The organism is Thioalkalivibrio sp. AKL17 (assembly GCF_000377885.1).
Taxonomy (GTDB): domain Bacteria; phylum Pseudomonadota; class Gammaproteobacteria; order Ectothiorhodospirales; family Ectothiorhodospiraceae; genus Thioalkalivibrio; species Thioalkalivibrio halophilus.
In genome coordinates, this window is the sequence record NZ_KB898764.1 from 187,105 (window position 1) to 302,447 (window position 115,343).

Here is a 115,343-nt window from a genome sequence, read left to right on the forward strand (position 1 = left end):
GCGAGTGACGTTTCTGGTGGTGCTCGCACTGATCCTGGCGATGCTGGCGGCGCTGGTGCCGCTGGATCTGGCGCAGCTGGAAGGCGGGTGGCTGGAAGTGGCGTTCGTGTTGCGGGGGGTATTCGCGGCGATGCTGCTCGGGGCGGCTCTGAGCGTATGGCGCTGGCCGGAGGGTCTGCTGACCATCGCGCCGCTGACGGGGCTCGGGGTAGCGTTGCTGACGCTGGCCCTGACTTTCGTCCACGGACTGGAGCACTCCAGTCCGGTCCTGGATACCAGCCAGTTCGCCTTTGTCGGGATGGTGTTCGTGCTGCTGTTGCCTAACACCGGGCGCTGGCGCTGGGGCCTGACCGGAGTTCTGCTGCTGGCGACGTGGGCGGTTGCGCTGGGCAAGACCGACGATGTGCAGGGGAGCGAGGCCCATCTGGCGGGACTGTTCGTCTCCTTCGTGCTGCTGGTCCTTCTGGCCATCGCCCATCGCGAGGACGTGCTGCGGCACTGGCAGTTTGCGGCGCTTGACCGGCTGGTGCGCATGTCCACCACGGATCCGCTGACCGGAGTGGCCAACCGGCGCGGATTCTTCGATGCCGCCGAGGCGGCCCGCCATCGCGCGCGTCTGGAGGAGGAGCCGATGACGGTCGTGCTGCTGGATCTGGACCACTTCAAGGGCGTGAACGATCGTCACGGTCATGCAGTGGGCGACGAGGTCCTGCGCAGCGTGGCGCGCGTGCTCAGAGATACCCTGAAGCCCGGGGAGACCCTGGCGCGGCTCGGCGGTGAGGAGTTCGGCGTGCTGTTGCCGGGGATGTCCCTGGAGCAGGCGGAAAAGCGCGCTCAGGGCCTGCGCTCGGAGGTTCAGGCCCTTTGCGTACAGAGCGGGAGCGCGGTGGTGCGCATGACCGCGAGCGTGGGGGTCGCCGCCTGGATGCCGGAGGAGTCGATCGATGCGGCCCTCGGCCGGGCGGATCTGGGCATGTACGAAGCCAAGTCCGCCGGACGCAACTGCGTGCGCGCGGCTGCCGGAGACGCCGCCAGACCCGTGGTCAACTGAGCCGTGTCAGGCGGGCGGGCCGGAACCCTCCAGTTTCTCGATCACCGCCTGCAGGGCCCGCGAATGGTAGCGCGCGGCATGACGCACCCAACCCAGTGAACGCAGGACGGGCGGCCCGGGCCAGTCGAGCACCGCGAGCTCCTCGGTGGCCATGTCGCGCGGGAGAAAGCCGATGCCGAGGCCGGCGACGATCATCATGCGGATGACCTCCAGATAGGGACTCTCCTGGGCGGCGGCCGGGCGCAGCTCCGCCGTGGCCAGGGCCTGTTCAATCCGCCGACGGGTGGTGGAATCCACCGGGGGAAGGATGGCCGGCCAGTCCCGCAGGCGCGCGAGGGTGTCGCCGGGCGTACGGATGGCCTGCGCGCGGGCGATCATGGGCACCAGTTCGTCGGTCCACACGGTCCGGGCCTCGATTCCGTCGGGCAGCGACTCGGGCAGCGTGGCGAGGGCCAGGTCGGCGTCGCCGTGCAGCACGGCCTGGATACCCGCTTCGGAGTCCATGAATGCCAGCTCGAGTTCGAGGTCCGGGTAGCGCCCGCCCAGCGCGGCCAGCGGGTCGGGCAGGCGGTGCAGCGCGATGTGATGGGAAGTGGCCAGGCGGATGCGACCGCGTACCACGGTGTCCAGATCGGCGATCTGCTGTTCGATCGCCCGCAGCCGGGCGAGGATCTCGCGCGCCTCGGGCAGCAGGCGTTCGGCCACCTCGGTCGGGCGCACGCGCCGTCCCTGGCGCTCGAACAGCGGGCGTTCCAGGGTGGCCTCCAGGGCCTGAATGCGCTTGCTGATCGCTGGTTGCGTCAGGTGCAGACGTTCGGCTGCGGCGGAGAACGCACCCGTGTCGACCACCGCGACGAAGGCCTGCAGGGATTCGACACTCAGTTGTTCCGGGCGCATGCCTGTCTCTCCGGGGGTTGCGTGCGATAATGGCCGATTCGATGGCGGAATCCGGCTCGTCTGCCGCCGATGGATAACCGCATGGAATGATACGGATAAGAAATCGGATTTGAAAGAATATCGCGGCAGCCGCAGAGTGACGATGTGATCGGTAGGCCCGCCCGTAGGAGGCCAGCCCTCTGGCCGATTTGCCCCAACGTCGAATCGGCCAGAGGGCTGGCCTCCCACAGGGGGCTTTTACGGCCGTTCAGCGAAGATATGGCTCGGAATATCGCGGCGTGGCCGCGGGAGTGAGGAATGGCAGGCAAGACCCTGTACGACAAGTTGTGGGAGGCGCATGTGGTACGCGAGGAGCCGGATGGCTCCACGCTGCTCTACATTGATCGCCATCTGGTGCACGAGGTGACCAGTCCGCAGGCCTTCGAGGGTCTGCGCCTGGCCGGGCGCAAGCCGTGGCGCGGCGATTCCGTGCTGGCGGTGCCGGACCACAACGTGCCCACCACCAACCGCGATGCCGGGATCGAGGATCCGGTCTCGCGCACCCAGGTGGAGACGCTGGAGAGCAACGTGTCCGGCTTCGGGCTGAAGTTCTTTCCGATGGCCGACGTGCGCCAGGGCATCGTGCACGTGATCGGCCCGGAACAGGGCGCGACCCTGCCGGGGATGACCGTGGTCTGCGGCGACTCGCATACCTCCACGCATGGCGCGCTGGGCGCGCTGGCCTTCGGTATCGGCACCTCCGAGGTGGAGCATGTGCTGGCCACGCAATGCCTGTGGCAGAAAAAGACGAAGGCGATGCAGATCCGCGTGGAGGGCGAGCTGCGCCCGGGCGTGACCGCCAAGGATATCGTGCTGGCGATCATTGGCCGTATCGGCACCGCGGGCGGCACCGGCTATGCGATCGAGTTTGCCGGGTCGGCGATCCGCAGCCTGTCGCTCGAGGGGCGCATGAGTATCTGCAACATGTCCATCGAGGCCGGGGCCCGCGCGGGCATGGTGGCGGTGGACGAGAAGACCATCGAATACGTGCGTGGCAAGCCGCAGGCGCCCACCGGCGAGATGTTCGAACGCGCGGCCGAGTACTGGCGTACGCTGGTTTCCGACCCGGATGCCGAGTTCGACGCGGTGGTGGAGCTGGATGCCGCCGGGATCGCCCCGCAGGTCAGCTGGGGCACCTCGCCGGAGATGGTCGCGCCGATCGACGGCCGCGTGCCGGACCCCGCAGCCGAGTCCGACCCGGTACGTGCCGAGGGCATGCAGCGCGCGCTGGAATACATGGATCTGCAGCCGAATACGCCGATGACCGAGATCCGCCCGGACAAGGTGTTCATCGGCTCCTGCACCAATTCGCGCATCGAGGACCTGCGTGCTGCCGCCGAGGTGGTGAAGGGCCGCAAGAAGGCCGATAACATCAAGCTGGCGATGGTGGTGCCGGGCTCCGGGCTGGTGAAACAGCAGGCGGAGCAGGAGGGGCTGGACCGCATCTTCCTGGATGCCGGCTTCGAGTGGCGCGAGCCGGGCTGCTCCATGTGCCTGGCGATGAACGCCGACCGCCTGGAGCCGGGCGAGCGCTGCGCCTCGACCTCGAACCGCAACTTCGAGGGCCGCCAGGGGCAGGGCGGACGTACGCATCTGGTCAGCCCCGCGCTGGCGGCCGCGGCGGCCGTCGCCGGGCATTTCATCGAACCGTCCGAGCTGGAGGGCTGAGCGATGCAGGCCTTTACCGTGCACAAGGGGATCGTCGCGCCGCTGGACCGCTCCAACGTCGATACCGACGCGATCATCCCCAAGCAGTACCTGAAGTCGGTGAAGCGCACCGGCTTCGGCCCCAACGCGTTCGACGACTGGCGCTACCTGGACCCGGGCGAGCCGGGCATGGACCACTCGCAGCGCCGGCCGAACCCCGACTTCGTGCTCAACCGGCCGCCGTATGACCAGGCGACCATCCTGCTGGCGCGCAAGAACTTCGGCTGCGGTTCCTCGCGCGAGCACGCGGTGTGGGCGCTGACCGACTTCGGCTTTCGCGCGGTGATCGCGCCGTCGTTCGCCGACATCTTTTTCTCCAACAGCTGCAAGAACGGGCTGCTGCCGGTGGTGCTGGCCGAGGACGAGGTGCAGAACCTGTTCGAGCAGGTCGAAGCGAATCCGGGCGCGCAGGTCGAGGTCAACCTGGAAGAGATGACCGTGACCGCGCCGGACGCTACGGTGTTCCGCTTCACGCTGGATGAGGACCGCCGCCACCGCCTGCTGCACGGGCTGGACGACATTGCCCTGACCCTGCAGTTCGCGGACGATATTCGTGCCTATGAAGAACGCCTGCGGCAGGAACGCCCGTGGATGGTGGAATAACGGTCTGGCCGACCGGGCGCCGGGACGGGGTTACCCCCGTAGGAGGCCAGCCCTCTGGCCGATGGAGCCTGTCCTGGCGCCCAATCGGCCAGAGGGCTGGCCTCCTGCGGGTGGAAAAGAAATTCGATAGATCTGATGGTTAGGAGAGGTTTGTGAACCGAATTCTGGTATTGCCCGGTGACGGGATCGGGCCCGAGATCGTGGCGGAGGCGCTGAAGGTGCTGGAACGCGTCGCCGAGATCGGCGGCCTCGAACTGGAGATCGAACAGGGCCTGATCGGCGGGGCGGCGCATGATGCGGCCGGGCACCCCTACCCCGAGGCGACGCGGGAGCAGGCGCGCCGCGCCGATGCGATCCTGCTGGGCGCGGTCGGCGGCCCGCAGTACGAATCCCTGGAACGCGATCTGCGCCCCGAGCGCGGCCTGCTGGGGATCCGTTCCGATCTCGAACTGTTCGCCAATCTGCGCCCGGCGATCCTCTACCCGCAGCTGGCTTCGGCCTCCACCCTCAAGCCCGAGGTGGTGAGCGGGCTGGATCTGCTGATCGTGCGCGAACTGACCGGGGGTATCTACTTCAGCCAGCCGCGCGGCATCGAACAGCGCGACGGGCAGCGCTACGGTTACAACACCGCCGGCTACACCGAATCCGAGATCGAGCGCATCGCGCGGGTCGGATTCGAGGCCGCGATGAAGCGCAACAAGCGCCTGTGCTCGGTGGACAAGGCCAATGTGCTGGAGGTCTCGGAGCTGTGGCGCGAGGTGGTGGAGCGCGTGGGCAAGGAGTTCCCCGAGGTCGAACTGTCCCACATGTATGTGGACAACGCGGCCATGCAGCTGGTGCGCGACCCCAAGCAGTTCGACGTGATGGTGACCAGCAACATGTTCGGGGACATTCTTTCGGATGCCGCGGCGATGCTGACCGGGTCCATCGGCATGCTGCCCTCGGCCTCGCTGAACAGCGAGGGCGTCGGCCTGTACGAACCGATCCATGGCTCCGCGCCGGACATTGCCGGGCAGGGCAAGGCCAATCCGATGGCGACCGTGCTGTCGATTGCCATGATGCTGCGGCACAGCCTCAACCGCAACGACCTTGCCGAACGTCTGGAAGCCGCGGTGGGGCGGGTGCTCGATCAGGGCCTGCGGACCCCGGACATCCATGGCGACGGCATGCAGCTGGTGTCGACCCAGGGTATGGGCGATGCCCTGGTCGCTGCGCTGGACGACGCCTGACACCCTTTTTAACGTTACAGGACCCCGACATGAGTGATCGCAAGTTCAACGTGGCCGTCGTCGGCGCCACCGGTGCCGTCGGCGAGACCCTGCTCTCCATCCTGGCCGAGCGCGACCTGCCGCTGGACCGGGTGCATGCCCTTGCCAGCGAACGCTCGGCCGGCAGCACCGTCTCCTACGGGAACCGCGAGCTGATTGTGGAGGACCTCGCGCAGTTCGATTTTTCGCAGGTGGATATCGGGCTGTTCTCGCCGGGAGCGTCGGTGTCGAAGGAATACGCGCCGAAGGCGGCCGCGGCCGGATGCGTGGTGATCGACAACACCTCGCAGTTCCGTTATGACCCCGAGATCCCGCTGGTGATCCCGGAGGTCAATCCGGATGCGGTGGGCGACTACGAGCGCCACGGGATCATCGCCAATCCCAACTGCTCCACCATCCAGATGCTGGTCGCGCTCAAGCCGCTGCACGACGCCGTCGGCGTGGAACGCGTGAACGTGGCCACCTATCAGGCGGTTTCCGGTACCGGCAAGGACGCGATCGAGGAGCTGGCGCACCAGACTGCGGCCCTGCTGAACGGTCGCCCGGTGGAATGCAGCGTCTACCCCAAGCAGATCGCGTTCAACGCGCTGCCGCATATCGATGTCTTCCAGGATAACGGCTACACCAAGGAAGAAATGAAGATGGTCTGGGAGACCCGCAAGATCATGGGCGACGAGTCCATCCAGATGAACCCCACGGCGGTGCGCATCCCGGTGTTCTACGGGCATTCCGAAGCGCTGCACATCGAAACCCGCGAGAAGATCTCGGCCGAACGCGCGCGCGAATTGCTGGCGGCCGCACCGGGCATCGAGGTGCTGGATCGCCACGAGGACGGAGGGTACCCGACCGCCGTGACCGAAAGCAGCGGCACCGATGCGGTGTACGTCGGCCGTATCCGCGAGGACATTTCGCATCCCCGCGGACTGGATATGTGGGTGGTTTCCGATAATGTGCGCAAGGGCGCAGCCTTGAACACGATCCAGATCGCCGAGGTTTTGATCCGCGATTACCTGTGATTAAATCCCACAATATGCCGGGGATCTGGTAGCCTCATTGTTCAAGGGGCCGGGCAACAGCCCGTGTCGGCAGAGACACGGGCGGCCCCGGACAGCAACCACGCACACACAGGGGGACGTTCGTGCGCAAGTTACTATTCGGGCTCATTATTCTTTTGCTGGTCGCGCCGGCCTCTTCCAGCTCCGTGGGGCTGGGCGATCCCCAGATCCGGTCCACGTTGAACCAGGCGCTGGATGTCCGGGTGGCGCTGCGCGGAGAGGCGGCGACCGATGAATCGCTGCAGGTGCGTCAGGCCTCCGAAGAACGGTACCGCCGGGCGGGACTGGACCGGGGCCGCGTGCCGGGGGACCTGCGGGTTGAACTGCGTGGCGAAGGGCAGGATCGCGAGGTCGTCCTGCGCACCCGCGAGCCCGTGCGCGAGCCCTACATCGGGATCCTTCTGGAAGCCCGCTGGGACGGGGGGCGCAGTTATCGTGAACTCAACCTGCTGCTGGATCCTCCGGGAACGCTTCCGGATGATCGTGCGGCGGCACGCACCACCGCGACCGATGACGACCGCCGGGCCCCGCAGGACACCTATCGCGTACGCTCGGGCGACACGCTGTATGCGATCGTGCAGCGGGCAGGGCTGAGCGGGGTCAGCAACGAGCAGGCCATGCTCGCGTTCCTGCGGGAAAATCCCGATGCCTTTATCGATGGCAACGTCAATGCGCTGCGTGCCGACGTGGAACTGAGCACGCCCGATCGTGCGGCGCTGGAAGCGGTGGACGCCGCCGGGGCGCGCGAAGAGATCCAGCGTCAGACCGAAGACTGGCAGGCGCGTACGCGTCCCGAACCGGAGCCGGAGCCCGAGCCCGAGGTCGCCGAAGAGGTGACCGAGGAGGCGGATCCGGACGCGGCCGAAGAAGCCGTCGAGGAAGAGGTGAGAGACGAGCCCGAGGAAGACGCCGAAGCTCGTGAAGAGGAATCCGAACGCGAAGACGGCGAAGCCGTGGCGGCCGAAGACGATGCGGACGCAGTGGATGACCGTCTCGAAATCGTTACCGACGTGCTGCCGGAAGGTGAGGAAGCGGCGCTGATCGCCGAATCGCCCGAAGTCGTCCAGGAGGCCCTGATCTCGCAGCGTGCCGAAATGGACGAAATGCGGGAAGAAATCGCTCGCATGCGCGAATCCCTGCAGGATCGCGAACAGGTGGCCGAGATCGCCAGCGAGGAACTGGCCACGCTGGAAGGCCAGCTCGCGGAGCTGCAGGACGAGCGGGCGGAACTGCGGGCGCGCATGGAAGAGGCCGAGGCCGAACGTGACGCTCCGCTGCACCAGCGGATCATGAACGACCCGCTGCTGATGATGATGGCCATCGCCCTGGTCGTGTTGCTGGTGCTGGTTCTGCTGGCATTCGCCCGCGGCGGTCGTGGTGGCGGCCCGGGTGGCCCGGGCGGCGACCGCAACGCCCGGGTGGACAACTCCGGCGTGAAGGCGACCCCGGATCCGCGCAGCGGCTACGAGGCCCGCGAGGAGGCGTCCGAGGCGTCCGAGGCGTCCGTTTCGGGCGCCGCGGTGGCGGGTGCCACGGGGGTGGCTGCCGGAGGCGCCGTTGCCGCCTCGACTGGCGACTCCGCTGCGGAACCGCAGGACGAGGTTCCGGCCACTCCGGCGCGCCCGGGCGGTGGGGACGACACGGGCATGAGCCAGGCGGAAGAAGCGGTGGGCGAGCCGACCCCGGTTGGTGAAAGCGGGGCGTCGGAAACCGCGGGCATGAGCGCCGACGATGTGCTGGCCGAGGTGGATGTCTGCCTCGCCTACGGCATGAACGATCAGGCCGTCGATACCCTGTCCTCGGCCATCGACGATGAGCCCGGCAATCTCCAGTATCGCCTGAAGCTGGTGGAGGCGTTCTCGGCTCAGGGACGCGACTCCGAGATGCGCCAGGCCGCGGCCAGCCTGCGCGAACGCCTGGGTCCGGAACACGGCGAGATCCGCGAGAAACTCGCGGACCTGGAAGCCGGCTCGGGCGACGCTTCTGCGGCCGCGGGCGCGCCGGCCGCGGACTCCGCGGCCAGTGAACCGGCCGATGAAGCCGGCGAGTTCGACCTGTCCGGCTTTGCCGAGGTACAGGAGGCGTCGGGTTCGGGCGAGCCGACGGCGCCGGAAAAGGCGGCCGGTGAGCTCGATGGCGGCATGGATTTCGAGGCCGATACCGGGCTCGACGAAGAACTGGCCGCTGCCAGCCAGGGTTCGGAAGCCGGGAATGCGGCGGGGGATCTCGACGACCTCGACAATCTGTCCTTTGATATCGAGGAGTCGGATCTGCCGTCCTCCGATGACAGTCAGCCTGCCGGTGGCGATGCCGGCGGCGATGTGCCGTCCATGGATCTGGACGAGTTGCTGGGCGACGAAGCAGGCGCTGGCGAGCCACCGGTTGCGTCCGCGGAAGCAGACGAACCGGCGGCGGAGGAACCCGCGGCTCCGGCGGCCGAAGGCGAAGATGATAACGAGACCCGGCTGAATCTGGCCCAGGCCTATGCGGACATGGGTGACCAGGAAGGTGCGCAGGACCTGATCGACGAGATCATGGCCTCCGGGTCGGATGAAGAGAAAGAGCGGGCCCGGGCGATCCAGGACCAGCTGAAAGACGCCTGACGGGGTGGTCGGTCGGCGGGTTCGCCCGCGGTCCGGACCGTACCGGCGAGAGGGGCCTGCGGGCCCCTTTTCGCGTTGGGGAGGTGGTCATGCAACTGGCGATCGGGGCCCTGGGGGCCGTTCTGCTCTTGTCGGGGGCCGTGCTGACGGCATCCCCGGTGGCCGTCTCCGTGACGGTGCCGGCCCTGCTGCTGGCCCCGGGGCTGCGAGCGTTCCCGTGGGAACGTGCGGTGCGCATGTGGTGGCGCATGAAATGGTTCTACCTGTCACTGGCCCTTTTCTTCGGGCTGTGGCCCGTGGGTGGAGGCACCGCGGCGGGGCTGCTGGAGGCAGCTACGCGGATCGTGGCGCTGATGCTGGTGGTGCTGGCCGTGGTCTGGCTGACGGATCGGTACGCGCGCACGGAACTGGTGCCGGCCCTGGGCAGCGTGCTGGGCGGTCGGCGGGGTTCAGCGCTGGGGGCCGGACACTCTTTCGCGCGCCGGCTGTTCCTGGCGCTGGAGGCGTTCGAACGCGACCGGGCCGGAATCGAAGCTCGGCGGGGCCGGCTGTCGGGGGACCGCAGGGCGAGGGTGGATGCGGTGCGTGAATGGCTGGTGCAGCGGCTGGACGCGGCCCTGGATCCGGCCGAATCGGAACAGCCCGCTCCGGGCTCCCCGATGCCGGTGCGCGAGGATCGCTGGCGGGGAGTGGAGACCGGCTGGATGGCGCTGGTGGGAATGGTCGCACTGGGGTTGCAGTGGGGCGGTTGGGTGACGGGATGAACCGGCACCGAGGAAAGACGGGGAGTACGGGCAGCGGATGGGCGAGACAAGGGAACCGGAGGCGGGCTTGCAGCGCTGGGCGGCCGGGGTCGAATACGACGGTACGCCGTGGCTGGGCTGGCAGCGGCAGAAGGACGGGCCCAGTGTGCAGGAGAAACTGGAGAAGGCGCTTGGCTTTGTCGCGGATCACCCGCTGGAGCTGACCTGCGCCGGAAGAACCGATGCGGGGGTGCATGCCACGGCTCAGGTGGTGCATTTCGACACCGCGAGCCGGCGTGAGGCGCATGCCTGGATCCTGGGGGGCAACACCAACCTGCCGGATTCGATTGCGATTCGCTGGGCGCAGCCGGTCGCACCGGCGTTCCATGCCCGTTTCGCGGCGCGTTCCCGCCGGTATCGCTACGTGATCGCGAACCGACCCGTGCGGCCGGGTCTGGAGGCGGGCCGCGTGGCCTGGTGGCGGCGGCCGCTGGATGTCGCGCGGATGCAGGAGGCGGCGCGGCATTTTGTCGGCGAGCAGGATTTCACCAGTCTGCGCGCGGCGGCCTGTCAGGCGAAGTCGCCGGTGCGCCGCGTGCACGAACTGACGGTCCGACGGCGCGGTGAGTACGTGCTGGTGGACGTGCATGCCAATGCGTTTCTGCATCATATGGTGCGTAACATCGCGGGCGTACTGCTGGCGGTGGGCGACGGCCGGGCACAACCGGACTGGCCCCGCGAGGTGCTGGCGGCGCGGGATCGGCGCCAGTCGGGGATCACGGCGCCGGCCGGGGGGCTGTACTTCGTGCAGGTGGAATACCCGCCGGAATTTGCGATGCCGGACCAGGAGGCGCCGGTTCTGGGACCGGTGCCGGCCAGTGTGTAAGGGTGATCCCGGGCAGGGTATCCGCGGGAATCAGGCGCGTTCTGGTAGGCTTGGCCCATGCGTTATCGGATCAAGATCTGCGGGGTCACGACCCCGGAACAGGCGCGCGCGGCGGCTGAGGCCGGGGCCGATGCCGTGGGCCTGGTGTTCCATCCGGCCAGTCGGCGTTGCGTGGGCGCGGAGCAGGCGGCCGGGATTGCCGCGGCGCTGCCGCCGCTGGTGAGCGCCGTGGGTCTGTTCGTGGATCCGGATCCCCGGCGGGTGGAGGAGGTCCTGGACGTCGTGCCGCTGGACTGCCTGCAGTTTCACGGGAACGAGGAGGCGGCGGACTGTACGCGGTTCGGCCGGCCGTATCTGAAGGCGGTCGCGATGGCCGGCGATGCGGATCCGCGCCGGGCGATGGACGCGCACCCGCAGGCACGCGGGTTCCTGCTCGACAGCCACGGTGGCGGGCGTACCGGCGGAACCGGCCACCGCTTCGACTGGTCGCGGATCCCGCCCGACCTGCCACGGCCGTGGCTGCTGGCCGGCGGGCTGGATCCCGAGTTGGTACAGGCGGCATTGAACGTAACGTGCCCCTGGGGGGTCGACGTGAGTTCCGGGGTGGAGTCCGCACCCGGGATCAAGGAACCGGAACGCATGCGCGCCTTCGTGCGCGCGGTGCGACGCAACGAGGTGACACTGAATGAGTGAAGCGATCGACTGGGGGGCGTTCCCGGATGCCCGCGGGCATTTCGGCGTGTACGGCGGGCGGTTCGTGTCGGAGACCCTGATGGGGGCGCTGGACGAACTGCAGGACGTGTACGAACGCTACATGAAGGACCCGGCATTTCTGGCCGAGCTGGATCGCGATCTGCGGCAGTTCGTGGGGCGGCCGAATCCGCTCTATCACGCGGAGCGGCTGTCGCGCGAGCTGGGCGGCGCGCAGATCTATCTCAAGCGCGAGGATCTCAACCACACCGGCGCGCACAAGGTGAACAACACCATTGGCCAGGCACTGCTGGCGCGGCATCTCGGCAAGAAGCGCATCATCGCCGAGACCGGGGCCGGGCAGCACGGCGTGGCCACCGCCACCGTCGCGGCTCGGCTGGGGCTGGAGTGCGTGATCTACATGGGCGAGGAAGATACCCGCCGTCAGGCCCCCAACGTCTACCGCATGCGCCTGCTGGGCGCCGAGGTGGTGCCGGTGACCTCCGGGACCCGCACCCTGAAGGATGCCCTGAACGAGGCGATGCGCGACTGGGTCACCAACGTCGACGACACGTTCTACATCATTGGCACGGTCGCCGGTCCGCACCCGTATCCGGCCATGGTCCGCGACTTTCAGGCGGTGATCGGACGCGAGGCCCGCGAGCAGCACGTGGAAGCGACCGGTCGCCTCCCCGATACCCTGGTGGCCTGCGTGGGTGGCGGTTCCAACGCCATCGGTCTGTTCCATCCGTTTCTGGCGGATGAGTCCGTGGAGATGGTCGGCGTGGAAGCCGGCGGCGAGGGCGTGGACACTGGCCGCCATTCCGCGCCGCTGGGCGCCGGGCGCCCCGGCGTGCTGCACGGCAACCGCACCTACCTGATGGAAGACGACAACGGCCAGATCATCGGCACGCACTCCATCTCGGCCGGGCTGGACTACCCCGGCGTGGGGCCGGAGCATGCGTGGCTGAAGGACATCGGCCGGGCGAGCTACGTGTCGGTGACCGACGATCAGGCCCTGGCCGGCTTCCACCGCCTGACCCGCACCGAGGGCATCATCCCGGCGCTGGAAACCAGCCATGCGATCGCGCACGTGCTCGAGCTGGCGCCCACCATGCGTCCGGACCAGAGCATCATCGTCAACCTGTCCGGCCGTGGCGACAAGGATCTCGCCACCGTGGCCGACCGCGAGGGGATTACGCTGTGAGCCGCATCCAGCAACGCTTCGAACAATGCCGTGGGGCCGGGCGTGCGGCCCTGGTGCCCTACATCACCGCGGGCGACCCGGAACCGGGCGCCACGGTCGACCTGATGCATGCGCTGGTCGACGCCGGCGCGGACCTGGTCGAACTCGGGGTCCCGTTTTCCGACCCGATGGCCGACGGGCCGGTGATCCAGCGCGCGCACGAGCGGGCCCTGCAGCATGGCACCGGGCTGCGCGACGTGCTGGAGATGGTGCGTCAGTTCCGGGAACGCGACGCGGATACGCCGGTGGTGCTGATGGGGTATCTCAACCCGGTGGAACGCATGGGCTTCGAGGCATTCGCCGAGGCTGCGGCTGCCGCTGGCCTGGACGGCCTGCTGACGGTGGACCTGCCGCCGGAGGAATGCGACGAGGTGACCGGCCTGCTCGATCGGGCGGGAATTGACCCGATCTTCCTGGTGGCACCGACGACCTCCAGCGAGCGTATCGGTCACCTGGCCCGCGCTGCGCGCGGGTTTGTGTATTACGTCTCGCTCAAGGGTGTAACCGGTTCGCAGAGTCTGGATCCCTCGGCGCTGAATGAGCGTCTGGACGCGATCCGCCAATACACCGATCTGCCCCTGGGCGTAGGCTTCGGGATCCGCGATGCGGAATCTGCGGCGGCCGTGGCGCGGGTGGCCGACGCGGTGGTGGTTGGCAGTGCGCTGGTCAGTCTGGCGGAGGCCCATCCGGGGGATTCGGCGGGCTTCATCCGTGCGGCGGCGGACAAACTCGGTGAGATGCGTCGCGCGATGGATGCGGCACGCTCCACGAGTGCCGCCGGCTCGGTGTAGAATGCGCGTTTTGCGTCCGTGACGGAGTCGGCATGAGCTGGTTCGAAAAGTTGATGCCCTCGCGCATCCGCACCGACAACGCGAACAAGCGCGGGGTCCCGGAAGGTCTGTGGGTGCGTTGCGAAGGTTGTGATGCCACGCTCTACCGTCCCGAGGTGGAGCGCAATCTGGATGTCTGCCCCAAGTGCGGGCATCACCGGCGCATGCACGCGCGGCGGCGTCTGGAGACCTTCCTCGACGAACAGGGACGCGAGGAGATTGCGGAAAACATCGAATCCTCGGATGTCCTCAAGTTCCGCGATTCCAAGAAATACAAGGACCGCCTCGCGGCCGCGCAGAAATCCACCGGTGAGCGCGACGCCCTGGTGGTGATGGAAGGGCAGCTGCTGGGCCGGCCACTGGTGGCCTCGGCCTTCGATTTCCGCTTCATGGGCGGCTCCATGGGCTCGGCGGTCGGCGAGCGCTTCGTGCGCGGTGCGGATCGGGCGCTGGAGAAACAGATCCCGCTGGTCTGCTTCAGCGCCTCGGGCGGAGCGCGCATGCAGGAGGCGCTGTTCTCGCTGCTGCAGATGGCCAAGACCAGCGCGGTACTGGCGCGCCTGCGCGAGGAGCGCATCCCGTTCGTCTCGGTGATGACCGACCCCACCATGGGCGGGGTTTCGGCCAGTCTGGCCATGCTGGGCGATGTCAACGCGGCGGAACCCCAGGCGCTGATCGGTTTTGCCGGTCCGCGGGTGATCGAGCAGACGGTGCGCGAGACCCTGCCGGAGGGCTTTCAGCGCTCGGAATTCCTGCTGGATCATGGCGCCATCGACATGATTGTCGACCGTCGTGAGATGCGCACCCGCATGGCGTCCATCCTGGGCATGATGATGCACGCGCCGGCCCCGGGCGAGGATCCCGAGCCCGGAAGCCGCGAAGCCCATTCCGGTTCCGTGGACGCGGCCGTGCCGGCCACCGCGGGAGCGGACGAAAGCCGCGGCCGGCCGGCCGACTGAGGCCGTGCGCTTCGAACGTCTCGACGACTGGCTGAGCTGGCAGGAGACCCTGCACCCGGTCGCCATGGATCTGACCCTGGAGCGGGTGACCCTGGTCGCCGATCGCCTGGGGCTGTGCCGGCATGCGCCGCGTACGGTGCTGGTGGCCGGGACCAACGGCAAGGGCAGTGTGGCCACGCGAACCGCGGGCCTGCTGCAGGCGATGGGTCTGCGCACCGGTCTGTTCACCTCCCCCCATCTGGTTCGCTACAACGAACGCATTCGCATCAACGGCGTCGAAGCCGAGGACGATGCGCTGTGCCGGGCCTTTGACGCGGTGGATCGGGCGCGGGGCGAGGACTCGCTGACCTATTTCGAATTCGCCGCGCTCGCCGCCGGCTGGCTTTTTCGCGAGGCCGCGGTGGACGTGCAGGTGCTGGAGGTGGGCCTGGGCGGGCGGCTGGACGCGACCAATATCTGGGACGCCGACATTGCCGTCATTACCGCGGTGGATCTGGATCATCAGAAATGGTTGGGTGACACCCGCGAGGCGATCGGGGCCGAAAAGGCGGGGATCCTGCGCGAGGCTCGCCCGCTGATGCTGGGCGACCCGGATCCGCCCGACAGCGTGCAGGCCAGGGCTCGCTTGCTCGACGTGCCGGTACGTCGGGTGGGCGAGGACTACGACCTGCAGCCTGCCGTGGGACGTGCGGATGCGCTGCAGTGGTGCTTCGAAGCCGAGGAGACCCTGCTGGAACTCGCGCCGGAGGCGGTCGCGAGCGTGGATGGTGCGGCACGCGTGAACCTGGCCACGGCCATGGCCGTGGTGGCGGGTCTCGGGCTGGAATATCGCCTTGACGGCGCCGTGGTGGAAGCCGCGTTGCGCAGCCAGGCGCCGGGTCGGCTGCAGCGGGTTCGCCCGGGTGGGGCCGAGCCCGAATGGTTGCTCGACGTAGCCCATAACGGGCATGCGGTCGCAGAACTGGCCCGCTGGCTGCGGGCGCGACCGGTATCGGGTCCGGTGGTCGCCGCCGTGGCGGTGATGGCCGACAAGGAGCGCGCCGCGATGTGGGCGGCCCTCGACGAGGTGGTCGACCACTGGGTGCCGCTGTCCCTGGATCTTCCGCGCGCGCTGCCGGCGGCCGATATGGCCGCGGAACTGGCCGCAGCCGGTGTCGACCGGGTCGAAGCCCCGGCGGCGAGCGTGGCGCAGGGGCTGGACCGGGCGCGGGAGCTGGCCGGGGCGTCGGGACGCGTGGTGGTGTTCGGGTCGTTCCACACCGTGGCTGCCGCCGCGACCGAAGGGCCCGCGTTCCTGGCCGAGGCGGCAGCCACGGCGACGCGCCCGGTGGAGCCGGTATGCGCGGGCGAGGTGTCACCGTGAGCGACGAGCCGGTTGTGCGTTATCGCCTGGTCGGCGCGGTGATCCTGATCGCGCTCGCGGTGATTTTCCTGCCATGGGTGTTCGACGGGGCGGGTTACCAGTACATGACGGACGCGGAAGACCCGGTCCCCGAGGCACCGCAGTTCGCCGAGCCGGACGTGCCGTTGCCGTCGGAACGTGACATGCGCATGCGCGATGAAGCACCGGAGGACGAGATGGAAACGCCCGGTATGGATACGTCGCGCGTTGCGGAGGCGCGGAGATTGCCATCGGACCGTGACGCGGAAGATGACGAAGATGACATGGCCGGGGACGACTCTGTGGCCAGTCCCGAAACCGAGGCGGCGCAGGGGCCGGAGCCGCTGCGGCGCGAGGGGGAGCCGACGCAGGAGGTCACCAGTGGATGGGCGGTCCAGGTCGGCAGTTACCGGGACGGGGACAATGCGCGCGAACAGGAACAGGCCCTGCGGGATGCCGGTCTGGCGGCGTTTGTCGAGGACGTGACGGTGGACGGCGAGACCGTCTACCGGGTCAAGGTCGGGCCTCGGGCCGATCGCGAAGCGGCGATCCGCCTGCGCGAGGACCTGGAAGAAGAACGGGATTTGTCCGGGATCGTGGTGACCTTCCCCTGAAGGCCGCCACGCATCGATGTACGTGTTCCAGCAAGCCTGCGATAGACTGACACCGTGAACTGGATCGACCTTGTCATTATTGCCCTGATCGCCGTATCAGGGGTGATCAGCCTGTTCCGCGGATTCGTGCGCGAGACCTTCTCGCTGGCGACGTGGATCGTGGGCGTATGGGTGGGCATCCGCTTTGCCGCTGACGTCGCCGTGATCCTGCCGGACGCCGTCCCGGACGAGACCGTGCGGCTCGCAATCGGCTTCGCGGTGCTGTTCATTGCCGTGCTGATCGTAGGCGGCCTGCTGGGCGTGCTGGCGGGCAAGCTGGTGAAGGGGACCGGGCTCACCGGCACCGACCGTGCCCTGGGCGTCATCTTTGGTGCTCTGCGCGGTGTGGTGCTGGTGGCCATGCTGGTGTTCCTCGCCTCGCTGACCCTGATGCCGGAGGAGGGCTGGTGGGAGCGCAGCATGCTCATCCCGCATTTCGAGCGCGTGGTCGACTGGATGCTGGGACTGCTCCCCGAAGACTGGCGGGAACATCTGGAGGGTCTGCTGTCCGGAGGCGAGACGGACGCGGGCGCCCACGGGGAGGCCCCGTTCCCGTTCGAGTCCGGGGTCGAACCGGATGCCGAACCGCCGGACACGCCGCAATAGGACGTCAGCCGTAAATTACATCACCCGTCGAAACGAATCACCGATCCGGCCCGATCACGCAAGGGCCATCCCGAACCCCCTGGAGTCAGTATGTGCGGAGTTGTCGGAATCGTTGGCCGTTCCCCGGTCAATCAGCCCATTTATGATGCCCTGCTGGTGCTGCAGCACCGTGGCCAGGATGCCGCGGGCATCGTGACCTGCGACGATGACGGGCGGCTGCATTTGCGCAAGGACAACGGGCTGGTGCGCGATGTGTTCAACAATCACCACATGCAGACGCTGACCGGCAACATGGGGATCGGCCATGTGCGTTATCCCACCGCCGGTTCCTCGTCTTCGGCCGAGGCCCAGCCCTTCTACGTGAATTCGCCGTTCGGCATCACGCTGGGGCACAACGGTAATCTGACCAATGCCGGGGAGCTCAAGCACGAGCTGTTCGCCACCGACCGCCGCCACATCAATACCGACTCCGACTCCGAGATCCTGCTCAATGTCTTCGCCCAGGAGCTGCTCCGTTTCATCGACAACGGCCTGACGCCGGACTCTGTCTTTGATGCGGTGGAACGGGTGCACCAGCGGGCGCGCGGGGCGTACGGCGTGGTGGCCATGATCGCCGGCCGCGGGATGCTGGCGTTCCGCGACCCGCAGGGGATCCGGCCGCTGGTCTACGGCTCGCGCGAAGCCGAAGACGGGCAAGGCCTTGAATGGATGGCGGCCTCGGAAAGCGCGGCGCTGGAATCCCTGGGTTTCGAACTGGAGCGCGATCTGGCACCGGGCGAGGCTCTGTTCATCACCCCCGACGGCGAGGTGTACACGCGGGAATGTGCGGAAAACACGCGGCTGACGCCCTGCATCTTCGAGCACGTCTATTTCGCCCGGCCCGATTCGGTGATCGACAACGTATTCGTTCATCGCGCACGCATGCGCATGGGCACGGCGCTGGGCGAGAAGATCCGCCGCGAGTGGCCGGATCACGATATCGACGTGATTGTGCCCATCCCCGACACGGGGCGCACCGTCGCGCTGGAGATGGCCCACGAGCTGGACATCAAGTACCGCGAGGGCTTCATCAAGAACCGCTACATCGGCCGGACCTTCATCATGCCGGGGCAGACCAAGCGGCAGAAGTCGGTACGGCAGAAGCTCAATGCCATCTCGCTGGAGTTCCGCGGCAAGAACGTGATGCTGGTGGACGATTCCATCGTGCGCGGGACCACTTCGCGCGAGATCGTGCTGATGGCACGCGAGGCCGGGGCGAGGAAGGTGTATTTTGCCTCCGCCGCGCCGCCGGTGCGCTATCCCAATGTCTACGGGATCGACATGCCGGCCGCGCAAGAACTCATCGCCCACGGACGCGACGAGGACGAGGTCTGCGAGGCCATTGCCGCCGATCGGCTGATCTACCAGGACCTGGATGACCTGAAGGCTGCGGTGTGGCGCGGAAACCGCTCGATCGACGAATTCGACTGCTCGGTATTTACCGGCGAATACGTGACCGAGCTGCCGGATGGCTATCTGGACCAGCTGGCCGCGGCACGGGCCGACGGCGTGAAAAACACCCCGGTCGCGGGCGAAGTCCTCGATCTGGCCAACAAGAAGTAGGCGACGTGACATTGCCCTCGCTCGAATGGATCGAACCGGTGGTGGCCGACGCCCGCGAGCGGGCGCGGGCGTCGGCCGATCTGCCAGTGGTCGTGGTCCGCGTCGACCAGCAGCGCCTCTACGTGTGGGAGGACGGCCGGGTGACCGACATCTTCGAGGTGTCCACCGCCGAGAACGGCGTGGGTAACGAGGACGGGAGCCTCAAGACCCCGCCGGGTCTGCATCGCATCGCCGAGCGCTTCGGCGAGGGGGCCCCGAAGGGCACCATCTTCCGCGCCCGGGGCAATACCGGGCAGACGGCCGAGATCCTCACCGGCCCTGATGAGCGCAGTCCGCGTGACAACATCACCTCGCGGATCCTGTGGCTGGAAGGTCTGGAAGATGGCGTGAACCGGGGCGAGGGCATCGACTCGCTGCAGCGTTACATCTACATCCACGGTACCGATGAGGAGGGCCGCATCGGACAGCCGGCCTCGCACGGGTGTGTGCGCATGCGCAATGACGAGGTGATCGAGCTGTTCCCGCGGCTTCCCGTGGGGACCCCGGTCCAGATCCTCCCCTGACTCGATTTCGTCCCGCCGCACGGCGCTCTCCGTTAGGGAAACACTGATCAGTGTTTCCCTGGTCGGGCGCGGTTGCGCTGCAGTTGGTCCCCGACTCCTCGTTCGATTCCACTCCCTCCCCGGCAAGGGTTCGATTGCCGAGGCCGCGGCGTCGAAAAACTTTACGCATTTTGTGCCTTTCTGTATTGCGTCCAGCATAGTCTCGGCCTGAAAGAGGAAAAAAGTCCCTTCTACCTCTGGAACTTTGGCGATTTTTGAATATCCTAATGAGTAGAACCGTTAGAAAAGCGTGAAATCTGTCAAAACGCTTGTTAGGATAGCGGAATTATTCCTGACCATGGTTGTCGGGAACTAGGAACGGAATCTGTTGCCATAAGGACTGGGAAAAGGAACAAGGCGACATACCGACCACGATTTCGGAGGCGAAAGACATGAAACTCTCGACCAAGGGCCGCTATGCGGTGACAGCAATGATGGACCTGGCGATTCACGACCGGATCGGTCCGGTGACCCTCGCCGACATTTCCCAGTGCCAGGGGATCTCCCTGTCCTATCTGGAGCAGCTGTTCGCGAAGCTGCGCAAGGCGGGTCTGGTCGAAGGGGTCCGCGGTCCCGGCGGTGGTTACCGCCTGGCCAAGCGTGCTGACCAGATCAGCGTCGCCAACATCATCACGGCGGTGGATGAGTCGGTGGACGTGACCCGCTGCAAGGGTCACAAGGACTGCCAGGAAGGCGATCGCTGCCTGACCCACGAGCTGTGGGACGAGCTGAGCCAGCAGCTGTACGATTTTCTCGACGGCATCACCCTGGCGCAGTTCGCCAACCGTCCGGAAGTGCAGAAGGTGGCGCGGCAGCAGGACGAGCGTCGCGGCGCCCGGCACCACTTCATCTTCCGTAACGACGCCGCCTGATCACGATCCCCGGTGCGGCCCGCTCTCGCGGGTCGTGCCGGGCTCGTGGTCCGGTACCCTTTCCGCCCCGTCGGTCTTCTCCCCCCGGAAGTCCGTCGGGGCGGTCCTCATTCAGGGGCGTTCCCGCTCGGGATGGCAGGCGGGATCCAGCAGGCCGTCCACGACATCCGCCAGATCGCCCGCCAGTCCCGCGCCGGGGTGACCGCACAGGTTCTCGTCGCCGGGCTGGTACTTGCCCGTCTGCACCAGGCAGGCGGCCATGCCCGCGTCCAGAGCCCCTTCGACGTCCGACGTGACGTCGTCTCCCACAACCAGGACCTCTTCCGGGCTCAAGTCGAGATCGGCGACGGCCGCATGGAACAGCCGGGGGTCGGGTTTGCCGAAGTTCTCGGCGGTCACGTCCGCTGCGAATTCCAGCGCCCGCACGAAGGGACCCAGATCCAGGGACAGGCCGTCCGCCTCGCGAAAATACCGGTTAACGCCCATCACCCACAGGGGGGCGCCCTGCATCAGCGTGCGGAATGCACGGTTGAGATGGGCATAGTCGAAGGCCTCTCCCATGTCGCCGAGGACGACGACATCGGGATCATCCGTGGCCATATCCTCGAACTCCGGCGCCAGATCCGGGTTGAGCAGCAGGAGCGGTCGCCGCCCTTCGGCCTGCAGGCGCGTATGGATGGCCGCGGGGGCGGTCGCCAGATGTTCGGGCGGGATGGTAAAGCCGATGGACGAGAGTTCGCGCACGATGCGGGCGCGCGAATGGCGCGTGGTATTGGTCACGTAGCGCAGGGGATATCCGGCGGTCTGCAGTCGCCGGAGGGCTTCGGCGACCCCGGGGATCGCGCGGTCGCCCACATACAGCACGCCGGAGAGATCCAGGAGCACCGCGCGGATGCCGTTGAGGCCACTGGGTGGCTGCAGGAACATGGTCACCTCCCGGCCGTCGGGCGGCCCGTATCAGCGCCGGATCAGGCGGCGCAGGATTTCATGCTTGCCGTTGAAGTGCTCCGTGGCCCCGGCGTCGTCGCGCCAGATCCAGTGCTCCTCGGGAAACAGTGCCTGCATGTCGGGCAGGGCGCAATGATAGGGTGGCCCGCCTTCGCGCCCGGTCTGCATGAAGCAGGCGAACAGCTCCCCACCCGGGCGCAGCCAGCGCCACAGGCGCTCGGCGTAGGCTTCCCACTGCGCGGGCGGCAGGGCACACAGCGAGGTCTGTTCGTAGATGGCGTCCGCGGGCGCCGCTGGCATCCAGTCGAGCATGTCCGCCTGTACGGCCGCCGCGTGTGCCTGCAGGCCCCGGTGTTTCAGCTCTGCCTGCAGGTGTTCGACCGGGGTGGGCGCCACGTCCAGGCCGGTGACCCGGAAGCCGCGTTCGGCCAGCGCCGGCACCTCGTGGCCATAGCCGCAGCCCGGTACCAGCACGTGGGCCCCGGGCCGCAGGTCGGTGAGCGCCAGCCAGCGCTCCAGAGAAGGGCTGGGTTCGCCCCGGTCCCAGCGGGTCGAGCCCGCGTCATAACGGGCCTGCCAGTGCTGTTCGGGGTTTTCGGCTTCGGGCGCGGAACTTTGCATGACGTTTCGGGATTCCACAGGATGTAGGTTTCTCCCTTATGGTAGCCGGCCCGCGTTTCGGGCCGGAATCGCGACAGCATTACCACGGACATCATCACGGAGACAGCCAATGCCCCAGTCCAGTGCGCTTCCCTATCGGATCCATCGCCAGGAACTCGGTCCCATGGAGAACTTCGTCTACCTGATCGAAGATGTGGGCAGCCGGCGCGCCGCCGTGGTGGATCCGGCCTGGGACCCCGACGCGATCCTGCGCCAGGCGCGGGAACAGGACGTGGAGATCAGCGACATCCTGCTGACCCACAGCCACCACGACCACATCAATGGCATCGAGGCGATCCTCGAGTACAACCCCTCGGCGCGTCTGCACCTGCTCAAGCCCGAGGCGGAGTTCTGGGGCCGCGACCTGGAACAGCCGCAGCTGCACCACGGTGGCGATCGCTTCATGCTCGGCGACACCGAGATCCGCCTGCTGCACACCCCCGGTCATACCCCGGGCTCGACCTGCTTCCACATGCCGGCCGGCGACGACCTCATCACCGGGGATACCCTGTTCGTGTTCGGCTGCGGCCGTTGCGATCTGCACGGCGGCGACCCCGAGCAGATGTTCCATACCCTGAAGGGCCTGCGCGAGGGCCTGCCGGAGCACACCTGCATCCATCCCGGGCACAACTATGCGGAAAAGCCCGAATCGACGCTGGCCGAGGAAGAAGAGGGCAACCCCTTCATGCACTTCGAGGCGGTGGACGACTTCGTCCACTACCGCATGCACGAACATGACCGCGTTCGCAGCCAGCCGTATCACCCCGTGCCGCGCAAGCGCTGAAAGGATTCGTTCGGGGGGCTTGCATCACTCCGTCCGGATCCCCATAATTCGCGTTTCAGTCGACGCGCCCGTAGCTCAGCTGGATAGAGTACCTGGCTACGAACCAGGCGGTCGGAGGTTCGAATCCTCCCGGGCGCGCCATTATTTCGAGAAAGGGATCAGTGACTTACAGTCGCTGGTCCCTTTTTCATTTGGGGCCTCGAAAGCCTCTGTGACCATTGTGTGACTACCCGGTGACGGGCCGGGATTGGTGCTGTCTTCCAGCCCGGGGAAAGGGCCGCCTGTCTTTGTGACCGAACACGGCGGCGCGGGAGACGCAGCTCTTCTCGGAATCACACATCAAGGCAAGGGCTCGGCCGGTGACGGAATATCTGGTGGGCGGAACCCGCCGCCCGTTTCTGCATGCACAGCTGCGGATCCAGCCGGGCCGTTCACCAGAGCAACGCCGAATGCTCAGCGAGCGTGTGCTGGACGTCCTCTGCTCGAGGGCCCAACAGGCCGTGGTGACCGTGGAGGTGGTCGAAATGGAAGCGGCGAGCTACGCTTGGCATTATCCCGAGACATCGACCGGCCGTTTGCAGGCCCGGGGATTCGCGGGCAGAGCCATGTGTGGCAACGCCGGCTTCAGCCCGGCCCGGCAGGCAGCCTGCTTGAGTCAAACGCATCGGCACCGTCGAACATGCCGCTCATGTCGGTCACGCTGGAGACATCCCACTTGCCGATGTCCTGATTGAACGAAGAGGCCTGTTCGAACAGGTGGCTCATGTCCTCGATGCCGGAGACGTCCCAATGACCGATGTCGCCATCGAAGGAATGGCCCAGCGCAAACATACGGCTCAGGGAGCTCACGTCGGACAGATCGGGCGCATCGGTGGCATCGAGCGTCAGATTGACCGCGCCGGCGAAGGCGCCTTCCATGCTGGTCCACTCGATCGTCCCCCATTGCTCGACGGCCACCAGTCGTTGCGCGTTGTCCCCGGGGTGGATGTCGCCCCGCGCGGGCCTCTGGAAGTCCATTTGCGAGAGATCGAAATGAATGCGCGGAAACCTCCCGGTAATGGCGACCTGGTAGATACCGGGCTCGGCGTAAGCATGCGTCGGATCCGGGTCGGTGCCGGAGATCTCCTCGACGGTCCCGTCGCCCCAGTCGATGGTGAAGTGGTACTCGGTGGCCGGTGCCGTCGGGATGAAGATCTCATCGCCGGGTTCGCCGATTTCCCAGGTGGTGATGAAGGCGTCGGGGTCCTGCGCCGCGGCTGGCCGGGCAAGCGCCCCGCTCAGAAGGACGAGGGCCATGGCGATCCATGCAACATGGATCATGAAGCCGGAGCGTTGTTCGGACGGGGCGGAACGCGGGAAAGAGGCCATAAGCGGTTCGAGCTCCTGGGTCGATTTGGCGGTCCGGAATTCCGGGGTGGAGAAAACGCAAAGCGATGACGCGTGCCGGCATCGGCAGGCTGTTTCGAGCGATACTTGCACGCATGCAACGCCGTTGTGACTACATGAATGGAGGGGGTGTCAGCATGATCCGGAAGGCACTCCCCGGGACGTGCATCCCCCGTGGCCCGGAAACGACTGCCTGGCCGAGGCCGGCAGCGGCGGGCGATTCCGCCTCCCGCGCGTGTTCATGAAGGGCCCTCGTGGCCCGGCAAAGAACCGTGGGGGAACTTCAGGCCTCCGGACGGGGACGATCTGGTAGCCATCTCTGCATCGTGCGAGGCATCCCATGATTGATCGCCGGCGCTCGCGCCGTTCCTTTCTGAAGCTCGCCGCTGCCTCTGCAGCCGGTTGGTGGGCCAGCCTTTCGCCGGCGGGTTTTGCCGCCGAGCGCGCGCCCCATCGCAAGCCGATTCCGTCTTCTGGCGAGCGCATCCCGGTGATCGGGATGGGGACGTGGATTACCTTTAATGTCCCGGACGCGCCGGGTCCGATGGCGGTACGTCGCGAGATCCTGGGACGTTTTTTTGCCCGGGGCGGGGGCATGATCGACTCGTCGCCCATGTATGGCCGAGCGGAGGCAGTGGTGGGGGACTGCCTGCGTGCGCTGGATCGTCCCGAGGCCCTGTTCTCGGCGACCAAGATCTGGACCCGCAGTACCTCCACCGGTCGTGAGCAGCATGCGGATTCCCTGGATCTGTGGGGCGCGGGCCGCCTGGACCTGCAGCAGGTGCACAACCTGCAGAACTGGCAGGCGCATCTGGAGACCCTGCGTGAGCGACGCGAGGCCGGGGAGGTTCGCTACATCGGGATCACCACGTCGCACGGGCGGCGGCATGACGAGATGGAGCGCATCATGCGCTCGGAAGACCTCGATTTCGTCCAGCTTACCTACAATATCCTCGACCGCGAGGCGGAGCAGCGCCTGCTGCCACTGGCAACCGAGCGCGGTATTGCCGTGATCGCTAACCGCCCGTTCCGGCAAAAGGCCCTGATCGAGCGGTTCGAAGACCACCCGCTGCCGGACTGGGCGGCCGAGATCGAATGCGAGAACTGGCCCCAGTTCCTTCTCAAGTTCATCGTGTCCCATCCGGACGTGACCTGCGCGATCCCGGCGACCTCGGTCGTGGCCCACATGGGGGAGAACATGGGCGCGCTGTACGGACCCATGCCCGATGCAGCAATGCGCGAACGCATGGTTGCCTGGGTCGGCGACCTGTAGGAGGCTGACCCTCCGGCCGATTCGGCGTGCGACCAACCCCGTCGGCCAGAGGGGCGGCTTCCTGGAGAAACGGTTCTGAACCCACGGACATGGGAGTTGGTCAATGCTGCCGTTTGACGGATCCACCTGGCTGGCGATCCTCGAGCAATACAACCAGGCGATCTGGCCCCTGCACGGGGTGGCTGCGCTGTGCGTCCTGGCTGCGATCGCCCTGGCGTTCTCCGGGGCGCGTTTCGCCGGGCATGCGATTGGCGTGCTGCTGGGCGTGTTGTGGATCTGGATCGGGCTGATCTTCTTCGGTGGTTCGGTGGCGCCGTTTCACTTTGCCGCCGAGGAGCTGGCGGGCGTGTTCGTGGCGCAGGGTCTGATGATGGTGCTGGCCCTGACCGTGATGGGGCGGGGGGGCATCTTCGGCTGGCCCGGTGGCCGGACGGGTGTACTGGCGGTCGTGCTGGTGGTCTACGCTGTGGCCGCGCACCCACTACTCGGGCATCTGCTGACGGATACGCCCTGGTCGCAGCTGTCGTATGTCGGGGTGGCACCGGCTCCCACCATGCTGCTGACCCTGGCACTGTTGCTGCTGGCGCTTCCGCGGCCGCCGCTCATCGTGGCCATCATCCCGTTTCTGTGGGCGCTGGTCACGGGCTACATGGCCGCGGGCCTGGGGCTGGCCCTGGAGTACATCCCCGCGACGCTGGGTGTGGCGGCCTTTGCGGTCATGGTGGTGCGTCGTTTTCGGCGCAGCGAACCGTGGCTGGACGGTTGATCGTCGGATGCGGGGGCGTTGCCACGATGGCGGGTTGCGACATGCGGTGGGCAGGTCTCCGACCCAACCCGTCTCCCCGGTATTCGGGGGCTCCTCTTCGGTAATTGGCATGTGATGGTGGCACTCTCGAGCCGGGTGCTCGTACCCCTCTCATAACACCGCCACGAAAATCGGACCGTCTCACGGCACCCTCGGGGAAAATCGGGACTACACTCAGAGAGACACCCCGGGAACGCCGAGAGGAAAACGAAATGCCCTGGCTCATTGGAACCAGGCGTGGCCTCGCCGCCATCTCCGCCGTGTGTTCTGCAAGGAACGGGATCGCCCTGTCCGCGGTGTGGCTCGTCCTCGCCGGCCTGTTGCTTCAGCCGCTCCAGGCCGAAACCCTGCCCGAAACGGTCGAGCGTGTTGAGGGCTCCGTGCTGGGCATCGCCACCTTCCAGCCGACCCGCAGTCCGCGGATCGAATATCTGGCCACGGGTTTCGTCGTGGACGACGGCCGGCTGGTCGTGACCAATCGGCATGCGGTCCCGGAATCCCTGAATGATGACCAGCGCGAGCGGCTGGTCGTGGTCAGTGGTCAGGGCCGCGATACCGTGATCCGCAATGCCCGGGTGGTGGCACAGTCGCGCGAGCACGACCTGGCCTTGCTGCACATCGCTTCGCCGTCATTGCCGGCGCTGGAGCTGGGTTCTTCCGATTCCGTACGGGTCGGCGAGGAGGTTGCCTTCACCGGTTACCCTATCGGCATGATTCTGGGGCTGTATCCGGCCACTCACCGGGCCACGATCGCCGCGTGGACCCCGATGGTCATCCCGGCTCGCAGCTCCGGTGAACTGGATGCGAGGCGCATCCGCGCCTTGCGCGATGATCCCCCCATGGTGTTTCAACTGGATGGAACCGCCTACCCCGGGAACAGCGGCAGCCCGCTGTATCGCAAGCACGATGGCAAGGTGATCGGCGTAATCAATCAGACCTTCGTGCAGGGCGGCCGGGAGGCGGCGGTCGAGCGGCCGAGCGGGATCACCTACGCGATTCCGGCGGAACAGATTCGTCCCCTGATCCGCGAGTATCACTCCAGCGGGCAGTGATCCCGGTCACCCGTGCCGCTCCGGTTCGGGGCGGACATCCCCGTCGTCTTCCTTTTCGGCCAGGAACGCCTTGTAGAAGAGATGACGGGCCAGCAGGCCCGGCGGCATCTTGAGCCAGTGTCCCCGCAGGAACAGCAGTCCGCGCGCGGTGGCATCCCGCCAGGGGGTTACCGAGGCCGCGCGGGTGCGGATCCCGTGCCGAAATGCCCAGCGCGCCCAGGGGGATATGGGGCGGCCGGTGCGGGCCTGTTCAAGCCCCTGTATGACCGCGTTCGGTACCGGGGTCAGCAGCACCCGCCGGCTGAGCCACAGGGCCCGTTGCGCCAGCCACGCCAGTTCCAGCGCCTGTGCCTCCGCGACGAATGCCTGCCAGAAGGCCTCGCCCTCGCGTTCGGCGAAATGGCCGGCCAGCATGTGGATGTCGTAGAGATCGCGCAGTCCGCGGTCCCAGTCGGTCTCGGAGAACAGGTGCACGATGGCATGCAGCACCATGTGGGCGGGGGCCAGCATGCGAAAGCGCCAGGGCCCGGGCAGGGCGACGCTGTGCTCGCGCAGTCGCTCGGGGTCGGTGCGCACGCGGAAGGTCTCCGGCAGGATGTTGTGATGCAGATCCAGGGTGGTGCCCCGCTGGCGGTGGGTCAGGGGAGGCAGCTCGTGCATCCACTCGCGGTAGTACCGCTGGTCGTACGCGTTGTGATGGGCCCCCGTCCATCCTTCGAAGAACAGCAACGCCTCCGCGCGCTCGACTTGCGCGCGGGGGAAGAGCAGGTCGATGTCGTTGGCCATGCGACCCGGCGCGTTCGGGAGTCCGGCCAGCGCATACGCCGCGCCCTTGAGCAGGATCGGGGGCTGCATGCGGGTGAGCAGCCCGCGATCCAGGCCTTCCAGCTCCCAGTGCAGGGCCTCCGCGCGGCGCTGTGCGACCATGGCTGCGCCCTCCAGATGGGCGGCGACCGGTTCGCACAGCCGATCCAGGACACCGGCCGCGCGGGCGCTGTGCCAGAGCGTGCCCTGCAGCGACGTCTCGCGCGCGGCGCCCAGCATGGCTGCCCACTCTGCATCGTTGCGTTCCGCCATGCTTTCCGGGCGGGCGAGGGCGAGACCAAGGGCGCTATTGCCGTCCATCCGCCAGCGCCTCGAAGGTGGCCATCGCCTCGTCGAGGCGGCTGTAGGTGAAGTCGAACGCCCGCGTCCGGTCGACCAGATCCCCGATGGCATGAAAGGCCCGTCCGCCCAGTGCCGCATAATTGAATGCATTCGCCACCAGACCCATGAACGCCTCGCCCGGGGCGCGATCAATCAGCCGGGTATCGGCACCGGGGCGGAAACGGGGGAACACGACCCAGGCGGGCGGGGCGCGCTGCCTGGCCCGTTCGACCGCATCCCGGGGCGGGCGCATGTGCGCGACCGTTCCCTTGAGGGTGTCGTGCACCGGGGTATTCACGTTCGCTTCGGGACAGAAGTCGCGGATCACGTTGATCGAGGCATTCTTGAGGCTGATCGGACGCGCCGGCCCGGAAATCTCCGCCGTATCCAGTGCCACCAGCACGGATTCGTCGGTCATCAGGCGCCAGCCATGGCTGGCCAGGGCCGCGCACAGTGTGCTCTTGCCGGAGCCGGGCGGCGCCGGAAGGATCAGCGCCCGGCCATTGCGTTCCAGTGCCGCGGCGTGCAGCACCAGGCGGTTCTGGACGTGGCTGGCGATGCACCAGTTCATGCCCCATTCGAGCATGGGGTAGGCCTGGTGCCGGGGCAGCGGCTTGAACACCACGCGCTGATCCGAGAGGAACACCACCTGCGGGCGATAGAACCGGCGCAAGGACCGGGGCGGGCGCAATTCGCAGTCAAAGTCGTAAAAGCTGTCGGCGTTGTGTACCTCGCAATCGGGATACAGCGAATTTATCCCCTCCGCAACGCTCGGGATGCGGCTGCGAATCCGGGTCACGAAGGGGCCCGTGGCGAGCAGGAGCCCGTCTGCGGAAAGCCGTCGGCGCAGGCCGGCATGGCCAAGCTCGCTGACTCGCACTAGGCGTCGTCCCGCACCAGGCCGCTGTCGCGAAGCCCGGCCAGCCAGCCGGTCATTGCGCCGGCAGGCGTGTCGCTTTCCGGGCCCAGACGGGCTGCGAGTGCCGGCAGGTCGAGGCCCGGCTCGCGTTGCAGGCATGCGAGAACACGTCCGGCCCCGGCGTCCACGAGATGCGTCGTGCCGTGTCCGGAATGGAAGGCGACCCACTGGTCGCCGCAGCGCCGCAGGTGCAGTTCCGGGACCAGTCGCCAGCGCGGAGAGTCCAATCCAGCAGGGGGGCGCTGATCGGTGTGCACGTCCGCGCTTGCGTCGCCCTTTTTCAAGGGCCCCAGGTTGGCACGTTCATGGTGTTTTCGAGGAACGCCTTGACCTGTTCCGGTTCCAGGCGATCCCCGCTGTCGGCGACGTAATAGCCGTCATTCAGTGTGTCGGTCACGATATCCCGCACCTGTTGCTCCGACAGCGGATATCCGGAGATGTAGCGTGCATTCAGCAGGGCTGCCATGCCGAAGCGGATGATCTGGCGCTCGTGCGGGAGGCCGACGAGCCCGAGTACTTCCACTGAAGCGGCAACGGCCCCCAGAGCCGTGAGAGGTATCTCGCCGTGGGACGAGCCATCCGGCACATCCGGGTTGGCCGAGTGGCCCGGTTCGCTGTCGCCGTCGGTGTCTTCAACGGCATATTCCCGGTAGTTGTTGCCAATCCCCGGAAAGCCGTATTCGGAAACGAACGCTTCTCCCTCTTCCACCGCCTGGTGCCAGCCCGGATGGTTCTGGAAAGATGCACTGCTCGGGTTCAGGTCGCCGGCGTTGGCCGAACCGCTCCAGTACCCGGGCGTCCGTCCGCCGCACTCCTCGGGCGCATCGTGTTTTGATGTGTTGCCGGAAACCCAGCCCGAAGCCATGCAGTTCGCCCCCGCCGCCTTGAGTGGCGCGGAGTGGAGGGTCATCAGAACCGGCGCGGTTCCCAGCGCGGCCTTGCCCAGCCGCCGTCGTGTACGCCCGCGCGTTCCCAGCTGCTCGGTTTCATGTTCGGGGCCCGGGGGGCGGTTTGGTCTTGTGTTCATCATTTTCCTCCGGGACTGGCGCCCGGCGTCGCGGTTTTGAGGGCGCCTTGTACCACGTGTCTCGCGGCCGATTTTCCAGCAAGGTCTTTCCTTTTGTCCTGGCGCGCGGCTGGCCAGCCTGCTAATAACAAATATCGGTTATTACTCTTGAGCAAGTCAATGCGCGGAAGGAAAAAGGTTCTGAAAGAAAACAAAGCAAAATCGGGACCATCGAAGCGGAATTGCTTAAGTGCAGGTTCTCAGGGGGTTATTTCGGCGCGCCAGGATGTTGTGTCAGCCCCGGTTCGCAAAAGTGTAAAAGAAAATGACAACACGACGGGGCCGCAAGCATGCGCAAGGACCGTTTCGTCCATCGTGTTGCAACAGGAGCATCCTTTTCAGCAGGGGGATGTCGTCTTCGGTAAATCCGTCCGGCATCCGTCAGGAGAAAGACCGGGAAACCGGCCTTACACACGGCGCGCGCGAAGGATGAACGAGTGGCTCAGGCCGGCGGCCAGCGGGGGCAGGGCCTGAAGGAGGCCGCGCATGGGCCGGCTTTCCAGCACTTTCTGCATGCCCGCCAGGCGCCCGGGTGCCAGCGGCAGCCAGTACAGCGCCAGTACTTCCAGCCCCGCTTCGCGCGCGGCCTGCTCCAGGCCTGCGTGGCTGTCATAGCGCAGATGCGGGGCCCGACCCGCGCGCCTGCGGCGGTGCTCGCTTACCCGGGTCGGCAGGCAATCTGCATTCAGCGCATCCACCCACAGTTCGCCGCCCGGTCGCAGTACGCGTGCCATGTCGTTCAACGCGGGTCCCGGAGCCGCGAGCGCCTGCATCACGCCAAAGCACAGGATGCCGTCGGCGCTTCCTTCCGGCAGGGGCAAGTGGTGCACGTCCGCCGCCAGCCACGGGATCTCCGCAGGACTTCGAGCCCGTGCCTTCTGCACCGATGGTGCCGAGTAATCGAGCCCGATCGGGCGTCGGCCCTCGGCACGCAGCATGCGCGTGTAAGTACCGGCACCGCAGCCGATGTCCAGCCAGATCTCGCCCACCGGCTGCGCCCGGTGCCACAGTTGCTCGAACTGGCGCACGCGGCTTGCCAGGCCCGTGGAGGTCCAGCCTGCAATGGCCGCATCGTCGTCGTACTGGCTGCCTCGTTCGGTAAAGCGCCGGCGCCAGCGTTTTTCGAAATCCCGATCCTGCATGTGGCCTCCGTAAAGGCGCTGTCATCGAGTCGCGCGTTGGCGCCACGATGGTATCAATGTTGTCCCTGATGCCCGGATTCGCTTGCCTGTTCTCCGGGTCCCCCACTAGTCTTCAGATAAAACGTCAGTTCATGGATGCGTGCGCACTTTCGCTTCCCCGCTTTCCACAGCCGTCCGGGGCACCTTGACCAATATCCTGCACCGCTTTCTTGGCCGCCGCCGCGAGCTGGGCCTGACCAATGCGCTGCTGCTGGCGCTGAACGGTGGCCTGCGCCGGCTGAACCAGCGCCTGGGAGTCGCCCGCTATTACCTCATCGCCCAGCCCGTCGGCCAGCCGGGGCGCTTCGGCAACCAGCGGGCCCGGTTCGACGTGCGCGAGATCACCCGGGACGCCGAGGCCCTGCAGGCACTCCCGCGTTCTGCGGAACAGATCCGTTACCGCCAGACGGCCGGCGGTATCTGCCTTGGGGTATTCCCGCGGGAGGGCGGGGCCATGCGGGGATTTATCTGGCTGCTGTTCGGGCCCTATCAGGAAGACGAGCATCGCTGTGTGTTGCAGCCGCCACCCGCTCCTCCCTGCGCCCTGGACGTGGATGTGTATGTCTTTCCCGAGGCCCGGGGCGGCCTGGTGTTCGCCGAACTCTGGCGGGCGGCCGACCGCGCCCTGCAGGAACGCGGGATCGAATGGAGCCTGAGCCGTATCTCCGCTTTCAACGGCAGCTCCCTGCGGGCCCATCAGCGGCTGGGCGCCCGGCGCATCGGCAGCCTCTACTTTCTGCAACTGGGTCATGCCGAACTCCTGTTCACCGGCCGGCGCCCTTTCCTCGCCCTGAGTCGACCCCGCGGGCCCGCACCGGCGATCACCCTGCATCCCCCTGACCGTTCTTCCTGACCGGTTTTTCGCCGTGTCGACCGGGCGCCGCGTGACCCGCATCCGTGCCGGCCCTGGCCCACGCGTGCAAGGCGCGCTCCAGACGGAATCGCAGGCGTGGCCGTTGTAACCGGATCTGAAGCATCTCGGTCACGCCATTGGCGAGGCTGCGCTTGTACTGGCTGTCACCCATCAGGAAATCATAGCGTCCGCAGCCATCCGTGGCCGCGCGGCCGATCGCGAGGGCATGGCCGACCAGTCCCGGCTTCAGCTTCGGGTCTTCGCTGTAGCGAAAGCCGCTCTGATAATTGCAGACGTAATCGCCCGCGTGCAGGTTGTAGAGATACCCGAGTGGCTCTTCCGGCCCCGAAATCCGCAGTACCCGGGCGGCGCCCGAGACGGTCTCGTGGACCACCAGGTGCTCGTGGAAGCGCTGCACGAAATCGCCGGCGAACGCACCGGTTCGGCCGCGCGCATTCCAGTTCGCCTGGTGCCAGCTCACCAGCGCCCGAAACCAGGTGGCCGCCTGTTCGGGGTCCTTCGCCTGTTCCAGCCGGACGCTGCCCCCATTCCCGTATCCCCGGATCGCTCGCCGGATCTGATAGCGCGTATTGCGGCTCAGGCCGGCCAGGTAATCGTCCAGCCCCCGTATGCCGTCCAGAGCAACGTAGTAGCAGGGTTTGCGGTCGATCACGTTGACGTGCAGGGGCAGGTCGGCGAGGGCGGGGGCCAGCGCCTGCCAGCGCTCCGCGGAAAGCCACCCGAGTGACAGTTCATCCCAGCCTGCATCGTTCTCCAGCAATTCCGTCAGCAGGGCATGCAGGGCCATTGGTTCGGTCTCCTCGGAGCCGGCCAGTCCGTTGTGCTCAAGCGTCAGGCGATCCAGCTCGGGGTCACCCGTCTGATTCAGGAACAGGGTCCGGCTGGGGATGACCCGTGCGCGGCGCACGCGCCGCCGGCCGATGCAACCAAACGCCCGCATGCCCGCGCCGGCTTCGATCCGGTAACAGGCAAGCCCCGCCCGTTCACCCGCCACCGACACCAGTGCGTCGAACCAGGCATGCGAGAGGAATGGCGTGCGGGGCGCGTACGCCTCGAGCTCGCGCCAGGCGTCCTGCGCGGCGGCAATGGAGAGAGGCGACAGGTTCCAGTCTTGCATCAGTCTTCCGCCTGAGGGGCAAGGGAAAGCCCCGAATGGGTCTTGTAATCGAATCATTCCCAGTCTCGCACAAGACACGCGGAGGGCGGGCTTTAGGGCTTCCTTAAGGAAACACTGATCCATGTACACGCTCGCGTTGGTGCCCCGGGTTTTCCGAGACAAGGCGCGTCGTGCAGCGGGTAGTGGTTCTACCCGCAAGCGGCGCAACGCCGGATCGGGGAACCCGGGGCCCAACCCCGTAGGGGCTCGGCCGCTTTTGTGCGCGCACGGCGTTGCGGCTCCCTTGTGCAGAATGACTGCACGGCGGTCGCCGCGCCTTGTTCGCACGCAAAAGCGACTCGAGCGCGAGCGTGTACATTGATCAGTGTTTCCTTAACGAAAAAAGGGAGCCCGGAGGCTCCCGTTGAGAAGTGGATCGACTGAGTGCGGAACTTCAGTCTTCGCGCCGGCGACGGCCGGCGACCGCCCCCAGGGCCAGCAGGCCGGTGCCGAACAATGCCAGCATGGCCGGGTTGGGTACTTCTACCGCCTCGATGCCGAAGCCGAACTGCAGGGTGGTGAACTCGCCTTCCGGCGTGGTCAGACCATAACAGCCCGCGGGCTCGCCCGCGGCGGCACAGGTATCATCATCCAGGAACCCCAGGCCTTCCTCGACCACGGTGGTCTTGTACGTGACACCCTCCAGCGTGAACGTGTCATCGAGGGCTTCGAACTGGACGGTGAAGATGTCGTCGCACACAGTCGCCGACTCGAAGCCACAAGGCTCGGTATTGGGTGTTTCCTCGAAGGTCGTTTTGAACGCCAGCGTGAGCGGAGCCAGGGGCTCTCCTCCGGTCACCGGCGGTACGCTCGGTGTCAGGATCAGGTTGGTCATCAGTGTTGCGGTGTCCAGCGTCGCGAACTCACTGGCGATCGCACTGTTGAAATGCGTGACACCAACCGTGTCCACTTCATCCCCGGTATCGACCGATCCCGACGAGGGCGAATCGATGATTTGCAGCCCGCTCCGCTGGTCATTGATTTCCGGGTCAATGTCTCCTTCGCTGCTGCCCCAGCTCAGCCGTTCGGAAGTGACTTCCTGGGTTCCGGTTCCGGGGTCGAAGGTCGGGGCTTCCGCTCCCTCGGTGAGCCACTCCAGATCAACATCAAAATCCCAGGTTTCCACAAACTCTGCGCTGGCGTGCGAGGACGCAAGGCCCACCGCTGCCAACACCGCCAGACTCAGTGCCGTCGTTTTCGTCTTCATGTCCTGTTCCTCGTGTAGGTAGAACGTGTGCGAGTCCGGGACCTCCCGGGCTCTGCCCTGATGCCTAGCAAAGCGCAGGCCATATATGTATCTAGCGGTTTTTGAAGAATAAATGGTTTGCGTTCTGGTTCGGGTTCGGGGGGCACGTAAAGGCTTCGGACATTGGGGCATCCGGACTCCGGTTTCCCTATGTGTCGTAACGCACATACGCCGCCAATACGGTGGTTCAGTCTGATCCCTGACGGCCGTGGTGCTTCTTCACGCGGCCAGCGTTGCACCGCTTGCCGGTAGAGCCACCACGGCGTTCGTGTCGAGCCATCTGCAATCTCCGGGGATCCGGTATGGACCAACAGACTGATCCAGTCCTCATCGTAGGCAGCGGCCGGTCCGGAACGACCTTTCTGGCGAAGCTCCTGGACAGCCATTCGCGGGTTCTCTATCGCCATGAACCGGACTGGGCACGGGTCGATACCTCCCTGCCGTTCCTTCCACCTCCCGGAGCGCGGGAAGGATTTTCTCGCCAGGCCGGAGAGTATCTCCACGAGCTTGCTCAGGTGCGGGCGCCAAAGGTGACTGGCAAGGAACCCCGATTCCGCAAGTCGTATCGCTCCGGGCCGCGAGAGGTGGCTTACCGCCTGAATGTGGCCGCAGCACGTACGCTCGCGAAACTGGGGTTTGCGCGAAAACGGGATGTCGTATGGGACATGATCGGCAATGCCTCGCGAGGCGATGTGGTCACCGTAATCAAGAGTGTCAATTCCGTCGCGCGGGCGCCATTGTTCGTGGATGCATTACCCGGTATTCGGCTCGTGCACTTGATCCGGCATCCGGCCGGGGTGGTGGCATCCAGAATGCGCGGGGTCGAATTGGGGCTGATGGGTACGGAAGTCTATATCGACGCCCTTTTTGATTCGGGTTACGCGGATAACTGGAAATTAAAGCGCGAGGAAGTCAAGGCCTGGCCGATTGAAAAGCAGATGGCCTTTGAATGGATGGCCGTCAACGAAGCCGTTTATCGATCGCTCGAGGGGCACGACGCTTATTTGTGTGTGACGCACGATGCGCTGTCCCGGTCGACCGAGGAGGAGACCAGGAAGGTTTTTGCCCACGTCGGACTGGACTGGAGCGAGCAGACGGACCGGTTCATTCGGTCGTTGCGCACCGGCGCCAGCCAATCGGGTTACTTCGGCGTACAGCGTGCGCCCCGGACAGAGATTGGCAAGTGGCGTAAAGAACTGACCACCGGGCAGATCGACCGGATTCATGAGGTGGTGGAACGGTCGATGATAGGGGAGAAGCTGTGGCAGGCGTGAAGCGGTTTTCCGGTCGGGCCGCGTTAGTGCAGCGTGGCTCCCCGTCCGGCTTGAAACAAAGCAAGGGTTTCGGGGTGAGCGGTGTCCTTACGGCCATCCGGCTTGTGTGGGCCGGGGTCCAGCCCGGCCAGCGGCTGTCCATCCTGCTCTATCACCAGGTGCTGGACACACCGGATGCCCTCAAGCCGGACAACCCCGATTGTGTCGAATTCGACCGCCAGGTGGGCCTGCTGGCCCGGTACACCAACGTGCTGCCTCTGGCCGAGGCGCTGCAGCGCATGGATGCCGGGATGCTGCCCCCGCGGGCGACCGCGATCACCTTCGACGACGGGTATGCGGATAACCGCCGTAATGCACTGCCCATACTGCAAAGGCACGGGGTAACCGCCACGTTCTTCATTGCCGCGGGTTACCTCAACGGCGGGCGCATGTTCAACGACACCCTGCTCGAGACGATCCGGCGGGTGCCCGCGGGCCGCCTGGATTTGCGCGACCTTGGACTGGGGCAGCACTCGATATCGGATGCGAACAGTCGCCGTGAGGCGTTCCGTTCGATCATCCGCGAGATCAAATGGCAGCCGTGTCAGGAACACCAGGCCGTGGCGCAGGCCATGGCCAAACGTATCGGCGCCGACTTGCCGGACGATCTGATGATGACCGATGCCCAGGTTCGCGAACTGCACCGGGCGGGGATGGGTATCGGCGGCCACACCCTTACACATCCGATCCTGGCTCAGGAAGACGAAGCCACGGCCGCGCACGAAATTCGGGAAGGCCGGGAGCGTTTGCAGCTGATCACCGGCGGTCCGGTGGACCTGTTCGCCTATCCCAACGGCAAGCCGGGGCAGGACTACGGCCCCCGCGATGTGGAGCTGGTCCGCAAGGCCGGGTTCTCCGCCGCCGTATCGACCTCCATGGGGGCCGGCGGACGCGGACAGGACCGCTTCCAGTTACCACGTTTCATGCCCTGGTCACGGCATCCGGCCAAGTTCCTGGCTCAGTTGCTTCGCAACACCCGCCATCCCGTGATGACCACCTGATCGATCCCGTCAGCAGGCGACCCGGTAATCCCTATGCGCGATATCGTCTTTTTCATCCTTATCTTTGGCCTGATCCCGTTCATTTTGTGGCGCCCGTGGATCGGGATCCCGGCCTGGTACTGGGTGGGGCTGATGAACCCTCATCGGCTGGCCTGGGGATTCCTGCCAGGCATGCCCGTCGCCATGGCGGTCGGACTGACGACGCTCGTTGCCCTGTTGTTCGCCCGGGAACGGCGTCCGCCACCCCTGACGCGTGAAACCGTGGTGCTGATCATCCTGTTCGCCCACATCACGATCGTTTCGCTGTTTTTCGCCTGGCAGTCCGAAGTCGCGCTCGAGCGCTGGGACACCGTGATGAAGATCATGCTCATGACGGTGGTCGCGACCATGCTCGTATCCGGCCAGGCACGCGTCATGGTGCTGCTCGCCGTCATCACCCTGTCGGTCGCGTTTTTCGGGTTCAAGGGCGGCCCCTATACCCTCGCGACTGGCTTTGGCGGGATGGTGCTGGGCCCGCCGGGTACCTTCATCGGCGGGAACACCGATATCGGGCTGGCGCTGGTCATGACCCTTCCTCTGGTGCTGGTGCTGGCACGACAGGTCCACCAGGGTCATTTCCGGCTCCCGTTTCACTCTCCGTTCTTCGAGCGCTGGCATCGACTCATCGGGCTCGCGTTGTATGCCGGCTTCTGGCTGCACCTGATCTCAATAGTGGGGACGCACTCGCGAGGTGCCTGGGTCGCGACCGCGGTCATCTTCCCCCTGATCTTTCTGAGTATGCGCCACAAGGCGGCCATGGTCGGGGCCGGGCTGCTGGTCGTCGCCGTTGTGGGATTCACCGTTCCGGAGAAGGTCGAGCACCAGATCGACACTCTGATCCACTACCAGGAAGACGCCTCTGCCGGCGGACGCCTGGATGCCTGGAACGTCTCCTGGAATCTTGCCCTCGATCACCCCTTTACCGGCTCGGGCATGAGCATTCAGCGGCTCCCCGCACCGATCTGGCTGAGCTATCTGGACCGGGACGATGCCGTGGTAACCGGCCCGATCGCGGCGCACAGCATCTACTTCCAGATGCTGGGCGAGCACGGCTTCCTCGGGCTGGGGCTGTTTCTTGCGCTGCTGGGCTTTTCGCTGCTGACCCTGCTGCGGCTTTACCGCCAGGGACGCCAGCACGCGGAAACCGTCTGGATCAGCCAGTGGGCCTGGGCGCTCGCGCTGGGTCTGGTCGGATACATGGTCGGTGGCGCCTTCCTGAGTCTGGCCTATTTCGATCTGTATCTGGCCTTTGTCGCGCTGGCCATCATCCTGCGACGCGAGCTGAAGGAGACGGTTGTCGCTGCCGCCCCGGCGGTCGCGTCGACAGCGCAGCCCCGGACGTCCCCCGCAAGTCCGCCCGAGGGCAGCAGGCCGCCCGAGGTACCCGGAACCATCATGGATGCCGGCCGCCTCCGGTAAAGGATGAATTCGCCCGTGGCTCACACCCCGCTCACATCGGACCGGCCGCCGCTGACGGATCACCCGTGTGTATCCGTCATCGTCCCGGCGTGCAACTGCGCCGTCTATCTGGAAGAGGCGCTGCAGAGCGTGATGGATCAGGGGCACGAAGCCATCGAAATCCTGGTGATCGATGACGGTTCGAGCGACCACACCCGGCAGGTTGCCGCGCGTTTCGACGGGCCCGTCCGGCTGCTGGAAACCGCCCGGGCATCCAGTGGAGCCGGTGCCAGCCGCAATGTAGGCCTGCGCGAGGCGAAAGGCGAACTGATTGCGTATCTCGATGGCGATGACGTCTGGCTACCGGGCAAGTTGCAGGCACAGATCCGTTGCCTGAGAAACCACCCGGAATCCGCCATGGTCGCGAGCAATTTCATCCGCTGGTATCCGGATGATTCGGGGCAGTGGTCCAGCCCGAACCGACATGCGGCCGCAACGCAGGCGCAAGACTCCGACGCCCTCGATCCCGAACGCTCGGGCTGGATCTATCACCGCCTGTTGCTGGACACCATGGTCTGGACCGGAACGGTGCTGATGCGCCGCGAACTGGCCGATATGGTGGGCGAATTCCGCGAGGATCTGCGCCTGGCACAGGATTACGATTACTGGATTCGCGCTTCCCGTCTGACGCCCATCCTGACCCTGGCGCGGCCCTATGCCCTGTACCGGCGGCATGCCGAAAGCGCGACCCGGCGCTGGGCGCCCGTCAATTACGCGCTGATGGTGCTGGAGTCCGCCATCGCCCGCTGGGGTCGGGTCGGGCCGGATGGCAGCGCCATCACCCCCGAAGAACTGCGGCACCGTCGATTCCGGCTCCATTTCGCCATGGGCTACAACCTGTTCTGGAACGGGCAGAAGGCTGCGGCCGCACCTTCCTTCATCGGCGCCTGGCGGGCCCGTCCCGGACACGTGAGGACGGCCCTTTACGCAATCCTCGCCAGTGGGGTCCGGAGCGGGCGATTCCTGCGTCCCGGTGCAGGCCGGAGCGATTCGACAACCGGAGCATCGAGATGAGCGGGGCCACCGAGATCTTCTGGACCGGGGGCTGGGACTCGACCTTCCGGGTGATGGAGTTGCTGACCACCACAGTGGGGCCCATACAGCCCCGTTACGTGATCGATCCCCGTCGCGCCTCGTCCGCGATGGAGCTCGCCACCATCCGGCAGCTCACGCAGCACCTGGAGGCTGGCGGCTACGCGGAGCCCGGCCGGATCCGGGAACCGGTCCTGTATCAGCGTGAAGAGATCCCTCCCGATCCGGACATCGATGAAGCCTTTCTGACCATCACCCGACAGAACCGCCTCGGCAATCAGTATCGCTGGCTCGCGATGCTGGTGAAGGCTGAAGGTCTGGACGGGATTGAACTGAGCGTGGAGAAGGGAAGAAGCCTGTACCCCATCGTCGGGCCGTTCCTGGTGCCCGTCGGGCAAGACACGGTTCCGGCTTTTCGGGTGGCGCCCGACGCGGGGGCTGTCGCCGTCCTGCTGGGCGGGTTCGTCTTGCCGCTTATCCAGCGTAGCGACGCCCGGTTGCGGCAGGAGGCGGCGGAACGGGGCTGGGACGAGGTGCTGGCGAAAACCTGTTTCTGTCACAGCCCCGTTCGGGGACGTCATCCCTGCGGCACATGCCGCCCATGCGTCCAGATGCTTGAGCGCAAGGAGGAGGGCGCGAGACTGGGATGGATCGGAAAAACGCGCTACTGGGCGATCGAGCGGGCGGTACGCACCCTGCCCGTCGGGCTCCAGTGGCGCTGCCGTCAATGGCAGGAGACCCGCGCCACACGCAAGGTCAGGGGGCAGTAGGGCATGGATAGCCCCGCACTGCCATCAACGTCCGAGAAGCGGAAGTGCTCGCAGCCAGAAGCGGTTGCGTGGCCGCATCGGCAGGTCCAGGAGGTCCAGCATTGCGGCACCCGGGCGTCCGCGGCGGCTTTTGTAGTAGGCCATCAGCGCATGGTAGCGAGCTTCCCGCCAGCTTCTCCCGAGCCACGCGCGCCGCAACTGCCGGGAGGACCGCAGTACCGCACAGCGGCCGGCAAAATCCCGCAGGGCGGTCTCGCGCGGCGCTCCCTCGATGGGTTCCGGCCGATGATCGTCCGCAATCCACACCGGCTCCATGTCCCAGCCGGTCACGCCATGGGTGGCGGGATCCAGATCCACCGACAGGATCCACCCGTAACGGGCCTCGGGAAAACCTTCCTGATAGGCGTTGCCACGGACGTTGAACACAAAGTTGCCCAGCGAGTACGCGATGAGGCCGTTCCGGTAACGCTCCACGCCCTGGACCACATGTGGATGGTGCTGGATCACCAGCGTGGCCCCGTGGTCGATCAGCGCGCGGCTGAGCTTCACCCGGTACGGCGCCGGCGCGTAGCTGAACTCGAGGTCCGCATGCAGCTGCACCACGACGATGTCGGCCTGTTCTGCAGCCTCCCGGGTGCGCTGGAGAAGGTCCCCGAAGGGTTCCATCGGGGCCACGCCGGGAGTCTCCGGCCCGGCGTAATCGTGAGAGTTGTCGCCCGCTCCAATGAAGGCCAATGTCCGCCCGCCACGTTCCAGCCATGCCGGCGCGATCGCCTGCCCGTGCCCGCGGCCCGCCCCCGACCACAGAAGGCCGATCCGGTTCAGGGTGTCCGTGGTTGTCTCCAGTCCCTGAGGCCCGCCGTCCATCATATGGTTGTTGGCGAGATTCAGGATGCTGAATCCGGCCTCCACCAGGGTCGTCGCCATCGCGGGGTCGGCACGCAGGACTTTCGGGTGTTTCCACAGTCCCTTCTGGTTCTCGAGGTCCTCGGTGAAGAAGCATTCAAGGTTCCCGGAGAGGACATCCGCGCCCTGCAAAAGGTGCTGCACGCGTGCGAAGGGCGATTGCGGTTTGCCTGCCTGTTCCGTGCCGGGAGTTCGAATCAGTCGGGTATCACCGGTGAATATCAGTTTCAATTTGGACTCCCCCGAGTTTCGGTCGCCAGTACATGGCTGGGGTTCCATTATAACGATAACAGACCCGGTGGGATCCCCGTGTGTGTTCCGAAGGTGAAAAATATATTCAACTGCGTGGCTCACTTCAGGAGATTGTTGCATTGACTAACGCAACTCCCAAAGCTCGATCGGCCGGGTTCCCGCAGCCGGACGGTTCATCCTCCGGTTCACCGCCCCCGCGCAGGATATTCTGGACCGGTGGCTGGGACTCGACTTTCCGGGTGCTGGATCTGGTTCTTCATTACGGGGAAACGGTTGAGCCCTGGTATGTACGTGACGAGAACCGACAGTCGATCGGCCAGGAACTCGCCGTCATGGATCGCTTGCGTCTTGCAATCAACGAACGTGCCACGGGCGGGCGTCTTCTGGCATTACAGGTCCTTCACGCCGCCGCCGCACGGCCGGATCCGGTGTTGCAAAAGAAATTCGAGAAGCTGCAGGAAACCCGGGGGATCGGCCCGCAATATATATGGCTGGCGGAGCTGGTGCGGCAGAACGCACTGGAGGGCATCGAAGTCTGCGTCCAGCATAATGAGGATTTCTATTTTCTTGATCCCCGACTGAATAGCGGAATACGTGAATACAAACGGGAACCTGTACGCCCGTACCTGGACGAGGAGGCGCCGGAAAGTCTGTTCAATCTGTTCAGTTTTCCGACACTGCATATCGGCAAGGCCGAGATGCGCGAACACGCCCGAGACCACGGATTCCTGGATCTGCTGGAGCAGACCTGGTTCTGCCACATGCCGACGCGCGCGGGACAGCCATGCGGGTTTTGCGTGCCGTGCCGCATGACAATCTCAAAGGGGGTGGGGTATCGCCTGCCGTGGCGATCCCGGCTGAACAACAGGATTGCACGCATGCTCGAGTTTCTGCCGCGAGGGTATCGCGCAAAACGCTGGGCCCGACTGAAACTGCGCGGTTATTGATCATGTTTCCCGTGACAAGAACCGGACGGGACAGGTCATGAAGGACCTCGGCGACAAGGTGGCGGGTGGTGCCGCCTGGATGATGGGCCTGCGCACCTTCCAGCGCTTCATGGGCCTGATCAGTACGGTGATCCTCGCGCGGCTGCTGGTGCCGGAGGACTTCGGCCTGGTGGCGATGGCCTTCGCCCTGTACGCCCTGATCGAGATGGTCGGTGCCTTCGGGCTGGATCTGGCCCTGATCCGCGACCAGAAGGCGGAACGGCGGCATTACGACACGGCCTGGACCATCAAGCTGGTGTACCAGTCAATGGGTGCGCTGGCGCTGGTGCTGGCGGCGCCGCATGCGGCGGTGTTCTTTGATGATGCCCGGGTGGAGATGATTGTCTACGCCTTTGCCGCCATCTCGTTCATGCACGGGTTCGAGAACATCGGCATCGTCGCCTTCCGCAAGGAGCTCACGTTCCGCAAGGAATTCCTGTTCGGCTTCGGCAAGAAGGCGTCGGCGGTGGCCGTGACCATTGCCATGGGGTTCTACCTTCAGAGCTACTGGGCACTGGTCCTCGGCTCCCTGACGTCGGCGTTCGTGGGGTTGAGCCTGAGCTACGCGATGCACCCGTTCCGGCCGCGTTCGGACTTGTCCGGCTGGCGGGACCTGATCGGATTTTCCGCCTGGGTCACGTTCAACAACGTGGCCATGTACGCGCAGGGCAGGGGGCCGGACTGGATTGTCGGCCGTCTCGTGGGGGCGGATGGTCTCGGTGCCTACCGGGTCGCATCGGATATCGCAAAACTCCCGTCCTCGGAGCTTTATGCGCCGATCATGCGGGCCGTGTTCCCCGGCTTTGCAAAGGTGGCGCACGACTTGCCGCGCCTGCGCCGGGGCTATCTGCTGGCCCAGGGCCTGGTGACCCTGGTTACCGTCCCCGCAGCGCTCGGCATGGTGGGCGTGGCCGAACCCATGGTATGGCTTCTTCTGGGCGAGAACTGGCTGGTGACCATCCCACTGATCCAGGTGCTGGCCATTCTGGGTGCCACGCGGATCCTGCATGGCAATCGTTTTTCACTGTTCATGGCCCTCAACAAGCCGTACTGGGTCGGCATTTTCATCCTGGCCGATGTCCTGTTGACGCTGCCTCTGATGGCGTACCTGTTGTGGGCCGGTCACGGGCTGGAAATCGCCGTGTGGTCGAAGGTCTTCGCCTCCAGCGCCCTGATGCCTTTCGGCGTGATGCTGGTTTCGCATTTCCTCCGGATGCCGAGCAGAGATTTCTTCGCTGTGATCTGGCGCCCGGTGCTGGCTTCGCTGGTGATGCTGGCGACCTTGCTGGGCACCGTCGCCGCACTCCCGGGCGTCACCAGTTCCGCCATCGCCGCCCTGCATCTGCTGTTGCTGATCCCTCTCGGGGGGCTCACGTATGCCCTTGTGCTGGCAGGGCTCTGGTTTGCATCCGGGCGGCCGGAAGGACCCGAAATGCGTGCCCTTCAGATGGCCGTGGACCGGAATGTCCTGAACCGACGCTGGGCGTGTCGACTGTCCGGCAATCAATCCCACTTCGGAGAGGTGTCGTAATGGGGGCATCATCATGTTGAAACTGCGCGGCACTTTTGGACCCGGAGCCGCTGAAACGGCTCCGGCGGTACCCGCCGGCTGGTGTTGGGAAACGGGGCCGGGTTTTCACCTGCAGTACGAGCCGGGTCACCCTTCCTGCACCGTTCGCAGGGACCCGACGGGCGTGGTGATCGGGGAACGCCACCTGATCCAGGACCAGCCATCCGATCCCGCGCGGCGCGACGGCTCGTGGCTGGAGCTGCGCTGGACGCCCGCCGGCATGGAGATCATTACGGACCGCCTCGGGACCATCCCGGTCCACTGGGCCGTCCGCGGCAGGACCTTCTATTTCGCCACCCGTCTTGCCGACGTCGCCCGGCTCCTGCCGGGAGCGGTCGAACCCGACCCGGCGGCGGTGCTGACCACGATCTTCCTGGATCATCCATGGGGCAGCCGCACTCTGCTGCGGGATGTGCACCTGTTGCCCCCGGCCAGCCGCTGCCGTATCCCGGGCACCGGGGCCGACCCGGTATGTGATCGCTACTGGCTGCCGCCCGTCCCGGAGGTCGGCGACCCGGGGTCGGTCGAGCCGTGGCTGGAAGCCGCCACCGAACGGCTCCGGCAGGCCCATGTCCGGCACGCGGCGGACCTCGATCCGGAGACGGTGGCCATGCCGGTGACCGCCGGTCTGGACTCGCGCTGCAATCTGGCGTTACATCCGGACCTGGCCTTGTGCGCACGGCTCTTTCATTGCCACGACCTGGCCAATGTGGAATGGCCCTATGCCCGCCGGATCGGGCGTCATCTCCGCCGCCCGATCGAACGTTTCGATTCGGCCGACGACATGCGCCATGCGCCTGGTTTCAACCCGGACCTGGGCCCCGGCGACTTCAATATCGGCCACTGGCGTCTGGTCGGGACGGCGCGAAGACTTGCCGCCACCGGGTCACGTGCCACGGTCGACGGGTTCCTGCAGGATCTGCTGTTCAAGGCCACGTTTCTGCGCGAGCAATCGCGGGAACAGCAGATCCAGGGACATCTGGCGCGCCTTCGCTACAACGCTGCGGCCCTGGGTTTTGGCCCCGACAGCCCGCAAGTGCGTCGGGTCGAGGAATGCATACGCGAGGACTTCCCCGCCGGTGACACCGGCCTGGAGGCCAGTCAGCGACACTATCTGGAGAACCGCAGCCGACGCCTGGTCTACAACATCGTCCGCCTGAATCAGAACTATCTGGATGTGCGCACCCCGGCGCTCGACCACGCGCTGATGGACTTTGCTCTGGCCCTGCCCTGGCAACTGCGCAAGGGCTCGTGGCTTTACCGGCGGATCATCCAGCGGCTCAGCCCCGAACTGGCGGGCATCCCGTATGACAAGACCGGGCTGCCGCTGCTGAGTCCGCGTCCACGTTCGCTCGGCAAGGCCACGGCGCGCCAGCTCCGCCCGTTCCTGAACCGGGTCTGGCCGGGCCGGCAGTTTTTCCAGCCGCCGGAAGGCAATTTCGCCCGGCTGGCGCGGCATGACCCCCTTTTTCGTGCCACTGCGCGGGGAACACTCTCCGGTTCCGAATGGCTGCGCGCGATCCTCGCGACCGATTCCCCCGAAGATGTGCTGCGCACACCGCGGAACATGGGCCCGCAGCGGATCGACTGCCTGGGGGGCATGCTGACGGCCTCGCGTCTGGAGTCCGCGACCCGGCAGTCGAGGCAGGCCGCAACGGCAGTGCCGGAAGCGAGCGCGACCCCCTCGACCGGACACCACCAGGGGGTCCTCCCATGAACCCACGGGCCAGACTGCACAAGATGCGAGTCCTGGGCAGTGGCTTCAAGAGTTCGGAGTATGAGCTCTACCGGCTCGGTGACCGGACTCCGGAGGCATGTGTGCGGTTCATGAACCACCGCCAGCTTCATCGCCTGTATCGAACGCATGTCAATCAGGGTGGCCAGAAGCACATTCTGGAAGACAAATGGCTGAGCCATTTCGTTTTCGCGGGCCTAGGCATCCCCACGCCCGAAACTCTGGGTCTCTACCATCCGGTCTTCGGCCGGACCGTCAGCGAGGAAGCGCTGACGACGGAAAGAGATTTCGTGGGGCTCGCCCCTCCCGGGGGCGAGGTCGACTGGATCTTCAAGCCCAGGGGGGGGCAGCAGGGTGAGCAGATCCATCGATTTTGCGGAACCGTGGACAACCTGGGGGCATTCCTCGAGCGCCTGGGAAACACGACCAGGGGTTACTATGGAACCCGTTACGACGGCTGGATTGTACAACAGCGGCTGCAGCAGCACGCCGACCTGCAGAAGATCAATTCAAGCTGCATTAACTGCGTGCGGATCGTCACCTTCCATGACACCTCGGGCACGATCACCGTTGATTTTTCCATCCTGCGGCTGGGCACGGCCGGATCGATGGCAGACAACTGGTACAAGGGAAGCCTGTCCGTTCATGTCGATCCGGATACCGGACGCATGGGTCAGGGAGTGTCCTGTCCCACCTCCGGGAGCCGTTGGTACCAGGTCCACCCCGATTCGAAAGTCCATTTTACGGGAACCCGGGTCCCGTACTGGGAGGATTGCGTCGAGTTGTCCAGGAGGGCGGCCGCCAATTTCTCCGGCACCCCGTCCGTGGGCTGGGACATTGTGGTAACCCCCGAGGGGCCGGTGTTGCTCGAGGGCAACGCCAACTGGGGCCTGGAGTCCGTGCAGATTCATTCGGACGGCTATCTGACGGATCCGGTGCGCGAGAGACTCAAAACCTATGACCTCGAATTTCCGGACCAGCTTCGCAGGCTTCCGGCGGCGGTGTTCGCCGTCCTGCTGAACCATCTCCGCCGTTCCCGTTTCGGGAGACGGTGGAATCGCCCGGGGCCTGTGTTTTGAACATGAAAATCGCAAACGTAAAGCGGGTGCATTATCCGGGCAGGCCAGGGGTGATGCGGGAGGTCCGCCGGGATCGGGCCCGCACGGGAGGTGAACCGAGATGATGTGGCTGAATCAGGAAACGTTGCAGCGGGGTTTCCGGCTCCTGGTATGGGTGCTCGCCGGTTTGCCTCTGGCCCTCATGGCCGAACCGCGCGTGGTGGAAGATGCCGATGGGCTGGCCCGCGCCGTAACCCAGGCCGAGGCCGGCGATGTCATCGAACTGCGCCCGGGTGACTACCGGCTTGGCGAGCGGCTCAACCTGCGCGCGGACGGAACCGAGTCGGAGCCCATCGTGATCCGGGCGGGCACCCCCGGGACGGCGGTCATCCACTCCAGCCGGACCACCGCCTTCAAGCTGTCCGCTCCGCACTGGGAGATCCGCGGTCTGGACTTCCAGGGGGAGGGTAGCGGCAACCATGCCCTGCATATCGTGCGGCGGGCCGACCATGCGGTGATCGAGGGCAACCGTTTTCGTAACTTTCACGCGGCGATCAAGGCCAATGGCGAAGGCGACCCGCGGCGCTTTCCGGACCATGTGCATGTCCGGCGCAACGTGTTCGTGAATGATGCGATTCACACCACGCGCTGGCCGGTGGTTGCCATCGACATCGTCGGCGGGCAGGGCTGGCGGATCGAGGAGAACTTCATCGCCGACATGGCACAGGGGCAACGCGGACGCCACGGCTCGCCCGGGTTCGTGAAGGGCGGGGCGGCCGATGCCCTGTTCGATCGCAACCTGGTGATCTGCGAATGGCGCCATACGGGCGAACGGCGCATCGGCCTGTCGCTGGGCGGGGGTGGCACCAGCCCCGGGGTCCTGGACCGGCGCAGGATCGGGGATTGCGAGACCTGTCCGGAGACCCTCGACAGCCGCATGACCAACAACATCATCCTCAACTGCCCGGACGAGCCGGGGATCTACGTGAACCGCGGGCGCGATGCGCTGGTGGCGAACAACACGGTGTTCAATGCCTACGGGATCCAGGCCCGGTTCCCGGAGACGCGCGCCCGGGTGGTGGACAACCTGATGACCGGGACAGTCTGGGCACGCGACGATGCCGAACTGGAGAAAACCGGCAACATCGAGACGGGGTGGTTCGACAAGGCGTCGTATATCCCCGGGCTGCGGGATCATCTGACGCATCGCATCTCCGACTACCATGAGCTCTACCCGAGCTGGATCAGCGAGGGGGCCGTTCGCTGGACGCAGGATTTCATCGAAGCAAGCCTGAACCAGGTGCGCGGGAGTTTCGTGGGGCAGCACCCCCGTCCGGTGGAGCGCTGGTTGCTGGCGCCCGAATTCGGCGACCTGCGACTGGAAGACATGGATGCCCGGCCCCTGGGCGCGGGGTCGGAGCCACCCGAGGTCGACCACGACTTCTGCGGGCAGCCGCGGGAAGGGCGCGCCGACGTGGGGGCGATTCAGTATTCCGCCGGCACCTGCCACCTGCCCGACGAACTGGAACGCCGGCATGGTCGCCTGTTCACGGATCTGTGATCGAGCGCGAGCGTGGACACGGATCAGCGTTTTCCCGGGGAGAGCTGCTTTCCTTTCCTGGCCACCGTGCCCAGTAACTCGCCGGTCGCGGTTCGCAGATCGCGCAGGGCCGGTACCGGGTCCTTCCAGGACCAGAGCGCGTCCCGCGTGCCCGTGAAGAAGTCGGCCCCGGTCAGGGCGACATCACCCAGCCCGTTGCTCCAGGGCCGCTCGCCCCGTGCGAGCTGGCCAGCCACCTGAGGCAGTCGGCGAATCTCTCCGGCAAGCCAGCGCATCCGGCTTCCGGCGGGGTAGTGGGAAGGAACGTCGGGCGTCTGTCCGTGGAGGAGCTGCCAGGCATAGTAAGGGAAGGCCACCCCGCACTGGATCGGCAACGCCATGGACCCCCAGCAGCGCCCGTTGACCTCCATCAGGCGCGCACTGCCCGACACCGGGTCGTAACGAAATTCGACCATGGCGAGGCCCTCCCATTCCAGGGCCCGGAGCAGTCGGACCGCCTGCGTTGCGAGGTCGTCATCGGGTTTCTCGCTCACACAGCGAACCCCCACGCCTCCGGTGATCGGAAACTCCTTCAGGCGGCGATGCTGAAAAACGATCAGCGGCTCACCGTCGTGCATCAGGATCTCGACCCCCACCCCGACTCCGGGTGCATATTCCTGCAGCATCCATTCGCTCCCGGAATCCATCAGGGGGGCCATGAAGCTCTGCATGGCGGGGGCCGACTCGAAATAACGGATGCGCATGGGGTTGGCGCGGCCACGGTCCTGCGGTTTGACGATTGCCGGAAAGGGGAAGTCCTCCGGGCAGATATCGAGGTCGTCCCGAGTACGCAGGTAGGCGGTTCTCGGCGCGGGCAGGCCGTAACGTTCGGCCACCGCCAGGGTTCGCGATTTTTCCAGGACCCGGCGAGCATTTTCGGCGGTCGGATACAACCGGTGAATGCGTGGTGCCAGGGCCTCTTCGTTGCTCGTGAGCGCACTCAGCTCGCCATCCCCCACCGGTACCACGGTATCGATCCGGTAGCGTTCGATTACTGCCAGCAGATCCGTAACGAATTCGTCCCGCGAGCGGGAGGGATGGGACAGCTGGAAAAACCCTTTTAGTGCCCTGGAGCGGATCGACCGGCCGTCGGTCATGATTGCGGCGCCATAGACGGGGATGCCGTGACCGGCCAGACAGCGTGCGACGGGCACCGTGATACGCGGGAAATCCCCGAGAACGAGCGTTGCGGGTGCGCCCCGGGTCACGCGGCCGTCTCCGCATGCCGCAGCAGCCACTGTCGGGTGTAATCGGCTACCTGTTGCCGCCAGTCGGCACGCGAAAACGTATGGTTGGCCTCGTCGATCCGTGCAACACTCACCCGGTCTTCGTCGAGCAGGCCTTGCCAATGGCGGTTGTTGCGGGCGGTATCAGTGAACTCCGCAGCCGTCAGGTCCTCGCCGCTGAGTACAACGAGAATGGAACCGCGAAAGCGGCACCAGCCTGCGGCCATGCGTTCGGGCAGCGGTGCGCGGGGATCCAGGGGCGGTGCCGGATCCGGATCGCCTCTGGCTCGGTCCTCCCGGGCACCGAGGCTCGTGACCAGCGTCCTGAGAAAGCCCCCGGCCGCGGCCAGGGGGTGGAACTGGCCTTGCACGACATCCCGCCAGAATTCGCGGCTTGCAACACGCCTGATGTAGTAGTGCCTGAGGTGCGCCCTGGCCAGTCCTTCATCCGTCCGGACCCAGGGGTTGACCAGCACCAGCCCCGACACCCGGGGTTCGTTCCAGGCATGGAGCAGGGCCGCCGATGCGGCATCGCACAAGCCCCAGATAACGAACTGACGCACCTCCGGCGCCCTCCGCTGGAAGACGTCGAGGGCCGCACGGATATCCTCGCCCGCGTCCTCGAAGCCGCTTTGAGGGCCGCTTGAGTCGCCCATGCCCCGGTAATCGAACCGGAACACCGGCACTCCATTGGCCGCCAGTTCCCGGGCCAGCAGCAGAAACTGGCGATGACTGCCAGCTCGATACTGCGGGCCGCCTACCACCAATAGTACGCCACACGAGGTGTTCGGGGCCCCTTCGTGCATGATGCCAAGCATCTCCTCGCCCGCCACCTCCATCACGACGGCGGTTTCGGCCAGCTCGCCGGACGTCTCGTTGAGTGTGTTCATGCCGTCACCGCACGCCGATTGAGTCGGGACGAGATCCACTCGGTGGTTTCCGTCAGCAGTGCGGGCACCTCGTGGATCTCCTGGGTATTCCAGAACGGCTCACCGGGCACTGCTCGGCTGATGACGTCGGCACCCGCGTCCTGCCATCCGGTCACCATGCGCGCGCTGCCGGCCGTCAGTGCCGGGGGGGAGAGGGCGCTGACCTCCAGCCACAGAAGCGGGCAGGGGGGCGGGTTCAGGGTGGCCGTGCCGAGCCATTGTGCCAGCCCGGGTGCAAGTGTGTACCCGGCGACTTCCAGTGCCTCCCCCGCTGCCAGGCGATCGCGGAGATCGCGAGTACTTTCCCGCTGGCCATTGATCATGCCGGCCGCCATGCGCAGGCGCAGGAACTGGTTCAGGAAACCCTCGCCTCTGGTCACGGGATGCCAGTACACCGTGGCCGCCGGTACGATTCCGGACTCCTGCATCAGTTCGCTGACGATCAGGCAGCCCGTCCGCAGCCCCCACAAAGCCATGGGGCCGGGATAGGCTTGCTCGAGCCAGTGAACGCTTTGTACCAGGTCCTGCCGCCAGGTATCCCCGCGTGCATCGGAGAAATCGCCACCACTGTCGCCGCAGCCATAGGGGTCCGGCATCAGAACGGCAAATCCCTGGCCGGCCAGTTGCCGTGCCTGCAAAGCCGCCATCCGCCGGGATTTGTTCATCTCCTCGGCAAAGGGTTGCACGTAAAGCACCGTTCCTCTGCAGGGAGCGCCCGCGGGAGGGTGCAGGACCTCAAAGACCGGTCCCGCGGTTCCGGAACGGAATCCAGCACGCATGACGAGCTCAGGCTGCAGCGAGTTTGAAATCGACGAAATCCACCAGATCTCCCAGCGTCGCGAAGGTCTCGGCGCTGACTTCATCGTCCTCCACGACGATGTCGAACTGCTCTTCCATCGTGGTCATGAGATTCACCACCGCCATGGAGTCCAGTTCGGGGATGTCTCCCAGCAAGGGAGTCTCCCGGCCGAAGGCCCGTACCCGTCCGCCAAGCTCCAGTGTGGAGTCGAGGATTTTCTTCACCTGTTCAATGCTGGACATATTCGATTCCGTTTGCCCGTGTGATTCGGATCCATTGTATATCAACAAGGGTTGATGCCTTATAAGAACGCTCTGATTGAGTCCGCATCCGAGTGTCAGTTTTTTTTACAAAATGGTTGGCCGGGGACTGAGTGCAGTGTCTCCGATATCGAGTGCTGTGCCAAGTCAAGGAAAATACGGGGTGCCGGCGCGAGCTTGCACCGAGATTTGCATTTTGGAGAAAAGCACGAGAAAGTCGTATGTATCGTCCCGTGCTTTCATGCGTTCGGGAGATTATGTAAAAAAAGGCTTCGGAACACGGCCGGTGCCTGAAGGGGAAGTGCAGTGAATGGACGGGCAGCGGTGAAAGTCGCGGTGGTTATACCCTTCTACCAGAAAACCGAAGGCCTGCTGACCAGAACGCTGGGTTCGGTATTCGGTCAGGACTGGAATGGAAACCTTCAGGTCATTGTCGTTGATGATGGATCGCCGGTGGCGGCGGGACCGGAGATCGCCCGCATGCCGGAGGAGGTGCAGGAGAGCACAGTGGTCATTCACCAGGAGAACGGTGGAGTGGCTTCGGCGAGGAACCGTGGCCTGGATTGCACGGACCCGGCGACCGACTACATCGCCTTTCTCGATTCGGACGATACCTGGAGCGAGGACCACCTTTCGCGGGCGGTTGCAGCACTCGAGGACGGCAGAGACCTTTATTGCGCGGACCTTGTGCGCGAAGGGTGGGATCAGACGTATTTCGACAAGTATCGGCTGTTCAGGGCGGAGGAGCATCAGCAGGCAGGACCCGCCGAAGATATCCATGAATTTGATCACTCCCTGTTCAACTACCTGGTTCGTACCAATTTCATAGGGACGTCCACGGTTGTGTATCGAAGGCGCGCCGCACAAGGGGTGCGCTTCGATCCGGAATTGCGGAACCACGAGGACTGGATGTTCTGGCTGGAGGTCTCGAGGGTGATCGATCGCGTTGCGGTCTCCACGAAAGTGGAGGCGTTCTACGGCGAGGGGGTCAATATCTACATGTCCTCCATTCAGTGGGGGGGGGAGAAGGTTCTGAACCGGGTTCATTACGAGCTGGTCCTGAGGAAGAAATGGCTGAGGCGATTCCGGCTATCGGAGGATCAGCGGAAGACGGTACGGACCAGCATCCGAAGGAAGCGGAAAGAGTTCGCAGCCGTGCTGGTGCATAACATGCGCCAGCGTGTTCGGGTCGACCGGGTCGTCCTGAGGCGGCATGCGGCGTGGGATCTGCCGACGTACATCTTGCTGCCGCTCAACGTCCTGCGGGTCATGAAGAGACGCTCAAGGAGCCAGCAGTCATGAAGGGTCCGCTGCACGGCCAGTACCGGGTGGAGACGAGGAATCTCGTACGCGGTAAAAGGGTGTATGGCAAGGAGTGTCGGCGGTAATGGCCCATCTGCTGCACGAACTGATCCTTGCCTCCGCTCGCCGCTGCCCGGAGGCCCCCGCGTTGACCCACGGAAAGCAGCAGCGCTCGTATCGGGAACTGTCCGAGGACGTGATGCGGCAGGCAGCCGCGCTGAGGCGCAACGGTGTACAGCCGAATGATCGCGTTGCCGTGTTCCTGGACAAGAGGCCGGAGACGGTCGTCGCGTTGTTTGCAGCCATGGCGGCCGGTGGCGTGGCGGTGCCGGTCAATCCGACTCTCAAGCCGCACCAGGTCGCGCACATCCTGCAGGATGCCGGTGCAATGGCCCTGGTCACCTCGCGCGGCAGGCTTGGACCGCTGGCGGAGTTCCTGAACGGGTGTCCCCATCTGCAACAGGTCTACACGGCGGACACGGGGCCGGATACGGACGACATCGTTCCCCCGGGGATGCGTCTGTTTGCCCGGGATTCGTCGTCAACGGACAGGGAGGCTCCGCCGGCGCCGGTCCGGCGGGTCGAGTCGGATATGGCAGCGATCCTTTATACCTCGGGCAGCACCGGGCGGCCCAAGGGGGTCGTACTGTCGCATCGGAACATGGTGGCGGGCGCCACGAGCGTCAGCGAGTACCTGGAAAACACGGCCGCGGACCGGATCCTCAGCGTACTGCCCCTCAGCTTCGATTATGGCCTCAGCCAGCTGACCACCGCGTTCCGGGTAGGGGCCGAAGCCGTTCTGCTCAACTACCTGATGCCGCGTGACGTGGTGCGGGCGGTCGAAAGGCACTCGATTACCGGGCTGGCTGCGGTGCCTCCCCTGTGGGTTGAGCTCGCGGGTCTGGAGTGGTCCGAGGGCGCGCGCCGGAGTCTTCGCTATTTCACCAATTCGGGAGGCGCGATGCCCCTGACCACGCTGAGCGCCCTGCGCGAGCAGTTGCCGAATGCAGCGCCCTACCTGATGTACGGGCTGACAGAGGCATTCCGGTCGACCTATCTGCCGCCGGAGGAAATCGACGCGCGTCCGACCTCCATGGGCAAGGCCATCCCCAATGCCGAAGTGATGGTGGTACGCGAGGATGGCCAGCCGTGCGCCCCCGGTGAACCCGGTGAACTGGTCCATCGGGGGCCGCTGGTGAGCCTGGGCTACTGGAATGCGCCGGAAGCGACGGCCCGGCGCTTTCGCCCGGTGCCCGGGCAGCGTCCGGAGCTGGGCCTTCCGGAACGGGCCGTGTGGTCGGGCGACACGGTGCGACGCGACGAAGACGGGTTTTTGTATTTCGTCGGGCGCCGGGACGAGATGATCAAGACCTCCGGTTACCGCGTCAGCCCCCGGGAGATCGAGGAGGTGTTCGACGGGGTGGAGGGGGTGCGCGAGGCGGTGGCGTTCGGTCTGCCGCATGAGCGACTGGGCGAGGAGATCGTCGTGGTCGTCGCCGGAGAGGAGGGCCGCGAGCCCTCGGAGGTTTCTCTGACGGCCGCGTGTCGGGCGGCCCTGCCGGCCTTCATGGTTCCGTCCCGATTCATCGTCCGGGCCGAGGCCCTGCCCCGCAATTCCAACGGCAAGATCGACCGTGCAGGGCTGCGCGCCTTCTACCGGGACGCCTTCACCGAGGATCCAGCATGACGCCACACGTCACGGAACTCCCCTGCATGAAGCAATTCCGGCTCGTCGACGGCTGTCTGGCGCTGGGTGGCAGGCCCGTCACCGAACTGGCCCGGGAGGCCGGCGGCACGCCCTTTTACGCCTATGACCGCGGGATGCTGGACGCCCGCCTGGCGGAGCTGCGTGGCTGCCTGCCCCGCGCCGTGCACCTGCACTACGCCGTGAAGGCCAATCCGATGCCCGCCGTCGTGGAGTACATGGCGGAGCGTGTTGATGGCCTCGATGTGGCCTCGGCCGCGGAACTCGAGCTGGCCCTGAATACCGGTACCTCGCCGGCCGATATCAGTTTCGCCGGGCCCGGCAAGCGCGACGGGGAGCTTGCGGCGGCATTGCAGGCCGGCATCGTGATCAACCTGGAATCCTTCGGCGAGATGGAACGCGTCCATCGCCTGGCCGAGGCGGCGGGCCAGCCGGCCCGTGTGGCCGTGCGGGTCAATCCCGATTTCGAATTGAAGTCCTCGGGCATGCGCATGGGCGGGGGGTCCCGTCCGTTCGGTGTGGATGCCGAACAGGTCCCCGAGCTGTTGCAGCGCATTGGCGATTACGGGTTGTCGTTCCAGGGCTTTCAGATCTTTGCCGGCTCGCAGAACCTGAGCACCGAGGCACTGACCGCGGCTCAGGACGGCATCTTCGAACTCGCCTACCGTCTGGCGGAGCAGGCGCCAGGCCCGGTCAAGCTGCTGAACGTTGGCGGTGGCCTGGGTATCCCCTATTTCCCCAATGACCGGCCGCTGGACCTGAACGTGGTGACCGATCACCTGGCCGGGCATGTCGAGACCTGTGCCCGACGGCTGGGCGATGCCCGGGTGGTGCTGGAGCTGGGCCGCTATCTGGTGGGCGAGGCGGGGGTCTATGTGGCGCGCGTCATTGATCGCAAGGTTTCCCGGGGCCGGGTCTACCTGGTGACGGACGGCGGCATGCATCACCACCTGGCGGCGTCGGGGAACCTGGGGCAGGTGATCCGGAAGAATTATCCGGTCGCGGTTGCCACGCGCATGACCGAGGCCGAAACCGGGAAGGCTTCGATCGTCGGCCCGCTCTGCACTCCGCTGGATATTCTGGCCGAACAGATTGATGTGCCTGCAGCGGAACCGGGCGATCTCATTGCCGTCTTCCAGTCCGGCGCGTATGGCCTGTCGGCGAGTCCGGTGGGCTTTCTCGGTCAGCCGATGGCCGCTGAGTTGCTGGTTTGAGCGATGGCCTCGAAGTACATCAGCCGGAGGGATACCGGATGACTTCGCCGGCCGGGGAAGCCGCGATGCCGGAGCAACAGGGGCGACCCCGTGATGACCGGGCCACCCCGGATTTCTCCGTGGTGGTACCGGCCTTCAACTGCGCGGCGTATCTCGCTGATGCCCTGGACAGCATCCTCGCTCAGGAGGGCGTGAGTGTAGAGGTGCTGGTGGTAGACGACGGCTCCACCGACAACACCGCGGAGCGGGCCCGAACCTACGATGCCCGGGTCCGTCTGCTGTCCACGGCCCGGCCTCGCTCGGGGCCCGGCGCGGCCCGTAATGTGGGGATGCGGCATGCGCGGGCGCCGGTGGTGGCGTTCCTCGACGGGGATGACGTGTGGTTGCCGGGGAAGCTGGCACTGCAGAAGCGGGTCCTGGACGAGAATCCCGATGTGGCCCTGGTCTGCACCCGGGGTGCGCACTGGTTTCCCGAAAGCGAAAGTGATGCAGCCTGGCAACAGGAAGCTACGCCCGAAAGCCCCGCCTCCGGCGAGATCCCGTTCCGGCCGGCCGGGTGGATCTATCACCTCCTGCTGCTCAGGCCCGCGTGGGTATGGACCTCCACGGTCGTGATGCGGCGGGAACTGATCGACCGGATGGGGGAGTTCGACGAAACACTCCGGCTGGGCCAGGACTACGAATACTGGCTGCGGGCCTCCCGGGAAACCCGGATATTGCGCATCGACCGCATCCTCGCTCTTTACCGCCAGCATGCGGACAATTCCACCCATACCCCCCGCGCGCGCAATTTCGAGCTCGAGATCCTCCAGCGCGCCCTGGCCCGCTGGGGCCGTGCGGGTCCGGACGGGGCCACGGTAACCGCAACGCAGTTGCGCGAACGGCTCGCCGGGCTCAGCTTCCGTTTTGGCTACAAGCATTTCTGGTCCGGAGACCCCCGAATCGCCCTCGGCGCTTTCGGGTACGCGTTTCGGAACCAACCCCTGGCGTGGCGCACATGGGCCTACATCGGGGTTTCAGTCATGCGCAGTCTCTGGCCTCCCGGCCGCCGGTGACCGCCCATGCCACGGCCCTCCGGTCCCCACTCGCGCGCGCCGACATTGCTGATCGGTAATGCACCACGGGTTGTGGTGCCAGTGGCACGCTGTCTTGCGGCGCACGGGGTGCCGGTCCGCGGCGCCAGCGTGCGGCCCGGCGAGCCGCCGGTGCGGTCCCGGTATGTCCAGGGCTTTGACGAGCTCACCCCTCCGGAGCAATCAGCGCAGCAGTTCAGCGATGAGCTGCTGGCGCTGGCGCGCAAGTACCAGGTTGATACCGTGATCCCGGTGGGCGATGTCGAGTTGCGCGGCCTGGCCGCCGTCAGCCCCGGTTTGTCGGAACACCTGAAGCTGGGTTGCCCGGCATCCGCCAGCCTCCGCCAGGCCCTTGATCGGGAGGTGCTGGCGCACGCGGGGATCGAGGGTCGCCGGGAGGTGATCCCCCGAACCGATCTCGCGACGCCGACTCAGCTCGATGACCTGCCGGAATCGCTCGCCTTTCCGGTACTGGCGTATCCCCTGGACAGCCGCCGGGCCCGGGGCCGCCACGTTCGCGTTTTCCACCAGCGGGACGCACTCGAGACCTTTTTGATCACGTACCTGCAACGCGGTATCGGTATGCGTATCCAGGGCTTTCCTGGCAATGAAACCGTCAGCCTCGAGGTGCTGATGCACGCGGGCCACCCGGTGGCCGCCTTCCAGTACAGCTGGCTCAACACGCTGCCCGTGGCCGCCGGCACACCAACGCGTGTCGTGAGCGAGGCGCTGGATGAGCCCCTGCTTGAGGACGCGGCGGCGCTGCTGCAAGGCCTTGACTGGGAGGGCGTGGCCACCGTGGATCTGCGCCGGGACCGGGAGACTGGCCGCTGCCGTTGGATGGACCTGCGTCCCGGTTATCAGGGAAGTACCGCGTTCGCTGTCCAGTGCGGGGCGGCATTGCCCCGGCTGCACCGGGACGTCTTGCACGGAGGCGCCGGATCTGCAGCCGGCGGCTATGCCGCAGGCCGACGCGCCCGTTGGGCCGTGGGGGAGCTGCAGCGACTGCCGGAAGCCGGCGCACGCTGGTTGGGCCGGGAACGCACCCTGAAACGCTGCGCGCAGGATGTAGGTACCTGGGTTCTGGATGGATTCAACGGAACGCGGGATCCGCTCTGGCAGCCGGCCGACCTGCGTCCGGGCATCGACGAGTGGACGACCGCGTCCGGCGAGGCCCTGCGTTCCGGTGCGCGGGAGCTGAGCCGTCGTCTGTTGCCGTGGCAGCTCGCGCGCAGGGCCCATGAGGGTATCGATCTGGGGTTGACGGGATCATTAAGGGTTGCCTGGCTGCGAGCGTTTCCACAGCGCTTGCGCACGACCCACCGGGATCTTTCCGGGGTGAAGAATCTGGTGGTGGTGTGCCAGGGCAACGTGATCCGCAGCGCGCTGGCGGGTTGCATGCTTGCGCATCCGGACCGACCGGGCATCGAGGTCATTTCGGCCGGCATACGCGCAAGGGATGGCAAACCCGCTGATCCGGTGGCAATGAGAGTGGCCCTGGAGTTCGGCCTTTCGCTGGATGCGCATGCGGCCCGACAACTGACCCGGCCGATGGTCGAGAGGGCGGACCGGATCGTGATCATGGACTGGTCGAACCGCGTTCGAGTGCTGGCGCGCTACCCCGAAGCGCGGGCAAAACTGGTGATGATGGGGGCCTTTCACCCGGGGCTTCAGACAGGGCAGAAAATCCCCGAGATGCAGGACCCCTTTGCCCGGGGCGAGGATGCGCTGCGCGACTGCTACCGCCGTCTCGTGCCCGCCGTGGAGCACCTGGGGCAATGTCTCGCACGCGGTGCCCGTTCCCCGGAGCAGGGGCCGGAACCGGCTGCGGAGGGTCGTCGGCCATGACGGAACGAGCGGGTAACGGGGCGAGCGGCCCGGGCAGCCCGGGTGGATATGGGACCACCGCGTCCTATGCCATACCCAAATGGCCGGTGTTGTCCGGCGCCAGTTTTCGCTGGCGACCCTTCACCCCCAGGCCCTCGTCGGTGCTGGACGGGCGGGAGATCCATCCGGTGAATCTCGCCCGCGGGGCGCTGGAGACGATCCTGGAGCTGCTCCGCCTGAAGCCCGGCGATCAGGTGCTCCTGCCGGCCTATCACTGTCTCTCCATGCTTCATCCGGTCCTCAGGGCAAACGCGGTTCCCGCGTTCTATGGTATTGGCCCCGACACCCGAATCGACCCCGATGAACTGCGCAGGTGCATCGGCGCCCGAACCCGTGCCGTGGTCGCGCCTCATTTCTTCGGCTTCCATCAGCCCATGGCAGCGCTTCGGTCGGTATGTGACGAGTACGGCATCATCTTGATCGAGGACTGTGCCCACGCGTATTTCGGCAGCCTGGGTGACAACAGGCCCGTGGGGTCCACGGGCCATTTCGCGATTGCCAGCCCGTGGAAGTTTCTGCCGGTCATGGAGGGCGGGGAACTGATCGTCAACGACTACCCCGCGGGTAATCCGGACCTGCCTTCGACCGGGATCCGGGGGGATGCCAAGGAACTGCTGAACATGGTGGAACGATCGCTGCAGTATGGTCGCCTGCGGGCCCTCGGGGGATTGTTCGGGCCCCTGTTCGGACTGGCGGCGAGGCGGCGCGCCAGCCCCGCGGGCGGGGCATCTCCCGCGGGGGACGCCGCTCCGGTTTCCGCCGCGCCGGGCCGTGCGGATCCGGATAGTGAAATCCGGCCACGGCGCATGACCAGGACGGCGCGCCTGATCATCCGGCACTCGAATTTCCGGCGGGCCGTCGAAAGACGGCGCGCCCATTACCGGCGTCTCGCCGAAGCCTGGCAGGATCTGCAGGGCGCTTGGCCGCTGCATGACGTGTTGCCGGACGGCGTTGTGCCGCAATGTTTCCCCCTTGTCGTGTTGCACCATCAGGCCGTCACCCGGGCACTGAAGGCGGTTCGTGTGCCGGTGGTTCGCTTCGCCGAGCATCCGTGGGAAGGGATGGATCCGGATACCTGCGGGAACGCGGCCTTCCTGTCATGTCGGACCTTCCAGTTCCCGTGCCATCAGGAGTTGACGGCGGACGAGCTCGAATGGCTCGCGGAGACGGTTAAACGCATCGTGAACGGGACAGCGCCTGACCCACCCACGCACATTGGTCCGACATGGACGAACAGGAGGCCGTTTCAATGAGTATGACTCCGGAATGGCGCATTACGCCGGTGGATGTCGAATCGGGCCGTTTGCCGGACGAATGGCAGGAGATCAATCAGCGCTGCTTCGCCGGGCACCCCTTGCTGGCTGCCGATTTTTTCGGCCACCTCCTTCGCTGGTTCGGGGATGCGCGCGTGCGCATGGCCTCGCTGGTGGAGGACGGGGTCTGCCTGGGCGTGGTGCTGGTGCAGCCCGTCAGCAAGGCGGGGCAACGGTGGCAATTGTTCCAGCCCAGTCAGGCGCCCCTAGGCCCGATCATGCTGGACCATGAGCGGGTCGATACAACCAGGGCGCTGAGCGAGCTGATGAAGGTCTTGCCGGGCTTCGCGTTGCAGCTGGACCTGACCTTGCTGGATCCTGCCTTTTGCAAGTTGCCCGAGGACGGCGGCAGAGCCGAGTTGCTGCAGCATTGCACCACCATGGCGGTAGCGAACGAGGGATCTTTCGAGGAGTACTTCAACACCCGTCCGCGCAAGCTCCGGTCGAATCTGCGGCGGTATGCCAAACGCCTTCAGCAGGACGGTTTCAACGAGCGCCTCGAGCTGGTTACCGACCCGGAGGCCGTCGCCCATGCGGTGGATCAGCACGGCGATATCGAGACTGCGGGCTGGAAGGGCAGTGAAGGCACCGCCATGCATCGAGATAACATCCAGGGACAGTTCTACCGCGCCTACATGCGCGAACTCGCCTCGCGGGGACGCGGTTTCGTTTATCGCCTGTGGCTGAACGAACGCATGGTGGCCTGCTGGCTCATTGTCACGGGTGGCGAGATGGGGGTCATGCTGAAAACCGCTTACGTCGAGGACCTGGCGAAGTATTCCGTCGGCAGGCTGGTGTTGATCCGTACGCTGGAGGCCTTGTTCGGACGCCCGGACTTGCGACGCCTGGAGTTCTACACGAACGCCAACGTGGATCAGCTGGAGTGGGCAACGGACAGTCGACCCATTTACCACATGAACTTCTACCGGTACGTGCTCCTGCGCCACGGGCGGCAGGCGGCCCGCCGGGCTCGTTCTCAACTGTGCGCACAGTCAGGGAAAGACTGAGGCGGCAGCATCCGACGGGGTGAGGCGTAGCTGCCATTTGCGGGTTGTGCCCGCGGCGGGCCACAGGGCCGGGGGATCGGCCCGACATTCGGCGGGTCCCAGGGTGGACAGGTGCACGTCGCCGGATGGTTCGCTGGCGCCCGCCAGACGGCGGGTCCCGTGCGGGTTCAGCCAGCGTGCGGGTACGTCCGCGGAGGTCGGCTGCAACTGCAGCCGATAGTGCAGGGTGGCCTCCTGGTCGTCGATGGTCAGTTGTGCCTGCCACCGGTGGTCCGCCAGGGTTGCGGGGCGAAGGGCCTGCCGGCGGCCCAGCCGCCCGCCGAACAGCCGCCAGTCCAGGGTCGCCTGCAGGCGGTCGAGGGTTGTGCGTTCCGGCGCCCGCGTCAGGCGCACCGGCGCTCCGGAGCCAGTGAGGGTGACCCCCGAATCCGTCGGCTCTACCGAGAGGGCATCCAGCCGGGTGAGGCCGAAGAGCCCGCCAGCGGACTCCACCATCGGGGTCCAGCCAGCCACCGCCGGTTCATCCTGAAGGTGCGACGCCGCCATCCGGACCGGTGGTGCGAGCACCGGGCGACCGTCCACCTCCACATGGAAGGGGCACAGGGCCGCCTGGCGCAGATCGGCGACCGCGCGCCCGAACCCCTGGACGGCCTGGCCACGGGTAGAGATCCGGGCATCCACGCGTGCGCCGCGATAGCGCAGCAGCCCCGCCTCGGCGTCTTCGGTCACTCCGGGCCCCGGGTTCCAGGCCGGCGACCAGTCGGGCAGGCCGGTGCCCGAAAGCCAGGGATGGCCGGCCAGGGTTGCGGACAGCAACCCCGCGAACCAGGCGTTGTACACCGTCAGGTACATGTAGCCATCCCAGCCGGCGGCCTCGCCACAGCCGCCGCCCGGCGTCAGCCACAGCAGGCCGTCGTCGCGCTGCTGGCGTTCGAGGCGCTGGCGGAGGTTGCGGGCCACCTGCAGGACCTCGGTTGCCGTGTCCGGCCGCAGCGCCCCCGGACGCAGCAGCAGTCCGTGCAGCACCGTCAGCAGGCAGGCATCGCCGAACAGGGCATGGTTGCTGCGCCCGAGCCCGCCACAATAGCCGGAGTCGGTCAGAAACAACCCCAGCCAGTCCAGGCCGCGCATCAGTGCGGTTTCCAGTTCGGCATCCGGCGCCCGCCCCAGCGCAAGATGCAGGCACAGGAGAAATTTCAGATGGTAGGCCACCGGCGTGGCGATGCCCCGTTGCGGGTCGGGATGCCGCGGGAAATCGATGAACCCCCCCGCCCGGGTGGTCCATGCCCGCACCTGACTGCGCAACCGGTGCTGTTCGCGCGGAAGCCGATCCGGGCTCGCCTCACGCACCCGCAGGGCCTGCGCCAGCAGGCTCCAGTTGTTTGACGGGTACCCGCGGGCCAGCGGACATTGGGTGCGTGCCGCGGCCACCCGGTCGGATTCCGTCGTTTGCTCCAGCGTCCCGGCCAGCAGCCCCAGCCCGAGCCGGTTGAACGGTTCGTGTCCGCGCTGCGCTGCGGGGAGTGCGGACCACTGTCGCAGCAGGACATGGGCTGTTTCGTTCCGGTCATGATGGGTCAGGGCCAGGGCCGCCAGCACCGCGCCATAGTGGTCGGTGGGTGTGGAGCGGTCGGCACAGGGGTCATGCAGGACACCATCGGATGTCACAAGGGCTTCCAGCGCCCCGGTGACACCGCCGGCAAGCGATCGCAGACGCGCACGCTCGTCTGCCGAAGAGGCTGCATAAGTTGTCCGCGACATGACCTCATAGTCCCTTGTGGTCGGACACCACCGCAAGCACAGCCCCCCGCGGGCCTGCCGAAAAAAACAGCCCGCCCGCATTGGCTGCAGGCAGGCTGAATCCGGAATCGCAACTGGCCTTGACGAGAGAGAAGGCCAACCTGGGAGTGTGATGCAGATCCGGAATGCTCGGAGGGAGCATGTCCCTGACGCTACCCGGAGAACGGGCCTCCGTATGTGCGCCAGCGAACCATGCCCCGTATTTTTGAACCCTGTCCCTTGCGGTTTCGGGTTCGGGTGTTTTAGTTGCGTTCGTACTCGGGTGCGTCCTGCAGGGTCTCTTCGTCCATGTCGACGTAGAGCTTGATGTCATCGCCGTCCATTTCGTGGCTGACGCGGTCCCAGGAGAGGGCGATGTCTTTTTCGCCGAGGCCCAGGACTCCGCCGGTGCCAACGATGACCGCGACGATGTTCCCGTCCCGGTCGATCACGAGATCCCTGACTTCGCCGAGATCCGTGTCGTCGCTGCGACTGTGGATGTTCGCACCGATAATGTCGCCGGCATGCTGCGCGCCCTCCGGGGCGCGGTCAAAATGGGGCGCACTCGCGTGATCGGCCCCCCGGGCACCCGGTTCATCCATGCCGGCTTCGGGTCCGTTCATGGCCCCGTGATCCGGTCCTTCATCGTTGTGTTCGCCGGCGAAAGCGCTGCCGCCCATGCCCAGGGCAAGGACGGGAACGATGGCGGCGGTCAGTTTCAGTTTGGTAAAGGTCTTCATGATTGTTTCCTCTCAAGATCGGTGTTCGTACCGGATGAATCGCCGCGTTCATGCCGCGGGCCGGTTCGCCCGAGGAGATGAACGCGTAGAGGATTCTGGGAGTTGCGGCGCAGGGGCTCCGTACGGTGAGACACAAAGGGGGTACGTATGCGGCCTTGATGGCCTGGAACGTGATCCAGCCTGAAGAAAGAGGGTAAAGGGCGGGAGGCGATTTTATGGATCGGCGGAACCCGGACGTTCGGCGTGGGTGGCCTCGTGAAGGCGACGCACGAGCGCCGGGATGCGCATCTCCCAGCGGTTCTCGCGGGCGTAGGCGATGATCGCTTCGTGGTCCCACCGGGCCTCCAGGGCGTCGGCGATCGCGTCGCGCAGGGCGTCGCCATCGCCCAGTTCGACCAGGCGGCCGAGCCAGTCGGCGTGAATCACCTCGGCGTTGCCGCCGACGCGGGTGGTCACTGTCGGCAGGCCGCAGGCGGCGGCTTCCAGGAACACGTTGGCCCAGCCCTCGAAACGGGTGGCGAGCACGAACAGGTCGGCGGCGGAGTAGTAATCGCGCAGGCGTTCCGGGGCGACCGCGCCGGTGAAATGCACCCGTTCGCTCACCCCTTTCTCCTCCGCCAGCCCCTGCAGCCAGGCCAGCTCGTTGCCGTCCGGACCGCCGCCGCCCACGCACAGATAGTGCAGGTCCGGGTGTCGCTGGAGCAGGGCGGGCATCTGCTCGATCACGCGGTGGAAACCCTTGCGCTCGTTCAGGCCGCCTACGGTGATCATGATCTTCGCCGCCTGCGGCAGGCCCAGTGCTCGCCGGCAGGCCTCGCGATCCTCGGGGCGGAAGTGCTCGAGATTGATGCCGTTGGGCATCACCTCGACCTGGTGGGGCGGGATGCCCATCTCCAGGGCGAGGCGGCGCAGGTCATCCGACACGGAAAATACCCTGGCGGCGCCGTGCATCGCACGCAGGGCGAGCCAGCGGCAGGCACGCGTGCGCGAGATCCGCAGCAGGGTGCCGCGCAGGGTGATGGTCCACGGGAGACCGAGCCAGCGGCCCAGCAGCCAGGCGGCGACGCCGTCGGGGTAGATGAAGTGGCTGTCGATGGCGGTAATGCCCTGTTCGCGCTTCAGGCGGCGCACCAGCGGCAGGATGCCGAGGGCCAGGAACGGCGCGTCGGTCCATTTCATGATGCCGGGGATGCACAGGAAGCGGGGGTGGTACACATCGATCCCGTCCTGCACCTCGTGACGCGGGATGGGCGGACGAAAGTGCGGCTTCCAGAACCGGCGGATCAGCCCCTGTCCGGGGAACCAGGCGACCGGGGCGACCACCACCAGCGGGATGTGTTCGGCGACGCGGAACATGCGCTCGCGCACGAATACGCCATAGGTCGGCTGCACCGCGTTGGGGAACACCCGCGACAGCACCAGCAGCTTCATGTGGCAACCCCGACCGAGGGGGCCGCCTGCCGCACGCTCTCGATCACGTGCCGGGCGTTGGCCTGCCAGGTACAGCCCTGCGACTCCACCAGTGCGGCGGCCTGATCGCCCAGTTGTTGCCGCCAGGCATCGTCCGCCAGCAGGCGGTCCAGCTGTTCCGCCAGCGCATCCCATTCGCGCGGCGGGAACAGCAGGGCGCCGTTTTCGTGTTGCACGACCTCGCGGATGTTCGGCTTGTCCGGGGCGACCACGGCGCGCCCCAGGGCCAGGTATTCGAACAGCTTGATCGGGGAGGCATAGTCGGTCACGTCCGGTTGCACGGCGATATCCAGGGCGGCGATATGGGCCGGGATCGCGGCGCGCTCGACCGGCCCGGTGAAATGCACGCAGGCCTCCAGCCCGGCCTGTTCGACCTGCTGGCGCAGCGCCGGAACGGCCGGACCGTCGCCGACGATCAGCAGGTGCAAATCCGGGTGGCGGGCGCGCAGGCCGGCCACGGCATGGATCAGCCCGTCGACCCCGTGCCAGGGGCGGATCCAGCCGACGAAGCCGACCACCCGGGCCTGCTGCAGGCCGTAGTGTGCGCGCACCGTCGAGCCCTCCACGCCGGGATGGAAGTGCGCCCCGTCGACGCCGTTGGGCATTACCAGCAGGCGTTCCCGCGGCACGCCGCGCGCGGCGAAGATATCCGCCATGGCCCGAGTGACCACGATGGTCCGGTTGGCGCGGCGGCAAAGCCAGTCCTCGATCCACTGGGCCAGGCGGCGGAAGACCAGGTCGCCGTGGGTCTGCAGTTCGAGGCTGAGCGGGGCATTCACTTCCAGCACCAGGGGGCGGCGGGTCAGCCACGCCACCAGACGACCGGCGAAGCTGAACAGGCTGTAGCGTTCATAGATGAAATCCGGACGGTGACGCAGGACTGCCACCAGCAGCAGGACCATCGCCGGGCCGTTGTAGGCCAGCGACAGCAGCTCGTAGACCCAGAAGGGGATGGGCACGCCTCCCAGCGTGGGGCGTGCATCTCCGTCGTCGGAGGATTTCGCCGCCGGGGCCGGCGGGATATCGTCGTCGTCCGTGTGTTCCGGCAGACGCCGCTGCAGCGGCGCCACCATGTGGACCTCGTGGCCCAGCTCGCGAAACGCATCGCACAGCGCACGGATGTGAATGCCCTGGGCGTCCTCGCCGCGGGTGCGATGGTGGTAGAGGATCTTCATGATTCCAGGGCCTCGCTCTCGACCCAGCGGTACTTCCCGGAGGGGGAGGGGGCGATGTGATCCACCAGCTGCAGCCGCACCGGTACCTCGGCATGCAGGATGCCCTGCATGCCCCGCGTCACGGCCCGGGTTTCGTCCGCGCCCCAGGGGCCGCTGGCGATCACCTCGATATCCAGGCTCAGATCCGCGCGCTGCACCAGCCGGTACTGCGCGACCTGCGGCATGTCGCGCATGACGTAGTTGGCGGCCGAACCGTGCACCCGGCGCCCGGCGGCCCCGACCAGGAAGTCGTTGCGTCGTCCCTCCAGGCGGTCCAGCGTCGGCAGCGGCGAGCCACACGGGCAGTCCGTGCCATCGCCCAGGCGCCCGCGATCGCCCACTCGGTAGCGCACGAAGGGCATGCTGTAGCCATCCAGATTGGTGATCAGCAGATCCCCGATGCCGTCGGCATCCGGCTGGTCGACCTCCACATGCACATGTTCGGTGGCGATATGCAGGCGCCCGTGCCGGCACTCGTGCGCGACCAGGCCGCCATCGCGCGAGCCGTATTCGTTGGCCACGGGACATTGCAGGATGCTCGCGATCTGTTCGCGTACCTGCGGGTAAAGCATCTCCGAGGTGCAGACCACCACCCGTGGGCGCCAGCCGCGTGCCAGTCCCGGGTTCGCCTCCAGCGTCCGGGCCACGCGCAGGATCACGGTGGGGTAGCCGTAGACGAGTCGTGGCCGGAAGCGCCCGAGGAAGCGCGCATAGGCCTCCAGGCGCTCCGGCGTCAGCTCGTGCGCCGACAGCACCACCTGGTTGAGGAAGTAGCGATCCTTGATCACGCGCAGGCGCGAGGCCTTGCCCAGCTCGATTGGCGAGCCCCAGAAATCCACCTGGCGATCGCCCGGCCGGATGCCGAACCAGCCGCGAAAGCGCAGCTTCTGTGCGTTGTGGCGTGCCTCCTTGACCCGGTCCGACCAGAACACCAGCGGCCGCCCGGTGGAGCCGCCGGTGCTGGAGGGCAGCAACGGGCCGGCGGCGTTGTCGGCCAGCAGATCGCGCCCGCGCTCGCGCACCGTGTCGCGCTCCAGCACCGGGAACGCGGCGAGCTCCGGGGAAGCCCCCGCCAGGATCTCGCGGTAGTACGGAACGTGGCAGGTGCAATGCTCGAGCAGGGCCTGCAGTCTGATCCTGTGTTCGCGCGACACTGCCGCCGCGCCGGCCTGCTCGCCCTGGCGCAAGCTCCGCAGATGAGCGGCCGTCTCGCGCCCGCGTAACTGCTCGTGGACCGGCCACAGCAGGTGTCTTGCCAGTGGCTGCGGCATGCGCAGCGGCCAGTCGGGCTGTGGCAGAAGACGTGCAGGGCGGGCGGAGTCGTTCATGGGGCATGGCTCCTCACGCGATGCGCTCGGCGGGTACGTCGACTCGCTGGCGCAGGAAGGATTCGAACATCAGCAGGGCCCACAGCGGGCGCGAGTGGTCGGAGCGTCCGCTCTGGTGCTCGTCCACCAGCTGGCGCAGGCGTTCGGGGTTGAACCAGCCGGAATCGGCCAGCCGCTCGCCCAGCACCGCCTGGCGCAGGGTGTCGCGCAACGGGCCGCGGAACCAGTCGGCGATCGGCATGACGAAGCCCTGCTTGCGCCGGTACAGCACGTCGTGTGGCAGGTCCTGCTCGAACGCACGCTTGAGCAGGTACTTGCCCTCGCCCTGATGCAGGCGCAGGTTGGCCGGCAGGGTCGCCGCCCATTCGACGAACGGGTGATCGAGGATCGGCACCCGCACCTCCAGACCGTGCGCCATGCTGGCGCGATCGACCTTGGTCAGGATGTCGCCCGGCAGCCAGGTCTTCAGGTCCAGGTACTGGACGAAATCCAGCGGTTCCTCGCGCGGGGCACGGGCGGCGTGCGCGTGCAGCACCTCGCTGGCCGCGTAGCCCTGGAGCTCGCGGCGAAAGCGCGGGGAAAAGAGCCGGGCACGGCTGGCATCGTCGACCACGGTCACGCTGCGCAGATAGCCCTCCACCGCGTCCCTGGCCAGCGCCTGAAAGGTCGCCTTGGCGCGGAACGCGCGCGGGGCCCAGTCGGCCTTGGGGTACAGTGCCGCCAGGGTGCCAAACAGCGGCCGGCGCAGTCCGCCCGGCAGCAGGCCGCGCAGGCGTTCCTCCTGGCGAAACCCCCGGTAACGCCGATACCCGGTCAGGGTCTCGTCCCCGCCATCCCCGGACAGCGCGACGGTGACGTGCTGCCGGGTCAGGCGGGAAAGCTCGTAGGTCGGCAGCGCGGAGCTGTCGGCAAAGGGTTCGTCATACAGCTGGGCGAGGGGGTCGATCAGCTGCATGCGGTCGACGTCCACCTGATCCAGGAAATGCCGGGCACCGACGCGCCCGGCCACTGCACGGGCATGATCGCTCTCGTTGAAACGGGGATCGCCGAACCCGATGGAGCAGGCATTCACCGGGTCCTCCGAGAGCTGGCTCATGGTGGCCACCACCGCGCTGGAATCCACCCCGCCGGACAGGAAGGCCCCCAGTGGCACCTCCGAGACCATGCGGATGTCCACCGCCTCGTGCAGCCGCGCCCGCAGTTCGTCCTGTGCCGCCTGCGTGCTGGCCGGACTCGAGGCCGCGAACTGGAGATCCCAGTACGGGCGCGGTCGCGCGTCTTCCGTGCCGGGCTGCAGGCTCAGGGTGTGGCCCGGAGGCAGCTTGCGGATGGCGGCGAAGATGCTGCGCGGATCGGGTACGTAGCCATAGGCGAAATATTCTTCCACCGCTTTGGGGTCGAGATCGCGCGGCAGCTCCGGACAGGTCAGCAGCGACTTGATCTCGGAGGCGAACAGCCAGCGCCCGTCGGGCAGACGGGCGTAGTGCAGCGGCTTGATGCCGAGGCGATCGCGGGCGAGAAACAGGGTCTGGCGCTTGCGGTCCCAGATGGCGAAGGCGAACATCCCGCGGAAGTGTTCGACACAGGCCTCGCCCCATTCCTCCCAGGCATGCACGATCACCTCGGTGTCGCAGTGGGTGCGGAAGTGATGCCCGCAGGCCTGGAGTTCCCGCATCAGCTCGGGGAAGTTGTAGATCTCGCCGTTGTAGACGGTCAGTACGCTGCCGTCCGCGTTGGCCAGCGGCTGGCGGCCACCCGCAAGGTCGATGATCGCCAGCCGCCGATGTCCCAGGGCGATCCCCGGTTCCTGGTGCTGGCCACCGTCGTCCGGACCGCGATGGAACTGCACGACATTCATGCGTTCCAGGAGCGCGTGCCCGGGCGTGACATCGGCTTGCGCGGCGAGGATGCCGACCAGACCACACATGGTCAGGCCCCTCCCGCGGACGGGTGGCGGGGTCGGCGAGCAGCTGGCAACAGGGAGCGGTAGAGCTCGGCGTAGGCCGTCACCATGCGTCCCAGGCCAAAGGTGCTTTCGGCCCGTTCGCGTGCCCGGGCGCCTTCGAGTTGCAGGCGCCCGGGATCCCGGACGTAGTCCGCCAGGGTGCTGCACAGGGCGTCGGGATCGCCCGGTTCCAGCAGCGTGCCGGTGCGGCCGTCCTCGACCAGTTCCGGGAGCCCGCCGACGCGCGAGGCGACCACCGGCAGGCCGCTGGCCATCGCCTCGAGGACCGTGACCGGGATGCCCTCGGCCAGCGAAGGCAGGACGAACAGGTCCATCGCCCGCAGTTGTTCCGGCATGTCGGTCCGGTTGCCGGGCATCCAGGTCTGCTCCTCGATCCCCAGTGCCGCGACCTGCTCGCGCAGACGTGCTGCCTCGGGGCCGTCGCCCAGCAGTACCAGGCGCAGGCGTGGAAAGTGCTCGGGCAGCCGCTCGCGCAGACCGGCAAAGGCCGCGACAAGGGTGGCTTGATCCTTGACTGGCGACAGCCGCCCCACGGTGCCGATCACCAACGGCGCGTCCGGCGAGCGCTGCGTGTGGTCGTGCGGGTGGAAGCGCCGGGTATCCACGCCGTTCACGATGTGCTGCACCCGCGTCCGGGGGATCCCCGCGGTGGTGGTCAGGTAGTCGGCCAGGTGCGCGGAAACCGTGACGTGGCGATGGACCCATGGGCTCAGCCACTGACGCAGGCGGCGGTACTTGGGGTTGCTGCCGTCGAGGTCTGCCATGTCCCAGCCATGTTCGGCATGCACCCTTGCGGGCACCCCGGCCAGCGTAACGGTCGGCTGACATTCCAGCGCGGCCAGGTTGGAGCTGTGGACGATGTCCGGGCGCAACTGGTACAGCAGCCGCCACAGGCGCAGGAACATGCCCGGACCGATCCCCGGTCGCTTGTGCAGGGCGTAGATCTCGACGCCCTCCGGCAGGCGGGCACTGAAATCCGTGTAGTCGGCGATGCAGATGATTACGTGGCGAAAGGCATCGCGGGGCAGATTGCGCACGAGTTCGATCAGGATGTTCTCGAGCCCGCCCACGTCCAGGCGATAGACGATATGCGCGACCAGCGGCCGGGTATCGCGACCGTCGCGTGCCAGGGCCGGGGCGGGGGTGGTTTCCGTCACTGCGCCCGCACCCGTTCCAGCCGTTCCAGGACCGCCGGCAGCGCGTCTTCGGCATAGCGCTGCAGGCTGGCTTCGACCTCGGAGGGGTCCTGGTCGAATTCGGCATAAAAGGCGACCAGTGCGGCATCGTCCCGTCCGCCCAGCAGGCGATGTACCGCCTCGCGCGCCTTGACCTCGTGGGCCCGGGTCGTCAGTGTCCCGTTGACCCAGTAAAGCCGCCAGACCACGAATTGCCGCTCGGGCCCGCGCACCAGGAAGCGCTCCGCCCGCGGCCCGTCGTTTACCGTCACCGATCCGGCGCGCTGCTGCGACCAGTCGGAGCGCTCTCGCCCGGCCAGGGTGTTGTCCCAGCCCACCATGCTGCCGTGGCGGTGCTGCTCGCGGTAATAGGCGACATGCAGGCCCACGGCGGGGACGCCCTCGTTGTCCGCGACCCAGCCGCCACGCTCGGCCCGGGCAAAGCGATACCCCGGTTGCCAGGGGTCCGGTTCGGTGCCGGCGGAGACCGCGTGCCAGTCGTCGGTGACGATGGCGCCGTCACCCAGCCCCGCGACCTCACCCAGGTCGCGCTCGTTCATCCACTGGCTCCAGGCCGGCCCGGCGCTGACGACCATGATCCCCAGCAGCGTGATCGCGAACAGCGAGGCGGTGCCCGCCGTTACCGTAGCGCCACCGGCGGTGTCGACCGGAGCGGGCGACGAGGGTGTATCCGCCCGGGGTTCGTCTTCGCGCCACAGGGCGCCGATCCAGAACATCAGGAAGATCACCACGCCGAAGAAGATCCAGCCGTAGATCAGGTGATCCACGCCGGCCGCATGCTCCATGCCGCTGAGGTGGCCGATCATCACGATCATGTAGGCGCGCAGGCCGTTGGCGATGATCGGCACTACAATGGCGACGGCGATGAAGAGCAGACGCCGCGACAGGCTGCGGTACATGATGTACGCATACAGCGTCCCCAGCGCGACCGAGGCGATCAGGTAGCGCACGCCGGAGCAGGCCTCGACCACCGACCAGCTCCCGGTGGGCAGTTCGAACTGCAACCCGTCTCGATAGATCGGGATACCCGACAACTGCACCGCGTAGACGGTGAAATCGGCGGTGAAGTCCATCAGCGGCGGCACCAGGAACTCGCCGAACGGCACTGCGAACAGCAGGTAGGCGAGAGGAAACATCAACACCCGGATCGCGGCGCTGCCCAGCACCAGCCATACCACCGCCGGGATCATCAGGGTGGCCGCGAACTGGCGTACCGAGGAGACATCCACCAGGTCGCCCATCACCCAGGCCATGCCCAGCAACAGGACAGGTGCCACGGCCAGGGCATTCGGTCGGGGTACCACGGTCGCCAGCTCGCTGCGCTTGAGCCAGACCAGGAACAGCACGATCGGGACGATCAGGAACCCGTGGGTGAAGGTCTCCGAGCGCGACCAGGTCTCCACCATGGAGAGCCAGGTCGGGGCAAACACCACAAGGGTGATGGCCAGCACCAGCACGAATGCGGTCAGTGGCCACTGCCAGGCGGGTGCCGGCAGGGGCCATCGGGAAGCGAGAGCCTCGTTCATGCCGTCTCCGTGCCGGAGGTGACCACCGACGGGTGAGTGGAGGCGTTCAGATGCCGGTCGAGCATCGCGAGGTTGCGTCCCCAGTTGTAATCCGCCTCTACCCGCGCTCGCGCGCAAGCGCCGCGGTGGCCCCCCGTGTCGTGCAGTGCGCGCAACACGGCGGCGGCGAAGGTCTCCGGATCGGTGTCGGCCTCGATCACTTCATGCTCGCGCTCCGCGGTCAGGCCCTCCAGGGCCTGGGGGGAAGCCACTACCGTGCGCGCCAGGGCCATGGCCTCCAGCACCTTGTTCTGGATGCCGCGGGCAATCCGCAGGGGGGCCACGGCCAGTTCCGCATGGCCGATCCACGGTCGCATGTCCTCTACGAATCCGGTGACCTCGACGCCCGGCAGGGCGCCGAGTTCCTGCACCGCGGGTGTGGGGCGGCTGCCGACGATGTGGAACTCGGCGGTCGGTTCGGTCTCGCGGATCCGCGGGAACACGGAGCGGGCGAACCAGATCGCGGCATCGACGTTGGGCCAGTAGTCCATCGCCCCGCTGAAGACCAGGGCCCGCGCATCGGGTGCATAGGGGATTTGCGGGGGAATGCGGGCCGGGGCGAAGAAATCGGTATCCACACCGTTGTTCATTGCGTGCACCCGGCCGGCACGTTCCGGTGCGAGTTTGCGGAAGGATTCGGCCTCGGCCGGAGATACGAACAGGCTGGCATCGCTGCTGCGTGCGAGGCGTCGTTCGTAGTCCAGCAGCTTGCGGCCTTCGCGCCGGTAGACCGCATTCATCGGCCAGCGCCGGGTCTGCGCATACTGGGTCCACTTGTCGGAGTCGACATCGACGAAATCGGTGACCCGCGTCAGTCCCGGGCGGTGGTCGACATATTGCCCCATTGCCGAGGAGAAGATCAGCGCACGTTCGACAGGGTGGGCCTCCAGGGTACGGTCGACCCAGTGCTGGAGCGCGGGATCGCGGTACCACGGCAGCGTCAGCGCCTCGCCGGTGGCAAAACCGCGCAGTGCCCGCAGCCGCGCGCGGCGACCGGGCAGGGGACGCACGCAGACACTGGCGCACAGTGCCTCCAGCTCGCCGATGTACGTCCGGTCGGCCGGGTCGTCGATGAACGTTCCCAGGTGCACACGGTAGTGCCGCACGAGGTAGCGCAGGATGTGATACGAGCGGATCTTGTCGCCCTTGTTCGGCGGCCACGGAATCCGGTGCACGAGATACAGAAGATCATCCATAGGAGCACTCCGTGCTAGCCGAGGGAGCGGGAGAGCCGGGGGCCCAGCCAGTTGGCGACCGGCCGCGGCAGGTGTTGCCAGGCCTTGATGAAGTAGCGGTATTTGGGGTTGAGCGGATTGACGTCGGGCATCTCGCGGGCGCGCACCAGGTGGTATTCGTAGTGCAGCGGCTGTGGCTCGAACCCCCAGTTCTTCTTGAAGCTGAAGGAGCCGGTATCGCGCTTGCTGCGGCCGAAGTCGTAGATGCGATAGCCGTCCTCGCAGGCGTGGCGCATCAGTTCCCAGTAGAGGAAATCGTAGCCCGCCACCTGGCGCGCCTCGGGCGTCCCGGCGCCGTAGTAGGGCAGTACCTCATCGCGGAAATAGAACGTCATCACCGTGGCGACCGGGTTGCCATCGCGGGTCGCGGTCAGTACGCGGCAGTCGTCGCCGAACACGTCCAGCAGGGCCCGGAAATAGAGCCGGCTGAAGACGGGTGTGCCCATGCGATGCACGCTGGCGGCATAAATGGGGAAGAAACGTTCGATGCCGGCATCGCATTCGCTCGCCAGACCGGCCTTGATGCCCTTGCGCACCATGCGCCTTTGCTTGCGCGGAATTGCGTTCATGTTGGCCTCGACGTCGGCCTCCAGCGGCTTGCGGAAGGTGACGTAGAGATCCTTGGTGGGCCGCTCGGGATAGTGGGGCTCGCGGTGGCGGTACTCGAGGTAGTCGACGCCCAGGCTATCCGCCAGTCGGCAGGCGTGCCGGTCCAGCGCCGCAAAGGCGTCCGGGGTGCGCGCGGCGATGCCGCCGTAGACACCGAAAGCCATCGACGTCAGGGCGTCGCCGAACAGGCGGGAGCGCACCCGTGCCAGCGGGAGCACGCCGACGATCGTCCCGCCCTGCTCGACATACAGGAAAAAGGTCCGGTGACCGAAGGCGCGGCGCATGACATCGGCCCAGCCCGCACGATGGAAGAACGTCGCGTCCGGGCACTCCTGGACGAAGGCGTCCCAGCGCGAACGGTTCTGCGCATCCAGCTCGTGTATCCGCAGCTCGGTGTTGCCCGCAGGCGGTCCCAGGTTGTCAGGCGATTGATACACGAGCGATCTCCGTTGTCAGCGCGGGGCGCGGCGTGGCTGCGAGCTGGTCGGCGAATACGCGATCCATGCGATCCCATTCGAAATCCTGGAGCAGACGTTCCAGACGCGGCGCCATGCGCTTGAGGTTCAGGTAGTGACGAAAACGGGTCTTCGCATCGATGCCGGGGATGCGGGGCTGATCCGGATCGATCTCCCAGGGGTGGAAGTAGAACACCGCCGGCATGCCATCGACCCGTGCGATGTGGCGCAGGGCATGACGCGAGACCGCATAGGGCAGCAGGCGGAAATAGCCGCCGCCTGCGACTGGCAGATTGCGGCCGCCCATGCGCAGAGTGGCGGGCGGCAGCTCCAGGATGCCGCCTTCCAGCGGCCTGTGAGGTTCGCGCGGGGCATCCGGCATACCGTAATGGTCATGGTGGACAGGGTAGATGCTCGAGCTGTAGGCGTGCCCGGTCTCGGCCAGGACGTCGTGGGCCCAGAGATTGTCCTCGCCGATCGAGAAACTCGGCGCGCGATAACCACGGATGACGGTTCCCGAGAGGTCCTGCAGGATCCTCCGGGCGCGCGTGATGTCTTCGCGGAACGCCCAGGGCGTCAGGTCGGTCACCCGCTGATGGCCGTAGCCATGGCTGGCCAGTTCGTGTCCGGCTTCGACAATGCGCCGAATCGCCCGGGGGTAGCGTTCCGCGATCCATCCCAGGGTGAAGAAGGTGGCCCGTGCCCCGTTGCGTTCGAACAGCTCGAGAATCCGGTCCAGATTGCGCTCGATCCGGCATTCGCGAGTGTCCCAGCTGCTGCGCGGGATGCTGGGGGCCAGTGCGGAGACCTGAAAGTAGTCTTCGACATCGACGGTGAGGGCGTTGGCGGCCCGGTTTCGGGTTGGCGACATGAGTGTACCCCGCGGGTCTGTCATGAATGCGTGCCGTCGGCCCTGTGGACCCGCGGCTCGCATTGCTCGCCCAGGAGTTCCAGAATCTCCTGGGACAGGCGGAAGTTGATCGAAAGGTTGCGTTCCATCCGCTGGAGGCGTTCGTGCAGGGCTTCGATGTCCAGTTCCATGCGCAGCAACGCCACCTGGCCGGCGACCATGGTGGTGTTGCTGCCCGCGACGTCGGTCTGCTCGGTGGCTGCAGCCTGCGCGTCGGTTGCCGCCCCGTCCTCCACCGGGTTCTGTCCCAGGTCCTCTTCGATCTCGTCGATGACCATCCGGGCATGAGCGGCGTCCAGTTCGGCCCTTTCCTCGAGGTAGCCCATCAACAGAAGGCGGTCGCAGAAGGTGTTGACCTTGCGCGGGATGCCGCCGGTGTAGTCATGGATGCGAGGCCAGATGTCGTCCGCAAAATGCGGACGGTCCTGCCAGCCGACACGGGCGAGGCGATGTTCGATGTAGGCGCGCGTGTCGTCCTCGTCCATCGGCCCCAGGTGGTAGGTCGCGATCACGCGCTGGCGCAGCTGCTGCATGTTTTCGCTGCGCAGGAGTTGCCGGAATTCCGGCTGCCCCAGGAGGAAGCTCTGCAGCAACGGACCATCCGTCCCCTGGAAATTCGAGAGCATGCGCAACTCCTCGACCGCGTCGGGACCGAGATTCTGCGCCTCGTCCACCACCAGGAGGGCGCGCTGGCCCCGTGCCCGGGTGTCGTTGAGGAACCCGTCGAGGCGTCGTAGCTGCCCGGCCTTGTGACTGGGCGCGTCCTCCAGGCCGAAGGCCAGACAGACCGAACGCAGAAGGTCCTCGGCATCCAGCTGGGTACTCACCAGCTGGGCGGCGACCAGCGGCTTGTCGCCCAGGGTCTCGAACAGGCTGCGCACCAGGGTGGTCTTGCCCGCACCGACCTCGCCGGTGATGACGATGAAGCCTTCCTCCAGCTGGACCCCGTATTCGAGGTAGGCCATCGCCCGGCTGTGGCCCTTGCTGGCGTAAAAGAAACGCGGGTCGGGGCTGAGGGCGAAGGGGCGGGCTTCGAGTCCGTAGAATTCCTCGTACATGACTCAGAATTCCTTGATCAGCATGCCGATGATCGAGTTTTCCCGGTACTCGTTGGCGCGGCTGTCCGAATCGCGGCGCTGATGCCGCAAGGCGAGACGCGCTGTCAATACCGGGGTGATTTCGCGGCTTACACTGGCGCGTAGATACCAGCGGTCATCCTCGCGATCGACCCCCAGAAACTCGGTATTACTGAACCCGCTGCTCAGCTCGCTGGTCGTGCGCGGACCGAGGTTCCACTGCCAGGAGGCATTGATCCCCGTGCGCCGGCGATTGTCCTGGAACAGGCCCAGGCCGCTTTCCAGTTCCGACTCGCGCTGGGTCTGGAATGCGTTGACTCCGAACACGCTGCGCCCGGTGTCGTAACTCCAGGAGGCGCGCCAGGTCCGGGTGAAGAAGTAGTTGGCCACCACGGCTTCTTCGGTCAGCCCGGAGATCGCCAGGAGGAAACTGACTTCCTCGAGCGTGAACTGGTCGAACAGCTCATCGACCGTCATGCCCAGTTGCTGCGACAACTCGTTGAACTGAGCCCCGCGCCGTTCCCGGGTGGAGGTGATGCCTTCGTTGAAACTCAGGCGGTAGCTGGCGCGACGGCTGCGGTGATCCAGCGAGAAGGCGCGCGTCTTGCCGAAATAGCGCTCGCCATAGCGGCCATCGATCCGGGTGACGCGGGTGGGTGCCCAGCCGGCCCCGACTTCCCAGAAGCCGCCGTCCACGTCCTCGCGGGTGGTCGGAAAGTCGTTGTCCTCGTAGCCGGCCACACCGAAAAGCCGCAGCGACCGCCCGAAGCGATAGCCCAGGGTCCCGCTGACCTCGCTGAATTCGCCCTCGGGGCCCGACTCGAAGCGTTCCTTTTCGTGGGAGGCCGCGACCTGCCAGAACGGGCGGTTGAAGGCCGCGCCACTGTCCAGGGTGTATTCCACGCGGTGGGCATCGCTGTTGGGACGGTCGCTGCCGTGGTAGCGGATCTCGTCATAGGTGTAGCGGAGTTCCTGCTCGGCAAAGCTGCCGAAGCGGGTCCGCAACACCGGGGACAGGCTGTAGCGCGTGGTTTCCTCCAGGTTGCCGCGCGGCGTGCTGCCATCGATGCCTACTGGTGCCAGCAGTGACGAGACGTTTTCCCGTCGTGATGCGCGCGCCTCGATGAAGAAGGTATCCGGTATCACCTCCCAGTCACTGCGCGCGCGCAGATGGTGGCTGACCCGGTCCTCCTGCGATTCGCTGGCGTGGTAACGGGAATTCAGGCGGTAGCTGACTCGCGTTTCCATCCGCGGACTGATCCGCCGCAGGTTGACCCCCGGATTGATACGGCCGATCAGATCCGACGACTCTTCGCCGCGTGGAGCGAGGGTCACGTTGTCGGTGATCTCCACCGAGCCACTGATCCGCGGGGTCACTTCCCAGTCGGCCGCCAGCGCGGGCGACGACGTCAGGCACAAGACGGGCAAAATCCATCCACGGGCTGACGGGACCCGCTTCGCGATGGCGCCCGGCATGCGCTCAGGCCCCGGCACGGGCTTGTACCTCGTGTTCACGTCCATGGTAGTAGCTCCCGCCATAGTAGTAGCCCAGTCCCGGCAGGGCGGGGGCCCGATTGAGAGCGGAAAGGACAACATCACACGACTGGAGTTGCTCCATGGCCTGCTCGACCGAAGCGGCGGGCGTGCGGTCGGCATCCACGACCATGATCACCTGGCCCATGTGACTCGCCAGTACACCGGGTTCGCTGGTCGCCAGCAGCGGCGGGGAGTCGAACAGGATGACGCGATCGTCATAACGCTCGTGAAGGTCATTGATGAGCCGCATCATCACGTCGCTCGCGAGGATTTCGGTGGAGCGGCCGTGCGGGCGCCCGGCGGGCAGGATCGTGAGGTTTTCCAGGTTCGTGCGCAGCAGGACATCCGGGAGGTCGATCCCGGGGTCCGTCAGGACGTCCATCAGGCCGCGGTCCGCCTCGAAGCCCATGGTGATCGGAATCGCGGGCCGGGCTACATCGGCGTCCACCAGCAGGACCGTACGGTCGAGCTCCTGCGCAATGCTCAACGCGAGATTGGTGGCCGTGAACGTCTTGCCTTCCCGGGGCAGGGCGCTGGTGACCATGATCAGCCGCCCCCTGGGGATCTGCATCGCGGAATGTCGGCCGAAGGCATTGTTGAGCAGCGGCCGCTTCATGATCCGGAATTCCTCGGCGATCGAGGAACGCTCCTCCCCCGGAATGACGATGCCCTGCTTGCGCAGCCAGGCAAAATCGATGTGCACCTGTTTCGAACGCGATGGCTCCGGTGCGGGGGCCGCCACCCCGAAGGGGGCGCTGCGCTCGTCGCCGGACCCCGTACCCTGGCGAGGACGGGTTCGGCTCTTGTCGAGGGCCTTTTCGATAATACTCATGAGGCGCATCCTTCGGTTGGGTACGAGTCTGGCTGGCGCGCGGCCTTTACCCCCGCGCCGCCGGGCCGCGGTGGCTCGGTCACTGCGTTCGGGGTCGGAGCGGTCATGGCAGGAAACCGGTCACGTTATCCAGCAGACTGGCCGTGTCCGTCAGATAGAGGGTCATCACGATCGCGAACGCCAGCAGCAGACTGCCGACCCCCAGTGCGAAGAAGAACAGCTCCGAATAACGGCGTCGCCTGTGCACCGCGGTGCGCACGCGCGATATCGAGCCCAGCACGGGGCGGCCGGTGACTTCCGCGAGCTGACGGGTGTCGCTGATCGTGCGCCGCACTTGCGAGAGCAGGAACGCGAACCCGCTGCCCGCCCCCAGCCCCAGGAGCAGGATTCCGGCCGCCAGCAACGGTCGGTCCGGAAAGGCCGCCTGGTCCGGACGCCGCGGGGGTTCGAGGACACGGAAATCGACGGCGTCGGTCTGCATTTCCACCTCGCCCGACATCACCGCCTGTTCACGGCGATTCTGCAGCTGGCGGAAGGAATCGCGCATGACGTTGTAGTTGCGGGTCAGGGAGGTCAGCTCGGACTCCACTGCGGGGGCACGATGGACATCCCCCTCAAGGCGCTCGACGCGATCCTCGAAATCCTCGATCCGGGTCCGCAGGGACGCGAGCTCGCTCCGGGCCTCGGTAATCGCTACCTGCAGGGGATCATTGCCCCAACCGCCGCCGGACTCCGGTAGCGCTTGCGGGTTCTGCGCATAGGCCTCGGCCTCACGCTCACGCCGTTGCTCGAGTTCTTCCAGCATGCGGCGCGCGGAACGGACATCCGGATGTTCGTCCGTATAGCGCTGGCGCATGGCATCGAGGTTGTCCTGCAGGTCGCTGATGCGCCGCTCCAGCTCCGGGTTCTGATAACGGGCCTGGCCGCCGGCGCCAGCCTCTGCCGCGCGGCGCTGCAGGGCTTGCAGGCGGCTTTGCGCCTCGCGCTCCTGCAAGCGCGCTTGCCGCAGCTGCTCGCGCGCCTGCTCCATCCGGCTGTAAAAGTTGCCGTCCCCGCTGAGGAAACGCGCATTGTCGCGCTTGAACTCCTCGATTTCCGCCTCTTTTTCCTGCAACTGCTGTTCGTAGTTTTCGAGCTGACGTTCGATGAACTGTTGCGAGGTCGACAGATCGAGGCGCGAATCGCCCATGCCGCGTTCCATGAACAGGTTGACCGTCTGCCGGACCACCCGATGGGCCACATCGGGGTCGTGATGACGGAAACCGACCTGGTAGATGTTGTCCCGCTGCCCGCCCTCGAGGGTGATTTCCTCGCGCAACATGGCGACCTGGTCATCCAGGCTGGAGTTGCCTTCCACCACGTCGAGATCGCTGTTCCGCGCGATCTGTTCGAGATTGTCGCGACTGAGGAGCGTGTGGGTGATCATCCGGAGCCGCTGTTCGGTGTCCGGCCTTACGGTCATGCCGCGCAGTAACGGGTCGAGCACCGACTGGGTGTTTACATAGACCCGCGCGTCCGCCTCGTAGATGTCCGGCAGGTTGTGAATATATGCCCAGCCGCCCAGGCAGATGATCCAGGCAACCGGAAGGATCCACCATCGGCGGTTCCAGGTGGCGCGCGCGTGATGAAGGAATTCGTAGATTATCTTTTCCATAGAATCCGGCTTGTGGCCATACCCCCCAAAGGTGGCTAAAAGACGACCCATGGCTGAGCGGGAGTGGTATCCCGTTCTTTACCCGGCGGTATCGTTTGCGGCTGGTTTTTGATTGTCAATGTCACCATTGAAGATGGTTTCTGGGGCTTTGTCCACATTTGTCGGAAATGTTTACACAAAGGGCTTCTCGGGCGTTATTCGGTTCCGTGGACGTCAAATACTTTTACAGCGGAAGTGTTTCAGGGAAGTGGTGACCGTGTTGTTTTTGTTTACATGAGCGGCTTTATTCCAGCGGTCAGCCGGAGACACGCAGTCTTCTGTTTCTTGTTATCAGGGTGTTATGTGGTCTGGTCCGTTTTTTGCTGAGTCTTCGCAGACAGGGCCATGTGCCCCGGCATTGAGCGGAGACACCGCATGAACCATGAAGACCTCGCCCGTGAGCTGGCCGATTTCTGGCTGCCAACCCTGCAGGAACGTGACTGGGAAGGGCGGCGCGAGGTCGTGAACGAGGTTCGCGCCGAGCTCTGTGAGTATTTGCCCACGGGCGAGGAATACGAGTCAGTCTCCGCGAGTTTTGTTGCGGCGGTCATTGACGCGCTGGGTGCTCCCCCGGTCATCCGGTCGGCGCAAGCCTCCATCTATTGCTTCTCTTCCGACCAGGACCATTGGGGGGCGGCGTTTGCCTGGCAATACGTCCAGGGCGAGGAAACCGAGGATCTGTCGAAATTCATGGAGACCGTCTGCAAGGACCGCAGGCGCTGGCCTCGCTACCTGATCGACATGATCACCCGGATATGGGTCCGGGGCGAGGCTCTGCGTTGCCGTCTGGTCGACCTGTCGCGGGGTGGTGCGCGCATTGCCGCGCCGACGGGCTACCGGGCGCTTCCCGGGCCGGGCACCCCGATCCGCGTTGCGGTACCCAACGGCAACGTGCGTGAGGCGGTGGTTGTGTTTGCCGGCCAGGGGAGGGCGGGCCTGCAGTTTTCCCGATCCGAATATTTGTGAACCCACCAGACAAGCAGGGCCGGGGCAGTTCCGGACAACACCCGTGGGGCTGCTTGCAAACATCATGTCTGATTGAGGTCCGGTCTGCACCGGATATTCGACGATCAGGCGGGGAGTCAGTGAATACCATGCATCCAGAAGCACCAATTCGGGTCTATCTGGCACGTTCGGAGTCGCTGCGCCGCGTGCATTTCGGCCTGCGTTACCGAATTTACTGTGTAGAAAACGGCTATGAACCGCCAAGTCGGTATCGGGACGGTCTGGAGCGCGACGCCCTCGATCAGCGCTCGGAACACTTCGTCGTGCGTGTCGGCTCGTTTCACGGTCGCGGGCGGTGGGTGGGAACCATGCGCCTGATCCTCCCGGATGGACCGCATGATCCGGGCAAGGTGCCACCCCTGGAGATCTCGCGGCTGATCGCCTGTGATGCGCAGCATCTCGAATCGTCGAGGGTGCTTTACCATCTGTCCCAGGCGGCTCAGGCCTACGCCGTCGAACATGGATATCCGCATCTCCAGTTTCTGATCCGGCCGGCGCTGGCCCGCTTGCTGTGCCGGTTCGGACTGCCACTGGAACAGTGCGGGGAGGCACGCGATCATCGTGGCCTGCGGATCCCGTACCGGGTGGACGCGGCGGCCGCCGCGGACCGGCTCAGGAACTGGCGCCAGCGCTATGGTCTCCCTGCAGTCACTACCGGTGCACACTACATTCCCATGTACTGGCCCCTGGAGACTCACCCCCCTGACGTACAGGACGTACAGGACGTTCAGGGCGCCAGCGGGATGGACTGCCCGCAACTGCAAGATAGCTGAAGGGGGCTCCGGCGTGGACCAGGATCCGCTGACCACTGCGTTTCACCGGGACTTCGACCTGTTCGAGCCCCTTGATGCCGCTGCTCTGAGAGCGGTCTTTCGCCTGCGCTACGAGGTCTACTGCCGCGAATTCCACTTTGAACGCGAGGAGGACTGCCCGGAGGAACAGGAAATCGACGAGTATGATGCGGACTCCTGGCACTGCGTCCTGCAACACCGTTCCAGCGGGACCGCTGCCGGGTGTGTGCGCATTGTCCCCGCCAGTGGCAGAGGTTCCCACACCGAGCTCCCGATGGAGAAATACTGTCGGGGCAGTTTCCTGGATGTTCCCGAGCGTCCGGATCGTCTGGATCGCGGCCTGGTCTGTGAGGTCTCGCGCCTGGCTGTACACGGCCGGTTCCGACGCCGTCGTGGGGAGGCGGCAACCCCGCGGGGGGACGTGCGCACCCGACAGATCGCGGCGGAGCAGTACCGCTCTTTCCCCATGCTTGCGCTCGGGCTTTTCATGGGCGCCACCGCGATGGCGACGCTGCACGGCAAGGAGCATGCCTTTGCCATGATGGAACCGTCCCTGGCGCGCATCCTGCGACGCACCGGGCTGCCCATGGCACAAGTGGGCAGGCTGCAGGAATACCATGGCCGGCGGGCTGCCTTTTACATTCACCGCGAGACGGCCAGCGAAGGCATCGAACGCTCGGAATTTCTGCGAGACCTGTATCACCACGCCTATGACATCTTCACCGGGAACATGGAGCCTCCGGCGGATCGGGTGTCGCGGGTCCGGGCTGCCTGATGTCCGGGTTCGATTACAACGTCGCCTTCGTTCGCACGATCGGCTGGGTGACCCGGACCGAACTGGAGCGCCTGCGCAACGCCCGGATCGCCATCGCGGGGCTGGGGGGCGTGGGCGGCAGCCATCTGCTGACCCTCGCCCGGCTGGGTGTCGGGCATTTCCACATCGCCGACTTCGACCACTTCGAGTTGCACAACATGAACCGCCAGGCCGGGGCGAGCATGTCGCGAATGGGCTGGCCCAAAGTGGACGCGTTGCGGGACCTGGCGCTGGACATCAATCCGCAACTGGAGATCCGCAGCTTTCCGGAAGGTGTCCATACCGGCAACCTGGATGCGTTCCTTCAGGGGATCGACGTCTATGTCGACGGACTCGATTTCTTCGCCTTCCAGATTCGCCGCGAAGTCTTCGCCGCCTGTGATCGCATGGGCATCCCTGCCGTGACCGTGGCACCGCTCGGCTTCGGAGCTGCGCTGCTTAATTTTCGTCCCGGGGGCATGAGCTTTGATCGTTATTTCGATCTGCGCGATGACCTGTCCGACACCGAGCTGTCGATACGCTTCATGGTGGGTCTGGCGCCGGCGATGCTGCACACGGGCTACCTGGTCGACCCCGACGCGGTGGACTTCGAGGCCCGGCGCGGGCCCTCGACGCCGATGGCGTGCGAGCTGTGTGCCGGGGTCATGGGGACCGAAGTCCTGAAAACCCTGCTGGGCCGCGGTAGAAGCACCTGGGTCCCGCGCGGGGTGCACTATGATGCCTATCGTCAGCGCCTGGCACGGACCTGGCGACCGGGTGGCAACCGCAATCCGGTCCAGCGACTGCTGATTCATTTCGCGCGCCGCCGGCTCGCTCGACTGCAGCGACGGCGCGCGACCGCTTCACCTTCGGGAACGGGGTAACCGCATGCAACGAATGAAAACGAACCTCATGGCCCTTGGCATGCTGGCCGTCGGACCGGTACTCGCCCCGGTGGCCGCGGCCGACGACGCGGGCCGCGAACTGGCAGAGGCCGTCCACGAGCGGCCCGAAGGCAACGACGTCGTGACCCGGGGAACCATGACCCTGACCGGGGAGGGCCGCCGCGAGCGCGTGCGCGAGAGCTATGAATACCGCCTGGATGGCGATGAGCCCGGCGAGAGCTGGAACCTCATTCGCTTCACCTCGCCCGGGAACATCGCCGATACCGCCCTGCTGATTCACAACCACCCCGGTGGCGATGTGGACCAGTGGCTGTACCTGCCCGCAACGCAGCGTGAGCGCCGGGTCTCCGGCGAGAACCGGGGCGGGAGTTTCGTTCAGTCCGAGTTGTATTTCGAGGATCTCGAAGACCGCGAGCCGCACAAGGATGATCATCGGATCCTGGGTCAGGACACGTTCCAGGAAGTCGAGGTCACGATCCTGGAAAGCGTGCCGGTCGATCCCGGCAACTCGACCTACAGCAAGCGCGTGAGCTGGATACACGAAGAGACCCTGATCCCGCTGCGCATTGACCTGTACGAGGGCGGGGAAGAGCCGTCCAAACGCATGGAGGTTCAGGAAATGGAAGAAATCCAGGGCTACTGGACGGTCATGCGCAGCAGCATGACCGATCTCGACAGCGGCCGCATCACGATCCTCGGAGTTCAGGATGTGGTCTACGACAATGACCTGCCGCGTGACCTGTTCACCACGCGTGGTCTGGCGGATCCGCAGCGTGCGCGCCCCTATCGGCCCTGAACGGGCGCGGCCGCGCCGGCATCCGGGCCGGGCGGGGCTGTTCCTTGCCGTGCTGGGGGTCGTCGTGCCGCCAACGGCCGTCGGCGAGACGGCCGCGACGGAGGGTATGACGGAGAATCCGCCGGAAGAGGCCCCCGTCCGCTTTACCTTCGGAGTTCAGGGGGAGGCCGGAGACGCTGAAAGCGAGGCACCCGAACCGGACTCGCCCTGGCGGACACGGGTGGATGATGCGAACGTGGAGGCGGGGATCCTCGCGACCTCCGATCGTCCCGTGGATTTCACCCAGCATGGCCGTGCCGTGGTCTCCGCCGCCCGCCCTCTGGGGGAGGCCTGGGAACTGCGTCTGGGTGCGCGCGTCGATGCGCAGCTGCAGCAAGGCGGTGACTATCCGGGGGTCTCGCGGCTGAGGGCCGACTACGACGAGACCTACCTGCGTTATCGCGGGGACCGGACACGCTTCACGTTCGGGGCGCAGCAGATCCTCTGGGGGCGCGTCGACGAGATCCCGCCGACCGACCGCCTGAGCACGAAGGATCTGACTCGCTTCGGTCTGGATGACTATGCGGATCGGCGGCGCGCCAGCCCGGCGATCCGCGCGGAGTTTTTCCAGGGCGCCTGGCATGCGGATCTGGTGTTTCTCCCGCTGTTTCGCGAGGCCGAACTGCCGCACCGGGACAGCCTGTGGCACCCGGTGGATCGCAATCGCGGCGAACTGCTGGGCCTCCCGGCACAACCGGAGCTGGCCCCCTTCATTCGCCAGGCCGATGTCGACGATGATCTCTCCGGCAACGGGGGCGGGGGTATCCGTCTGGCGCGTGCCGGGCGCGGTGCCGATTTCGCCGTCACCCTGCAGCGGGCGCGTCACTCGGAACCCTATTATCGGTTTGACGAAGCAACACGCCAGGCGATCCTCGCCGGCATGCCTCCGCCGGAAGAGGCGACCCTGGAGGCCATCCATCCGCGAACCTGGGTCGCCGGGGGAGATATCGCCTTTGCCGCGGGGGCGTGGACCTGGCGCGCGGAGGCGGCCTGGCTGAGCGATGTTCCCGTGACTCGCGCGGACGATCTGCGCCAGGAAACGACCGAAGGCTTCGACTGGGTGATCGGTGTCGAGGGGTTCCCCGGCGATGGCGATTTCCGCATGACCACTCAGCTGACCGGGCAGCACCTGATGGGCGCCGGCGACGTGCTCGATGACACGGAGAGCTATTTCCTGACCGGCGAGTTCGAACTGCCGTTCGCGGGTCACGCGTGGAACGCGCGGCTGCGGTACTCGCTGGGACTGAACCGGCGCGACGTCTACCTGCATCCGGAACTGGCATGGACCGCCCGCGAGCCCATGGAGTTCTTCATCGGCGCTCACTGGCTGGACGGCGCGGACGGAACCGCCGGTGACTTCTATCGCGACAACCGGATGCTGGTCATTGGCTGGCGGGGCCAGTTCTGATGCACTGGATGCTGCGGCATCCGTCCCTGGCACTGGTTCTCCTGACCCTCCTGGTCGTCCTGCCCGGGCCCGTCCTGCTGCAGGTCGATTTCAACAACGCCCCCGAGATCTATTTCCCCGAGGACGCACCGGCCGTGGTCTTCGACCGCGAGCTGCGCGAGCATTTTCCCCAGGACCAGGTGATTGTCGCCCTGTTTTCCGGAGAGGGCGTCTACCAGACCGAATTCCTGCAACGCATCGGGGCGCTCTCGCAGGCGCTGGCAGCCGCCCCGGCGGTCGAGCGGGTGCTGTCGGTCACCACCCTGGACCACATCCGTGCGACGCCAGCCGGCTTTTCGGTCGAGCCACTGATCGATCCGCGGGAACTGGACAGCCGTACGCCGGAGGCCTGGCGGACGCGAGCGCTGGAGGACCGCTTCGCACCCGGGCTGGTGGTGGCCGACTCGGGCGAGGCGATCGCGCTGGTGGTCCGTCCGCACGCCCTCGACAACAGCCTCCAGCGGCTCCAGCTGGAACAGTTGCTGCGGGCGGGGATCGCGGAACACGGGCTCGCGGACGACCTGTCCGCGGTCGCCGGCCATATCGCCCTGGACGTGGCTCAGCTGCGCGCGATGCTGACCGACCTGGCGCTGCTGGTGCCGGGCACCATGACAATCGGACTTTTGCTGCTGTGGTGGCTGTTCCGGCGCTGGCTGGTGGTGGGAGTCGCGGCCGCCACCATCAGCGCCGTTACCGGTCCCGCCATCGCACTGCTGATCCTGCTCGAGCGGCCGTTCACGCTGATCTCCGCGATTCTGCCACCGCTGCTGACGGCCCTGACCGTGGCCATGCTGATGCACTTCTTCAATGCCCAGCTGCATGCGGCGCAGCGGGGTTATCTCGGGCGCGATCGCGTGGTGGCGGCCCTGCAGGCGGTGGCGCGCCCGATTCTTTTCATGGCGTTGACCACCGCGGCGGGTCTGGCTTCGCTGAACGTGAGCAGTATCCGGCCGATTGGCGGCTTCGGGCTGGTCGGGGCATTCGGTGTATTGCTGGCGGCGGCCATTGTTCTGTGGCTGTTGCCAGCTCTGATGGCCCGCTGGGACCGGGGCCCGTGGCATGCGCCCCGGCGGAGCCTGCGCCTGCTGGACCGCGTCACCGGCTTCGCGGCCCATCTGGCCATCCGCCGCGCCGGCTGGGTGGTGGCCATCGCCGCAGTGCTGATCGCGATCGCGCTGCCGCAGATCCGGCATGTCGAGGTCGAGACCGATCTGTATGCCTTCTTTGACGATCACCACCCCATCACTCAGTCGACCCGGCAGGTCGAGGAGGAGCTTTCCGGCGTGATGGCCCTTGAGGTGGTGTTCCAGGGGCCGGAATGGGACAGCCTGCAGGCCCCGGACCGCCTGCAGGCCATCCATTCGGTACAGGAATGGCTGGATGCCCGGCCGGAGGTGGATTACAGCATGTCGCTCCCGGACCTGGTCGCGGAGATGCACTGGGCCTTCAACGAAGAGGATCCGGCCTTCCGGACGATCCCGGACAGCAGCGACCTGGTGGCGCAGTATCTGTTTATCTACGACGGTCGCGACCTGTACGACGTGGTCGACCGGGATTTCGGGCGCAGTCGGCTGCTGGTCAACCTGAATGCTCACGGGGCCCGCGAGATCAATGCGCTGATGGATGATCTGCGCGACCGCCTGGAGGCGCACCCCCCGGCGGACATGCAGTGGGATCTTGCGGGGATGGCACGGCTGTTCGCCGATCAGGAACGCCTGCTGATTCAGGGGCAGCTCCACAGCCTGTACGCCGTGGCCGGCATGCTCGCGCTGCTGATGCTGGTGATGTGGCGCTCGGTCCCGCTGGCCGCCGTGAGCATGCTCCCGAACCTTGCTCCACTGGCCTTGATCTTTGCGGTGATGGGGTTTCTCGGCATCTGGCTGGACATGGCTACGGCGATGATCGCCAGTGTCGCGATCGGTATCGCCGTGGACGACACCATTCATCTGTTGTACGGCTATCGCCAGCGCCGTCTGGCCGGCAGTTCGGTCGCCTGGGCCCTGGCCCGTACGTTCCGCCGCACGGGCCGCGCGATTACGGCCACCACCATCGTGCTGGTCGGGCAGTTCCTGTTGCTGGCCCTGTCCGACTTTCAGCCGACCGCCGCCTTCGGTTTGCTCACGGCCTTCGGGCTGGTCGCCGCGCTGATCTTCGACCTGCTGGTGCTGCCCGCACTGCTGGTCCTGGGCCACCGTCTGAGGAACCGCCCGGTTCTCTCCTGACTGGCGGCGCGTAGACCCCTGTAACCGGCACAAAAAAAGACCCCGTCCGGAGACGGGGCCGAAAAGGGGCCTTTCCTTGAGGGGGGGGGCAAGGAAGGCCCGGGCTACACCTGCGGGACTTGCGCCCGCAGGTTGTTGTCGTTCGTCTGCCGGCGGCCACGGATGGCGATGAAGCCCAGGAACAGCAGACCGGTGCCCAGCAGGATCAGCATGCCCGGCTCCGGCACTTCGTAGCGTACGGTGCTGTTCAGCTGGGTCTGGCGAACCAGAGCGCCGCTCTCCAGCTCCACCAGCTGGTCAGCCGTCGGGATGGGCGGATCCACGTTGGTGTCAAGGCGCCAGCTGATGGGGATGCCGGCACCGCCCTCTTCGCTCGCAATGTCGTAGAAGCTCTCGCCGGATTCGTGATCGATGAAGAAGTTCCGGACGAACTCGTTGTCGGCCCATTCGTCGTCGAAACTCACCTTGCCCATGATGTCGAGATTGGCGGCCTGGATCACGGAGCCCTCGACGTCCATGCGCATCACCTTGGTCCGGTCACCGGAGGCGCCGTCTTCAAAGTAGGTGTCGAAAAAGCCATCGGTGTAGCGAATGCTCAGGTCGCCGTTGTCCGTCTCGTAGACCTCCCCCTGGATCTCGTAATCGAAGGTGAGTCCCCAGCCGGTGTCGTCGTAGAACCATTCGTCGGAGGAGAAGCCGTTATTGGCCTGCGTGCCACCGACTCCGCTCACGAAGTTGAGATTCACGACATTCTTGTCGGCGACATCGTCCGGATATTTCAGCGATACCGATGATTCACCGTCGATTGCCGTGAAGTTGCCCTCCGAGAATCCGAAACCATCCATGCTGCTTTCGAGATTGGTGTCCACGAACTGGGTACCCGCGGTATTCGGGTCGCCCAGGTAGAAGGACGAGGCCAGCGTGTTACTGGTTCCGAGTGTGTCGATCTCGCCGGTCTGCGTGCTGCTGTTGCCACTGAAGTCCTGATCAACATCAATGACAAAGGATCCGGCGAGGGCAGGCGATGTCATCGCCATGCCCAGTGCTGTTGTCAAAAGGAGATTCTTGTAGTTCATCGTCATTTCCTTTGAAAGGTCTGAATGGGTACCGCAAGGATACTTATGCAGACCTCGTGCCAAAGGATGAATAGTTGCAGAAAAGGGCCGAATTACAGTAAGTTAAAAGAACCTTTCTCCGGTGGTCCAGGTGCACCGGGCGGGGTTTCCGGGCCCGGTGTAAACCTTCTGTACGGGCCTGCCGGATCCCCTCAGCGGGCCAGCTGATCGTGAAGCGCCCGCGCCTCGTTGCGCTCAGGGAAATCGCCTCCTTCCTGCAGGATGGCTTCCAGCAGGGTGCGTGCGCCCGTGGAATCGCCGGCCCGGTCGCGTGCCCGCGCCAGGTTGTAGCCGATGTCCGGGGTGGAAGCGGCATCGTCGAAGGCGGTCTCCAGCACTTCGCGGGCCTCGCCGGGCTGATCGCCGTAAAGCAGTACAACACCCAGGGTGTCGAGGACCACGGAATGGTCGGGCGCCAGGTCCCGTGCCCGGCGGGCGTGATCCAGCGCCTGCTCGTTGTCGCGTTCCCGCAGCAGCCAGGCAAGGTTGTTGAGCGCGATCACGTCGTCCTCGTGCCGGGCGAGCAGGACCCGGTAGGTGCTGATGGCGCTCTCCTCCTCGCCCAGCTCCACCAGGGTCGACCCGAGCAGGTGGCGTGCGCCCGGGTCCTCGGGATAGCGCTGTAACCATTCCTCCAGTTCGCTCAGCGCCTGTTCGGTCTGCCCGGCTGCCATGCGTACCTGATGACGTTCGGCCAGCCATTCCCGTCGTGGCTGCTGCTCGATCGCCGCAGAATAGGATTTTGCAGCGGCCTCGTGGTCACCGGCGCGGGCCTCGAACCAGGCCCGCTGAGCCTTCACGGCCGGCAGGTCGGGCCCGGCCTCTTCCAGCGGGCCAAAGGCCTCCCGGGCCTCATCCACTTGCCCCATGAGGCTGAGCTGGCGCACCAGGGCCTGCCGTGCGTCCATGCGCTCGGGGTTCAGGGACAGGACCTCGCGTAGCGCGACCACGGATTCCTCCGGGGCGCCACTGGCGGCGAGAACGCGTGCCAGGCGGAACTGGAAGGTCGCGTTGTCGGGTCGCAGTGAAGTCAGCCGGCGCATTGGATCCACCGCTTCCTCCGGCGCTCCGCGGCGCTCCTGCACGTCGGCCATGGCGAACAGGGCCTCCGGTTCTTCGGGGTGGCGTTCCAGGGTTTGTGCCAGGGTCTCAACGGCAGCATCCGGGCGGTCCTGTGCGAGCTGAGCACGGGCCATAATGAGGCGCGGCTGCAGCTGATCGGGGGCCTGTTCGATGGCCGGTTCAAGCCACTCGGCCGCCTGTTCCGGGCGTCCATCGCTGAGGGCCATCCCCGCGAGGCGCATGGCTGACCCGGGATGGCCGGGTTGCCGGCGTTGCAATTCCTCGAACACCTCGGTGGCTGCATCGCGATGGCCCATCCGCAGCTCCAGCGAGCCCAGGTTCATGGCCAGACTGATGCTGTCGGGGACCTTCTGCAGGCCTTCCTGGAATGTCAGTCGGGCCTCCTCCACACGGTCCAGCCCCAGCAGGGCCGCACCCTTGACGTTGTAGCCCTGGGCCGCGTCCGGCGCGTCCGCGATCATCTCGCGCGTGAGTTCCAGCGCCCGAGAATAGCGGCCGGCCCCGAGATGGGTCATGGCTTCCGCCTCGGCCGTGTTCCCGGATTCGCCGGCCGTGCTCTCGCGGACGGCGGCGGCCTCGTCTTCCTCGCCGCGCTCGACAAGCACCTGTGCCAGCATGCGGCGCATGGTCGGCGTGGCGTGACCTTCTTCGATGGAGGTCCGCAGCAGGGCTTCGCCCTGCTCGGTGTGGCCGGTCTCCAGGTAAACTGCGGCCAGCAGGTTACCCAGCTCCGGCGTGAGTTCCGGGCGGCTCTCCAGGGCGTTCGCCAGCACTCGGCGTGCGTGATCGGTTTCATCGCGCTCCAGGTGGATCCGGGCCTGCAGCTGATAGGTCATGGAGGTGCTTTCACCCAGCGCGCGGTGGCGCTGGAGCTGGTGTTCCGCCTGGGTCAGGTTGCCGTTCTCCAGGTGAATGGCCGCCAGGTAGGGCATCGCCGCGCGGTAATTGCGGGCAGCGGAAAGGCTTTCTTCCAGATACGCCTGAGCCTGGTCGTATTCGTCCTGGTGGAAATGGATCATGCCCTGCAGAAAATGGCCGCCGGGATGCCCGGGTGCGCCGGTCCGCAGGACCTCGGCATCGGCCGCCGCCGCTTCCATGTTTTCCAGGTGGAAGTGCGCAAAACCTCTCTTGAGACGCTCGGTGATCTGGTCCGGACGCAGCTCCACGGAACGGTCATAGGCGGCGAGGGCAGCATCGACATCCCCCTCCACACGTTTCAGGTCTCCCTTCAGGCTCCATGCGGCACCCAGCTCTTCGTCGGCGTCGAGGGCGGCCCGCACTGCGGTGAAGGCTGCCTCGATATCACCGTCACGAAAGGCCTTCTCGGCCTCGGTCAGGTGCAGAATGGCCAGGCCGGGATCCAGCGAACGAGCCTGTTCGAGACGTTCGTGGCCGGACTCCGTATCTCCGGCTCGTACCAGGCCCAGGGCCTGATAGCTCAGGAATTCCGCTTTCTCCGTGTCGGTCAGATGCGCCGGAGGGTCCAGGTCCTCGATCTCCTCCAGCCGGTTCAGGTGAAAGAGGCTGCGGGCCAGCGGCAATACGAGATCGGGCTGCTCCTGCTGGTGCCACGCGCGCTCAAGATGGCTCACGGCGTTGTCGTGCTGGCCGTGATGGTGGTAGGCGAGGCCGAGACCGGCGCGGGTTGGGGCCCGGCTTTCCTCGCGCAGGGCATTGCGGTATTCGATGATCGCCGCAGCGTAATCACCCCGTTCCATGTACTGGTCGGCACGCTCGAGGTAGTCGGCCTCGCTGGCGCTGCCCAGTCCATCGCAGCCGGTGGCGGCCAGCAGGGCCAGTGTCAGAAGAGCGGTCGGGAACGCCGGGCGCGAGTGACGAAAACGCGCGGGGCGTTGCGGGTACGGATTCTTCATCGGGTTTCCCTCAAGCCAAGTTTGTCGAGCAGGCTGTAGACGGTCGGGCGGGTGACGCCCAGGAGGTCCGCGGCCTGGGCGATGTTCTGATTGCTGCGCGCCATGGCGCGCAGGATGGCTTCGCGTTCGGCGCTGTTGCGGACCTCGCGCAGTCGGGGAGAGGGCGCCTCTTCCGTCAGGTGATCCAGTCCAAGGTCGCGGGCGGTAAGCAGTGGCCCGTCGGCCATGATCACGGCGCGGCGGACCACGTTCTCCATCTCGCGCACATTGCCGGGCCAGTCGTAGGCTTCGATCGCATCCGTTGCGTCACGCGTGAAGCCGCGGTGGGGCTTCCTCTGTTCCCGTGCGAACTGTTTCAGCAGGGCGTGAGCAATCAGGCTGGCGTCGCCCTGGCGGTCTTTCAGGGGCGGGATCCGGATCTCGATTTCGCCGATCCGGTAGTAGAGGTCCTCGCGGAACGATCCGTCACGAATCAGATCCGCGAGGTTCTGGTTGGTGGCCCCGATGATGCGCACATTGACCGGGATTTCGGCGCGGCCGCCGAGGCGTTCCACCTTGCGTTCCTGCAGGAATCGCAGGAGCTTCGCCTGCAGGCTTTGCGGCAAGTCCCCGATCTCGTCAAGAAACAGGGTCCCGTTATTGGCGTGTTCGATCTTGCCGATGGTCTGGCGGGAGGCGCCGGTGAAGGCGCCCTTCTCGTAACCGAACAGTTCGCTTTCCAGCAGGTTCTCCGGAATCGCCGCGCAATTGATGGCGACAAAGCGCTCGTTCGCCCGGTCGCTCAGATCGTGCAGCGCGCGTGCCAGTACCTCCTTGCCGGTGCCACTGCTGCCCAGCAGCAGGACTGTCGCGTCGGATGGCGCCACGCGTTCCACCATGCGACAGACCTTGAGCATGTCGGGGTCCGAGGTAATCAATCCGGACAACGGGCTGTTCGAGTGGAGGGCCAGGGCGCGGTTCTCCGCCTCGAGCGCGTAGAGCCGTGCCGCACGATCCACGATCATGCGCAACAGATCGGACTCGACCGGCTTGATGTAGAAATCGTAGGCCCCGAGGGCCACGGCCTTGAGGGCATTGGACCGATCATCGTTGCCGGTCACCACGATCACCTTGGTTCCTGGTGCCTCGGCCAGGATTTCCTGCAATAGTTCCAGGCCCTCGGAGGCATTGGCCGAATCCGGGGGCAGGCCCAGATCCAGCGTGACCAGGCCGGGGGCATGGCGCCGGATTTCGGTCATCGCCGAAGATCGATCCTCCGCTTCCAGGATTTCGTAACCATCGAAACACCAGCGCAACTGATTGCGCAGGCCCTCGTCGTCTTCCACGATCAGTAATTTGGGCAGTGAGCTCACGCAACGCCTCCGGTTATCGGGATCTGGGTTTCGGGCGCCACGGCAGTCGGCAACGGGAGTCGCAATGTGAACTGCGTCCCCTCACCCCGCGCGCTCTGGACATCGATACGGCCACCCATGACGACAATGTGGTCACGGGCCTCGTACAGGCCTATGCCCATGCCGGCGTTCCCCTTGGTGGTCTGAAAAGGCCGGAACAGGCGGTGTTTGAGAAAATCCTGGTCCATTCCCTGACCGTTGTCGGTCACGGTCACCACGGCCCAGGGCTCCTGAGCATGCAGACCCAGCATTACGCTGCCGTCGTCCGGGGTCGCTTCCTGGGCATTGCGCACCAGGTGCATCAGCACATTGCGGAGCCCTTCGGGGTCGGCGGTCACCCGGACCGGTTCCGTGGTGGTCAGAAGAGGTTCCGGCTGCAGCTCCCGACTGGCAGTGATCACCTCCTGCAGGAGGGCCTGCAGATCTAGGGTCCGCGGCGCGACCGCCGGCCCGGGCTGGCCCTGTCGCAGCTGTTGCAGGGTGCGTTCGAGACGCTCGCGGGCACCGGCCACGGTGCGGAAGGCATCGCGCACGAATGCCGGGTTCTCCGCATGGCGGTCGGCGTTCGAGCAGACCAGGGACAGCTGTGCGGAGACGTTCTTGAGGTCATGGACCAGGTAGGCGGCCAGCCGATGGAAAGTCTCGAACTGACGCGCCTCCAGCAGCGCCTCGTCGGTTTGCACCAGGGCCACGTAAACCGCGAGCTGGCGGGCTGCCGTCTTGAGGAGGTCGCGCTCTTCCCAGTCGATCTTGCGGGGCGCACGCGGGCGTGCCAGCACTACAAACCCCTGCAGGTCTTCGCCCTTGAGAAGGGGCACGATCAGCCAGTGTCGGGGGGTCCGGAGCAACCATTCGGGTAACTCGAGAAGGTCGTACAACCCCGGATCGCGACGATACTCGTCCAGGCTGACAACCCAGCCGGTCCGCCGCAGGAATTCCGCCAGCGCGCTCTCGGGAGGCTCGGAGGGGTAGTCCGGCTCGCCCATGTTGAGCACTCCGTCCAGACGACAGGAGCCGTCCCGCTCGCGCGTCCACAGGAGCCCTCCCGGACTTTCCACCAGTTCGCCGATCGCCTGAATTGCGCGCTGCCGGAATGGCAGGTCGTCATCCTCGGCCGACAAGGTGCTGGTGAAACGCAGCCATTCCTCGCGATAGTCGAACGAATCATGAAAGAAATGCTTGGAGAGAAAGACCCGCAGACGAGCACGAAGACTGCCCGAGGTGAGGATGACTCCCAGGATAACCACCGCCCCGAACAGGAAGGTGACCTGCAGCAGCGCACCCAGGTCGCCCCCGACATGACGGAGGTAGTATCCGGCCGCACCCACCGCCAGCAAGTACAGCCCGGCCCCGGTAAGGGCCGCGGTGTGGAACAGAAGCTTGCGGGAGACGGTCGGCGCGTCGAGTCTTACCGGGCGCCGGGCCAGGGAGATCGCGATCAGAGGCACCACGATGGCGTTGACCAGTCCGCGCGCCTGCCAGGCGGGTCCGTCCACCGCCTGAAACAGCACCAGCTCGGCGAACAGGAACAGGTCAAAGGCGAACACCCCTCCCAGGCCCAGGGTCAGAAACTTGATCTCCCAGCGACGGTGAGGGGGGGTATTGCGATAGACCTGCTCCACCAGCACCAGGCCGAGGACCGCCATCGCCAGCACCGCGACCGCGGGCCAGGGACCAAGCAGCTCGACCGCCGGCCAGGTGAGCAAGAACAGCGCACCCAGCAGGAACACGAGGATGGCGAGGGTGACGGAGCGCAGGGCACCGAAGAGTCGGGCCGGCTGGTCATCACGCCCGCTGAGAAGCGCCAGCAGCAGCGCAAACCAGCCGGCATTGCGCAGGACCTCGAAGGCCCCGCCGCCGAGCGGGGTTACCCCCGAGCCCAGCGCGAGCAGACCCATGTAGGTCGCCCAGATCAGCGAGAGCCCGGCAGCCCCCGTAACCCAGAAACTGCCCGGACGCTCGCGCCATCGACCCAGTGCCAGGGCGATGAGTACGGCAAAGGCCAGGGCGGCGATGAAATAGCTGGCGGCGGCCAGATCCATGACCTGCAACCTAGCGCGCGCCGCGCCCGAACAGCACGACCTGGACTGTCTCGAACAGGATCAGTATGTCCAGGAAAAGGGTGTGGTTTTTTACGTAATAAAGGTCGTACTGCAGCTTTTGCCGGGCATCCTCGACCGAAGCACCGTAGGGATATCGCACCTGGGCCCAGCCGGTAATGCCGGGACGGATCGTATGGCGGGTCGGGAAGTAGGGGATCAGTTCGGTCAGTTCCTGCACGAACACCGGCCGTTCGGGGCGCGGTCCCACGAACGACATGCTGCCTTCAAAGACGTTGATGACCTGCGGCAGCTCGTCGATCCGCAACTTGCGGATCAGTCGCCCCACGCGGGTGACCCGGTCATCGTCCTGTACCGCCCAGCGGGCGACGCCGTCGACTTCGGCATCCTCGCGCATGCTGCGAAACTTGCAGACTTCGAATGGCTGGTTGCCCAGGCCGACCCGGGTCTGCCAGAAGAAAACCGGTCCACGACTCTCCAGCTTGATCGCGGCCGCGGTCACCAGCATCACCGGAAGTGTCACCAGCAGCAGCAGCGAGCTGGCCATGATGTCGAAAGTCCGTTTGACGGCATTGCGAGTCCTGCCCTGACGGAAACCTTCGCCAAAGACGAGCCAGCTGGCATTGAGCGAATCGAGCCGCACCCGTTGCTGCTCGCGTTCAAAGAACGTGGAAATGTCCGTAATGGCCACCCCTCGCAGCTTGCATTCCAGCAGCTGTTTCATCGGCAGGTTCGAGCGGCGATCGCGAATGGCAACGACCACCTCCTGAGCGCGATGCTGGCGGATCAGATCGATCAGGCTGGTCTCGCCGTCCAGAGTGAGGTGGCGCTCCGGGTCCTCGGGGCGGTCTTTCTCGCCGTCGGTCGCGATGTATCCGAGGATGCGGTACGGGAGTGCAGCCGCGTCGATCGACTCGATGGCGCGAGCGCGACTTCCGGTGCCGAGCACCAGGATCCGGCGCTTGAATGCGTCCACCGAAGAAACATTGCCCCACAGGCTGCGTTCCGCCGCCAGACCGCCCAGTAACACGAGCGCCGCGCCGGCTGCTGCAGCGGGCGAGAACAGGGCGCTGGGCGTTGTCAGGCCATACAGCGCGAGTACCCCGGCCACGACCAGCAGGGCAGGAACCAGGCGGGGCAGCGAACCGCGCACGCCATGGGTCGAAAGATAATCCGATTCGTAAAGCCCCGCGAGCATCAGTACCAGCAGCACCACGGCCGTGGCGCCTATCAATACGGGATCGAGCAGGCTGAGCCCCTCGGGCTCGAACGGGGGCAGCGTGAGCACCAGATACAGGCAGAGATACGCCATCAGGAGTTCTGCCGCGGCCAGCGCCAGAACCCGGCGAGGGATGTAATGACTGAAGATGCGCACAGCTAATACCTCCGCGCAAGCGCGCACGAACGAACGTGCCGGAGAAGGCGCGTTCCGCTGTTTCCGTACGCCCTCGAGTCGTTTGCGTTTCCTGGCGGGTGCGGTGAGAGCGGTGTGGCCGGACAGCAACGACCGGGCCGCAACGCTGTCACCGGGGCAGGCTGCCGGCGGCGGGCAAGGTGGTCGATTCTCACGTTCCCCTTTTCTCCCACTTGTTCCGCGGAGTCGTGCGGGGCGTGGAGGACAACCCCCAGCCCACTCGTCGAGCCCCCGCCCTGGTGGCCTGTTGTTCTCCGTTCCGCGATGGGTCAGTCCGTGGCTTTCTTGATGTCGCTCTTGAGATCCCCGTAGGCGGCCTCGGCCTTCCCGCCGTATTTTTTCATCTTGCCCTCCTGCTCCGTTTTCTTGTCACCAGTAATGTCTCCGGCGATTTCCTGGACCTTGCCTTTGGCAGCGTCTGTCCTGCCCTTGATCTGATTCTTGTTCATTTCAATTCCTCCATATGAACAGCAGTACCCGGTTCTCCACATCCCGTCATGGATCGGGGGCTGCGTTGAGTAGAAAACTAATGGTCTGCGGAGGGGGCGTCTGTGCGCTACCGAACAAATCCCGGCTCTCGGGAGAATTCGGTTCGTCTTTGCAGGCGGTCGGTTTCCCGGCGACCTGGCGGGTGACTGAGGCGGAAAAAACCGGCAGTTGCGTTCTTATGGGGCTCTTCCCAAACTGGCGACGCCGTTTCGGCAAGGAGAATGAATCGGCCACATTGAACATCTCCGGTGTCGCATTGATCGGGTTCGCCAACATGCGTCCGCGGGTGTCCAATGTAAAATTTATTGACATTAATTCTGCTCTGGAAATGTTCCCTTAAGTTGGACTATGCTCGATCTGAAAGCTGGCTGTTAACCAGAACAAAAACCCCGGCATCATGGCCGATCGTTGTTTTCGATTGCGGATCGATTTCAGGTTCGGGGGTGCGGCGAGGCAGGGGTGTTCTTAGCCATTTTTTGAAATACTGAAAGCCAGGGGAGAAATCACAATGTCCATTTCATACTTTCGAAACGCCGGGCCGGCTCTGATCATTCTCGTGCCACTGCTGCTGGCCGGCTGTGCCATGAATGATTCACCGGATGCTCCGAGCGAGGTTGAACAGGCCGTGCTGGATCAGTACGTGATTGGTCCGGGGGATTCCCTCCAGGTATCGGTGCGTGGCAATCCGGACCTCTCCACCGGGGTGTCCGTGCGGCCCGACGGGCAGATCACGACACCCCTGGTAGAGGACGTGCAGGCCAGCGGCCGGACCCCGACCGAACTGGCCCGGGAGATGGAAGAAGAACTCTCGCGTTTGCTGCGCGACCCGATCGTGACCGTGATGGTGACCGGCTTTGCAGGCCCGTATGACCGCCAGATTCGCGTGATCGGACAGGCGGCGGAGCCTCAGGCACTGCAGTACCGCGAAGACATGAGCGTGATGGACGTGATGATCGCCGTCGGGGGTATTACCGACTTCGCCGCCGGCAATCGCGCACTGATCGTGCGTCAGGAGGATGGTGAGCGGCAGCAATACCGGGTGCGTCTCGATGACCTGGTCAACGGGGGGGACATCTCGGCCAACGTCGACATGGTCCCGGGCGACACCCTGATTATCCCCGAACGGCGTTTCTGAGGTGCCTGTCGGGTGCGGTTTCTCCGGGTGCGCGACGTCCCCGTGGCCAGTGCTGGCCCGGGACAGCGCTCCCCGCAGGTTTCATCTGACGATGAAGGGGGCACATTCTGGAGATCTTCTCGTTGCGCGCGCTGGCCGCCTGGTTTCTGCCTCCCGCGGGACCTCTGGTGCTGGCCATGGTCGGGTTGTTGCTTTGGCACCGGCCGGCGGGTCGATGGCTCGCCGTGGCCGGGGTCCTGCTGCTCTATCTCTTTTCCATTCCGCCAGTGGGCTACGCACTGATGGCACCGCTGCAGACCCCGTATGAGCCTCCCGATGATCCGGTGCTGGTCAAGGCCGACGCCATCGTGGTGCTGGGGGCGGGTTACCGCAGCGGTGCGGCGGAGTTTTCCGGGGAGACGGTCAATGACCTCGCCCTGGTCCGCCTGCGCTATGCGGCGGTGCTGCATCGACGTACGGGACTCCCGGTGATCGCTTCCGGGGGTGCCGCGAAAGGTCGCGAGCCGGAGGCGCGGTGGATGGCCGAGGTGCTCGAAGAATTCGGCGTGAGTTCGATCCTGCGGGAGGACCGGTCCCGCGATACGCGGGGCAATGCGCTGCATTCGGCCCGGCTGTTGCGCGAGGCCGGGCTGGAGCGCCCGTTGCTGGTGACCCACGCCCACCACCTGCCGCGGGCCATACGAGCGTTCGAACAAGCGGGGGTCGAGGTGATCCCGGCCCCGACCGGGGCGTTCATAGCCCCGGACAACGGGATGTCGCCCGGGGTGTTCCGGCCCCGGGCCAGTGCACTGCGCATGAGCTGGCTGGCAATGCACGAATATCTGGGCATCCAGTGGTATCGGTGGCGGTCCCGGGACCGCCCGGCAACGCCTGCGAATGCGGAACAGCCATCCGGAGGCCGGGAACAGGGGACATCATCATGAAACTGTTGGTAACAGGCGGCGCCGGCTATATCGGCAGCCACGTGGTGCGGCATCTGCGCGAAGCGGGGCATGCGGTCACCGTTTACGACAACCTCTCGACCGGGCATGCATGGGCCGTGGGTGACGCCGAGCTGGTGGTCGCGGATCTTGCCGACAGCGAGAGCCTGTGGCGGGTTCTGGCGCGCGGATTCGAAGGTGTGCTGCACTTTGCCGCCCACATCGTGGTTCCGGAATCAGTGGCCGAACCACTCAAGTACTACGACAACAACACCCGCAACACCCTGAACCTGCTGCGGGGATGCGCGGATACCGGCGTGGGCTATTTCGTGTTCTCCTCCACCGCCGCCGTCTACGGTATCCCGGATACGTCCGCGGTGGCGGAGGATGCCCCGCTGCAGCCGATCAATCCCTACGGCGCCTCCAAGATGATGTCCGAACGGATGCTGATGGATCTGGGGGCCGCTTCTCGCCTGCGCTATGTCAGTCTGCGCTATTTCAACGTGGCCGGTGCCGATCCCCGCGGGCGCCTCGGTCAGGCCACACCCGACGCCACCCATTTGATCAAGGTCGCCTGTCAGGCCGCCACCGCCCAGCGCGACGGCATCACCGTGTTCGGCACCGACTACGACACCCGCGATGGCACCTGCGAACGGGATTACATCCACGTCGAGGATCTGGCGGCCGCCCACGTGCGTGCCCTCGAATTCCTGCAGCACGGCGGCGATTCGCAGGTCCTCAACTGTGGCTATGGCCATGGCTACAGCGTGCTCGAAGTGCTCGACGCCGTGAAGCGCGCGAGCGGTGTCGATTTCGCGGTGACCTTCGGCGGGCGTCGGGAAGGCGATCCGCCCGCGTTGCTGGCCAACGCCGAGCGCATCCGCGGGACCCTGGTCTGGCAACCGCAATACGCCAATCTTGACCTGATCGTACGTCATGCCCTGGCCTGGGAGGAGAAAGTCGCGGCGTTTCCGGCCACGGCCCACCCCGGGGCGCACCGGCGATTCGAGCGCAAACACGCACATTGATCAGCGTTTCCCGGAGGTGTTTGTATGCATATCGTCATCATTGCGGGGGGCGTCGGTTCGCGACTGTGGCCGGTCTCCCGGGAAACCAACCCGAAACCCTTCATCCGGATGGAAGACGGGCGGTCGCTCCTGCAGAAGACCTGTCTGCGTGCAGTGGCCACCGGCAGCGTGGAGAGTCTGACCACGGTGACCAATCGCGATCTGTTCTTCCGCACCGAGGACGAATACCGCGAGCTGGCGCTGTCCGTGCCGCTGCACTACCTGCTGGAGCCCTTCGGACGCAACACGGCGCCTGCCGTGTGTGCCGCGGCGCTGGAGCTGCAGGCCCGCTACGGCGACGACGCGCTGATGCTGGTGCTTCCGGCCGATCACCTGGTGACGGACGAGGACGCCTTCGTGCGGGCGGTGGCGCGCGCGTCAGCGGCGGCCGCGAACGGGCGCCTGGTGACTTTCGGCATCCCGCCGTCGCGCGCGGAAACCGCTTTCGGCTATATCCAGGTCCCGGAGGGCAGCGATCTGTCCGGCAGCCATGTCCTCGAGGTCGAACGTTTCGTGGAGAAGCCCGATCGCGAGCAGGCGGAGCAGTATCTCGCCGGTGGCCGGCATCTGTGGAACGCGGGTATGTTCTGCTTTCGTGCGGGCACCCTGCTCGAAGAGCTGAACCGGCACGCGCCGGCTCTGCTGCAGGCCGTGACCGCTGCCCTGGAGGCCGCCGGCCGCAGCGAAGGGGAGGGGCACAGCGTAACTCGGCTTGCGCCGGAGAGCTTCGGTGCGGTCGAGGATGACTCCATCGACTACGCCCTGATGGAAAAATCCTCGCGGGTCTCCGTGGTGCCCTGCGACCCGGGCTGGAGCGATATCGGGTCGTGGCAGGCGATGGCCGGGCTGGTGGAGCCGGATGCGGCGGGCAATCGCGTCGTCGGCCAGGCCGAACTGGAAGACTGCCGCGATACCTATGTTCGCAGCCCGCATCGTCTGGTCGCCGCCGTGGGCGTGGAGGACCTGGTGATCGTGGATACTGCTGATGCATTGCTGGTGGCCCGCAAGGAGCACAGCGAGGACGTAAAGAAGATCGTCCAGCGTCTCAAGGCCAATGGCGGTGAGCTGCATCACCACCACGTGACCGTGCATCGCCCCTGGGGCACCTACACCGTGCTGGAGGAGGGCGAACGCTTCAAGATGAAACGGATCGAGGTGAAGCCGGGGGCGTCGCTGTCCCTGCAGATGCATCACCATCGCAGCGAGCACTGGGTGGTGGTGCGCGGAACGGCCAGGGTGGTCAACGGCGAAAGCGAGCACCTGCTGAGAACGGACGAGTCGACGTACATCGCGGCCGGTCACCAGCACCGCCTGGAGAACCCCGGCATTCTTCCGCTGGTGATGGTCGAGGTGCAAAGCGGGGAATACCTGGGCGAGGATGACATCGTGCGCCTGGACGACAGCTACGGACGGAGCTGAGCATGCCCGCCGGACAACATGGACCCGGTCGCTCGAGCGCAAGCGGGCGGGTGGATTCGCGCCGCCCCCGGATCGACGAAGTCCTGGCCCGCAGTGGCGTGGCCTTCGGGACCAGCGGAGCGCGGGGCCGGGTCGAGCAATTCGGTGATCCGGTCTGTGCGGCCTTCACGGCGGCGTTCCTGACCGTGATGCGCGAGCGGGGCGAGGTGCGGCAGCTGGTGCTGGGGCTCGACCGGCGCCCCGCGAGCCCGCCGATGGCCGCAGCCTGCACCGCAGCGGCACACGCAATGGGGGTGGAAGTGATCGACTGTGGCGTGCTGCCGACCCCGGCACTGGCCCTGGAGGCCATGGCCGGGGGCATGCCCGGCATCATGATTACCGGCAGTCATATCCCCTTCGATCGCAACGGCATCAAGTTCTATCGGCCGGACGGCGAGATCACCAAGGCCGACGAGCAGGCGATCATGGCCGTGAGCAGCGCGCTGCCCGAATGCGGACCCGGCGAGCGCATGCCCCTGAGTGAGCATGCCGCACGCCGCTATACGGCCCGCTATACGGACTGGTTCCCGGGGCAGCCTCTGACCGGCAGGCGCATCGGGCTGTATCAGCACTCCGCCGCCGGGCGCGCACTGAATCGGCAGGTTCTGCAGGCCCTGGGGGCCGAGGTGGTGGTACTGGGGCGCAGCGAACGCTTTGTCCCGGTGGATACGGAGGCGGTCAGTGACGCGGATCGCCGCAACGGTGAAGTCTGGGCCCGCCGCTACCAGCTGGATGCCCTGTTCACCACGGATGGTGACGGCGATCGCCCGCTGCTGGCGGACGAGCGGGGGCACTGGCTGCATGGCGATATCGTGGGTCTGCTGTGTGCCCGGGCGCTGGGCATTCAGGCACTGGCCGTGCCGGTGAGCTGCAACACCGCCATCGAGGCCTGCAGTGACTTCCAAAGGGTCGTTCGCACGCAGATCGGTTCGCCCCATGTGCTGGCCGGGATGGAGCGGCTGGGAGCGCAGTTTGACCGCGTGGCCGGGTTCGAAGCCAATGGTGGCTTTCTCCTGGGCACCGCAGTGGAGGAAAACGGGCGCCGGCTGGAGCCGTTGCCGACCCGTGACGCGCTGCTTCCCGCGCTGGCCTTGATGGTGGCGGCAGCCCGGGCGGATGTCCCGCTTTCGGCCCTGATGGCGGATTTGCCGGCACGTTACACCGCCAGTGACCGGCTCCGGGATTTCCCCTCTGAACGCAGCCGGGACCTTTTGAATCGGTGGCAAGAGGACGGGGTGGCGTTCCAGCGTTCCCTCGGGTTGCCCGCTTCGGTCACGGCGCTCGACACCACCGATGGTCTGCGCGCGACCCTCGCCAACGGCGACATCGTACACCTGCGACCCTCGGGCAACGCCCCGGAGCTGCGTTGTTACGCGGAAGCAGACCGCGAGGATCGGGCGCGGGACCTGGTCAGCACAGCCCTTTCAAATCTGGCCGTTTTGTCCGGATAACCGTTCACCGGCACCACATCCCCGTGGTCGACGGCGGTCTCTGCTCGCAGTGAGCCCGCTCAGAACGTGAGCCCAGAGGCGTCGACCCGCTTTACGCCGCGCAGTTGTTCGGCCAGCTCGATCGCCATCTGGTGCTCCGCTTCGCTGTCCACCTCACCGCTGAGGGTGACGATACCATCCTCGGTGCTCACCGAGATGTCCCTGGCGCTTACGCCGCTGGACCAGATGAAGGTAGACCGTACCTTGGTGGTGATCCAGGTGTCACTGATGTAGTCTCCGGTGTCAGACGCAGTCTCCCGGGGCCCGGCCACGGGGCCGTCATCCGTGTCGGGTGCTTCGGCGGTGTCCGGATCCCGGATTTCCAGCCGGTTTTCCACCGAGATCACGCCGGTGGTGGTCATGGCCAGCCGCTCGGCGAGCTCACTCGCCTCCTCCGATTCAGCCGTCCCCTCCAGCGTGACGTGACCGGAGGTGGTGCTCACGTCGGTGGCCAGCCCTTCCGCGTGCCGCGACCACATCAGCCGGGATTTTACCGCGGCGGTGATCGTCGCATCGGCGATCCGTTCGCCGAAGCCGGGCGAGTCTGTCGTTTCCGGAGGAACGTACTCCGCATCGACAATCAGCTGGTTGTCCACTTCGGTGACACCCTCAACGTTTCGTGCGAACTGTTCCGCCATCTCCTTGTTGATGTCTTCCGGTACCGTTCCCGTCAGCGTGGCCTTGCCATCCGCCACCGACACCGTGATATCGCCCTCCTGCAGGTGCGGATCCAGGGCGTAGGTCGTCGAGATCCGCTCCTCCAGCCGGATGTCGCTCGGGTTGCCGGACGGCGAGTCCTCGGTGGCAGCACCGCTCGTGGCACCAAGCGCGAGCGCGACCCCCGAGGCAATGATCAGTTTTCGAAACGTTGTGTTCATGGCGTGATCCCGTTTCCAGTTTTGGCTGCATCGCCAGACTGAAGCAGCGTCTTCGTGGTGTCCGTACGTTATCCCACTCATCCCCTCGTATTCGCCGAGGCAAGTGCAATGCGTGGCCGCATGCTCCTCCTTTTTTACCGTTTCGGAACGGACTGGTATGTCAATAAAATTTACATTCTTTCATTGGTTTTATTTCATCAGTCCATAAAAGCTTTTTTTATTAATCCCTTGGGTGTGTGGTATGCGAATTGCTGCTGGACCCGTATGTATTGCTCACGGGGGCGATCCCGTGGGAATCCACTGAGGGTCTGGAATCAGGAACCCGGTCAGGCGTTTGTTCGATACCGAACCGATCGCGTGTAACCGGTCAACTAGCCTCGAATGCTTCATGCATTCGATGGGGACCAGTGAATGGGCAACAGTGAGGAACCAGTTCCGGGGTCATCGTTTCGGTCCGCCCTGAATGCCGGGCCAGGCATGATCTTGCTGATCGAGGACAGCCAGTCCGATGCCGAATGGATCCTGAAGGCACTGGGGGAGCCGGAAACGGGAAGGTTTGATGTGGTATGGGTGACGTGTCTGGCCGATGCCCTGGGGCATCTGGCACGCAACGCGTTCGACGTGGTACTGCTGGACCTGATGTTGCCGGACGGAGAGGGGGTCGAGGCCTTTGAACGGGTTTACCGGGCCCAGCCCGAGGCCCTGATCCTCGTGCTGAGCGCGGCCGATACTGAAGAAACCGCGCGCCGAGCCGTTCGCCACGGGGCATTCGACCATCTCGCCAAGGGACGAGCGGATCCCTATTGGCTCCCGCGTGCGCTGCGCTATGTGATGGAACGCAAGGCTACCGAGCGGGTATTGCGCCAGGCGGAAAAGAAACTGTTCGAGGAAAAAGAGCTCAACCGGGTCACGCTCGACTCGATCGGCGACGCCGTGCTGGCCACCGATCTGGATTACAACGTGACCTATCTGAACCCCGTGGCGGAGCAGATGACCGGCTGGTCCGGGGCGGAGGCGCTGGGCCAGCCGCTGAGGAAGGTGTTCAACATCATCGACGGGGCCACCCGCGAGGCGGGGCAAAATCCGGCCTGGCGGGCCATCGATCAGGACCGGACCGTGGGGCTGGCCATGGACTGCGTGTTGATCCGTCGCGACGGCACCGAGATCGTGATCGAGGATTCCGCGGCACCCATCCACAACCGCGATGGCCGGGTGACCGGGGCGGTGATCGTATTTCACGACCGGAATCAGGCGCGCGCGGTCACCGAAAAGATGGCCTATCTGGCCCAGCATGACGGGCTGACCGGATTGCCGAATCGACTGTTGCTGAAAGAACGGTTCTCACGGGCGATCGCCCTGGCCCGGCGCAATCAAAAGCTGGTCGGGCTGCTGTTTCTGGATCTGGATGATTTCAAGGAGATCAACGACTCGCTCGGGCACGCGATCGGTGACCGGGTGCTGCAGGGCGCCGCGGAACGTCTTCTGAGCTGCGTGCGGGCTTCCGACACCGTCTGCCGCTATGGCGGTGACGAGTTCGTGATCCTGCTGACCGAAATCAATCAGGCGCAGGATGCGGCGCTGGCTGCCGAGAAGCTGCACGCGGCGTTTGCCGAACCGCTGGAGATCGACGGGCACAGGCTTCGCATCCATTTGAGTATCGGCATCAGCCTTTATCCGAATGATGACGACAATGCTGATGACCTTATACATGACGCGGATGTTGCGATGCTGGATGCCAAGGCGCATGGCAAGGGTCGTTGTCGATCTTTTACTGCCGGGATGCGGCTGGGGCATGTGACCTGAAGCTCGCATAATGTGAAAAGACCTCTATCCTTGCTGAAATGACAACTTTGTTGGCACATCTGATAGGGCAGGTGTCGTGCAGTCGTATGATCTGAACGGGAGCTTCAGGCGGTCGGGGGGGAGAACGGCCTTAGTCACGGGGAGGAATTGAAGGATATGTCGCAATCGACTGAACCAGGGGAAAACCATATTCTCGGCATGATTTCTTCGGAAGATTGTGCGCGCGTGTTTGCGTTGCTCGAACCCGTCACGCTGACGCTGGGCGAGGTGCTGTGCGAGTCCGGTGATCGGCCGAGCTACGTTTATTTTCCGGTCGATTCAATCGTGTCGCTGCTGTACCTGACGGAGAACGGCTCCTCGGCCGAGATCGCGGTGGTGGGCAACGACGGCATGGTCGGCATCGGGTCGTTCATGGGGGGTGGCAGCATGACCTGTCGCGCGGTGGTCCAAAGTGGCGGCCATGCCTTCCGGATGTCGGTCCCGCTTTTCGACGGCGAGATCAACCAGCATGGCGAGCTGATGCGCCTGATGCTGCGCTACAGCCAGGTTCTGATCACGCAGATGGCGCAGACGGCGGTCTGCAATCGCCACCACACCATCAAGCAGCAACTGTGCCGCTGGCTGCTGCTGTCGCTGGACCGGCTGCCGGGGAACGAACTGGTCATGACCCAGGAGCTGATCGCCAATATGCTGGGCGTGCGCCGCGAGGGGATTACCGAGGCGGCCCGCAAGCTGCACGAGCTGGGCGTGATCCACTATCGGCGCGGGCACATCACGGTGCTGGACCGTCCCGCGCTGGAGCAGCTGAGCTGCGAGTGCTACAAGGTCGTCAAGAAAGAAACGGATCGGCTGATGCCGTGGCCGGACCGGGAGCTGGAACCGGTGCGTGGAATCCGACACTTGACTGCTGCCCGGGTGCACCAACGTCACTGAACCGCGCTACGGGCTCCTGGGTGTGCATGACCGCTCACACACGGGATCCCGATCGCGGCGGCCAGACTGGCGATGGGCAGATGGACGACGAAAGTCCCCGCACCCACCATCGACATCAGCAGGGCGCCAAGCGCAACGATGGCCGCATTGGTGCCCATGGTGCTGAGCCAGGGCATCCGTCCCGCGCGCTGGCTGTATGTACGCAAGCGCACATCCCCGGCCTCCCGGCAAGCCGGCTGCGCATTCCTGCCGGTTCGGTGGGCGCCGTTACGCCACGCTGTGTGTTCGGCAACGTACAGATCTCCCCGTCCTGCTGGCGCGAGAGTGAAGCCATGCATCAGTCGCAATGACGCGACCGATATCGCTCACCGTGCCGGAGGAACTACATCATGCCCGTGGGAACCATCCTGATTATCGTCCTTATCCTTCTGCTGATCGGCGTGATCCCGACCTGGTCACATAGCCGGAACTGGGGTTATGCCCCCAGCGGGCTGATAGGAGTGGTGCTGGTCATCCTCCTTGTCCTGCTGTTGCTGGGTCACATCTGATACCGCCGGAAACAACGGCAAGGGAAGGTTTGACCGGGCTTTTTCGCCGCCCTTGCCATTCTAAAGAGGAGTCCTGGATTGTGTACAATTACAAGCACTTTGCGCTTCTGTTCGTTGCTGTGCTGCTGGCCCTGTTCATGGCGGGCTGTGCCGCCACGGAGAGTCAGAGAAGCTTTGGCGAAACCGTCGACGATTCCGTGATCTCCTCCAAGGTGAAGACGGCGCTGTTCAACGAGCCCTCCCTGAGCGGATTCGAGGTGAGGGTCAGGACCTACCAGGGCCGCGTGCAACTGAGCGGTTTCGTCAGCTCACGGGAGGATATCGACAAGGCGGTGGAGATTGCGAGTGGTGTCGAGGGCGTGCGGTCCGTCGAGAACGACATGCAGCTCAAGTGACCTCCGTTGAGCTCTACGGCTCCGGGCTGTTGGGGCCGGTGATGTCGAGCAGGGTGATCACCACCCCGTCGATCACGTTGTCCAGCCTGCGATAGGGCATGATGCGGACCGAGAACCAGCGGCCGTCATCGGCCCGGACCTGCTTCTGCGAAAAGGCGAGGGTGCGCAGGGTTTCGCGCGCATCGTCGTGCAGGCCGGGGTAGTCGAGAGTCGTGTTCAGGTCACTCAGCGGCCGCCCGAGGTCCCGTTCCCGCAGGTGGATGAGGGTCGCGGCCCGTTCGGTATACCGCCGCACGTTCAGGTTCTGGTCCAGGAACAGGATCGCGATCTCGACACTGTTGAGCAGGTTCTGCATGTCGCTCTGGGCCAGTGCCAGATCGTCCAGCTTGGTCTGAAGCTCGGCATTGATGGTCTGCAGTTCCTCGTTCATGGACTGCATTTCTTCCTTGGACGTCATCAATTCCTCGTTCGCCGAGCGAAGTTCCTCATTAGTGGACTGCAGCTCCTCGTTGGCGGACTGCAGGTCTTCCCGGGAGGAACGCGCCTCGTTGCGCAGGCGGTGGATTTCGTCGTGGCATTGCTGCAATTCGGCCGTGCGGGCGTCTCCGTCGGCATCCTGGATATCGCCGTCACCCGGCGGGGGAAGCGGGGCATCGCGGAACACGATCATGGTCATGCCCTGCAGGGGCCCGGGTTCCTGCAGGGGATCCACCGTGACCGCCACGCGGCAGGGGCCACCCGGGCTTGTCACTTCCACCCGGTGGAGGTGCTGCGGCTGCTGGCTGGCGGAGGCCCGTTCCAGCGCACCGACCAACGCCCCGCGCAGCCCCTCGCGCGCCATCGCGAAGATATTCCAGGTAGCCTTCCCGGCCGCGGGCTCCAGGTATTTTCCGGTATGCCCGCTGATGTAGACGATGTCCCCCGCTTCGTTGAGCAGGACCGCCGCCGGTGCGTACACCTGCAGCAGCAGCTGGTCGGCCGCCGTCTGGAGGTTGCTGGGGAGTGGAGAACGGGGGTCGGAAGGGGACACGCGAGCCTCCTTGGTTCTGCCGGAAAGCGGTGGAAACGAGTTCAGCAGGAAATGGGCGCCGTTCTGCAGGGCCGCGTCCCGGCGCTGATAGAGCCGCAATCGGAATTCGACGGGCGTAAAAAGGGAGCCGAATGCCCCTACTGTTTCGGCGCCACCCAGTAACAGCAGTCCTCCGGGACGCAGACAGTAATGGAACAGGGGCACCAGTTTGCGCTGCAATTCGGGGCCGAGATAGATCAGCAGGTTGCGGCAGGCGATCAGGTCGAGCCGGGTGAAGGGGGGGGCGAGCGCCACATCATGCTGGGCAAACAGCACCATGTCACGGATTTCCGGTTTGATTCGGTAGTGGGTCTCGTGCTCGATGAAAAAACGGTCCAGCCTCTCCTGACCGATCTGGTCGCGGATCGAAAGGGGATAGATGCCGCGGCGTGCCGTCGCAATGGCATCCGCGCTCAGGTCCGAGGCGAAGATTTCGAGGGTGAACCCATGGGGTTGCGGCAATCGTGCCACCACTTCACTGAAGACCATGGCCAGTGAATACGCCTCTTCGCCGGTGGAGCAGCCGATGACCCAGGCGCGCAGCTCGGGCTCGTGAGCGCGCCGCGCGAGCAGTGCCGGCAGGGCCGTTTCCGCCAGATATTCCCAGACCATCGGATCTCGAAAGAAGGCGGTGACGCCGATCAGCAGCTCCGAGAACAGCAGGTCGGTTTCCTGTGTGTTGTGTTCCAGGAAAACCGCGTAGTGCACCAGTGAAGAGAGTTCGTGAATGCCCATGCGTCGCTCGATCCGGCGCTGCAGGGTGCTGGACTTGTAAAGCGAGAAGTCGTGCCCGGTGCGTTGTTGCAGCAGACGCACGATCTTTTCCAGGACCTGCGCTCCATTGTCCTGGCTCGGGGGGGCCGGGTCGCGCATCCGGGCCGCATAGGCCTGGATGCGGGCCGGCAATGCCGCGGGCGGGCCGATGATGTCGGCACAATCCGCGGCCATGGCGCTGCGCGGCATGGACTCGAACTGCGCCGACCCGGGCTCCTGGGCCACGGTCAGGCCGCCTACTGCCTTGATGGCCAGGGCACCCAGCGTGCCGTCGGAGCCCATGCCGGAGAGCACGACTCCGATGGCCCGTTCTCCCTGGTCGCCGGCCAGGGAGGAGAACAGCACATCGATCGGTAGCCGCAGGCCCCGCGGCTCCGACGGACGGGCCAGTTGCAGGGTGCCATTGGCCACGGTCAGCTGGGTGTCCGGCGGGATCACGTACACGCAGTCCGGCCTGACCGGCATGCCGTGTTCGGCTTCACGCACCGGCATCGCGGTTACGCGTTGCAGCAGCTGGGGCAGCAGCGCCTTCTGCGTCGGATCCAGATGCTGCACCACGACGTAGGCCAGGCCGCTGTCAGGCGGTACCTTTCCGAGGAATTGCTCCAGTGCCGCCAGGCCACCGGCGGAGGCGCCGATACCCACGATGGACGGCGGCCGGGTCGAGGAGGGAGGCGTTTGAGTCTCCATTGCCCGCCGAAGCCCGAGGCTGTGCTCAGGCCTCGGGAGATTGGCCGGATGGCGAAACGATCAGCAGTACGGAGTCGCCGCTCGCGGAGGTATTGGCCACGACATGGAGCTCGTGCACGACGCCTTCCTCCCCCGTGCGTTGCACCTCGCAGCATGCCTGGGCGTGACCATCCCGCAGGCGGCCGAGCAGGCCGGTGAGCGCGGGCTGGCTTCCGTGGGCGAGGAAACCGGCGAGACTCTCGCCAACCAGGCTGGTGCGTGCGGCCCCCAGCAACTGGGCACCGGCCAGATTGGCTTCGATGACCTGACCCTCCGGGGTCATGGCGAAATAGCCGACCGGGGCGAAATCGAACAAGGCCTTGTAGCGGTCCCTTTCCTGGGCCAGCTCCTGCTCGTTGGCCACCAGTTGTTCATGCTGCAGATCCAGCTCCACCTGGTGGGTCTGCAGCTCATGCAGCAGCTTGAGTGCTTCGCCGGCTTCGGTCGGGTTGCTGGCCAGCCGGTACAGCAGCGCCAGTGCGTCCGGGCTTATGGTCCAGCCGCGACTGGGCGGAGCGGTGCCTTCCCGGAGCCGTTCTTCGGCGTCGCTGCGTAACCGGTCATGGTCGCCGGGATGGTGCGTGAGACTGGACATGGAACCTCCGTGGGAGATGAGGGCGAGCGGCATTCGCCCCGCCCTGGACCGCGGAACCCAATCCGGTTCTGCGGGCTTCCCCGGGTGTCGGATTGTGCCGAACCCATGGGGACAGTATGACCTCCCTTAAGTATACGGCCTTGATCGAGTGTTCGTCGTCGTACAGACCGCAGAGAATCGACCGGTCATGCTGGTCAATCTCGGTTGCGAAATGCGATTCCGAGGCATTCCCACCCCGGAGAAGAACCTCATGAACAACATAATTTATATCATAGGTCTGATCGTCGTCATCCTGTTTATTCTGGGTTTTTTCGGGCTTCGATGAATGCATTCCGGTTCGCCGGATCCGGAAGAACCCCCGTGGGCTGCGGCCGGAACGGGCCGCCACAAAAACTGAGGGAAACACGCATCCGTGTTTCCCCGGGAGGCCAATCATGAGCAAACTTCGACAGCGCAACAAAGAAGCCAGGAAACCACCGGTATTGACGCCCAAAGAGAAGAAGGCGGCGAAGAAGCTGAAGAAGCAGGATACGACTGCGCCGCGGATTATTCCCCGCTGAAGTGCCTTGCTCGCGCGAACGTCACGTCGTTGCCCGAGAGAAGATTGTGCGGCGCAACGCCGTGGACCGGCCGGTTGGCGAGTCACGCGTCGGGTGCATGAGCCGCGGCTGCGAGGCCTTGCGGCCGCCTGGAGTGTGGTGCTTCACGGGGCGCTTTTCCGGCGGGCCGTGTGCCAGTGAACGGGATCACCGACGTGCAGGGTCCCGGTCTCGAGCGGGCGCAGGCATATGCCGCTGTCGTGGCGCAGGGCGGCCGCCAGGTTGTAGCCGACGACCTGATTGAGCCAGCCGCAGGGCGGTCGCGGCCGCTCGACGACGAAGCGCGTGTCGCCGATACGGAGTTCTCCCTCGCGCGGGTTGCGTCCGAGTCCGGAGACCACCAGGTTGCGGCGGTGCTCTCCGGGGACGAGATTGGCGGGATGGCGCAGGCGCCGCGCGCGGCGCCGGGCCCGTTCGAGCTCCTCGGCGCCGATCAGGGTGACGCGGCAGGCCTCGACGGGATGCCAGTGCCCCCGGCCCTCGTGGTAGCGATCGCCCTGGAGGCCCGCGAGGTCGAGTTCGATGCGCTCGCACGGGGCCATCGGCGCGCCAGCCTGTTCCGCGATCCAGATAGCGTCCAGCGTGCCGGTCGCGGTGCGGCGGCGGAAGGGTCGGATCATGGGGCGTCCGGGGCTTTCTGGTCCCTCGGCCACATCCTGTCCAGTGCGCGGTAGCGTTCCACCGCGGCGGGGTCCACTGTCCGGTCGCGTTCGATCTCGAAAGATTTCATGGGATCGGCCCTCGGTCTGGCTGTCCCATGCTACGACCGTTCTGCGGACGAAAGGATCCCCGGCGAGTTCCAGCAGGTGGGAGACGTAGTCCTGGCGCAGGGGGTACATGTTGAGCTGGAAGTGTCACGCCGACCGGAGGCTCTCGCACTGGCGCTGGATCAGTAGCCGGTGAAGGCCGCGTTGCTGATGCCCGGCTTCGGCAATCCGCCGGGGTATCGCGCCGGTTATTCGTCTTTGTCCTCGTCGTCGTCCTTGCCGCTGGGGGTGATGGTGCGCCCCAGGGCGGCCGCGGTGCTGCCGGTGGCCTTGACGGTGCCGGTGGTGACGCTGACGGCGGCGCTGGTGGCCGAGCTGGCCACGCTGACGGCCGCGCAGCCACTGGCCAGCGGCAGGACGATGGCGAGGAGGAGTAACGGGCGCGCGCAGTGATGCATTCGCATGGGAGGGGCCTTGCGACGTGGACAGGTTTACAGTCTGGCCGGAACACCCGCGCCTTGAAAAGTCCGGGGCTGCGGCGCGGGTCTCATCAACGGCGTCGACAGACCAGGAAGACCTCTTCCACGCCGTCGGTGGCGACCATGCCGGAATGGAGTTTCAGCGGTTTCTGCAGGCGCAGGCCCAGGGGCATGAGGAAGCGGTTGTAGACCTTCATGGCCACGGGCCGGTGGCGCTCGAGGAACCACATGCCCAGGTCGTTCAGCCGCGAGGACCGGGGTTTCATGCCGAAGATCGCGCTTTGTTCCACCTCCAGCCCGTGGTGGTCGAGCAGGTCCATGAGGCGGTCGGGTTCATAGCGGCGATAGTGGCCGACGATGTCGTCGAACGGCGTCCAGTATTCGGGGTGGAGCGGGGTGGAGAGCAGGACCTGTGCGCCGGGTTCGGCCACCCGGCTGATCTCCGCCAGCGCCGCCTCGTCGTCCTCCACGTGCTCGATGATGTCCAGGGCGCTCACCAGACCGAAGCTGTCGTCGGCGTGCGGCAGTTCGGAGACCGGCGCGGTATGGGTGATGCCGCCCTCGGCGGCGAGGGTATCCAGCGCCGGCGGGCTGATGTCGACGAAGTGGGTGTTCTCGATGGGCAGCCGCGGGCGCATTCCGGGCCCGACCTCGAGTCGCCGGTCGTGACTCCGGGCCAGGCCGGAAACCAGGTCCCAGGTGTTGAAGCGTTCGGGGCGCACCAGGCGGCTGTCCGCCCATAGCTGGTCGTAGAAGCGCTGGTTGACGTCGCTGACCTCCGATGCCGGAGGGGTAGCTGGATCGTGCGTCATGGGGAGGGCCGGTGTTGAACTGGGGCCCAGTGTAGTCGCCCGGGCCGGGGGACGCAGGTGATGTTTCCGGGAGCCGCTGGCAAAAAGGGTGGTGCGTCACGTTCTCAGTTTTTCGGCGTGTCCGGCCCGGCAAGCACGGCGACCGCTTCCGCGGGCAGCCGGAGCACGGTGTGATCCAGCCGGATGTCCGGCTCGGAACGCAGGTGCAGGGACAGGTGCGAGGCCTCCGGTGGCAGGGTGAGGGTCTGCGGCCGGGCGGCGAGGTTGCAGGCCACCACCAGATCCGGACGCAGCAGCAGGAGCCAACGGCGGGATTCGTCGAATTCCACGCGCAGGCGGTCGAGACGGTCGTCGGCGAGGGCGGCTCGGGAATGGCGCAGCCGGATCAGGGCACGGTGCCACTCGAGGATGTCCGCATGGGGTGCCTGCAGCGGTTCATCCCAGTCGAGCCGCGAGCGCTCGAAGGTTTCGGCCGCCTGCGGGTCCGGGATGCGCGCGGGATCGTGGCCGAACCCGGCGAATTCCTCGCGGCGACCGTCGCGCACCGCCGCGGCCAGTTCCGCGTCGCGGTGATCGGTGAAATACAGGAACGGCGTGGATGCGGCCCATTCCTCGCCCTGGAACAGCAGGGGGACGAACGGCGAGGTCAGCACCAGTGCGGCCCCGACCTTGAGGAGCCCCGGCGACAGGAGGTGGCTGC

The 115,343-nt window shown here is 65.9% G+C and carries 101 protein-coding genes, 1 tRNA gene and 2 pseudogenes (2 of these 104 only partly in view); 59 read left to right on the top strand and 45 right to left on the bottom strand.

Annotated features, from left to right (window positions below):
* Positions 1–1,051: the 3' portion of a diguanylate cyclase gene (locus D577_RS0100920; protein ID WP_018945723.1), read on the top strand. It extends 110 nt beyond the left edge of the window; only the last 1,051 of its 1,161 coding nucleotides appear in the window; the start codon falls outside the window, past its left edge; it ends in the stop codon at positions 1,049–1,051.
* 6 nt (positions 1,052–1,057) lie between these two features.
* Here the strand turns inward: D577_RS0100920 and D577_RS0100925 are convergent, their stop codons facing one another.
* Positions 1,058–1,948 carry a LysR family transcriptional regulator gene (locus D577_RS0100925; RefSeq protein WP_018945724.1) on the bottom strand — a complete coding sequence of 297 codons (891 nt, stop codon included), beginning with the start codon at positions 1,946–1,948 and terminating at the stop codon, positions 1,058–1,060.
* Between the two features lie 297 nt (positions 1,949–2,245).
* On the opposite strand from D577_RS0100925, the gene leuC reads away from it, so the two are divergent.
* From leuC to iscR, 17 genes are all read left to right on the top strand, one after another.
* Positions 2,246–3,655, top strand: coding sequence for a 3-isopropylmalate dehydratase large subunit (gene leuC / locus D577_RS0100930; RefSeq protein ID WP_018945725.1), 1,410 nt, complete (start codon positions 2,246–2,248; stop codon positions 3,653–3,655).
* 3 nt (positions 3,656–3,658) lie between these two features.
* Positions 3,659–4,297, top strand: coding sequence for a 3-isopropylmalate dehydratase small subunit (gene leuD / locus D577_RS0100935; RefSeq protein WP_018945726.1), 639 nt, complete (start codon positions 3,659–3,661; stop codon positions 4,295–4,297).
* Between the two features lie 152 nt (positions 4,298–4,449).
* Positions 4,450–5,526, top strand: a complete 1,077-nt coding sequence (gene leuB / locus D577_RS0100940) for a 3-isopropylmalate dehydrogenase (protein ID WP_208854533.1) — start codon at positions 4,450–4,452, stop codon at positions 5,524–5,526.
* A gap of 29 nt (positions 5,527–5,555) precedes the next feature.
* Complete coding sequence (locus tag D577_RS0100945) at positions 5,556–6,581, top strand: aspartate-semialdehyde dehydrogenase (RefSeq protein WP_018870826.1); 1,026 nt, start codon at positions 5,556–5,558, stop codon at positions 6,579–6,581.
* Positions 6,582–6,736: 155 nt separating this feature from the next.
* Positions 6,737–9,223: a FimV/HubP family polar landmark protein gene (locus D577_RS0100950; RefSeq protein WP_018945728.1), complete on the top strand. Its 2,487-nt coding sequence runs from the start codon at positions 6,737–6,739 to the stop codon at positions 9,221–9,223.
* 89 nt (positions 9,224–9,312) lie between these two features.
* Complete coding sequence (locus D577_RS0100955) at positions 9,313–9,987, top strand: hypothetical protein (RefSeq protein ID WP_018945729.1); 675 nt, start codon at positions 9,313–9,315, stop codon at positions 9,985–9,987.
* A 37-nt stretch (positions 9,988–10,024) separates the two neighbouring features.
* Positions 10,025–10,852: a tRNA pseudouridine(38-40) synthase TruA gene (truA, locus tag D577_RS0100960; protein ID WP_018945730.1), complete on the top strand. Its 828-nt coding sequence runs from the start codon at positions 10,025–10,027 to the stop codon at positions 10,850–10,852.
* Positions 10,853–10,909: 57 nt separating this feature from the next.
* Positions 10,910–11,545 (top strand): phosphoribosylanthranilate isomerase, encoded by a 636-nt coding sequence (locus tag D577_RS0100965; RefSeq protein ID WP_018945731.1) that lies wholly within the window; start codon positions 10,910–10,912, stop codon positions 11,543–11,545.
* Positions 11,538–12,749 carry a tryptophan synthase subunit beta gene (gene trpB / locus D577_RS0100970; protein WP_018945732.1) on the top strand — a complete coding sequence of 404 codons (1,212 nt, stop codon included), beginning with the start codon at positions 11,538–11,540 and terminating at the stop codon, positions 12,747–12,749. Before D577_RS0100965 ends, trpB begins: the two co-directional genes overlap by 8 nt.
* Positions 12,746–13,579: a tryptophan synthase subunit alpha gene (gene trpA, locus D577_RS0100975; RefSeq protein WP_018945733.1), complete on the top strand. Its 834-nt coding sequence runs from the start codon at positions 12,746–12,748 to the stop codon at positions 13,577–13,579. Before trpB ends, trpA begins: the two co-directional genes overlap by 4 nt.
* 32 nt (positions 13,580–13,611) lie before the next feature.
* Entirely contained in the window at positions 13,612–14,577 is a 966-nt protein-coding gene (accD, locus tag D577_RS0100980; protein ID WP_018945734.1) for an acetyl-CoA carboxylase, carboxyltransferase subunit beta, read from the top strand.
* Between the two features lie 4 nt (positions 14,578–14,581).
* Entirely contained in the window at positions 14,582–15,940 is a 1,359-nt protein-coding gene (locus D577_RS0100985) for a folylpolyglutamate synthase/dihydrofolate synthase family protein (RefSeq protein ID WP_018945735.1), read from the top strand.
* Positions 15,916–16,572: an SPOR domain-containing protein gene (locus D577_RS0100990; protein ID WP_018945736.1), complete on the top strand. Its 657-nt coding sequence runs from the start codon at positions 15,916–15,918 to the stop codon at positions 16,570–16,572. The genes D577_RS0100985 and D577_RS0100990 overlap by 25 nt, the downstream gene beginning before the upstream one ends.
* Positions 16,573–16,626: 54 nt before the next feature.
* Positions 16,627–17,217, top strand: a complete 591-nt coding sequence (locus D577_RS0100995) for a CvpA family protein (RefSeq protein WP_018945737.1) — start codon at positions 16,627–16,629, stop codon at positions 17,215–17,217.
* Positions 17,218–17,307: 90 nt separating this feature from the next.
* Positions 17,308–18,819, top strand: a complete 1,512-nt coding sequence (gene purF, locus D577_RS0101000) for an amidophosphoribosyltransferase (RefSeq protein ID WP_018945738.1) — start codon at positions 17,308–17,310, stop codon at positions 18,817–18,819.
* Between the two features lie 5 nt (positions 18,820–18,824).
* Positions 18,825–19,382 carry a L,D-transpeptidase gene (locus D577_RS0101005; protein ID WP_026288831.1) on the top strand — a complete coding sequence of 186 codons (558 nt, stop codon included), beginning with the start codon at positions 18,825–18,827 and terminating at the stop codon, positions 19,380–19,382.
* Positions 19,383–19,813: 431 nt separating this feature from the next.
* The gene (gene iscR, locus D577_RS0101010; RefSeq protein ID WP_018936055.1) at positions 19,814–20,293 is read left to right on the top strand and encodes a Fe-S cluster assembly transcriptional regulator IscR; all 480 of its coding nucleotides are present in this window, start codon (positions 19,814–19,816) and stop codon (positions 20,291–20,293) included.
* Between the two features lie 111 nt (positions 20,294–20,404).
* Here iscR and D577_RS0101020 read toward each other — a convergent pair whose 3' ends face one another.
* Both D577_RS0101020 and D577_RS0101025 read right to left on the bottom strand, forming a co-directional pair.
* Positions 20,405–21,220, bottom strand: a complete 816-nt coding sequence (locus tag D577_RS0101020) for a TIGR01458 family HAD-type hydrolase (RefSeq protein ID WP_018945741.1) — start codon at positions 21,218–21,220, stop codon at positions 20,405–20,407.
* 30 nt (positions 21,221–21,250) lie between these two features.
* Complete coding sequence (locus D577_RS0101025) at positions 21,251–21,862, bottom strand: methyltransferase domain-containing protein (RefSeq protein ID WP_018945742.1); 612 nt, start codon at positions 21,860–21,862, stop codon at positions 21,251–21,253.
* A gap of 109 nt (positions 21,863–21,971) precedes the next feature.
* On the opposite strand from D577_RS0101025, the gene D577_RS0101030 reads away from it, so the two are divergent.
* The 3 genes and pseudogenes from D577_RS0101030 to D577_RS14520 form a co-directional block, all read left to right on the top strand.
* The gene (locus D577_RS0101030) at positions 21,972–22,685 is read left to right on the top strand and encodes an MBL fold metallo-hydrolase (RefSeq protein WP_018945743.1); all 714 of its coding nucleotides are present in this window, start codon (positions 21,972–21,974) and stop codon (positions 22,683–22,685) included.
* A 64-nt stretch (positions 22,686–22,749) separates the two neighbouring features.
* Positions 22,750–22,826, top strand: a tRNA-Arg gene (locus D577_RS0101035).
* A 173-nt stretch (positions 22,827–22,999) separates the two neighbouring features.
* Positions 23,000–23,419: pseudogene (locus tag D577_RS14520) on the top strand (hypothetical protein); the annotation flags it as partial.
* Here the strand turns inward: D577_RS14520 and D577_RS0101040 are convergent.
* The gene (locus D577_RS0101040; protein ID WP_155985555.1) at positions 23,310–24,164 is read right to left on the bottom strand and encodes a BspA family leucine-rich repeat surface protein; all 855 of its coding nucleotides are present in this window, start codon (positions 24,162–24,164) and stop codon (positions 23,310–23,312) included. The pseudogene D577_RS14520 and the gene D577_RS0101040 overlap by 110 nt on opposite strands.
* 247 nt (positions 24,165–24,411) lie before the next feature.
* Between D577_RS0101040 and D577_RS0101045 the strand changes: the two genes are divergently transcribed.
* The 3 genes from D577_RS0101045 (at position 24,412) to D577_RS0101055 (ending at position 27,201) form a co-directional block, all read left to right on the top strand.
* Positions 24,412–25,344 (top strand): aldo/keto reductase, encoded by a 933-nt coding sequence (locus D577_RS0101045; protein ID WP_026288832.1) that lies wholly within the window; start codon positions 24,412–24,414, stop codon positions 25,342–25,344.
* A gap of 103 nt (positions 25,345–25,447) precedes the next feature.
* On the top strand, positions 25,448–26,110 hold the full coding sequence (locus D577_RS0101050) for a DUF6064 family protein (RefSeq protein ID WP_018945746.1): 663 nt from the start codon (positions 25,448–25,450) through the stop codon (positions 26,108–26,110).
* A 251-nt stretch (positions 26,111–26,361) separates the two neighbouring features.
* Positions 26,362–27,201: a S1C family serine protease gene (locus D577_RS0101055; protein WP_077243443.1), complete on the top strand. Its 840-nt coding sequence runs from the start codon at positions 26,362–26,364 to the stop codon at positions 27,199–27,201.
* A 6-nt stretch (positions 27,202–27,207) separates the two neighbouring features.
* Here the strand turns inward: D577_RS0101055 and D577_RS0101060 are convergent, their stop codons facing one another.
* The 5 genes from D577_RS0101060 to D577_RS0101080 form a co-directional block, all read right to left on the bottom strand.
* Positions 27,208–28,326, bottom strand: a complete 1,119-nt coding sequence (locus D577_RS0101060) for a nucleotidyltransferase family protein (RefSeq protein WP_024328358.1) — start codon at positions 28,324–28,326, stop codon at positions 27,208–27,210.
* Positions 28,313–29,227, bottom strand: coding sequence for an HprK-related kinase A (locus D577_RS0101065; protein ID WP_018945749.1), 915 nt, complete (start codon positions 29,225–29,227; stop codon positions 28,313–28,315). Before D577_RS0101065 ends, D577_RS0101060 begins: the two co-directional genes overlap by 14 nt.
* Complete coding sequence (locus D577_RS0101070; protein ID WP_018945750.1) at positions 29,227–29,493, bottom strand: HPr-rel-A system PqqD family peptide chaperone; 267 nt, start codon at positions 29,491–29,493, stop codon at positions 29,227–29,229. Before D577_RS0101070 ends, D577_RS0101065 begins: the two co-directional genes overlap by 1 nt.
* 53 nt (positions 29,494–29,546) lie before the next feature.
* Positions 29,547–30,293, bottom strand: a complete 747-nt coding sequence (locus D577_RS0101075) for a hypothetical protein (protein ID WP_018945751.1) — start codon at positions 30,291–30,293, stop codon at positions 29,547–29,549.
* A 446-nt stretch (positions 30,294–30,739) separates the two neighbouring features.
* Positions 30,740–31,474 (bottom strand): class I SAM-dependent methyltransferase, encoded by a 735-nt coding sequence (locus D577_RS0101080; RefSeq protein WP_018945752.1) that lies wholly within the window; start codon positions 31,472–31,474, stop codon positions 30,740–30,742.
* A gap of 184 nt (positions 31,475–31,658) precedes the next feature.
* On the opposite strand from D577_RS0101080, the gene D577_RS0101085 reads away from it, so the two are divergent.
* The gene (locus D577_RS0101085) at positions 31,659–32,366 is read left to right on the top strand and encodes a hypothetical protein (protein ID WP_018945753.1); all 708 of its coding nucleotides are present in this window, start codon (positions 31,659–31,661) and stop codon (positions 32,364–32,366) included.
* Here D577_RS0101085 and D577_RS0101090 read toward each other — a convergent pair.
* Together D577_RS0101090 and D577_RS0101095 are read right to left on the bottom strand one after the other, a co-directional pair.
* Positions 32,335–33,504: a GNAT family N-acetyltransferase gene (locus tag D577_RS0101090; RefSeq protein ID WP_018945754.1), complete on the bottom strand. Its 1,170-nt coding sequence runs from the start codon at positions 33,502–33,504 to the stop codon at positions 32,335–32,337. The two genes, D577_RS0101085 and D577_RS0101090, sit on opposite strands and share 32 nt — an antisense overlap.
* 433 nt (positions 33,505–33,937) lie before the next feature.
* Positions 33,938–34,750: a THxN family PEP-CTERM protein gene (locus tag D577_RS0101095; protein ID WP_018945755.1), complete on the bottom strand. Its 813-nt coding sequence runs from the start codon at positions 34,748–34,750 to the stop codon at positions 33,938–33,940.
* 341 nt (positions 34,751–35,091) lie between these two features.
* Between D577_RS0101095 and D577_RS0101100 the strand changes: the two genes are divergently transcribed.
* The 5 genes from D577_RS0101100 (at position 35,092) to D577_RS0101120 (ending at position 40,402) form a co-directional block, all read left to right on the top strand.
* Positions 35,092–36,063: a sulfotransferase gene (locus D577_RS0101100; protein WP_081618784.1), complete on the top strand. Its 972-nt coding sequence runs from the start codon at positions 35,092–35,094 to the stop codon at positions 36,061–36,063.
* A gap of 74 nt (positions 36,064–36,137) precedes the next feature.
* A complete protein-coding gene (locus tag D577_RS0101105) occupies positions 36,138–37,103 on the top strand; it encodes a polysaccharide deacetylase family protein (protein WP_244263419.1) in 966 nt (321 codons plus the stop codon).
* A 33-nt stretch (positions 37,104–37,136) separates the two neighbouring features.
* Complete coding sequence (locus tag D577_RS0101110; RefSeq protein WP_018945758.1) at positions 37,137–38,561, top strand: putative O-glycosylation ligase, exosortase A system-associated; 1,425 nt, start codon at positions 37,137–37,139, stop codon at positions 38,559–38,561.
* 15 nt (positions 38,562–38,576) lie between these two features.
* Positions 38,577–39,614, top strand: coding sequence for a glycosyltransferase (locus D577_RS0101115; RefSeq protein ID WP_244263420.1), 1,038 nt, complete (start codon positions 38,577–38,579; stop codon positions 39,612–39,614).
* Positions 39,611–40,402 carry a hypothetical protein gene (locus D577_RS0101120; RefSeq protein ID WP_018945760.1) on the top strand — a complete coding sequence of 264 codons (792 nt, stop codon included), beginning with the start codon at positions 39,611–39,613 and terminating at the stop codon, positions 40,400–40,402. Before D577_RS0101115 ends, D577_RS0101120 begins: the two co-directional genes overlap by 4 nt.
* 24 nt (positions 40,403–40,426) lie before the next feature.
* Here D577_RS0101120 and D577_RS0101125 read toward each other — a convergent pair whose 3' ends face one another.
* On the bottom strand, positions 40,427–41,539 hold the full coding sequence (locus tag D577_RS0101125; RefSeq protein ID WP_231363029.1) for a CapA family protein: 1,113 nt from the start codon (positions 41,537–41,539) through the stop codon (positions 40,427–40,429).
* Between the two features lie 140 nt (positions 41,540–41,679).
* Between D577_RS0101125 and D577_RS0101130 the strand changes: the two genes are divergently transcribed.
* From D577_RS0101130 to D577_RS0101150, 5 genes are all read left to right on the top strand, one after another.
* The gene (locus D577_RS0101130) at positions 41,680–42,507 is read left to right on the top strand and encodes a hypothetical protein (RefSeq protein ID WP_231363030.1); all 828 of its coding nucleotides are present in this window, start codon (positions 41,680–41,682) and stop codon (positions 42,505–42,507) included.
* A 37-nt stretch (positions 42,508–42,544) separates the two neighbouring features.
* On the top strand, positions 42,545–44,077 hold the full coding sequence (locus D577_RS0101135) for a lipopolysaccharide biosynthesis protein (protein WP_018945763.1): 1,533 nt from the start codon (positions 42,545–42,547) through the stop codon (positions 44,075–44,077).
* A 163-nt stretch (positions 44,078–44,240) separates the two neighbouring features.
* Entirely contained in the window at positions 44,241–45,833 is a 1,593-nt protein-coding gene (locus tag D577_RS0101140; protein WP_018945764.1) for a hypothetical protein, read from the top strand.
* A 110-nt stretch (positions 45,834–45,943) separates the two neighbouring features.
* Positions 45,944–46,930 (top strand): sugar-transfer associated ATP-grasp domain-containing protein, encoded by a 987-nt coding sequence (locus tag D577_RS13495; protein ID WP_244263426.1) that lies wholly within the window; start codon positions 45,944–45,946, stop codon positions 46,928–46,930.
* A gap of 100 nt (positions 46,931–47,030) precedes the next feature.
* Complete coding sequence (locus D577_RS0101150) at positions 47,031–48,470, top strand: chondroitinase-B domain-containing protein (RefSeq protein ID WP_018945766.1); 1,440 nt, start codon at positions 47,031–47,033, stop codon at positions 48,468–48,470.
* Between the two features lie 23 nt (positions 48,471–48,493).
* On the opposite strand, the gene D577_RS0101155 is transcribed toward D577_RS0101150, so the two are convergent.
* The 4 genes from D577_RS0101155 to D577_RS0101170 are packed head-to-tail and all read right to left on the bottom strand — an operon-like array spanning position 48,494 to position 51,705.
* Positions 48,494–49,717 (bottom strand): ATP-grasp domain-containing protein, encoded by a 1,224-nt coding sequence (locus D577_RS0101155; RefSeq protein WP_018945767.1) that lies wholly within the window; start codon positions 49,715–49,717, stop codon positions 48,494–48,496.
* A complete protein-coding gene (locus D577_RS0101160) occupies positions 49,714–50,595 on the bottom strand; it encodes a hydrolase 1, exosortase A system-associated (protein ID WP_026288835.1) in 882 nt (293 codons plus the stop codon). Before D577_RS0101160 ends, D577_RS0101155 begins: the two co-directional genes overlap by 4 nt.
* Before the next feature lie 26 nt (positions 50,596–50,621).
* Positions 50,622–51,443: a hydrolase 2, exosortase A system-associated gene (locus D577_RS0101165; protein WP_026288836.1), complete on the bottom strand. Its 822-nt coding sequence runs from the start codon at positions 51,441–51,443 to the stop codon at positions 50,622–50,624.
* A 7-nt stretch (positions 51,444–51,450) separates the two neighbouring features.
* Complete coding sequence (locus tag D577_RS0101170) at positions 51,451–51,705, bottom strand: acyl carrier protein (RefSeq protein ID WP_018945770.1); 255 nt, start codon at positions 51,703–51,705, stop codon at positions 51,451–51,453.
* Between the two features lie 324 nt (positions 51,706–52,029).
* Here D577_RS0101170 and D577_RS13775 point away from each other — a divergent pair, with 324 nt between their 5' ends.
* The 7 genes from D577_RS13775 (at position 52,030) to D577_RS0101205 (ending at position 61,224) form a co-directional block, all read left to right on the top strand.
* On the top strand, positions 52,030–53,025 hold the full coding sequence (locus tag D577_RS13775) for a glycosyltransferase family A protein (protein ID WP_081618786.1): 996 nt from the start codon (positions 52,030–52,032) through the stop codon (positions 53,023–53,025).
* A gap of 85 nt (positions 53,026–53,110) precedes the next feature.
* Positions 53,111–54,712 carry an acyl-CoA ligase (AMP-forming), exosortase A system-associated gene (locus D577_RS0101180; RefSeq protein ID WP_018945772.1) on the top strand — a complete coding sequence of 534 codons (1,602 nt, stop codon included), beginning with the start codon at positions 53,111–53,113 and terminating at the stop codon, positions 54,710–54,712.
* A 26-nt stretch (positions 54,713–54,738) separates the two neighbouring features.
* Positions 54,739–55,944 (top strand): pyridoxal-dependent decarboxylase, exosortase A system-associated, encoded by a 1,206-nt coding sequence (locus tag D577_RS0101185; RefSeq protein ID WP_018945773.1) that lies wholly within the window; start codon positions 54,739–54,741, stop codon positions 55,942–55,944.
* 38 nt (positions 55,945–55,982) lie between these two features.
* The gene (locus D577_RS0101190) at positions 55,983–56,999 is read left to right on the top strand and encodes a glycosyltransferase (protein WP_018945774.1); all 1,017 of its coding nucleotides are present in this window, start codon (positions 55,983–55,985) and stop codon (positions 56,997–56,999) included.
* A gap of 6 nt (positions 57,000–57,005) precedes the next feature.
* On the top strand, positions 57,006–58,865 hold the full coding sequence (locus D577_RS13780; protein ID WP_081618787.1) for a hypothetical protein: 1,860 nt from the start codon (positions 57,006–57,008) through the stop codon (positions 58,863–58,865).
* Positions 58,862–60,157 (top strand): DegT/DnrJ/EryC1/StrS family aminotransferase, encoded by a 1,296-nt coding sequence (locus D577_RS13510; protein WP_208854534.1) that lies wholly within the window; start codon positions 58,862–58,864, stop codon positions 60,155–60,157. The genes D577_RS13780 and D577_RS13510 overlap by 4 nt, the downstream gene beginning before the upstream one ends.
* On the top strand, positions 60,154–61,224 hold the full coding sequence (locus D577_RS0101205) for a GNAT family N-acetyltransferase (protein ID WP_018945777.1): 1,071 nt from the start codon (positions 60,154–60,156) through the stop codon (positions 61,222–61,224). Before D577_RS13510 ends, D577_RS0101205 begins: the two co-directional genes overlap by 4 nt.
* On the opposite strand, the gene D577_RS0101210 is transcribed toward D577_RS0101205, so the two are convergent.
* The 15 genes from D577_RS0101210 to D577_RS0101280 all read right to left on the bottom strand — a co-directional run bounded on the left by D577_RS0101210 (position 61,210) and on the right by D577_RS0101280 (position 80,789).
* Positions 61,210–62,985, bottom strand: coding sequence for a hypothetical protein (locus tag D577_RS0101210; protein ID WP_244263421.1), 1,776 nt, complete (start codon positions 62,983–62,985; stop codon positions 61,210–61,212). The genes D577_RS0101205 and D577_RS0101210 overlap by 15 nt on opposite strands.
* Before the next feature lie 281 nt (positions 62,986–63,266).
* The gene (locus D577_RS0101215) at positions 63,267–63,743 is read right to left on the bottom strand and encodes a PRC-barrel domain-containing protein (RefSeq protein ID WP_018945779.1); all 477 of its coding nucleotides are present in this window, start codon (positions 63,741–63,743) and stop codon (positions 63,267–63,269) included.
* 213 nt (positions 63,744–63,956) lie between these two features.
* On the bottom strand, positions 63,957–65,174 hold the full coding sequence (locus tag D577_RS0101220) for a glycosyltransferase (protein WP_018945780.1): 1,218 nt from the start codon (positions 65,172–65,174) through the stop codon (positions 63,957–63,959).
* The gene (locus tag D577_RS0101225) at positions 65,171–66,388 is read right to left on the bottom strand and encodes a glycosyltransferase family 4 protein (RefSeq protein WP_018945781.1); all 1,218 of its coding nucleotides are present in this window, start codon (positions 66,386–66,388) and stop codon (positions 65,171–65,173) included. The genes D577_RS0101220 and D577_RS0101225 overlap by 4 nt, the downstream gene beginning before the upstream one ends.
* Positions 66,385–67,755: a phenylacetate--CoA ligase family protein gene (locus D577_RS0101230; protein WP_018945782.1), complete on the bottom strand. Its 1,371-nt coding sequence runs from the start codon at positions 67,753–67,755 to the stop codon at positions 66,385–66,387. Before D577_RS0101230 ends, D577_RS0101225 begins: the two co-directional genes overlap by 4 nt.
* Before the next feature lie 13 nt (positions 67,756–67,768).
* Positions 67,769–69,682, bottom strand: a complete 1,914-nt coding sequence (locus D577_RS0101235) for an XrtA/PEP-CTERM system amidotransferase (protein WP_018945783.1) — start codon at positions 69,680–69,682, stop codon at positions 67,769–67,771.
* A 2-nt stretch (positions 69,683–69,684) separates the two neighbouring features.
* Entirely contained in the window at positions 69,685–70,878 is a 1,194-nt protein-coding gene (locus D577_RS0101240; protein WP_018945784.1) for a TIGR03088 family PEP-CTERM/XrtA system glycosyltransferase, read from the bottom strand.
* Entirely contained in the window at positions 70,875–72,443 is a 1,569-nt protein-coding gene (gene xrtA, locus D577_RS0101245; protein WP_018945785.1) for an exosortase A, read from the bottom strand. Before xrtA ends, D577_RS0101240 begins: the two co-directional genes overlap by 4 nt.
* Entirely contained in the window at positions 72,440–73,678 is a 1,239-nt protein-coding gene (locus D577_RS0101250) for a TIGR03087 family PEP-CTERM/XrtA system glycosyltransferase (RefSeq protein ID WP_018945786.1), read from the bottom strand. The genes xrtA and D577_RS0101250 overlap by 4 nt, the downstream gene beginning before the upstream one ends.
* 14 nt (positions 73,679–73,692) lie before the next feature.
* Positions 73,693–74,742, bottom strand: coding sequence for a FemAB family XrtA/PEP-CTERM system-associated protein (locus tag D577_RS0101255; protein ID WP_026288841.1), 1,050 nt, complete (start codon positions 74,740–74,742; stop codon positions 73,693–73,695).
* Positions 74,743–74,746: 4 nt separating this feature from the next.
* Positions 74,747–75,652 carry an XrtA system polysaccharide deacetylase gene (locus tag D577_RS0101260; RefSeq protein WP_018945788.1) on the bottom strand — a complete coding sequence of 302 codons (906 nt, stop codon included), beginning with the start codon at positions 75,650–75,652 and terminating at the stop codon, positions 74,747–74,749.
* A 20-nt stretch (positions 75,653–75,672) separates the two neighbouring features.
* Complete coding sequence (locus tag D577_RS0101265) at positions 75,673–76,749, bottom strand: XrtA/PEP-CTERM system-associated ATPase (protein ID WP_018945789.1); 1,077 nt, start codon at positions 76,747–76,749, stop codon at positions 75,673–75,675.
* A gap of 3 nt (positions 76,750–76,752) precedes the next feature.
* Positions 76,753–78,243 carry a TIGR03016 family PEP-CTERM system-associated outer membrane protein gene (locus D577_RS0101270; protein WP_051073601.1) on the bottom strand — a complete coding sequence of 497 codons (1,491 nt, stop codon included), beginning with the start codon at positions 78,241–78,243 and terminating at the stop codon, positions 76,753–76,755.
* A gap of 4 nt (positions 78,244–78,247) precedes the next feature.
* Positions 78,248–79,135, bottom strand: a complete 888-nt coding sequence (locus D577_RS0101275; protein ID WP_018945791.1) for an XrtA-associated tyrosine autokinase — start codon at positions 79,133–79,135, stop codon at positions 78,248–78,250.
* A gap of 103 nt (positions 79,136–79,238) precedes the next feature.
* Complete coding sequence (locus D577_RS0101280; RefSeq protein ID WP_018945792.1) at positions 79,239–80,789, bottom strand: XrtA system polysaccharide chain length determinant; 1,551 nt, start codon at positions 80,787–80,789, stop codon at positions 79,239–79,241.
* A gap of 414 nt (positions 80,790–81,203) precedes the next feature.
* Here D577_RS0101280 and D577_RS0101285 point away from each other — a divergent pair, with 414 nt between their 5' ends.
* The 7 genes from D577_RS0101285 to D577_RS0101315 all read left to right on the top strand — a co-directional run bounded on the left by D577_RS0101285 (position 81,204) and on the right by D577_RS0101315 (position 88,826).
* Positions 81,204–81,794, top strand: a complete 591-nt coding sequence (locus tag D577_RS0101285; RefSeq protein WP_018945793.1) for a PilZ domain-containing protein — start codon at positions 81,204–81,206, stop codon at positions 81,792–81,794.
* A gap of 128 nt (positions 81,795–81,922) precedes the next feature.
* Complete coding sequence (locus D577_RS13515) at positions 81,923–82,606, top strand: GNAT family N-acyltransferase (protein WP_018945794.1); 684 nt, start codon at positions 81,923–81,925, stop codon at positions 82,604–82,606.
* Positions 82,607–82,619: 13 nt separating this feature from the next.
* Entirely contained in the window at positions 82,620–83,399 is a 780-nt protein-coding gene (locus tag D577_RS0101295) for a PEP-CTERM/exosortase system-associated acyltransferase (protein ID WP_018945795.1), read from the top strand.
* The gene (locus D577_RS0101300; protein WP_018945796.1) at positions 83,399–84,301 is read left to right on the top strand and encodes a ThiF family adenylyltransferase; all 903 of its coding nucleotides are present in this window, start codon (positions 83,399–83,401) and stop codon (positions 84,299–84,301) included. Before D577_RS0101295 ends, D577_RS0101300 begins: the two co-directional genes overlap by 1 nt.
* A gap of 40 nt (positions 84,302–84,341) precedes the next feature.
* Entirely contained in the window at positions 84,342–85,118 is a 777-nt protein-coding gene (locus tag D577_RS0101305; protein ID WP_244263427.1) for an outer membrane lipoprotein-sorting protein, read from the top strand.
* A 37-nt stretch (positions 85,119–85,155) separates the two neighbouring features.
* On the top strand, positions 85,156–86,565 hold the full coding sequence (locus D577_RS0101310) for a hypothetical protein (RefSeq protein ID WP_371180220.1): 1,410 nt from the start codon (positions 85,156–85,158) through the stop codon (positions 86,563–86,565).
* Positions 86,565–88,826, top strand: coding sequence for an RND family transporter (locus D577_RS0101315; protein WP_018945799.1), 2,262 nt, complete (start codon positions 86,565–86,567; stop codon positions 88,824–88,826). The genes D577_RS0101310 and D577_RS0101315 overlap by 1 nt, the downstream gene beginning before the upstream one ends.
* Positions 88,827–88,930: 104 nt before the next feature.
* Here the strand turns inward: D577_RS0101315 and D577_RS0101320 are convergent, their stop codons facing one another.
* The 6 genes from D577_RS0101320 to D577_RS0101345 form a co-directional block, all read right to left on the bottom strand.
* Positions 88,931–89,902 (bottom strand): PEP-CTERM sorting domain-containing protein, encoded by a 972-nt coding sequence (locus D577_RS0101320; protein ID WP_018945800.1) that lies wholly within the window; start codon positions 89,900–89,902, stop codon positions 88,931–88,933.
* Between the two features lie 191 nt (positions 89,903–90,093).
* Positions 90,094–92,898, bottom strand: a complete 2,805-nt coding sequence (gene prsT, locus D577_RS0101325) for an XrtA/PEP-CTERM system TPR-repeat protein PrsT (RefSeq protein WP_018945801.1) — start codon at positions 92,896–92,898, stop codon at positions 90,094–90,096.
* Positions 92,895–94,241, bottom strand: a complete 1,347-nt coding sequence (gene prsR / locus D577_RS0101330; protein ID WP_026288843.1) for a PEP-CTERM-box response regulator transcription factor — start codon at positions 94,239–94,241, stop codon at positions 92,895–92,897. Before prsR ends, prsT begins: the two co-directional genes overlap by 4 nt.
* A gap of 5 nt (positions 94,242–94,246) precedes the next feature.
* Positions 94,247–96,331, bottom strand: coding sequence for an XrtA/PEP-CTERM system histidine kinase PrsK (prsK, locus tag D577_RS0101335; RefSeq protein ID WP_018945803.1), 2,085 nt, complete (start codon positions 96,329–96,331; stop codon positions 94,247–94,249).
* Between the two features lie 10 nt (positions 96,332–96,341).
* Positions 96,342–97,724, bottom strand: a complete 1,383-nt coding sequence (locus D577_RS0101340; RefSeq protein WP_018945804.1) for a TIGR03013 family XrtA/PEP-CTERM system glycosyltransferase — start codon at positions 97,722–97,724, stop codon at positions 96,342–96,344.
* 308 nt (positions 97,725–98,032) lie between these two features.
* On the bottom strand, positions 98,033–98,212 hold the full coding sequence (locus D577_RS0101345; RefSeq protein ID WP_018945805.1) for a CsbD family protein: 180 nt from the start codon (positions 98,210–98,212) through the stop codon (positions 98,033–98,035).
* A 548-nt stretch (positions 98,213–98,760) separates the two neighbouring features.
* Between D577_RS0101345 and D577_RS0101350 the strand changes: the two genes are divergently transcribed.
* The 5 genes from D577_RS0101350 (at position 98,761) to D577_RS0101370 (ending at position 104,283) form a co-directional block, all read left to right on the top strand.
* A complete protein-coding gene (locus D577_RS0101350) occupies positions 98,761–99,387 on the top strand; it encodes an XrtA/PEP-CTERM system exopolysaccharide export protein (RefSeq protein ID WP_018945806.1) in 627 nt (208 codons plus the stop codon).
* Between the two features lie 107 nt (positions 99,388–99,494).
* Positions 99,495–100,310, top strand: a complete 816-nt coding sequence (locus D577_RS13520) for a YdcF family protein (protein WP_051073602.1) — start codon at positions 99,495–99,497, stop codon at positions 100,308–100,310.
* Positions 100,307–101,335, top strand: coding sequence for a UDP-glucose 4-epimerase GalE (gene galE, locus D577_RS0101360; RefSeq protein WP_018945808.1), 1,029 nt, complete (start codon positions 100,307–100,309; stop codon positions 101,333–101,335). The genes D577_RS13520 and galE overlap by 4 nt, the downstream gene beginning before the upstream one ends.
* Before the next feature lie 24 nt (positions 101,336–101,359).
* The gene (locus D577_RS0101365; protein ID WP_018945809.1) at positions 101,360–102,793 is read left to right on the top strand and encodes a mannose-1-phosphate guanylyltransferase/mannose-6-phosphate isomerase; all 1,434 of its coding nucleotides are present in this window, start codon (positions 101,360–101,362) and stop codon (positions 102,791–102,793) included.
* 2 nt (positions 102,794–102,795) lie between these two features.
* A complete protein-coding gene (locus D577_RS0101370) occupies positions 102,796–104,283 on the top strand; it encodes a phosphomannomutase (RefSeq protein ID WP_155985556.1) in 1,488 nt (495 codons plus the stop codon).
* Between the two features lie 59 nt (positions 104,284–104,342).
* On the opposite strand, the gene D577_RS0101375 is transcribed toward D577_RS0101370, so the two are convergent.
* Entirely contained in the window at positions 104,343–105,200 is an 858-nt protein-coding gene (locus tag D577_RS0101375; RefSeq protein ID WP_018945811.1) for a BON domain-containing protein, read from the bottom strand.
* Between the two features lie 477 nt (positions 105,201–105,677).
* Here D577_RS0101375 and D577_RS13525 point away from each other — a divergent pair, with 477 nt between their 5' ends.
* Complete coding sequence (locus D577_RS13525) at positions 105,678–107,003, top strand: GGDEF domain-containing response regulator (RefSeq protein ID WP_018945812.1); 1,326 nt, start codon at positions 105,678–105,680, stop codon at positions 107,001–107,003.
* 198 nt (positions 107,004–107,201) lie between these two features.
* Positions 107,202–107,936, top strand: coding sequence for a Crp/Fnr family transcriptional regulator (locus D577_RS13530; protein WP_018945813.1), 735 nt, complete (start codon positions 107,202–107,204; stop codon positions 107,934–107,936).
* 44 nt (positions 107,937–107,980) lie between these two features.
* On the opposite strand, the pseudogene D577_RS0101390 reads toward D577_RS13530, so the two are convergent.
* A pseudogene (locus D577_RS0101390) lies at positions 107,981–108,124 on the bottom strand (fatty acid desaturase); the annotation flags it as partial.
* A gap of 207 nt (positions 108,125–108,331) precedes the next feature.
* On the opposite strand from D577_RS0101390, the gene D577_RS13895 reads away from it, so the two are divergent.
* On the top strand, positions 108,332–108,484 hold the full coding sequence (locus D577_RS13895) for a DUF3309 family protein (RefSeq protein WP_208854537.1): 153 nt from the start codon (positions 108,332–108,334) through the stop codon (positions 108,482–108,484).
* A 137-nt stretch (positions 108,485–108,621) separates the two neighbouring features.
* Entirely contained in the window at positions 108,622–108,879 is a 258-nt protein-coding gene (locus D577_RS0101400; protein ID WP_051073612.1) for a BON domain-containing protein, read from the top strand.
* Between the two features lie 13 nt (positions 108,880–108,892).
* Here D577_RS0101400 and D577_RS0101405 read toward each other — a convergent pair whose 3' ends face one another.
* Positions 108,893–111,412: a chemotaxis protein CheB gene (locus tag D577_RS0101405; protein ID WP_026288844.1), complete on the bottom strand. Its 2,520-nt coding sequence runs from the start codon at positions 111,410–111,412 to the stop codon at positions 108,893–108,895.
* A gap of 25 nt (positions 111,413–111,437) precedes the next feature.
* The gene (locus tag D577_RS0101410) at positions 111,438–112,046 is read right to left on the bottom strand and encodes a PAS domain-containing protein (protein ID WP_018945818.1); all 609 of its coding nucleotides are present in this window, start codon (positions 112,044–112,046) and stop codon (positions 111,438–111,440) included.
* Between the two features lie 434 nt (positions 112,047–112,480).
* Between D577_RS0101410 and D577_RS14490 the strand changes: the two genes are divergently transcribed.
* A complete protein-coding gene (locus D577_RS14490) occupies positions 112,481–112,606 on the top strand; it encodes a hypothetical protein (RefSeq protein ID WP_255349524.1) in 126 nt (41 codons plus the stop codon).
* 143 nt (positions 112,607–112,749) lie between these two features.
* On the opposite strand, the gene D577_RS0101415 is transcribed toward D577_RS14490, so the two are convergent.
* The 4 genes from D577_RS0101415 to treZ all read right to left on the bottom strand — a co-directional run.
* The gene (locus tag D577_RS0101415) at positions 112,750–113,265 is read right to left on the bottom strand and encodes an MOSC domain-containing protein (protein WP_018945819.1); all 516 of its coding nucleotides are present in this window, start codon (positions 113,263–113,265) and stop codon (positions 112,750–112,752) included.
* 335 nt (positions 113,266–113,600) lie between these two features.
* A complete protein-coding gene (locus D577_RS0101430; protein WP_018945821.1) occupies positions 113,601–113,810 on the bottom strand; it encodes a hypothetical protein in 210 nt (69 codons plus the stop codon).
* Positions 113,811–113,902: 92 nt separating this feature from the next.
* Positions 113,903–114,643, bottom strand: a complete 741-nt coding sequence (locus D577_RS0101435) for a bifunctional 2-polyprenyl-6-hydroxyphenol methylase/3-demethylubiquinol 3-O-methyltransferase UbiG (protein WP_018945822.1) — start codon at positions 114,641–114,643, stop codon at positions 113,903–113,905.
* 104 nt (positions 114,644–114,747) lie between these two features.
* Positions 114,748–115,343, bottom strand: the end of a protein-coding gene (gene treZ / locus D577_RS0101440; protein ID WP_018945823.1) for a malto-oligosyltrehalose trehalohydrolase. The gene runs 1,159 nt beyond the window's last position; 596 of the gene's 1,755 nt are visible here — the last part of the coding sequence; the start codon falls outside the window, past its right edge — the gene reads right to left on this strand; the stop codon is at positions 114,748–114,750.

What these genes read in the sequence shown, in the direction of transcription:
- D577_RS0100925 (WP_018945724.1), bottom strand. Translation starts at nt 1,948, where the DNA reads ATGCGCCCGGAACAACTGAGTGTCGAATCCCTGCAGGCCTTCGTCGCG.
- leuC (WP_018945725.1), top strand. Translation starts at nt 2,246, where the DNA reads ATGGCAGGCAAGACCCTGTACGACAAGTTGTGGGAGGCGCATGTGGTA.
- leuD (WP_018945726.1), top strand. Translation starts at nt 3,659, where the DNA reads ATGCAGGCCTTTACCGTGCACAAGGGGATCGTCGCGCCGCTGGACCGC.
- D577_RS0100945 (WP_018870826.1), top strand. Translation starts at nt 5,556, where the DNA reads ATGAGTGATCGCAAGTTCAACGTGGCCGTCGTCGGCGCCACCGGTGCC.
- D577_RS0100955 (WP_018945729.1), top strand. Translation starts at nt 9,313, where the DNA reads ATGCAACTGGCGATCGGGGCCCTGGGGGCCGTTCTGCTCTTGTCGGGG.
- truA (WP_018945730.1), top strand. Translation starts at nt 10,025, where the DNA reads ATGGGCGAGACAAGGGAACCGGAGGCGGGCTTGCAGCGCTGGGCGGCC.
- D577_RS0100965 (WP_018945731.1), top strand. Translation starts at nt 10,910, where the DNA reads ATGCGTTATCGGATCAAGATCTGCGGGGTCACGACCCCGGAACAGGCG.
- trpB (WP_018945732.1), top strand. Translation starts at nt 11,538, where the DNA reads ATGAGTGAAGCGATCGACTGGGGGGCGTTCCCGGATGCCCGCGGGCAT.
- accD (WP_018945734.1), top strand. Translation starts at nt 13,612, where the DNA reads ATGAGCTGGTTCGAAAAGTTGATGCCCTCGCGCATCCGCACCGACAAC.
- D577_RS0100990 (WP_018945736.1), top strand. Translation starts at nt 15,916, where the DNA reads ATGCGCGGGCGAGGTGTCACCGTGAGCGACGAGCCGGTTGTGCGTTAT.
- purF (WP_018945738.1), top strand. Translation starts at nt 17,308, where the DNA reads ATGTGCGGAGTTGTCGGAATCGTTGGCCGTTCCCCGGTCAATCAGCCC.
- iscR (WP_018936055.1), top strand. Translation starts at nt 19,814, where the DNA reads ATGAAACTCTCGACCAAGGGCCGCTATGCGGTGACAGCAATGATGGAC.
- D577_RS0101020 (WP_018945741.1), bottom strand. Translation starts at nt 21,220, where the DNA reads ATGTTCCTGCAGCCACCCAGTGGCCTCAACGGCATCCGCGCGGTGCTC.
- D577_RS0101025 (WP_018945742.1), bottom strand. Translation starts at nt 21,862, where the DNA reads ATGCAAAGTTCCGCGCCCGAAGCCGAAAACCCCGAACAGCACTGGCAG.
- D577_RS0101030 (WP_018945743.1), top strand. Translation starts at nt 21,972, where the DNA reads ATGCCCCAGTCCAGTGCGCTTCCCTATCGGATCCATCGCCAGGAACTC.
- D577_RS0101045 (WP_026288832.1), top strand. Translation starts at nt 24,412, where the DNA reads ATGATTGATCGCCGGCGCTCGCGCCGTTCCTTTCTGAAGCTCGCCGCT.
- D577_RS0101050 (WP_018945746.1), top strand. Translation starts at nt 25,448, where the DNA reads ATGCTGCCGTTTGACGGATCCACCTGGCTGGCGATCCTCGAGCAATAC.
- D577_RS0101055 (WP_077243443.1), top strand. Translation starts at nt 26,362, where the DNA reads ATGCCCTGGCTCATTGGAACCAGGCGTGGCCTCGCCGCCATCTCCGCC.
- D577_RS0101060 (WP_024328358.1), bottom strand. Translation starts at nt 28,326, where the DNA reads ATGGACGGCAATAGCGCCCTTGGTCTCGCCCTCGCCCGCCCGGAAAGC.
- D577_RS0101075 (WP_018945751.1), bottom strand. Translation starts at nt 30,293, where the DNA reads ATGAACACAAGACCAAACCGCCCCCCGGGCCCCGAACATGAAACCGAG.
- D577_RS0101080 (WP_018945752.1), bottom strand. Translation starts at nt 31,474, where the DNA reads ATGCAGGATCGGGATTTCGAAAAACGCTGGCGCCGGCGCTTTACCGAA.
- D577_RS0101090 (WP_018945754.1), bottom strand. Translation starts at nt 33,504, where the DNA reads ATGCAAGACTGGAACCTGTCGCCTCTCTCCATTGCCGCCGCGCAGGAC.
- D577_RS0101095 (WP_018945755.1), bottom strand. Translation starts at nt 34,750, where the DNA reads ATGAAGACGAAAACGACGGCACTGAGTCTGGCGGTGTTGGCAGCGGTG.
- D577_RS0101100 (WP_081618784.1), top strand. Translation starts at nt 35,092, where the DNA reads ATGGACCAACAGACTGATCCAGTCCTCATCGTAGGCAGCGGCCGGTCC.
- D577_RS0101110 (WP_018945758.1), top strand. Translation starts at nt 37,137, where the DNA reads ATGCGCGATATCGTCTTTTTCATCCTTATCTTTGGCCTGATCCCGTTC.
- D577_RS0101120 (WP_018945760.1), top strand. Translation starts at nt 39,611, where the DNA reads ATGAGCGGGGCCACCGAGATCTTCTGGACCGGGGGCTGGGACTCGACC.
- D577_RS0101135 (WP_018945763.1), top strand. Translation starts at nt 42,545, where the DNA reads ATGAAGGACCTCGGCGACAAGGTGGCGGGTGGTGCCGCCTGGATGATG.
- D577_RS13495 (WP_244263426.1), top strand. Translation starts at nt 45,944, where the DNA reads ATGAACCACCGCCAGCTTCATCGCCTGTATCGAACGCATGTCAATCAG.
- D577_RS0101150 (WP_018945766.1), top strand. Translation starts at nt 47,031, where the DNA reads ATGATGTGGCTGAATCAGGAAACGTTGCAGCGGGGTTTCCGGCTCCTG.
- D577_RS0101165 (WP_026288836.1), bottom strand. Translation starts at nt 51,443, where the DNA reads ATGCGTGCTGGATTCCGTTCCGGAACCGCGGGACCGGTCTTTGAGGTC.
- D577_RS0101170 (WP_018945770.1), bottom strand. Translation starts at nt 51,705, where the DNA reads ATGTCCAGCATTGAACAGGTGAAGAAAATCCTCGACTCCACACTGGAG.
- D577_RS0101180 (WP_018945772.1), top strand. Translation starts at nt 53,111, where the DNA reads ATGGCCCATCTGCTGCACGAACTGATCCTTGCCTCCGCTCGCCGCTGC.
- D577_RS0101185 (WP_018945773.1), top strand. Translation starts at nt 54,739, where the DNA reads ATGAAGCAATTCCGGCTCGTCGACGGCTGTCTGGCGCTGGGTGGCAGG.
- D577_RS0101190 (WP_018945774.1), top strand. Translation starts at nt 55,983, where the DNA reads ATGACTTCGCCGGCCGGGGAAGCCGCGATGCCGGAGCAACAGGGGCGA.
- D577_RS13780 (WP_081618787.1), top strand. Translation starts at nt 57,006, where the DNA reads ATGCCACGGCCCTCCGGTCCCCACTCGCGCGCGCCGACATTGCTGATC.
- D577_RS13510 (WP_208854534.1), top strand. Translation starts at nt 58,862, where the DNA reads ATGACGGAACGAGCGGGTAACGGGGCGAGCGGCCCGGGCAGCCCGGGT.
- D577_RS0101205 (WP_018945777.1), top strand. Translation starts at nt 60,154, where the DNA reads ATGAGTATGACTCCGGAATGGCGCATTACGCCGGTGGATGTCGAATCG.
- D577_RS0101210 (WP_244263421.1), bottom strand. Translation starts at nt 62,985, where the DNA reads ATGTCGCGGACAACTTATGCAGCCTCTTCGGCAGACGAGCGTGCGCGT.
- D577_RS0101215 (WP_018945779.1), bottom strand. Translation starts at nt 63,743, where the DNA reads ATGAAGACCTTTACCAAACTGAAACTGACCGCCGCCATCGTTCCCGTC.
- D577_RS0101220 (WP_018945780.1), bottom strand. Translation starts at nt 65,174, where the DNA reads ATGAAGCTGCTGGTGCTGTCGCGGGTGTTCCCCAACGCGGTGCAGCCG.
- D577_RS0101225 (WP_018945781.1), bottom strand. Translation starts at nt 66,388, where the DNA reads ATGAAGATCCTCTACCACCATCGCACCCGCGGCGAGGACGCCCAGGGC.
- D577_RS0101230 (WP_018945782.1), bottom strand. Translation starts at nt 67,755, where the DNA reads ATGAACGACTCCGCCCGCCCTGCACGTCTTCTGCCACAGCCCGACTGG.
- D577_RS0101235 (WP_018945783.1), bottom strand. Translation starts at nt 69,682, where the DNA reads ATGTGTGGTCTGGTCGGCATCCTCGCCGCGCAAGCCGATGTCACGCCC.
- xrtA (WP_018945785.1), bottom strand. Translation starts at nt 72,443, where the DNA reads ATGAACGAGGCTCTCGCTTCCCGATGGCCCCTGCCGGCACCCGCCTGG.
- D577_RS0101250 (WP_018945786.1), bottom strand. Translation starts at nt 73,678, where the DNA reads ATGGATGATCTTCTGTATCTCGTGCACCGGATTCCGTGGCCGCCGAAC.
- D577_RS0101260 (WP_018945788.1), bottom strand. Translation starts at nt 75,652, where the DNA reads ATGTCGCCAACCCGAAACCGGGCCGCCAACGCCCTCACCGTCGATGTC.
- D577_RS0101265 (WP_018945789.1), bottom strand. Translation starts at nt 76,749, where the DNA reads ATGTACGAGGAATTCTACGGACTCGAAGCCCGCCCCTTCGCCCTCAGC.
- D577_RS0101270 (WP_051073601.1), bottom strand. Translation starts at nt 78,243, where the DNA reads ATGCCGGGCGCCATCGCGAAGCGGGTCCCGTCAGCCCGTGGATGGATT.
- D577_RS0101275 (WP_018945791.1), bottom strand. Translation starts at nt 79,135, where the DNA reads ATGAGTATTATCGAAAAGGCCCTCGACAAGAGCCGAACCCGTCCTCGC.
- D577_RS0101280 (WP_018945792.1), bottom strand. Translation starts at nt 80,789, where the DNA reads ATGGAAAAGATAATCTACGAATTCCTTCATCACGCGCGCGCCACCTGG.
- D577_RS0101285 (WP_018945793.1), top strand. Translation starts at nt 81,204, where the DNA reads ATGAACCATGAAGACCTCGCCCGTGAGCTGGCCGATTTCTGGCTGCCA.
- D577_RS13515 (WP_018945794.1), top strand. Translation starts at nt 81,923, where the DNA reads ATGCATCCAGAAGCACCAATTCGGGTCTATCTGGCACGTTCGGAGTCG.
- D577_RS0101300 (WP_018945796.1), top strand. Translation starts at nt 83,399, where the DNA reads ATGTCCGGGTTCGATTACAACGTCGCCTTCGTTCGCACGATCGGCTGG.
- D577_RS0101305 (WP_244263427.1), top strand. Translation starts at nt 84,342, where the DNA reads ATGCTGGCCGTCGGACCGGTACTCGCCCCGGTGGCCGCGGCCGACGAC.
- D577_RS0101315 (WP_018945799.1), top strand. Translation starts at nt 86,565, where the DNA reads ATGCACTGGATGCTGCGGCATCCGTCCCTGGCACTGGTTCTCCTGACC.
- D577_RS0101320 (WP_018945800.1), bottom strand. Translation starts at nt 89,902, where the DNA reads ATGAACTACAAGAATCTCCTTTTGACAACAGCACTGGGCATGGCGATG.
- prsT (WP_018945801.1), bottom strand. Translation starts at nt 92,898, where the DNA reads ATGAAGAATCCGTACCCGCAACGCCCCGCGCGTTTTCGTCACTCGCGC.
- prsK (WP_018945803.1), bottom strand. Translation starts at nt 96,331, where the DNA reads ATGGATCTGGCCGCCGCCAGCTATTTCATCGCCGCCCTGGCCTTTGCC.
- D577_RS0101345 (WP_018945805.1), bottom strand. Translation starts at nt 98,212, where the DNA reads ATGAACAAGAATCAGATCAAGGGCAGGACAGACGCTGCCAAAGGCAAG.
- D577_RS0101350 (WP_018945806.1), top strand. Translation starts at nt 98,761, where the DNA reads ATGTCCATTTCATACTTTCGAAACGCCGGGCCGGCTCTGATCATTCTC.
- galE (WP_018945808.1), top strand. Translation starts at nt 100,307, where the DNA reads ATGAAACTGTTGGTAACAGGCGGCGCCGGCTATATCGGCAGCCACGTG.
- D577_RS0101365 (WP_018945809.1), top strand. Translation starts at nt 101,360, where the DNA reads ATGCATATCGTCATCATTGCGGGGGGCGTCGGTTCGCGACTGTGGCCG.
- D577_RS0101370 (WP_155985556.1), top strand. Translation starts at nt 102,796, where the DNA reads ATGCCCGCCGGACAACATGGACCCGGTCGCTCGAGCGCAAGCGGGCGG.
- D577_RS0101375 (WP_018945811.1), bottom strand. Translation starts at nt 105,200, where the DNA reads ATGAACACAACGTTTCGAAAACTGATCATTGCCTCGGGGGTCGCGCTC.
- D577_RS13525 (WP_018945812.1), top strand. Translation starts at nt 105,678, where the DNA reads ATGATCTTGCTGATCGAGGACAGCCAGTCCGATGCCGAATGGATCCTG.
- D577_RS13530 (WP_018945813.1), top strand. Translation starts at nt 107,202, where the DNA reads ATGATTTCTTCGGAAGATTGTGCGCGCGTGTTTGCGTTGCTCGAACCC.
- D577_RS0101400 (WP_051073612.1), top strand. Translation starts at nt 108,622, where the DNA reads ATGGCGGGCTGTGCCGCCACGGAGAGTCAGAGAAGCTTTGGCGAAACC.
- D577_RS0101405 (WP_026288844.1), bottom strand. Translation starts at nt 111,412, where the DNA reads ATGGAGACTCAAACGCCTCCCTCCTCGACCCGGCCGCCGTCCATCGTG.
- D577_RS0101410 (WP_018945818.1), bottom strand. Translation starts at nt 112,046, where the DNA reads ATGTCCAGTCTCACGCACCATCCCGGCGACCATGACCGGTTACGCAGC.
- D577_RS14490 (WP_255349524.1), top strand. Translation starts at nt 112,481, where the DNA reads ATGAGCAAACTTCGACAGCGCAACAAAGAAGCCAGGAAACCACCGGTA.
- D577_RS0101415 (WP_018945819.1), bottom strand. Translation starts at nt 113,265, where the DNA reads ATGATCCGACCCTTCCGCCGCCGCACCGCGACCGGCACGCTGGACGCT.
- D577_RS0101430 (WP_018945821.1), bottom strand. Translation starts at nt 113,810, where the DNA reads ATGCATCACTGCGCGCGCCCGTTACTCCTCCTCGCCATCGTCCTGCCG.
- D577_RS0101435 (WP_018945822.1), bottom strand. Translation starts at nt 114,643, where the DNA reads ATGACGCACGATCCAGCTACCCCTCCGGCATCGGAGGTCAGCGACGTC.